This is a genomic window from Streptomyces sp. NPDC014991, assembly GCF_043080665.1.
Taxonomy (GTDB): domain Bacteria; phylum Actinomycetota; class Actinomycetes; order Streptomycetales; family Streptomycetaceae; genus Streptomyces.
Genome location: NZ_JBIBVY010000001.1, coordinates 218,011 through 332,313 on the forward strand (window position 1 = coordinate 218,011; position 114,303 = coordinate 332,313).

The following is a 114,303-nucleotide window of genomic DNA, read 5'->3' on the forward strand; positions in this document are numbered from 1 at the left end:
GTCCAGGTCCCCGATGTCCACCGGGTGGTGGGGGACCAGCTGAGCGGCGTCCAGGACGATGCGGGCGCCGTGGGCGTGCGCGGCGGCGGCCAGCTCGCGCACCGGCCACAGCTCGCCGGTGACGTTGGAGGCACCCGTGACGCAGACCAGGGCCGGGCCGTGGGGGTCGCGGTCGGCCAGGGCCCGCTCCAGGGTCCGGACCGCCTGCTGCGGGGTGCGCGGGGCGTCGAGGCAGGTCACCCGGGCGTCCTGCCAGGGCAGCAGGGAGGCGTGGTGCTCGGTCTCGAAGACGAAGACCTGGCAGCCGGCCGGGAGCGCGCGTGCCAGGAGGTTGAGGGAGTCGGTGGTCGAGCGGGTGAAGACGACCTGGTCGGCCGGGCGGCAGCCGAGGAACTCGGCGACGGTCCCGCGGGCGTTCTCGAACAGGTCGGTGGAGAGCTGGGAGAGGTAGCCGGCACCACGGTGGACGCTGCCGTAGTACGGCGCGTAGGCCGCGACGTCGTCCCAGACCCGCTGGAGGGCGGGGGCGCTGGCCGCGTAGTCGAGCGCGGCGTAGGCGACCTCGCCGCCCGTCACGAGCGGGACGGTGACGTCCCGGCCCAGCACGGGCAGCGGGGCGCGAAGGGACCGGTCGGCGGCAGCGGTGGAGAGGGACATGGCTGAACTCCCGTGAAGGCAGGTGGAATCCGCCGGGCGAGCGGGCGTGCTCGAGCGCCGGTGGGGTGAAGGGGGATGCGGAGGCGGGGCTCTGCGGCCCTAGCGCATTCGCTTGCTCACGGGGGGCTCCTCGACGACCAGGATCCCTGGCCCCACACTCTCAGAAGTGTGCGAGGGATCCGCGCTTGCCGTGGACCTTGTTGTCCACGGCCTGGTCCTCACCCGGGGCACCCCGCCACGGACGGAGGGTTGCCGGACAGTCGGCCGGGGCCTCATGACTGTCACTCATGACCTGGTGGAAGAACGTACGCGAACTGATCGTCGTCCCGCAACCCGTGTCCGGATCGCGGGACGACGTGCGGTGCGGTCAGGCGTTGCTGGCCGCCACCCACCGCTCCAGCGTCCGCCGGGCCGCCCCCGAGTCGATCGACTCCGCGGCCTTCACCATGCCGGCGCGGAGCTGCTCGGGGAGCGACGCGTCGGTCGGGTCCAGGGCCACCAGGGCCGCCGCCGAGTTCAGCAGGACGGCGTCCCGTACGGGCCCCCGCTCGCCGTCGAGCAGGCGGCGGGCGACGTCCGCGTTGTGGGCCGGGTCGCCGCCGCGCAGCGCCTCCACCGGAACCAGGTCGAGACCCGCGTCACGGGGGTCGAAGGACTCCTCGCGGACCCGGCCGTCGCGGACCACCCACACCCGGGAGGTGGATGTCGTCGTCAGTTCGTCCAGGCCGTCGTCGCCGCGGAAGACCAGGGAGGAGTTGCCCCGTTCCGCGAGCACGCCGGCGACGATGGGCGCCTCGTGCGCGACGGCGACACCGACCGCCTGGGCCCGCACCCGCGCCGGGTTGGTCAGCGGGCCGAGCAGGTTGAACACCGTCCGGATGCCGAGCTGTCCGCGGGCGGCGCCCACATGGCGCAGCGCCGGGTGGAACTTCACGGCGAAGCAGAAGGTGATGCCGGCCTCCTCCGCGACCTCCGCGACCCGGCGGGGGGTGAGGTCGAGGTTGACGCCGAGCTTCTCCAGGACGTCGGAGGAGCCGGACGCCGAGGACGCGGCCCGGTTGCCGTGCTTGACGACCTTCGCGCCCGTACCGGCCACGACGAGCGAGGACATGGTGGAGATGTTCACCGTCCTGGCTCCGTCGCCGCCGGTGCCGACGATGTCGACGGTGCGGCCGGGTACCTCGATCACGTTCGCGTGCTCGTACATGGTGCGGACCAGGCCGGTGATCTCCTGGACCGTCTGCCCCTTCGCCCGCAGCGCCACCGCGAATCCGGCGATCTGGGCGTCGGTCGCCTCACCGCGCATGATCCGGTCCATCGCCCACGCGGTGTCGTCGGCCGCCAGGTCACGGCCCTGAAGGAGACCGTTCAGCAGGGCGGGCCAGGAGCGGCCCGCCGCGGTGTCGCCGCCAGCGGGGGTCACAGCGCTCATCAGCCGCTCCTCGTACACAGTCCTGCTCCGTCGTACCCCACCCTATCCAGCCGGAGACACCGCGAAGGGCCCCGTCCGCGACACGGACGGGGCCCTTCTGCGTGGTGTGGCGACGCCGGGATCAGTGGTGGCCGTGGCCGCTCGTGATCTCCTTGAACTCCTCGACGGTCGGCTTCGGGATCTGGCTGTCCTCGCCGTAGTAGGCGTTGGAGAGCTTCACCCGCAGCTTCTGGGAGGTGCCCACCTTGCGCTCGACGCCGTTCTCGTCGGTCGTCGGACCGATCTCGGCCGGCCGGTACTGCTCGTGCGCGGTGAGCGTGTGCAGCTGCTCCTGGCTGAGCGGCTCGTGCACCTCGATGAACTCACCGTGCGGCAGCCGCTTGATGATGCCGGTCTCGCGGCCGTGCAGCACCTTGTCGCGGTCGCGGCGCTGGAGGCCGAGGCAGATCCGCCTGGTGGCGATGAACGTGAGCACCGGCCCGGCGAAGAACGCGATCCGGACGAACCAGGTGACCGCGTTGATCGACAGGTGGAAGTGCGTGGCGATGATGTCGTTGCCGCCACCGATCAGCATGATCACGTAGCCGGCGACCCACGCGGCACCGAAGGCGGTGCGGGTCGGGGCGTTGCGCGGCCGGTCCAGGATGTGGTGCTCGCGCTTGTCGCCGGTGATCCAGGACTCGATGAACGGGTACAGCGCGATCACCGCGAGGAACAGCCCGAACAGGACCAGCGGGACGAACACGCCCAGGACCAGCGTGTGGCCCCAGAAGTTGATCTCCCAGCCCGGCATGGCGCGGACGAGACCCTCGGCGAAGCCCATGTACCAGTCGGGCTGGGCGCCCGTGGAGACCTGGTCGGGACGGTAGGGGCCCATCGCCCAGATCGGGTTGATGGACACCATGCCGGCGATGAGGGCGATGAAGCCGAACACCAGGAAGAAGAACCCGCCGGCCTTGGCCATGTAGACCGGCAGCAGCGGCATGCCGACGACGTTCGTGTTGTTCCGGCCGGGGCCCGCGAACTGCGTGTGCTTGTGGTAGAAGACCAGGATCAGGTGCGCCACCACCAGGCCGAGCATGATGCCCGGAAGCAGCAGGATGTGGATCGAGTAGAACCGGGCCACGAAGTCGTGGCCGGGGAACTCGCCACCGAACAGGAACATCGAGATGTAGGTGCCGACGATCGGCACGGACAGGATCGCGCCCTGGGTGAAGCGGACACCGGTGCCCGAGAGCAGGTCGTCCGGCAGGGAGTAACCGGTGAAGCCGGTGAACATGCCGAGGACGAACAGCAGGAAGCCGAACAGCCAGTTGATCTCACGCGGCTTGCGGAACGCGCCGGTGAAGAACACGCGCATCATGTGCACGAACATGCCGGCGAGGAAGACGACCGCCGCCCAGTGGTGGATCTGCCGCATGAGCAGACCACCGCGCACGTCGAACGAGATGTGCATGGTCGAGTTGAACGCCTCGGACATCAGCTGTCCCTGGAGCGGGATGTAGCTGCCGTGGTATTCGACCTCGTTCATCGACGGGTGGAAGAACAGTGTCAGATAGACACCCGTCAGGATGATGATGAGGAAGCTGTACAAGCAGATCTCGCCGAGCATGAAGGACCAGTGGTCCGGGAAGATCTTGCGCATGTTGGCCTTGGCCAGGGAGTAGATCCCGAGCCTGCCGTCGGCCCAGTCGGCGATGCGCTCGCCGGCCGGTGCCTTCCCGCGAGAGCGGGACTCTTCGTTCGGTGCAGTACTCATCCGCGCTCCCAGAAAGCAGGACCGACGGGCTCCTCGAAGTCGCCGAGCGCCTGGAGGTAACCCTCACTGTCCACACCGATGCGCAGCTGCGGCAGGGGGTGGCCGGCGGGGCCGAAGATGACCCGGGCGCCGTCGGAGAGGTCGAAGGTGGACTGGTGGCACGGGCACAGCACGTGGTGCGTCTGCTGCTCGTACAGCGAGATCGGGCAGCCCACGTGGGTGCAGATCTTCGAGAACGCGACGATGCCCTCGTGCGACCAGTCGAGTTCGCGCTTGTCCTTGATGTTGCCCGGCTGGAGCCGGACGATCATCAGGGCCGCCTTGGCGATCTCGTCCTGGAAGTCCTCGGCGCGCTCCTCCAGGCCGTCGGGCTTGGCGAAGGTGAGCGAGCCGACGGCGATGTCCTCGGGACGCAGCGGCTGGTTCGTGTTCATGTTGACCAGGCGCTTGTTCTTCGCCCACAGGGTGTGGCGGAGCTTGGTCCCGGGGGCCGGGCCCAGACCGCCGAGCAGCATCACGCCGGAGAGCGGCACCAGGGCCAGCGCGCCGAACATGGTGTTGCGGATCAGCTTGCGGCGGCCGAGAGCCGACTCCTTGGCACCCAGGCGGAAGTCGTCGTGGACCTTCGCGCGGACCTCGGGTGAGGCCTCGATCGGGTGACGGTCGTCGGCGACCTCCACGTCGGACATCAGGGTGCGGGCCCAGTGGACCGCGCCCGCGCCGATGGTGAACAGGGCGATGCCGAGGGTCAGACCCAGCGTGAAGTTCATCGCGCTGATGTGCCCGAGCGGGAAGACGAAGATCGACTTGTCGTTCGGGATCGCCAGGTAGGCGGCGATGAAGCCGATCGTCGCCAGCATCGACACCGTGAACAGCAGGGCGACCATGCGCTCGGACCGCTTGGCGGCCCGCTCGTCGACGTCCTGGATCCGGTGCTCGTGCGGCGGCAGTCCGGGGTTCGCGAACGGGTTCTCGTGGTCCGCGACGTCCACCGCGCCGTGCGCGTGGTCCCGCCCGGCGGGCAGGTTCTCTTCTGGAATGTCTTGGCTACTCATGACTTCTTGGCCTTTGCGGTCCGGGCGGCGACCCACACGGCGACGACGATCAGTCCGCCGAGACCGAAGATCCAGCCGAAGAGACCCTCGCTGACCGGCCCGACGCCGCCCAGCTCCAGACCACCCGGGTTCTCCGTCTCATCGCCGTTGACCGCGTTCAGGTACGCGATGATGTCCTTCTTGTTCTTCTCCGACATCGTGGTGTCGGGGAAGGACGGCATGTTCTGCGGGCCGGTCTGCATGGCCTCGTAGATGTGCTTGGGAGCGACACCCTCCAGGCTGGGCGCGTACTTGCCCTTGGTGAGGGCACCGCCCTTGCCGGTGAAGTTGTGGCACTGCGCGCAGTTGGTCCGGAACAGTTCGCCGCCCTTGGCGATGTCCGCGCCGGCCGGGCCGTACTGGTCCTTGGTCGGCACGCTCGGGCCGGCGCCCAGCGACGCCACGTACGCGGCGAGCTGGTCGATCTCGGTCTGCGTGTAGGAGACCTTCTTGCGCGGGAGCTGGGCCATCTCGGAGGTGGAGGCCGGCATACGGCCGGTGCCCACCTGGAAGTCGACCGCGGCCGCACCCACGCCGACCAGGCTGGGGCCGTCGGAGGAGCCCTGGCCACCGGTGCCGTGGCAGCTGGCGCAGCCGACCTCGTAGAGCTTCTTGCCCTCCTTGATGGTGAGGGACTGGGAGGTGTCGTCGGCCTGCGCCTTGCCCGCGGGCGCGAACGCGGCGTACAGCCCCCCAGTGGCCGCCAGCGCGAGGAGTAGGACGACGACCGCCGCCAGCGGATGGCGTCGTCGTGCGGAGAGCTTTTTCACGGATTACCCCGGTGTCAGGATCTTCTGCGTCGGTGCTTCTGGATTGCGGGAGCGGTCCCCGCTACTTGATCAGGTAGATCGTGGCGAAGAGGCCGATCCAGACGACATCGACGAAGTGCCAGTAGTAGGACACGACGATGGCGGCGGTCGCCTGCTCGTGCGTGAACCTCTTGGCCGCGTAGGTGCGGCCGAGGACCAGCAGGAAGGCGATGAGACCGCCCGTCACGTGCAGGCCGTGGAAGCCGGTGGTCAGGTAGAACACCGAGCCGTACGGGTCCGAGGACAGCGAGATGCCGTCCTTCTTCACCAGCTCCGTGTACTCGTAGATCTGACCGCCGATGAAGATCGCACCCATGATGAAGGTGAGAGTGAACCAGCCACGGAGCTTCTTCACGTCGCCGCGTTCGGCAGCGAAGACACCGAGCTGGCAGGTGAGGGAGGAGAGCACCAGGATCGTGGTGTTCGTCGCGGAGAAGGGCACGTTGAGCGCGTGCGCCATCTCCTTCCAGTGGGCCGGTCCGGTCACCGACCGGAGGGTGAAGTACATCGCGAAGAGGGCCGCGAAGAACATCAGCTCGGAACTCAGCCAGATGATGGTTCCGACGCTGGTGAGGTTCGGTCGGTTGACCGACGGGTGCGCGTGCCCGGTTTCTACTGTCGTTGCTGTCGCCACGACCGACATTATGTCGGTCGCTTATCCCGCCCTCACTCCGGGGGGTGCCGTTCGGAGTGTTGCCCCCCGTCGAACCGGTGCTGACGTGGTGTTCATGGGAGTAACATCCGCCCGAACGGCCCTGTCCGTCCTGTCCGTACGACGCTGACGTCCCGGAGGAACAATGCAGCCGACCGCCACGGTGCTGGTCTACAGCGACGACTCCAACACCCGCGAGCAAGTACGGCTGGCCGCCGGGCGCAGGCCGGCCCCGGACGTCCCCCTGGTGGAGTTCGTGGAGTGCGCGACTCCCGAGGCGGTGCTGCGCGAGCTGGACAAGGGCGGCATCGACGTCTGCGTGCTCGACGGCGAGGCCGTGCCGATGGGGGGCATGGGGATGTGCCGGCAGATCAAGGACGAGGTGTTCGACTGCCCGCCGGTCCTCCTGCTGATGGGCCGCCCCCAGGACGCCTGGCTGGCCACCTGGAGCCGCGCCGACGCCGCCGTGACGCTGCCGGTGGACCCGGCCGAGTTCGCCTCCTCGCTGGCCTCCCTCCTGCGCCGCAGGAGGCTGCTGAGCGCCTAGGGTCCCGGGGTGCGGGGGCGTGCCCGGGGGCGGCCCTGTGGGCGCTCCCGGCGCCCACGCGGGCGGCCCGCACGCCGGTACGGCCCCGTGCCCCCGGGAAGCGCTCACACGGCCGTCGGCTGGAGGCGCAGCGCGTCTCCCGGTGCCGGGCCGTCCGGTGTGCCGTTGAAGAGGGCGCTGCCCTGGCGCCACTTCGCCCAGTCGACGTTCCAGTCGCCGAAGCCGTTGCCGAAGGGCTCCATCGCGTCGCCGTCGGAGTTGACGACCCGCACGATGTCGCCCTCGCGGACGGTGTCGAAGAACCACTCGGCGTTGGACGTGTTCATGCCGGTGCAGCCGTGGCTGACGTTGGCGTACCCCTGGGAGCCCACGGACCAGGGGGCGGCGTGGACGTACTCCCCGGACCAGGTCACCCGGGTGGCGTAGTAGACGGGCAGGTCGTAGGAGTCGGAGCTGCCCTCGGCGATGCCGACCGTGGTGCTGCGCATGCGTACGAAGTACTGCTTGCCGAGTACCACCTTGACGCCGTTGCGGGTCTCGTAGCCGGGCTTGCCGGTGGTGACGGGGATCTGGTTGATCTCGGCACCGTTCTTGTAGACCGTCATCTGGTGCGACGAGGCGTCCGTGACGGCCTCGACCCGGTCACCGGTGGTGATCTTCAGCGGCTTGGCGGCGCCGCCCCACAGCCGGTCGTTGATCCGGACGCCGTCCAGGTTGCTGTGCACCCGGACGGTGGCGTGGGTGGGCCAGTACTCCTTGGGGCGGTAGTGGAGTTCCTTGGCGTCCACCCAGTACCAGGCGCCCTGCACGGCCGGCGTGGACTCCACCCGCAGGGCGCGTTCCACGACGGCGCGCTGCGCCTTGTCCTTGATCTCGTGGTCGAGCTGGGCCGTGATGGGCTGCCCGACTCCGTAGGTGCCCGCCTGCGGCCCGAACGTGACGTTCAGACGCTTCTTGCTGGTGGGCTTGCTGGTGTCGAACGTGAGGACCCTGCGGCCGGGCGCCCCGTCCTCGTCCTCGGTGCTCACCCTGACCGTGTAGTGGGCGTTGGCGGCCAGGGGGGAGGTGCTGTGCCAGCGGCTGCCGTCGGCGGCGAGTTCGCCCGCGACGTAGCGCCCTGTGGAGTCCTGGGCGGTGACGTCGGTGATACGCCCCTCGTCACCGTTGGCGGTGACCTCCAGGGGCTTGTCCGGATCGGCCCGCTTCTCTGCACCGGTGGGGCCGTTGAAGGAGATCAGGCCCGCTGCGTCGTACGGCTTGGCCGACAGGGGGTTGCCGTCCGAACCGCAGGCGGTGACGCCCGCGCCGAGGGCGGTCACCAGCAGGGTGCAGCTGACGACGGTGCGGGTCCGCGGAATGTGGTTCATACGATCACGCTATGAGCTGGAGACCATACCGGCACGGCGGGTAATCCGTACGAGCGAACGACACAGCAGCAAAGGACGGACACGCCCCGCCGCACATGCGCGGACGACGGGAGCCCGGACCCTCCTGGCGGAGGGTCCGGGCTCCCGGTGCGCTCGGCGCGTGCTACTGGGTGCGGTTCTCACCGTGGTAGTACTCGAACACCCAGCCGAACAGACCGATCATGATGATCGGGGCGGCGAAGTAGAGCAGCCACCAGCCGACCGCGACACCGAGGAAGGCGAACGCGCCGCCGACACCCAGCATGAGCGGCTGCCAGCTGTGCGGGCTGAAGAAGCCCAGCTCGCCGGCGTCGTCCGCGACGTCCGCTTCCTTGTCGTCCTGGGCGCCCGCGTCGACCCGCCGGGCCGTGAAGCCCAGGTAGAAGCCGATCATGACGGTCAGGCCGAAGGCCAGGAAGAGCGCGGTGGTACCGGCCGGCTCCTTCGACCACACGCCGTACACGCTGGCCATGATCAGGATGAAGACGCTCAGCCAGATGAACAACCAGCCCTGGATCTTCACTTGCCGGCCTCCTTGCTGCCCGTGACAGCGCTGGTGCCGTGGCCGGCGTGCTCAAGCTGCTCGAGGGCGGCGATCTCGGGGTGGTGCAGGTCGAACGCCGGGGATTCGCTGCGGATCCGCGGCAGGGTGAGGAAGTTGTGCCGCGGGGGCGGGCAGGAGGTCGCCCACTCCAGCGAGCGGCCGTAGCCCCACGGGTCGTCCACGCCGACCGGCTTGCCGTACTTGGCCGTCTTCCACACGTTGTAGAGGAACGGCAGGATCGACAGGCCCAGCAGGAACGAACTGATCGTCGAGACCGTGTTCAGGGCGGTGAAGCCGTCGGCCGCCAGGTAGTCGGCGTAACGACGGGGCATGCCCTCCGCGCCCAGCCAGTGCTGGACCAGGAAGGTGCCGTGGAAGCCGATGAACAGCGTCCAGAAGGTGATCTTGCCGAGGCGCTCGTCCAGCATCTTGCCGGTCCACTTCGGCCACCAGAAGTGGAAGCCGGAGAACATGGCGAAGACGACCGTTCCGAAGACCACGTAGTGGAAGTGCGCCACCACGAAGTAGCTGTCGGAGACGTGGAAGTCCATCGGCGGCGAGGCCAGGATGACACCGGTCAGACCACCGAACGTGAAGGTGATCAGGAAGCCGGTGGCCCAGAGCATCGGTGTCTCGAAGGACAGCGAGCCCTTCCACATCGTGCCGATCCAGTTGAAGAACTTCACACCGGTCGGGACGGCGATCAGGAAGGTCATGAAGGAGAAGAACGGCAGCAGCACACCGCCGGTGACGTACATGTGGTGGGCCCACACGGTCACGGACAGGCCGGCGATCGCGATGGTCGCGGCGATCAGCCCCATGTAGCCGAACATCGGCTTGCGGCTGAACACCGGGATCACTTCGGAGATGATCCCGAAGAACGGCAGCGCGATGATGTACACCTCCGGATGGCCGAAGAACCAGAAGAGGTGTTGCCACAGCAGCGCTCCGCCGTTGGCGGCGTCGAAGACGTGGGCGCCGAACTTGCGGTCCGCCTCCAGGGCGAACAGGGCGGCGGCCAGCACCGGGAAGGCCAGCAGGACCAGGACACCGGTCAGCAGCACGTTCCACACGAAGATCGGCATGCGGAACATGGTCATGCCCGGGGCGCGCATGCAGATGATCGTGGTGATGAAGTTGACCGAGCCGAGGATGGTGCCGAAGCCGGAGAAGGCCAGACCCATGATCCACATGTCGGCGCCGAGGCCCGGCGAACGGATCGCGTTCGACAGCGGGGAGTAGGCGAACCAGCCGAAGTCGGCCGCACCCTGCGGGGTGAGGAAGCCGGCGACCGCGACGAGCGAGCCGAACAGGTACAGCCAGTAGGCGAACATGTTCAGCCGCGGGAACGCCACGTCGGGCGCGCCGATCTGGAGCGGCATGATCCAGTTCGCGAAACCGGCGAACAGCGGGGTGGCGAACATCAGCAGCATCACGGTGCCGTGCATGGTGAACGCCTGGTTGAACTGCTCGTTCGACATGAACTGCAGGCCCGGCCGGGCCAGCTCGGCGCGCATCAGCAGCGCCATCACGCCACCGATCAGGAAGAACACGAACGACGTCGCCAGATACAGCGTGCCGATCGTCTTGTGATCGGTGGTCGTGAGCCACTTGACGACCACTTCACCGCGGCGCTGGCGCCGGACCGGCAGCTCGTCCTCATAGTGGGACCCTGCTGCCGCGGCACCCTGGGGTTCGTTGAGGATGCTCACAGGATGTTGAACTCCCGGTTCTTCTCGTGGGTCGTCTGCTCGATGCCCGCGGGAATGTAACCGGTCTGCCCCTTCTTGACGAGGTCCTTGAGGTGCTGCTCGTAGCGCTCCGGGGAGACGACCTTCACGTTGAACAGCATGCGGGAGTGGTCGACGCCGCACAGCTCGGCGCACTTGCCCCGGAAGGTGCCCTCCTTGTTGGGAGTCACCTGGAAGGCGTTGGGGTGGCCCGGAATGACGTCCTGCTTCATGAGGAACGGCAGCACCCAGAACGAGTGGATGACGTCACGCGAGGTCAGGACGAAGCGGACCGTCTTGCCCTTGGGCAGCCACAGCGTGGGACCGGGGTTGCCGTTCTGCGGGTTCCGCGTACCGGGCACACCGGCGTCGTAGACACCGCCGGCGTGCGCCGGGAAGGACTTCTTGTACCGGTCCGGGACACTGGCCAGGTTGGCGTCGGTCCGCGCGTCACCGGTGGAACCGGGGACGTCCGCGATGTAGTTGAAGCCCCAGCTCCACTGGTAGCCGACCACGTTGACCGTGACGTCGGGCTTCTTCGACAGGTCGAGGAGCTTGGACTCGTCCCGGGCCGTGAAGTAGAAGAGCACCGAGATGATGATGATCGGGACCACTGTGTAGAGGGCCTCGATCGGCATGTTGTACCGCGTCTGCGGAGGTACTTCGATCTTCGTGCGGCTGCGCCGGTGGAAGAAAGCACTCCACAGGATCAGGCCCCACACCAGCACGCCGACGGCGAGCGCGGCAGCCCAGGAGCCCTGCCACAGGGAGAGGATCCGCGGAGCCTCTTCCGTGGTCGGGGTGGGCATGCCAAGGCGGGGGAAGTCCTTGTATGTGCAACCGGTTGCGGTCGCCAGGACCAGGCCCGCGGTCAGTGCCTGCAGCAGCTTCCGCCGCATCGGGCGCCGCGGCGAGCGGTCGGAGCCGTTGGGACTCACGTAGCGCCTTCCCGAGAGTCTCGCCCGCGCGGTCGGCTGCGGCCTTCTCGCTGGTCGGTCGCCGCCCTGCGTCGGGCAGGGGTTTGGATGTTTATGCGGACCAAACCCTAGCCGACGCCCTTCGGGGGTTCGCGGGGAGGGGGGCATACGCGCCGCCTGTCACTCCGACGAGGTGGAGCCCGGCGCCTGTTAGCTCGGGGTTGTCGCGGTTTGGGGCACCGGCGCGGACACGTCGTGGCTGCTCGCGCCGCACGGCGGCCCCTTGTTCGGGCACGTCCGCACGCCCCTGCGGCAGGCCGTGCCGGACCACGTTCTACCGTGGCTGTGTGTCCTACTTCGACGCCGCCTCCGCCGCCCCGCTCCATCCCGTGGCCCGCCAGGCCCTGTTGGCCTCGCTCGACGAAGGCTGGGCCGACCCCGCCCGGCTCCACCGGGAGGGACGCAGGGCGCGGATGCTGCTGGACGCCGCCCGGGAGGCGGCTGCCGAGGCCGTGGGATGCCGGGCGGACGAGGTCGTGTTCACCGCGTCCGGAACCCGGGCCGTGCACAGCGGGACGGCGGGGGCGCTGGCCGGCCGGCGCCGGGCCGGACGCCACCTGATCGTGTCCGCGGTCGAACACTCCTGCGTACTCCATTCGGCGGACGTGTTCGAGGCGGACGGGGGCACGGTCACCCGGGTGGCCGTCGGCCGGACGGGAGCCGTCGACCCGTCGGCCTTCGCCGCCGCCCTCCGCCCCGACACCGCGCTGGCCTGCCTCCAGTCGGCCAACCACGAGGTGGGCACCGTACAGCCGGTGGCCGAGGTGGCCGAGGCGTGCCGGGCGGCCGGGGTGCCGCTGCTGGTGGACGCGGCCCAGTCGCTGGGCTGGGGGCCGGTCGCGGGCGACTGGTCGCTGCTGGCGGCCAGCGCGCACAAGTGGGGCGGGCCGCCGGGGGCCGGGCTGCTCGTCGTACGCAAGGGCGTGCGGTTCGCCGCCCAGGGGCCGGTGGACGAGCGGGAGTCGGGCCGGGCGCCCGGCTTCGAGAACCTCCCGGCGATCGTGGCGGCCGTGGCCTCGCTGCGCGCGGTACGGGCCGAGGCGGCCGAGGAGGCGGTACGGCTGCGGGAGCTGACGGAGCGGATCCGGGCGCGGGTGCCGGAGCTGGTGCCGGACGTGGAGGTGGTCGGCGACGCCGAGCACCGGCTCCCCGGGATCGTGACCTTCTCCTGCCTCTACGTCGACGGTGAGGCGCTGCTGCACGAACTGGACCGGGCGGGCTTCTCGGTCTCCTCCGGTTCCTCCTGCACGAGCAGCACACTGACGCCCAGCCATGTGCTGAAGGCGATGGGGGTGCTGAGCGAGGGCAACGTCCGGGTGTCCCTGGCGCCGGGCACGGCCGAGGCGGACGTGGAGCGCTTCCTCCAGGTGCTGCCGGGGGCCGTGGCCGGGGTGCGGGAGAAGCTGGGGGCACCGGCCGCGGCGCCGGCGGCGGCCGTCCGGACGGCGGAGCTTCTCGTCGACGCGCTCGGCAGACGGTGCCCGATCCCGGTCATCGAGCTGGCCAGGGTGATCGGGGACGTGCCGGTGGGCGGCACCGTGCGGGTGCTGTCGGACGACGAGGCGGCCCGGCTGGACATCCCGGCCTGGTGCGAGATGCGCGGGCAGGAGTACGCCGGTGAGGAGCCGGCGGAGCGGGGCACGGCCTACGTGGTCCGCCGGACGAGCTGAGGGGGCCGGTCCGGGGGTGCGGCTCCGGGATGCGCGGGGGGCCGCCGGAGCGGTCCCCCACGCACCCCGGGCGGGAACGGGTCTCAGCGCAGGTGGCCCCGCACCTCTTCGGCGGCCGACTCCCCGTACGCCTTGGTGAAGCGCTCCATGAAGGACTCCCGGCGCAGCCGGTACTCCTGCGTACCGACCGTCTCGATGACGAGCGTGGCCAGCATGCATCCCACCTGCGCCGCCCGCTCCAGGGAGACCCCCCAGGCCAGTCCGGAGAGGAAACCCGCGCGGAAGGCGTCGCCGACACCCGTGGGGTCGGCCTTGCGCTCCTCCTCCGGGCAGCCGACCTCGATCGGGTCCTCGCCGGCCCGCTCGATGCGCACGCCCCGCGAGCCGAGCGTGGTGACGCGGTGGCCGACCTTGGCCAGGATCTCGTCGCCGGTCCAGCCGGTCTTGGACTCGATGAGTCCCTTCTCGTACTCGTTGGAGAACAGGTAGGTGGCGCCCTCCAGCAGGATCCGGATCTCCTCGCCCGCCATGCGGGCGATCTGCTGGGAGAAGTCGGCGGCGAACGGGATGCCCCGGGTACGGCACTCCTCGGTGTGGCGGAGCATCCCCTCGGGGTCGTCGGCGCCGATGAGGACCAGGTCCAGGCCGTTGACGCGGTCCGCGACGGTCTTCAGTTCGATGAGGCGCGCCTCGCTCATGGCGCCGGTGTAGAAGGAGCCGATCTGGTTGTGGTCGGCGTCCGTGGTGCACACGAAGCGGGCGGTGTGCAGGGTCTCGGAGATGCGGACGGACTCGGTGTCCACGCCGTGCCGGTCGAGCCAGGCGCGGTACTCGTCGAAGTCGAAGCCGGCGGCTCCGACCAGGATGGGCCTGGTGCCGAGCTGGCCCATGCCGAAGGCGATGTTGGCGCCGACGCCGCCCCGGCGTACGTCGAGGTTGTCGACAAGGAAGGAGAGCGAAACCGTGTGCAGCTGGTCCGCGACGAACTGGTCGGCGAAGCGGCCGGGGAAGGTCATGAGGTGGTCAGTGGCGATGGAGCCGGTGACTGCGATGCGCACGACGCGAATCTCCTGCGGGAGGCTGAGTTGACAGTTCACGCTACCCGTTCGGGGGCCACCGCTGTAGTTGACGAAACTACCCGATAGTAGATCTTTCTTCGCGGCTCATGACGTGGTTACGGTGCGGTCATGACGAACCCGAAGGTCACCCCCTCCGCCCCGGCCGGCACCGACGGCGACCTGGCCGCACTCCGCGGCGACTGCGCCCGGATGGCCCCGCACTGGGCGGCCCCCGAGCACGCCGAGCCCCGGCCCGTGCCGCCGTCCCGCATCCACGGCGTGTCGGTGCCCGCGCGGTCCGTCCGGCTGCTGGACTCGATGTCGGACTACGGCGACTGACCGGCGGGACACGCTCCGGGGAACCGTGCGCCGTCCTCCCGCGTCCCATCGGCGTCCCCCGCGCCGGGGACTCGGGACACGACCCAGCGAGGAGCGATGCGGTGAACACCGAGCGGCCTGAGAACGCCGGGAACGCGGAGGTTCCCCGGGCATCCGGGGAACGGCCGGCGAAGCCCTCCGGGGCGTCCGCACCCGACGACAGCGACTCCCGGACCCCTGCGGAGGTACCGGACGTCTCCCCGGGGTCCGAGACCTCCAGGACCCCCGAGGCGGGGCGGCGGCGGCCGGCCGCCGTCGTGGTGTCCGTCGCCGCCGCGGCCGTGCTGCTGGCCGGGGGCGGTGGCGCGTACCTCGCCGCGAGCGACGGCGGCGGCCGTACGGGCGGTCCGGCCGCGTCCGGCGGGGGCGCCGCTCCCCCGCCGCTCGCCCTGGACGGCTGGGCCACCGACGGCAGGGGCGGTATCGCGCCCGGCGAGCCGGACCCGTACGGCGTCCGGTACGTGGCGCGGGGTGAGCTGCCGGACGGGCCCGGTTCCGCGCCGGTGTACGGGGCGGGGGCCGAGGTCGGCCGGGACCGGGTGGCCCGGCTGGCGAAGGCGTTCGGCCTCACGGGCGGCCCGGTGGCCGAGGGGCGGATCTGGCGGGTCGGCGGGCAGGACGGTTCCGGGCCGGTCCTGGAGGTGAGCCGGGACGCACCCGGCAGCTGGACCTTCACCCGGTACGCGCCCGGCACCGACGACTGCCGGAAGGTGACCGTCTGCACGCACGACCCGGCCGCCCCGGCCGGCGACCCGGTGAGCGCGGCCGTCGCCGAGAAGGCGGCGGCGCCGGTCCTGGAGGCGGCGGGGCTGGACGACGCGAAGACCGACGCGAGCGAGATCATGGGCGACCAGCGGGTGGTCGACGCCGACCCCGTCGTGGGCGGCCTGCCCACGTACGGCTGGGCGACCGGGCTGACCGTCGGCCGGCGGGGCGAGCTGGTCGGCGGGCACGGGCTGCTGGCCACGCCGGTGAAGGGCGACACGTACCCCGTGCTGGGCGCGCGAAGGACGCTGGACCTGATGAACGGGCCGGTGAAGGACGGCCACCGGATGGGGATCGGCGGGTGTGCCACCCCCGTTCCGCTGAAGGACCGGCTGGAGCAGCCGTGCGGTACGGACACCAGGGCGCCCGCGCCCGGGAAGGCCCGGGACACGGTGACCGTGGAGAAGGCGGTGTTCGGGCTGGCCGCCCAGTCCGTCGGCGGCCGGCGGACGCTGGTGCCGTCCTGGCTGTTCCAGGTGCGGGGGTCCACGGCGGGTGGCGCGTTCACGGTGACGTACCCGGCGGTCGACCCGGCGTATCTGGCGTCGGCGTCCCCCTCCCCGGCGTCCGTCGCGCCCTCGGCGCCACGGACGTCCGGTGCGCCCGGGAAGAGCCGGAGCGTGCGGGTCAGCGCCTACACGGCCGACGGGCGGACGCTGAACCTGAGCTTCTCCGGCGGGGTGTGCGCCGACTACCGGACGTCGGCGCGGGAGAGCGGCGGCCGGGTGACGGTGAAGGTCACCGAGACGCCGTGGCCGGACCGGGTGTGCGTGCTGATCGCCCGGGAGTACGTGAAGACGGTACGGCTGGGCGCCCCGCTGGACGGGCGGACGGTGGTCGGCACCGACGGCAGGAAGATCGCGAGGGCCGAGGCGGGCTCGCTGCGGCCGGACGCGTCGGCGCGGCCGCGCTGACCCGTCGCGCACGCACGAAGGCGGCGGCCCCCTGGCAGGGGGCCGCCGCCTTCGTCACACCGCCGGCACTCGCGCCGCCGGACGGGTCACGGCATCAGCTGAAGGAGTCGCCGCAGGCGCAGGAGCCGGTCGCGTTCGGGTTGTCGATCGTGAAGCCCTGCTTCTCGATGGTGTCCACGAAGTCGACGGTCGCGCCGCCCAGGTACGGAGCGCTCATGCGGTCGGTGACGACCTTGACCCCGTCGAAGTCCTTCTCCACGTCGCCGTCGAGCGAGCGCTCGTCGAAGAAGAGCTGGTAGCGCAGGCCGGAGCAGCCGCCGGGCTGGACGGCGACGCGCAGCGCGAGGTCGTCACGGCCTTCCTGATCGAGCAGGGCCTTCACCTTGGCCGCGGCGGCGTCGGTCAGGATGATGCCGTCGGTGACGGTGGTGGTCTCGTCCGATACGGACATCTACATCTCTCCCGGGTTGTACGGAGACTGCTTGCCGACGAGTGCAACCGGCGCTTCCGCGGATTCATTCCGGGCCGGGCAGTCAGGTGGTCGCGTTTCTTGTTCCTTCCTCATGCTCGCACATGCCCATGAAAGCGGACACGGTGCGGTTGAGCGATCTCGGCGGGCGGCGAAGGGGCGGGGAGGCCGTCGAGGGGATTCACGTCACATGGACGCTATGGCCGTCGTCAAAGTGACGTGAACCGGCTATGATAGATAGCGTCAGTTAGACGAAAAGCAGAAAGGGTCGCGTGTCGTGACCACCGCCCAGACCCCGGAACTCGACGTGCAGCCGACTCCGCTCGCCCTGCTGCTGCTCGGCCGTGAGGCCGACCCGAGGAGCGAGCGGGGCGTCGAGTGCCCCGGTGACCTGCCGTCGCCGTCCGACCCCGACCTGGTCGAGCGTGCCCGCGCGGCCAAGGAGAAGCTCGGGGACAAGGTCTTCGTGCTCGGCCACCACTACCAGCGCGACGAGGTCATCCAGTTCGCCGACGTCACGGGCGACTCCTTCAAGCTGGCCCGGGACGCCGCCGCGCGCCCGGAGGCCGAGTACATCGTCTTCTGCGGTGTGCACTTCATGGCCGAGTCGGCGGACATCCTGACCTCCGACGAACAGAAGGTCGTCCTTCCCGACCTCGCCGCCGGCTGCTCCATGGCCGACATGGCGACGGCCGAGCAGGTCGCGGAGTGCTGGGACGTGCTGACCGAGGCCGGGGTGGCCGACCAGGTGGTCCCCGTCTCGTACATGAACTCCTCCGCCGACATCAAGGCGTTCACGGGCAGGCACGGCGGCACCATCTGCACGTCGTCCAACGCCAAGCGCGCCCTCGACTGGGCGTTCGAGCAGGGCGAGAAGGTCCTCTTCCTGCCCGACCAGCACCTGGGCCGCAACACCGCCGTCCGTGACATGGGGATGTCCCTGGACGACTGCGTCCTCTACAACCCGCACAAGCCGAACGGCGGCCTCACGGCGGACGAGCTGCGCGCCGCGAAGATGATCCTGTGGCGCGGTCACTGCTCGGTCCACGGCCGGTTCAGCCTGGACTCGGTGAACGACGTCCGCGCGCGCATCCCGGGCGTGAACGTCCTGGTCCACCCCGAGTGCCGGCACGAGGTCGTCGCCGCGGCGGACCACGTCGGCTCGACCGAGTACATCATCAAGGCGCTCGAGGCGGCCCCGGCCGGCTCCAAGTGGGCCATCGGCACCGAGCTGAACCTGGTGCGCCGCCTGGCGAACCGTTTCGCTCCCGAGGGCAAGGAGATCGTCTTCCTCGACAGGACGGTCTGCTTCTGCTCGACCATGAACCGCATCGACCTGCCCCACCTGGTCTGGACCCTGGAGTCCCTGGCCGAGGGCAATCTGGTCAACCGGATCGAGGTCGACAAGGAGACGGAGGCGTTCGCCAAGCTGGCGCTGGAGCGGATGCTGGCGCTGCCGTAGCCGGCGCTGTCGCGGGCACGCGCGAAAGGGCCGGACCTCGCTGAGAGGCCCGGCCCTTTCTCATGCCGTCACACGCCGGCCGTCATACTCCGGCCGTCACACGCCGGCCGGCTCCGGCGTCCGCTCCGCCTTCGTCCGCCGCTTCGCCGCCCGCTTCTCCGCCCGGCGCTCCTTGCGCAGTTCCAGCATCGCGTAGAGCGTCGGGACGAGGAGCAGGGTCAGCAGGGTGGAGGTGATCAGACCGCCGATGACGACGACCGCCAGCGGCTGGGCGATGAAGCCGCCCTCACCCGTGACGCCCAGGGCCATGGGCAGCAGGGCGAAGACGGTGGCCAGGGCCGTCATCAGGATCGGGCGGAGGCGGTGCCGGCCGCCCTCGACCACGGCTTCCACCACGCCGTGACCCTGGGCGCGGTACTGGTTGATCAGGTCGATCAGCACGATCGCGTTGGTCACCACGATGCCGATCAGCATCAGCATGCCGATCATCGCCGGCACGCCCATCGGGGTGCCGGTCGCGACCAGCAGGCCGATCGCGCCCGTCGCCGCGAAGGGGATGGAGACCAGCAGGATCAGCGGCTGGACGAGCGAGCGGAACGTCGCGACCAGGAGCATGAAGACGATCGCGATGGCCGCCAGCATGGCCAGGCCCAGGTTCTTGAACGCGTCGTCCTGGTCGGAGGTGACACCGCCGATCTCGGCCGTGGCGCCCGCGGGCAGCTTCAGGGCCTTGATCTCCGACCGGAGCCTGCTGCTGACCGCGCCGGTGTTGTCACCCATCGGCCTGGCCGTGACGGTGGCCGCGCGCCGGCCGTCGATCCGGGTCATGGACACCGGGCTGTCGACCAACTTCACCGTGGCGATGTCGCCCAGCTTCACCGGGCCGAGGCGCAGCGCCTTCAGCCGGGCCAGGGTCGTGGCGGGCTCTGCCGACCGTACGACGACGTCGCGCTCGGTGTCGTCGAGCACCGCCTTCGTGGCCGTCGTACCGCGCACGGCCTGCGCGACCGCGGCGCCCAGCTTCTGGTCGTCGAATCCGGCCGCGGCGGCCTTCGCGTTCGCCCTGACCGAGATCCGGGGCACGCTCTGCGCGAGGTCGCTGGTGACGTCGGTGACGTGGTCGAGGCCGGCGACCGCGGAGCGGACCTGCTCGGCCGCCGTGCGCAGCGCCCGTGGGTCGGAGGCCTTCACGACGACGCTCAGGTCCTGGTTGCCGAAGCCGCCGCCGGCCGACACGGTGGTGGTGCCGATGCCGTGGAGCCTCTCCAGCCCGTCCGTCACGTGCTGGCGGACGTCGTCGTAGGACGCCGAGTCCTTCAGCATCACCTGGTAGGTGGCCTGGTTGGTGTCGGTGCCGCCGCCGAAGGCGGCCATGAAGCCGGAGGAGCCGACGGTGACCTGGTAGTCCTTCACGCCATCGGTGGCGGCGAGCAGCTTCTCCACCCGCCGGGCCTGGGCGTCCGTGGCGGCCAGGCTGGTGCCGGGCTTCGTCTTCTGCCGGAGGGTGAGGACCTCCTGGTCGCCCTGGTCGAAGAAGTTCGTCTTGAGCAGGCCGGACATGCCGAACGTGACGGCCAGGACGGCGACGGCGATGAGCACGCTGGTGAGGCGGCGGCGGGTCGCGAAGCGCAGGACGGGGACGTACGCGCGCTGCAGGCGGCTGTTCGCCTCCTTCTCCTCGGCCGCGCGGCGGGCCTCGGCCGCGTCCCTGGGCGTGCCCTTGGGGGCGCGCAGGAACCAGTACGACAGCACGGGCACGACCGTCAGCGACACCAGCAGCGACGCCAGCAGCGCGGCCGTGACCGTGATGCTGAACGAGCCGAACAGGGCGCCCACCATGCCGCCGACCAGACCGATCGGCAGGAACACGGCGACCGTGGTGAGGGTGGAGGAGGTGACCGCGCCGGCCACCTCTCGCACCGCGGTGAGAATGGCCTGCTTCCGCTCCTCGCCGTAGCCGAGGTGGCGCCTGATGTTCTCCAGGACCACGATCGAGTCGTCGACGACCCGGCCGATGGCGATGGTCAGAGCGCCGAGCGTGAGCATGTTCAGCGACAGGCCGCGCGTCCACAGCACGATCAGGGCGAGGACGACGGACAGCGGAATGGACACCGCGGTGACCAGCGTGGAGCGCACCGACGCCAGGAAGAGCAGGATGATCACGACCGCGAAGAGCAGGCCGAGCGCGCCCTCCGTGGTCAGGCCCTCGATGGCCTTGGACACCGCCGGGCCCTGGTCGCTGACGACCGTGAGCCTGGCGCCCGAGCCGAGGTCCGCGCGCAGGCCGGGCAGCTTGTCCGCGACCGCGTCGGAGATGGCGACCGCGCTGCCGTCGTGGTCCATCGTCACGTTGACGGCGAGGCTCGGCCGGCCGTCGGTGCGGGTCAGGGAGTCGGCCGGGGCGGGCTGTTCCCGGACGGTGGCCACGGCACCGAGGCGTACGGGCCTCCGCGCGCCCTCCCCGGTGACCGTCAGGTCCCTGATCTGCTTCAGCGAGGTGAGGCCGCCGCCGACCTGGACGGTGCGGTTGGCGCCGTCCTCGTCGAAGGAGCCGGCCGGGACGGTCGCCCCGCCCGCCCTGAGGGCCTCGCCGAGGGCCGCCGCGGTGAGGCCGGCCCGCGCGAGCTTCGCGTCGTCGGGGGTGACGGTGACCTGGAGGTCGCGGACGCCCATGACCTGGACGCGGCCGACGCCGTCGATGCCCTTCAGCGCCGGTACGACCGTCGTGTCGAGCTGGTCGGCGAGGGCCTGCTGGTCCTTGTTCGAGGTGACGGCGAGGACGACGGTCGGCATGTCGTCCGTGGAGCCGGAGACGACCTGCGGGTCGACGTCGTCGGGGAGCCGGTTGCGGGCCCGGTTCACGGCCTGCTGGACGTCGGAGACGATCCGCTTGGTGTCGTTGCCGTAGTCGAACGACGCCATGATCACGGCGTTGCCCTCACTGGCGGTGGAGGTGACACCGGTGACGCCCTCGACGGCCTGGAGGTTGTCTTCGATCGGCTCGACGACCTGCTTCTCCACGACGTCGGGCGAGGCGCCCTGGTAGGGGGCGAGCACTGACACCATGGGCAGTTCGATGGTGGGCAGCAGCTGCTGTTTGATCTGGGGTATCGCGATCAGCCCGAAGGCGAGCGCGACGAGCGACACGAGCCCGACGAGGGCCCGTTGCGCCAGGCTGAATCTGGACAGCCAGGACATGGGTGAGGGTCTCTCTTCTGTGAGCGGCAGAAGTGCTTCGCCACGCGGCGGAAGCAGCGACGGGACGCACAGGTGAGCGCCCACCCCACCACCCTGAACCATCGCGGGGAGCCGCTCCGTAGCCCCCAGGTCCCGTTCCTGGTCCGGCTCCTACTGCGCGTGCAGTACACCCGGGTGGAGATCACTCCGTCCGCGGACGGACCAGCCCCGACTCGTACGCGATCACGACGAGCTGGGCCCGGTCGCGCGCGCCCAGCTTGGCCATGGCCCGGTTGACGTGTGTCTTCACCGTCAGCGGGCTGACCGCGAGGCGCTCGGCGATCTCGTCGTTGGAGTGGCCGCCGGCGACCAGGCCGAGGACCTCCCGCTCCCTGCCGGTGAGCGCGCCGAGCCGTTCGGAGCGGGCCGGATCCGGGCCGTCGCCGTCGTCGCCCCGGGCGAGGAAACGGGCGATCAGCCCCTTCGTGGCGGCCGGGGACAGCAGTGCCTCGCCGCCGGCCGCGACCCGGATGGCGTTGAGCAGCTCCTCGGGCTCGCTGCCCTTGCCGAGGAACCCGGAGGCGCCGGCACGCAGCGCCTGGACGACGTGGTCGTCCACCTCGAAAGTGGTCAGGATGACCACACGGACCTGTCCGAGGGACGGGTCGGCGCTGATCAGCCGGGTGGCGGCGAGGCCGTCGGTGCCGGGCATCCGGATGTCCATGAGGACGACGTCGGGGCCGTGCTCCCGGGCCAGCCGGACCGCCTCCGCCCCGTCGGCGGCCTCCCCCACCACCTCCATGTCGGGCTCGGAGTCGACCAGCACCCGGAACGCGCTGCGCAGCAGCGCCTGGTCGTCGGCGAGCAGGACACGGATCGTCATACGGGCTCCCCCTGGGCCGTCACCGTCTGGACCGGCAGGATCGCATGGACGCGGAAGCCGCCGCCGGGGCGGGGGCCGGTGGTCAGGGTGCCGCCGAGGGCGGTGACCCGCTCGCGCATGCCGAGCAGCCCGTGCCCGCCGCCGGCCTCCGGCGCACCGGGTTCTCCCGGGCCGTCGTCCAGGACGGTGACCTCCACGTCCGGGCCGGCGCGGACGACGCTCACCTCGGCCCTGGCCCCGGGACCCGCGTGCTTCTGCACGTTGGTCAGCGCCTCCTGCACGATGCGGTAGGCGGCCAGGTCGACGGCGGCGGGCAGTCCGGCGGCCCGGTCGGCGCCGACCGCCCGCACCGGTAGGCCGGCGCTGCGGAAGGTGGTGAGGAGGTCCTCCAGTCGGTCCAGGCCCGGGGCGGGCTCGGTGGGGGCCTCCGGGTCGCCGCACTGGCGGAGCAGGCCGACGGTGGCGCGCAGTTCGTTCAGCGCGCTGCGGCCGGCCTCGCGGACGTGGGCGAGGGCCTCCTTGGCCTGGTCGGGCCGCTTGTCCATGACGTGCGCGGCCACACCGGCCTGCACGTTCACCAGGGCGATGTGGTGGGCGACGACGTCGTGCAGGTCGCGGGCGATGCGCAGCCGCTCCTCGGCGACCCGGCGGCGGGCCTCCTCCTCGCGGGTGCGCTCGGCACGTTCGGCACGGTCCCGCATGGCCTGGACGACGGCGCGGCGGCTGCGTACGGCGTCCCCCGCGGTGGCGCCGATACCGGTCCAGGCCAGGACGCCGAGGTTCTCCTGGGCGTACCAGGGCAGCGGGCCGGCGAAGACGGCGGCGGCCGTCAGCACGGTCATGGTGAGCAGGCCGAGGCGCCAGGTGGTGGCGCGGTCCGTGGTCGAGGCGACGGTGTACAGGGCGACGACGGCGGACATCGCGACCGGGGCGCGCGGGTCGCCGGTGACGCACTCGACCACGGAGACGGTGCCGGTGAGGGCGAGGACCGCCTTGGGGTCGCGGCGGCGCAGGACGAGCGCCGCGGCACCGACCAGCATCAGCAGGAGGCTGAGGGTGTCGGGGACGCGTACGCCCCAGGTCACGCCGTTCTCCCGCCGGGGCACGACGAAGGAACCGGCGACCATGCAGGCCAGCACGCCCGCGGCGAGCGCCGCGTCCAGCGCGAGGGGGTGGGCCCTGAGGCTGCACCGGGCGCGTTCGAGAGTGCTCACGGTGTGAACAGTACGGGCCGGCCCCGTGCCGGTCAGCCACACGGACGAACGCCGCCCACCGGCACTCCCCGAGGACCCCGCTGCGGCGGGAACGCCGGTGAGCGCGGTCTCGGCGACGACACCGCGGGCAGGCACCGCACCGTCCACGGGGGTGGGCCGGGCCCGGGCCGCACGAGGGCCGCAGGCCAGGCGGGAAGGGCACCGGCGGTCCGGGTCCGCCGCCCCCCGAGCCCCGTCTCCCGGGAGCCCGACGGCCGGAGCCGCTGCCACGCGGGACCACCGCGCAACCACGGCCACCGCTACCGCCGGGCCCGTGCCGGCGTGGCCGGGGGCGTCGGGTGGCCGGGGGCGTCGGGTGGCCGGCGTCAGCTGGGGATCAGGCCGTCGTCGCTGAGCAGTTCCCGGACCTCCTCCAGCGTCGCGTCCGGCGACGGCAGGATCAGTTCCGAGGGTTCCAGCGCGTCGTCCGGCAGCGGGGTGCCGAGCCGGCGGACGGCGTCCAGGAGAGCGGTCAGCGTGCGGCGGAAGCCCTCGCCGTCACCGCTCTCCATCTCGTCGAGCAGCTCGTCGTCCAGCCTGTTCAGCTCGGTGAGGTGGGCGTCGTCCAGCTCGACCTGGCCCTCCCCCATGATCCGTACGATCACGTCGGCCTCCTCGGCTCGGTCCCGGCGCGGGGCTACTGCTTGTCGAAGCGCGGGGTGTCCTGCGGCTGCTGCTGGGTCTGTCCCTGGCCGGTACCGCCCTCGATGGCCTGCTGCGGGGAGCCCCCGGCCAGCTCCGCCTTCATGCGCTGGAGTTCCAGCTCTACATCCGTACCACCGGAGAGCCGGTCCAGCTCGGCCTGGAGGTCGTCCTTCTGCATGCCGGAGGGGTCGTCCAGGGCGCCGGAGGCGAGCAGTTCGTCGATGGCGCCGGCCCGGGCCTGGAGCTGGGCGGTCTTGTCCTCCGCACGCTGGATGGCCAGCCCGACGTCGCCCATCTCCTCGGAGATGCCGGAGAAGGCCTCGCCGATCCGGGTCTGGGCCTGGGCGGCGGTGTAGGTGGCCTTGATGGTCTCCTTCTTCGTGCGGAAGGCGTCCACCTTGGCCTGGAGGCGCTGGGCCGCGAGGGTGAGCTTCTCCTCCTCGCCCTGGAGGGTGGTGTGCTGCGTCTCCAGGTCCGTCACCTGCTGCTGGAGGGCGGCGCGCCGGGACAGCGCCTCGCGGGCCAGGTCCTCACGGCCGAGCGCGAGCGCCTTGCGTCCCTGGTCCTCCAGCTTGGAGGACTGCTGCTGGAGCTGGTTGAGCTGGAGCTCCAGGCGCTTGCGGCTGGTCGCCACGTCGGCGACGCCGCGCCGCACCTTCTGGAGCAGTTCCAGCTGCTTCTGGTAGGAGTAATCGAGGGTCTCGCGCGGGTCCTCGGCCCGGTCAAGGGCCTTGTTCGCCTTCGCGCGGAAGATCATCCCCATACGCTTCATGACACCGCTCATGGGCTTCGCGCGCCCCCTTCTGACGGACTCCAGCTCACCGATCCTGCGACAGGACCCACAGTACGGGCCCTGCCTCCATTACCGCACTGTTCGGGGAGTGATGCGCTCATCCCCGAGGACGACTGCGGTCCGCACCGCTCCGGCGTAAGGAGTAGGTGGTCGTACCGGAGCGCCCGCTCCCGTGTCCTCTCTGTCCCCTTGAGGACGTCCGGTGTTGCCGGATCGTTCCCCGCGTGGCGAGGGACCATGCCGGTGCAGCGCTTACCCTTGGGTTTTGTGTTCCGTAGCCGTGCCAAGGAAGAGAAGGCCCCGACCGCCGACAAGGCGCAGGTGACCCTCTCCAAGCAGCCCCGTGACCCGCAGGCCCCCAAGGGACGGCCCACGCCCAAGCGCAGTGAGGCCCAGTCCCAGCGCCGCAGCGTGGCCAGTACCCCGACGAACCGCAAGGAGGCCGCGAAGCGGCAGCGTGAAGAGCGGCGCCAGGCCCTGGAGCGGCAGCGCCGGGCGCTGGCCGGCGGGGACGAGCGTTATCTGCCGGCCCGGGACAAGGGCCCGGTCCGCAAGTTCGCCCGGGACTGGGTGGACTCGCGGTTCAACGTGGCGGAGTTCTTCCTGCCGCTCGCCGTCGTGATCCTCGTGCTGAGCGTGGTGAGGGTGCCCGCGATCCAGAGCGTCGCGCTGCTGCTGTGGCTGATCGTGATCGTGCTGATCGTGCTGGACGCGGCCGTCAGCGGCTTCCGGCTGAAGAAGCGGCTCAAGGAGCGCTTCCCGGACGAGAACACGCGGGGCGCGGTCGCCTACGCCCTGATGCGGTCCCTTCAGATGCGCCGGCTCCGGATGCCGAAGCCGCAGGTCAAGCGCGGAGAGCGGCCCTGAGCGCAGAGGCTTGCACCGGGGACGCGGCGTCCGCCCGGCCGACGGGGCCCGGCGGGCTGCGTGAGGTCGTACGGCAGGAGCTGCTGGCCCGGCAGCTGGATGAGCAGATAGCCGGGCGCTTCCCGGTCGGGCGGCGGCTGCGGGTGCTGGACGTGGGCATGGGGCGGGGCGCGCAGGCGCTGCGGCTGGCCCGGCTCGGTCACCAGGTGACCGGGGTCGAGCAGAACGCGGCGCTGCTCGCCGCCGCCCGTGAGGCACTCGGCCGGGAGCCGGAGGGCATCCGGGAGCGGGTCCGGCTGCTGCAGAGCGACGGCCGGGACACCGGCGTGCACTTCCTGCCGGGCAGTTTCGACGTGGTGCTGTGCCACGGCGTGCTGATGTACGTGACGGAGCCCGATCCGCTGGTGGCCGGCCTGGCGCGGATGCTGGCGCCGGGCGGTCTGCTCTCCCTGCTGGTCCGCAACGGCGACGCGCTCGCCATGCGGCCGGGTCTCGGCGGGGACTGGGCGGGCGCGCTGGCCGCCTTCGAAGCCGCCGCCCACCTCCCCCGCGCCCGGACGGACCCGGACGGCGGGACTCCCGTCCGGCTCGGTACGGACGTCCGGGCCGACCGGCTGGCGACGCTCACCGCCACGCTCGACGGCATCGCGGCCCCGCTGCACGCCTGGTACGGCGTCCAGGTCTTCACGGACACGGTGGCGGACGGCACGGCGGTCCCGGAGGACCTCCGGACGCTGCTCGCGGCCGAGGAGCGGGCGGGCCGCACGGACCCCTACCGCGGGGTGGCGGCGCTGCTGCATCTGTGCGGCGTACGCGGCTGAGCCCGTTCGGGGGAACAGCACGGGCCGGGTCATCACCGCGCGGTGAGACTCGGGACATGAACTCTTCCCCTGTCCGTGTCCTGCGGACGGCCGTCGTCCGGGCCGCCGCGCTGGCGTGCTGCGCGGCCCTCGCCGCCGGCTGCTCCGGCCCCGCCGCCCGGGCCGGAGCGGACACCGCGACGACCGCCCGGGCGGCCGTGCCGACGTCCGCGGCCGACCTGGAGGGCCAGTACCTGAAGGTCATCGGTCAGGTCCTGCCGTCGGTCGTGCAGATCCAGGCGAGTAACGACCTGGGCTCGGGGGTGGTGTACGACGGCGAGGGGCACATCGTCACCAACGCCCACGTGGTCGGCTCGGAGAAGACGTTCCAGGTGACCACCGCCCACAACCAGGAGCCGCTCACCGCCAGGCTGGTGTACTCCTATCCCGAGCAGGACCTCGCGGTCATCAGGCTGGACCGGCCGCCGGGCGGGCTCAGGCCCGCGGCGTTCGGGGACTCCGAGAAGGTCCAGGTCGGCCAGATCGTGCTGGCCATGGGCTCGCCGCTCGGGCTGTCGTCCAGCGTCACCCAGGGGATCGTCTCGGCGACCGGACGGACCGTCAGCGAAGGCAGCACCGGCGGTGGTACGGGCGCGACCATCGCCAACATGGTGCAGACGTCGGCCGCCATCAACCCCGGCAACAGCGGCGGCGCCCTGGTCGGCCTGAACGGGCGAATCGTCGGCATCCCGACGCTGGCCGCGACCGACCCGGATCTCGGGGGCGGCGCGGCGCCGGGCATCGGGTTCGCGATTCCCGCGTCCATGGTGCGCACGGTCGCCGACCAGATCATCAAGAAGGGCAAGGTCGTCGACTCCGGGCGGGCCGCCCTCGGCATCACCGCGCGGACGGTGGTGGACGACCACTACCAGCCGGCCGGGGCGGCGGTGGTCAGCGTGCGCGGCGGCGGCCCGGCCGCCCGGGCCGGCCTGCGTCCCGGTGACATCATCACCCGGCTCGGCGACGAGCCCGTCACCTCCATCACCTCGCTCTCCGAGGCCCTGGCGGCGGGCCGGCCGGGGCAGCGGACCACGGTGACGTACCAGCGGGACGGCACGGAGCGGACGGCTCAGGTCACGCTGGGCGAGCAGTGAGGAGGGAGGCGGCCCTCCTCACTGCTCGCCCGATTCACACCTCGGCGTGCAGGCTCATCGGCCCGTAGATCTCGCTGGTCTCCTCGAACAGCCGCACCTGGTCGGCCCCGCCCTCCCGCAGCGTCTTCCAGTGCTCGCCGATCCAGGACTCGGCATCCCCCTGCGTGGTGAAGTCCTCCGGCTGCACGGCCGGCTGGACCTCCGTCCCGTCGGCCGTCTCGAACCGCCACGTCCATGCCGTCATGTGGTCCTCCTTCGATCCAACACGTGCCGGCAGCCTAGCCGGAAGCGCAAGACCTGCGGGGACAGGCGAAAATCAGGGCGTGGAAATCACTCTGCTCGGTACCGGTGCCCCCGCGGGACTGCCTCGCCCCGACTGTTCCTGTGCCGCCTGCGCGACCGCGCTCGGGCCGGACGCGCGGGCCGCGACCGCGGTGCTCGTGGACGGGACGCTGCTGCTCGACCTGACGCCGGGCGCGGCGTTCGCGGCGGCCCGCGCCGGGCAGTCGCTGGCCGGCGTGCGGCAGGCGCTGCTGTCGCATCCGCACGACGGCCCGGCGGTCGAGGTGCCGGCCGGGCTGCCGCAGCCCGGCCGGGTCCCGGACGGGCGGGAGCTGGCGCTGCTGACGGGGCATCGGGTGCGCGCCGTGGCGATGGACGCGGGCGGCACCGGGTACGCGGTGACCGGGCCGGACGGGCAGCGGCTGCTGTACCTGCCGCCGGGCGGGTCGCCGGGCGGCCTGGAGGGGCCGACGGCGCAGTCGTACGACGTGATTCTGGCGGACGTCGTGGGCCGTCCCGACGCGCTCGCCCGGCTCCGCGCGGCCGGTTCGGCCGGCCCGACGACGGACGTGCTCGCCGTCCACCTCGACCACGACGTGCCGCCAGGCGCGGAGTTGCGGCGCCGGCTCGCGGCGGCCGGGGCGCGGGCGGTCCCGGACGGCACGACGCTGACGGCCGGGGCGTACGAGGACGTCCCGGACGTGCCGCGCCGGACGCTGGTGCTGGGCGGGGCCCGCTCGGGAAAGTCCGTGGAGGCGGAGCGGCGCCTGGAGTCCTTCCCGGGGGTGCTGTACGTGGCGACCGGCGGCACGCGGGGCGGGGACAGCGAGTGGGCGGAGCGGGTGGCCACGCACCGGGAGCGGCGGCCGGGGTCGTGGCGTACGGCGGAGACGACGGACCTGGTGCCGCTGCTGGCCGGGGAGGGGCCGCCGCTGCTGATCGACTGTCTGTCGCTGTGGCTGACCGACGTGATGGACGCCGTCGGGGCGTGGGACGACTCGGAGTGGGCGGGCGGGGCGCAGAAGGCGCTGCGGCAACGGGTGCGGGAGCTGACGTCCGCGGTGCGCGCCACGCGGCGGACCGTGGTGGCGGTGTCCAACGAGGTGGGGTCGGGGATCGTACCGGCGACGGCGTCGGGACGGCGGTACCGGGACGAACTCGGGCGGCTGAACGCGGCGTTCGGGGCGCAGTGCGAGCAGGTGGTGCTGGTCGTGGCCGGGCAGGCGCTGGTCCTCAGGGGCTGAGCGGCGCCCGGCTCACCGCGTGTCCTTGCGCGCGACGATCCGGTACGCGTTGGAGAACGGCGTACGGCGCAGCAGGGGCGCCAGCGCGCGGTCCACGGCCCCGGCCAGTGCCGGCACGGGCTCGGCCATGCCTCTCAGCAGCGGGTTGACGTGGGCCAGGGCCAGGACGACGGCCGCCGACAGGTCGTACGGCTGGTGCGGGGTCGTGCGGTCGGTGACGAGCACCGTGCAGCCCTGGGCCCGCAGTTCCGTACGGAGGTTGGCGAGCGGGATCAGGTGCAGATGGCGGGGCTGGCCGTGAGGGAGCCACCACCGGCCGAGGAGCGTGGCGAAGACGCAGCGCGGGTCGGGGGCTTCGACGACCAGGTGACCGCCGGGGCGCAGCACCGTGAGCGCGGCGCGGAGTTCGGCGCGCGGGTCGGGGGTGTGCGCCAGATGGTGGAACATGCTGACGACGTCGTAGCGGGCGCGCAGCCGGGCCGCCGTCCCGGGGGTGGAGAGGTAGCCGCGGTGCGCCTCCTCCACGCGGCCCTCCAGCAGCGCCTGTTCCACGCGGGCCGTCGGGTCCAGGCCGTCGAAGCTGGTGTACGGGAAGAACTCCTTCGCCGCCTCGGGGAAGCGGGCGTGGCCGGTGCCGACGTCCAGCCAGCTCTCCGGTTCGCGCAGTGCCGACAGGCGCCAGGCGGTGGCGCGGTGCCGGCGGCGGGCGACGTGGGCGGGGACGACGCGTTCGGTGAGCCGTTCCAGCTGCCGCTCGTAGAAGTCGCGGTGGAAGAAGGCGAGTCCCTCCGCGCTGAGCCGGGGGTTCTGGAAGGCGTGCCCACAGTCACGGCACCCGTCCAGGGCGAACGTGCCCGGCCGGTGCCGCAGCGGGTCGGGCGCGCGCAGCCGGGTGCGCAGGCGCCGTGAGCCGCACCAGGGGCAGTCCTCGCGGCGCGGCTCCTGGAAGGGGTCGGTGGGGGTGGTGGTCCGGGGGACGAGAGGCGAGGTCGGCATGGGCGGCTCCCTGTGCGACATTCCGCTGCAAACCGGAACGTATGGGATACCGCCCCGAGGTGCAATGACGTAGCGGGTGCGTGGTGACCATGTGGCGCCTCGGCGTTCGTTCGCCGGCTGTACTGTTCGGCGAATGAGCAGGCTTAATCTGGACGACTTCACCGATCTGATCGAGCGCCCGGACGGGGGCGTGCGCCGTGACGCCGAGGCCCGGCGGGAGCGTCAGACCGTGCCGCCCGGGGCACTGGGCCGCCTGGACGAGCTGGGCGAGTGGCTGGCCGCGGCGCAGGGTGCCGTACCGGTACGGCAGGTCGAGCGGCCGCGGGTGGTGCTCTTCGCCGGCGACCACGGCATCGCCGGGCTGGGCGTCTCGGCGCGGCCCGCGGGCGGTGCGGAGCAGCTGGTGCGGGCGGTACTGGAGGGTGCGAGCCCGGTCGCCGTGCTCGCCCGCCGGCTCGAGGTTCCCGTACGGGTCGTGGACATGGCCCTCGACTGCGATCCGCAGACCCTGCCCGCCGACGTGGTGCGGCACCGGGTGCGTCGGGGCAGCGGCCGTATCGACGCCGAGGACGCGCTCACCCTGGACGAGACCGAGGCGGCCCTGCGCGCGGGCGTCGCGATCGCCGACGAGGAGGCCGACTCGGGGACCGATCTCGTGGTGCTCGGTGACATCAGCGTGGGCGGGACCACGGCGGCGGCGGTGCTCGTCGCCGCGCTGTGCGGCACCGACGCGTCGGTGGTGACCGGACGGGGCGGGCTGGCGATCGACGACCTGGCGTGGATGCGCAAGTGCGCGGCGGTCCGGGACGCGCTGCGGCGGGCGCGGCCGGTCCTCGGCGACCAGACGCAGCTGCTGGCGGCCGTGGGCGGGGCGGACCTCGCGGCGATGACCGGGTTCCTGTTGCAGTGCGCGGTGCGCAAGCTGCCGGTGATCCTGGACGGTGTCGTGTCCGCGGCGTGCGCGCTGGTCGCGCAGCGGGTGGCGTTCCGGGCGCCGGACTGGTGGCTGGCCGGCCACGACAGCGGGGAGCCCGGGCAGGGCAAGGCGCTGGACCGGATGGCACTGGAGCCGCTGCTGGCGCAGGGCGTGAAGGTCGGCGAGGGCGTGGGCGCGCTGCTGGCCCTGCCGCTGGTCCGCAGCGCGGCCGCCCTGGCCGCCGAACTGCCCGAGCACCCGGAGCCCGAAGCCGCCCCCCTCCCCCGGCCCGAGTAGACCCGGCCCGAGCAGACCGCCCCCCAACCGTCTCGGCCCGTCACCCGTGTCTCGATGGGGTGGTGTTGTGGGGGGAAATGCCGGGTGGACGGCATCGGCCGGGGGAATGGTTCCGGTTCGCCGGGGTCACGCCCATATGATCCTGCACCATGGGAGATGCCCGAATTGCCGTGGAGCGGCGTGCCGAGGCGGAGCGGTCGGACGGGCGGACGCGGTGGTCCGCCGGGGCTTCCCGGAGGGCCGCCGCCTTCGCCGTCTGGTACCTGCGGACGGTCGCGTTCATCAACTTCCTCAGCGGGGTGTGGGTCTCGCTCGGCCAGGACGTGCGCCGGCACAACCAGGACGACTTCTTCACGCCCTACCTGCTGACGGCCGGCTTCGCCTCCGGTGTGTTCACCGCCTTCCTCGCCATCACCATGCGGCGCAGGAAGCGGGCCGCGTGGATCCTGAACCTGGTGGTGAGCGGTCTCTTCCTGGCCCTGTTCGCGTTCGCCATGGCGTTCCCGGACATCCGGCGGTACGCCCAGAACTGGGTCTCCCTCGCGCTGACGGCCGCCTTCGTGGGGGCGCTGCTCGCCGGCCGCCGCGAGTTCTACGCCAAGGGCGACCGGTCGAACCCCCGGCTCGCGGCCACGGTGGCCGTCGTCGGGGGACTCGCCGCGAGCCTGCTGGCCGGGCTGCTGGTGACGGTCACCAACCAGGCCCCCGACGCGGCCCGTTCGACGTTCCTGGAGCGCTGGCACTACGGCACCCTGCGCCTGGTGTCGGTGTCCGCGCAGGAGTCCCGCTTCCCGGGGATCGACCCGCCCAACTGGACCAACGTCACCGTCAACGTCCTCAGCACGGCCCTGGTCCTCGCCGTGCTCTACGCCGCGTTCCGTTCCCGGCGGGCCGTCGACCCGCTCACCGAGGACGACGAGAAGCGGCTGCGGGCCCTGCTGGAACGGCACGGCGACCGGGACTCCCTCGGCTATTTCGCGCTGCGCCGGGAGAAGAGCGTGGTGTGGTCGCCGACCGGGAAGGCCGCCGTCGCCTACCGGGTGGTCGGTGGGGTGAGCCTGGCGTCCGGGGACCCGATCGGGGATCCGGAGGCCTGGCCCGGGGCGATCGTGCCGTGGCTGGCGGAGGCACGGACGCACGGGTGGATCCCGGCGGTGATGGGGGCCGGTGAGGAGGCCGGCACCGTCTACGCCCGGCACGGCCTGGACGCCCTGGAACTGGGCGACGAGGCGATCGTGGAGGTCTCCGAGTTCACCCTGGAGGGCCGGGCGATGCGCACCGTCCGGCAGGCGCACAACCGGGTGCGGCGGGCCGGGTACCGGGTACGCATCCGGCGGCACGAGGACATCCCGGCGGACGAGATGGCGTACCTGGTGGAGCGCGCCGACGACTGGCGGGACGGCGCGACCGAGCGCGGCTTCAGCATGGCGCTGGGCCGGCTGGGGGACCCGGAGGACGGCCGGTGCGTGATGCTGGAGTGCACGGACGCGCGGGGGCGGCTGCGGGCGCTGCTCTCCTTCGTGCCGTGGGGGCCCAACGGGCTGTCCCTGGACCTCATGCGGCGGGACCGGGACTCCGACAACGGGCTGATGGAGTTCGTGGTCATCGAGCTGCTGCGGCGGGCCGGCGAGATCGGGATCACGCAGGTCTCGCTCAACTTCGCCATGTTCAGGTCGGTCTTCGAACGTGGCGCGCGCCTGGGTGCCGGACCGGTGCTCAGGCTGTGGCGGTCGCTGCTCAGCTTCTTCTCCCGCTGGTGGCAGATCGAGTCGCTGTACCGCGCCAACGCCAAGTACCGGCCCATCTGGGAGCCGCGGTTCCTGCTCTTCGAGAAGAGCGCGGACCTGCTGCGCATCGGCCTCGCCTCGGCCCGCGCGGAGGGCTTCCTGGAGGCGCCGGGACTGCCGAAGTGGCTGCACCGCAGGCACCTGGACACGCACCGGTGAGGAACGTCTGATGGATACGCTCGCCCGCTGGGCCCGCGCCGAGTGGGGGCTGCTGTACGGCACCGTGCGCGCGCCGCTGCGGGAGCGGGGCCCGGCGGCACTGCCGATGACCGTCGGGGTGGTGTGCCTGACGGCGTTCCTCCAGTACGTGCAGAACCAGCCGTGGGGGTACCGGGTGGTGCAGGACCTGGGTGCCGTACGGGCCGAGGACCCGCTGTGGCAGGCCCTGCTGCGCACTCCCCTGTCGCTGTTCGTGCCGGCGCTGGACCTGCCGGTGTGGGGGGCGCTGGCGCAGATCCTGCTCGTGTTCGGGATCGCCGAGCTGTGCCTGGGCTGGTGGCGGACGCTGGTCATCGCGTACGTCGCCACGCTCGCCGGCACCCTGTACGCGCGCGTCGGCATCACGCTCGGCGCGCACGCCCCCTTCGGGCTGCCGTGGACCGACGCGCAGGTGGTGGACACCGGCCCGTCGGCGGCCGTCGTGGGGCTGGCGGTGTTCGTGAGCTGGCGGTACGGCGCCTACGGGACGGCGGGCGCGGTGACCCTGGCGATGGTCGTGGAGGTGCTGGTGAAGGAGAACCTGGCGGGCAAGGAGCATCTGGCCGCGCTGATGGCCGTGGGACTGCTGTGCCTGCTGGCGGCGGTGCGGCACCGGCGCGGTGGCGTGCCGTGCGGGGCCTTCCGTCACCTGCGGCCGGGCAGGCGCGCCGGGCGGGGGTCGGGCTTGCCGCCGATCCAGTCCTGAACGGCGCGGCGCGGCCGGGCCCAGCGGCGGTCGTGGTGGTAGGCGCGCAGGGCCGCCCTGGCGCGGGCGCGGGGACGGCCGCCGTAGAAGCGGCGGGCCCACGCGGAGCCCGGCCGGGCCAGCCGGACGGCGCCGACGAGCGCCACCAGCGGCACGATCGCGCCGAAGATCGCGGTGCGGGTCTTGCCCTTGCCCAGGGCGATGAGCGAGAAGAGGAAGTTTCCGGCGATGGTGGCGACGGCGCTGCCGCGGTCCGCCAGTTCCTGCCGGGTCAGGTCGTTGACGCCGAACGGGGAGAAGCCGGCCAGCAGCAGGCCGACGAGGGCGGCGGTGAGCACGACGACCTCGACGCTCTTGCGGCCCTCCTCGGTCCAGTAGACGTCGTCCAGGTGCAGGATCAGCGCGAACTCGTCCAGGACCAGTCCCGCGCCGATGCCGAACACGACGGCCGCGACGGCCCCGCCGGCACCGTGCCGGTCGCTGGCCACCGCGCCGAAGCCGCCGACGACGCTGAGGACGACCCCGGGGACGACGTGGTGGATGTGCAGGCCGCCCGCCTCGACGTTGCCGAACGGGCCCTTGCCGGCCCGGATCAGGCGGGTGATGACGCGGGTGACGACGAAGGTCAGGACGAACGCGGTGAGGGCGAGCAGCAGGGGCACCTTGCCCGGCTCGACGATGTTCCGCACCCACCAGTGCCCCATAGGCGCAGATTACCCGGATATACCCGACTTTCTCGGCGTGAGGCGGTGCGCCCGGGGGGCGGGAGGCGGCCCCGAGGGCGCCGGGTAACCTGCGCCGGTGCGCACGTCCTCCCCTCTCGACAGTCTCCGCTTCGCCTTCGGCACCCTCACCGTGCTGCCCGTCCGGGTGCGCCGGTGGGACCGGGAGGCCGCCCGCGGGGGCATGCTGTGCGCCCCGGTGGCCGGCCTCGTCGTCGGCGGTTGCGCCGCCGGACTCGGCCTGCTGCTGCTCCTGCTCGGCGCGGCACCCCCGCTCGCCGCCGTCGCCTCGGTCGCCGTGCCGGCCGCGCTGACCCGTGGGCTGCACCTCGACGGGCTCGCCGACACCGCCGACGGGCTGGGCAGCGGCAAGCCGGCCGAGGACGCGCTGAGGATCATGAAGCAGTCGGACATCGGGCCGTTCGGGGTGCTCACCCTGGTGCTGGTGCTGCTGGCCCAGGTGGCCGCGCTGACACAGCTCTACGGCGGTTCCTGGGCGCGGGGCGCGCTGGCCGCCGTCGTCTCGGCGACCGCCGCCCGTCTCGCGCTCACCCTGGCCGCGCGCGCCGGGGTGCCGGCCGCCCGCCCGGAGGGGCTGGGGGCGGCGGTGGCCGGGGTGGTGCCCAAGGGCGCGGCGCTGGGCGTGGTGGCCGGGGTGGTCTGTGCGGCCGGCGCGGCGGGGACCTGCCTCGGCGGGTTCGACAGCGTGCGCACCGCCCTCGCCGTGGCCGCCGCCGTCGCCGTCGCCGAACCACTGCTGCGCCGCTGCGTCCGCCGGTTCGGCGGGGTCACCGGGGACGTGTTCGGCGCGGTCGCGGAGACGGCCGCGACGGCGGCGCTCGTGGTGCTGTGCCTCGGGCGTTAGCCGCCGCCCACGCCGTACGGCGGCGTCCCCCGGGGCCGCGGGACCGTACCCGGCGCCACGCGGCGCGCGCCGGCGCCCTACGGCAGTCTCAGCGTGAGCGCCGTCTGGAGGGCGCCCGGCGTCCCCCACGCCGAGCGTGTGCCCGCGTACGGCGTGCCGAAGGCGCCGGAGGAGAGCAGGAGCTGCTGCCTGGTGCCCTCCGGTGCCGTCACCGGGATCTTCGTACCCGACGGGGCGGTGACCGTCACGGTGTTCCCGACGCGGTAGGCGGTGACCTTGCCGGCGTCGAGGGCGGTCTGCCACCTGGCCCGGTTCTGCAGTTCGGCGCCGATCGCGCTCTGGCGGAGGTTCACGACGGGGGTGTTGTCGGCGAACAGCGCCTGGTAGTCGGCGAGGACCCGGTCGAGCACCGGGTAGAGGATGCGGTCCTCGGCCAGGTTGGACTGGTGGGCGTAGTGCGGTCGGGGGTCGTTGCTCAGGACGTGCCCGAGGTCGGTGTGCGCCTCGGCCGGCACGATGCGGTCGGTGAATCCGGTGGCGGTGTCCAGCGGCTCGGACAGGCAGGTGGAGGCCGGGTTGTCCGTGCAGACGCCGCTGCCGCCGTCGGCCTCGGCGGTGTAGATCCAGTTGTACTCGTCGGCCATCTCGGCCTTGGTGCCGGTGTTGTAGTACACGTTCATCGGGTAGCGGGGCACGGTGAGCGTGCTGCTGCCCACGGGGCGCTGCCCGGACTCGCGGGAGTTGTCGGAGGCGGTCCACTTCACCCCGTTGGCGGCCAGCGCGGGCCCGAGGTTCGGATTGTCCTGCGGCTGCTGCGGCAGGGTCTTCAGGCCGGAGTGCTCACCGGTGACCAGCTCAGCGCGGTCGACGGAGAGGCCGTGCAGGAGTGCCCAGTCGGCGTTGTCGGAGATCTCGCCGGAGACGTCGGAGCGGCTCACCCACCTGGTCGTGCCGTCGGCGTTCTTCGCGCAGCTCCACGGCACGGCCGAGGTGTCCTGCACGCAGCCGAGGAAGAGGTGGGTGTAGGTGTGGTTCACCCAGCGGTAGGCGGCCTTGTCCTTCAGCAGCTGGTCGGCCAGCGGGTCCTTGCCGCCGTTCCCGGCCCTCCACTCCTCGCCGGCGCCCGCGTTGAACGCCATGTCCAGGGTGAAGCCGTGGCTCTGTTCCCACTGGGCCGCGTACTGCGCGTCGGCCGCGGTCATGCGGATCGGTGTCCCGGTCTCCTCGCCGCCGCCCGCGCAGTCGATGTCGCCGGGCGTGCAGTTGCGCTCGGTGTCCCAGCGGGCGTCCGGTGCGAGGACGTCGTCGACGTGGACGGCGAAGTAGTTGCGGGCCTGTCCGAGGTGGACGCCCTGGGTGAGCCACTCGACCATGCCGCGGGCCAGCACCCGGAACTGCTGCTGGTACTGGTTGTAGGCGAAGGTGACGACCAGTTCGCGGCGGCCGTCGTGCGCGTACTCGCCGAGCAGGGTGCCGGTGCCGGAGCCGCCGGGCACGGGGGCGTCGAGGTAGCTGGTGAAGCCGGTGCGGGGCTGGGCGACGAAGCCGTAGCTCTCGTCCGCCGAGGGCGCGTTGTCCTCGAAGGAGAAGGACCCCTTCAGATAGCCGAAGGGGCCCGTCCGGCCGGCCGGGGTGACGGTGGCACCGCGGCCGTCCAGCGGGCCGACGTAACCGTCGTGGTCGGCGTAGTCGAGCCCGACCTCGGGATGGGCCCAGGTGTAGGCGTCGACCTGCGGGATGCCGTAGGTCCTCTCGTACGTCTCCAGGGCCGTCCGCTCGGCGGAGTCCGCGCCGAACGGGGCCTCGTTCGGCAGGACCACGCCCTGGAACCTGGCCCGGGGCCGGCCGCCGACGGTGTCGCTCAGGAAGGCGCCGGTGATCGTGGGGCGTCCGGAGTCGCCGAGGTCGAGCACGGTGTACGGGACGCCCTCGCTCCTCAGCTGGGCGGTGATCGCGCCGGCCGGGCCCGCGCCGTCGTCGACGACCAGCACCCGGAGGTCGACGCGTGGCTCGGCCGCCGCCGAGGCGCCGGGTGCGGCGAGCCCCAGCGTGACGAGTCCCGCGGCCGTGACGGTGACGCCGGCCGCTCTCCAGCGGTGCGCGCGGTGGGCCATGACAGGTTCCTCCCCCCAGAGGATCCGCCACGGTGAGCCCGTGGCGGATCAGTGGCAATCTTGCGAACCGGTGGGTCGTCACCCCGTCGGAACCCGTCGAGTGTGGCGCAGGTCACGTGTGCGGGGGACGAGAAGTGGCCATGACGCCACGCGCGGGTGAACATCCGAAGGAATGAGCGATCGCGGGTACGCGCGTAGTCTCGTCACGGGTTCGCCGACAGGGTGAAGGCCCCGGTGCCACCTGGCTCCAGGCCTGGACCTAGGGTCGGCTCTCGGGCCCGGTCGACCCACCCCGTATCGGCCACAGCAACTTCACATCGGAAGCGAGATCTCACCACCGTGACTGCTCTGACTCTCAGCACCGCCGCGGCGCCCGGCCTGCGGGCCGACGCGATCGTGATCGGTGTCGCCAAGGGCGCCCAGGGGCCCGTCCTCGCGCCGGGCGCCGAGGCCGTGAACGAGGCGTACGACGGCAAGCTGGCCGGCCTCCTGGAAACCCTCGGCGCCTCGGGTGCCGAGGGCGAGCTGACGAAGCTGCCCTCCCCGGCCGGCTTCCGGGCCCCGCTCGTGGTGGCGGTGGGCCTGGGCGCCGAGCCCGGCGGCGAGGACGCCGAGGCCGAGGACGCCGAGGCCGGTTACGACGCCGAGGCGCTGCGCAGGGCCGCCGGCGTGGCCGCCCGGGCGCTCGCCGGGGCGAGGAAGGCCGCGTTCGCGCTGCCCGTCGACGGCCCCGACGCCGTCGAGGCGATCGGCGAGGGCGTGCTGCTCGGCGCGTACTCCTTCGACACCTACAAGGGCGGCGCCGAGGACCCGAAGGCCAGGAACGGCAAGGCGCCGCTGGCAGAGGCCGCGGTGCTCGGCGGCAGGCCGCGCGACGCCGTCCACAAGGGCGCGCTCGCCCGCGCGGTCACGGTCGGCGAGGAACTGAACCGGGCCCGCGACCTGGTCAACACGCCGCCGAACGACCTCACCCCCGCCGACTTCGCCGGCATCGCGCAGGCCGCGGCCAAGGAGCACGGCATCAAGGTGCAGGTGCTCGACGAGAAGGCCCTGCTCAAGGGTGGCTACGGCGGCATCCTCGGCGTCGGCGGCGGCTCGGAGGCCCCTCCGCGCCTGGTCAAGCTGTCCTACACGCATCCCGAGGCGGAGAAGCACCTGGCCTTCGTCGGCAAGGGCATCACCTACGACTCCGGCGGCATCTCGCTGAAGCCGGCCGGGCACAACGAGACGATGAAGTGCGACATGGCGGGTGCGGCCGCGGTGTTCGCCGCGGTCGTCGCCGCCGCCCGCCTGGGTCTCGCCGTCAACGTCACCGGCTGGCTGGCACTGGCCGAGAACATGCCCTCGGGTTCCGCCGTCCGTCCGGGCGACGTGCTGCGCATGTACAGCGGCAAGACCGTCGAGGTCCTCAACACCGACGCCGAGGGCCGCCTCGTCCTCGCCGACGCGCTGTGGGCTGCATCGCAGGAGAACCCGGACGCGATCGTGGACGTCGCCACCCTGACCGGCGCGATGATGCTGGCGCTGGGCAGCCGGACGTTCGGGGTCATGGCCAACGACGAGGCGTTCCGCTCCGCCGTGTACGAGGCGGCCGAGGAGGTCGGCGAGCCGGCCTGGCCGATGCCGCTGCCGGAGCACCTGCGCAAGGGCATGGACTCGCCCGTGGCCGACATCGCGAACATGGGCGAGCGCTGGGGCGGCGGGCTGGTCGCCGGTCTGTTCCTGCGCGAGTTCGTGGGCGAGGGCATCGCCTGGGCGCACCTGGACATCGCCGGCCCCGCGTTCAACGAGGGCGGCCCGTTCGGTTACACACCCAAGGGCGGTACGGGTACGGCCGTGCGGACGCTGGTGCGGCTGGCGGAGCTGACGGCCGCGGGCGACCTCGGCTGATGTCCGCCTGACCGCCCGGCGCGATCCGCCGGGCGCGGGCCCGCGGGGCGCGGGGAGCCGTTAGCACGGTTCCCCGCGCCCCTTCTCCGTGCCCCACGTCTCCCGGGGGACGTGGGGTGCGTCACACCCCGGCCCGGCGTCTCGTCCGCCTCGAACAAGTGCAAAGATGGAGCCCGGCAGGACAGGGCCCCCACCGAAGGGCCGAAGCATCAAGCGGCCGGACACCAGCCGACCGGCCGGTCACCTCCCGAATGGACAGGGTGCCCGGCGCGCGGCACACATGCATGGAGGACGTGACGTGGCGAACGACGCCAGCACCGTTTTCGACCTAGTGATCCTCGGCGGTGGTAGCGGTGGTTACGCCGCGGCCCTGCGCGGGGCGCAGCTGGGCCTGGACGTCGCTCTGATCGAGAAGGACAAGGTCGGCGGCACCTGCCTGCACCGGGGATGCATCCCCACCAAGGCCCTGCTGCACGCGGGCGAGATCGCCGACCAGGCCCGCGAGAGCGAGCAGTTCGGCGTCAAGGCCACCTTCGAGGGCATCGACGTCCCGGCCGTCCACAAGTACAAGGACGGTGTCGTCGCCGGCCTGTACAAGGGCCTCCAGGGTCTGATCGCGTCCCGCAAGGTGACGTACATCGAGGGCGAGGGCCGGCTGTCCTCCCCCACCTCCGTCGACGTCAACGGTCAGCGCGTCCAGGGCCGCCACGTCCTGCTGGCGACCGGCTCCGTGCCGAAGTCGCTGCCGGGCCTGGAGATCGACGGCGACCGGATCATCTCCTCCGACCACGCCCTCGTCCTGGACCGCGTGCCGAAGTCCGCGATCATCCTGGGCGGCGGCGTCATCGGTGTCGAGTTCGCCTCGGCGTGGAAGTCCTTCGGCGCGGACGTCACCGTCATCGAGGGCCTGAAGCACCTCGTCCCGGTCGAGGACGAGAACTCCTCCAAGCTGCTCGAGCGCGCGTTCCGCAAGCGCGGCATCAAGTTCAACCTCGGCACCTTCTTCCAGAAGGCCGAGTACACCCAGGACGGTGTGAAGGTCACCCTCGCCGACGGCAAGGAGTTCGAGGCGGAGGTCCTGCTCGTCGCCGTCGGCCGCGGCCCGGTCTCCCAGGGCCTGGGCTACGAGGAGCAGGGCGTCGCCATGGACCGCGGCTACGTGCTGGTCGACGAGTACATGCGCACCAACGTTCCGACCGTCTCCGCCGTCGGTGACCTGGTGCCGACGCTCCAGCTCGCGCACGTCGGCTTCGCCGAGGGCATTCTGGTGGCGGAGCGTCTGGCCGGCCTGAAGACCGTCCCGATCGACTACGACGGCGTGCCCCGGGTGACGTACTGCCACCCCGAGGTCGCCTCCGTGGGTATCACCGAGGCCAAGGCCAAGGAGATCTACGGCGCGGACAAGGTCGTCGCTCTGAAGTACAACCTGGCGGGCAACGGCAAGAGCAAGATCCTGAACACCTCGGGCGAGATCAAGCTCGTCCAGGTGAAGGACGGTGCCGTGGTCGGCGTCCACATGGTCGGCGACCGCATGGGCGAGCAGGTGGGCGAGGCCCAGCTGATCTACAACTGGGAGGCGCTGCCGGCCGAGGTCGCCCAGCTCATCCACGCCCACCCGACGCAGAACGAGGCGATGGGCGAGGCCCACCTGGCGCTGGCCGGCAAGCCGCTGCACTCCCACGACTGAGCCTTCGGTCGACGGGCGCGACGACACAGACTTCCGCAATTCGTTAGGAGCAACCGAAACCATGGCGGTTTCCGTAACCCTTCCGGCGCTCGGTGAGAGCGTCACCGAGGGCACTGTCACCCGCTGGCTGAAGGCCGAGGGAGAGCGCGTCGAGGCCGACGAGCCGCTGCTCGAGGTGTCGACCGACAAGGTCGACACCGAGATCCCCTCGCCCGCCGCCGGCGTGCTGGCCTCCATCAAGGTCGCCGAGGACGAGACCGTCGAGGTCGGCGCCGAGCTGGCCGTGATCGACGACGGCACGGGCGCGCCCGCCGCCGCCCCGGCCCCCGCCGCCGAGCCCGAGCCGGCCGCCGAGCCCGAGCCGGCGCCGGCCGAGGCGTCCGTCCCGGCCGCGCAGGCCGCTCCGTCCACGGAGCAGGCCGCCCCGGCCCCGGCCCCGACGGCCGAGGCCGCCTCCGGCGGTTCCTCCGCCGAGGGCACGGACGTGGTCCTGCCCGCGCTCGGCGAGTCCGTCACCGAGGGCACCGTCACCCGCTGGCTGAAGTCGGTGGGCGACTCCGTCGAGGCCGACGAGCCGCTGCTCGAGGTCTCCACGGACAAGGTCGACACCGAGATCCCGGCGCCCGCCTCCGGCGTGCTGCTGGAGATCGTGGTGAACGAGGACGAGACCGCCGAGGTCGGCGCCAAGCTCGCCGTCATCGGCGCGCCGGGCGCCGCTCCGGCCGCCGCCCCGGCTCCGGCCGCCCCGGCCGCGGAGCCCGCCGCCCCGGCCCCGGCCCCGGCGCCCGCCCCGGCCCCCGCCCAGGCTGCGGCTCCGGCGCCCGCCCCGGCCCCCGCCCAGGCTCCGGCTCCGGCGCCCGCTCCGGCCGCCCCGCAGGCGCCGACGGCCCCGGCCCCGCAGCAGGTCACGGCCCCGGCCCCCGACCCGGTGCCGTCCGCCCCGGCGCCCGCGCCCGCCCCGGCTGCCGCTCCGGCCGCTCCGTCGCCCGCCGCCCAGGCGAGCGACGAGGGCGCGTACGTGACCCCGCTGGTGCGCAAGCTCGCCGCGGAGAACAACGTCGACCTGTCCGGCGTCAAGGGCACCGGTGTCGGCGGCCGTATCCGCAAGCAGGACGTGATCGCCGCCGCCGAGGCAGCGAAGGCCGCCCCGGCTCCGGCCGCTGCCGCCGCCGCGCCCGCCGCGAAGAAGGCCCCCGCCCTGGAGGCCTCCCCGCTGCGCGGCCAGACCGTCAAGATGCCCCGCATCCGCAAGGTCATCGGCGACAACATGGTCAAGGCGCTGCACGAGCAGGCCCAGCTGTCGTCGGTCGTCGAGGTCGACGTCACCCGCCTGATGCGCCTGCGCGCCCAGGCCAAGGACTCCTTCGCCGCGCGCGAGGGCGTCAAGCTCTCCCCGATGCCGTTCTTCGTCAAGGCGGCGGCCCAGGCGCTGAAGGCCCACCCGGTCATCAACGCCCGGATCAACGAGGCCGAGGGCACGATCACCTACTTCGACACCGAGAGCGTCGGTATCGCGGTGGACTCCGAGAAGGGCCTGATGACCCCGGTCATCAAGCACGCGGGCGACCTCAACATCGCCGGCATCGCGAAGGCCACGGCGGAGCTGGCGGGCAAGGTCCGCGCCAACAAGATCACCCCGGACGAGCTGTCCGGCGCGACCTTCACCATCTCCAACACCGGTTCGCGCGGCGCGCTGTTCGACACGATCATCGTGCCGCCGGGTCAGGTCGCGATCCTCGGCATCGGTGCCACGGTCAAGCGTCCGGCCGTCATCGAGACCGAGGAGGGCACGGTCATCGGCGTCCGCGACATGACCTACCTGACCCTCTCCTACGACCACCGCCTGGTCGACGGCGCCGACGCGGCCCGTTACCTGACGGCGGTCAAGGCGATCCTGGAGGCGGGCGAGTTCGAGGTCGAGCTGGGCCTGTAGCGCCGACCGGCTGCCACACGCTGGTGCCCCCGTCCGGGAAGATCCGGGCGGGGGCACCGGCGTTGGGGGCGCGAGGTCACCCACACCGTGTGCGCCTCGTCTCACCTGCGCCAAAGCACCCCCACGCACCCTGCCGACGGAGCGAACCCGCCGTATTGTCTACACGTCAGCCCTCCCGAAGGAGCCCTCATGACCGCGCCCGTCGTCCACTCGCTGCGCGAACAGATCCGCGAGCACATCGTGGAGGGGATCGTCAGCGGGCGCTGGCAGCCGGGCGAGCGCATCGTGGAGCGCCGGATCGCCACCGAGCTGGAGGTCAGCCAGACCCCGGTCCGGGAGGCCCTGCGCGAGCTGGAGTCCCTGCGCCTGATCGAGTCGGCTCCGAACAAGGGCGTACGCGTCCGCAACCTGAGCGCGGCCGATCTCGAGGAGAGCTACCCCGTCCGGGCGGGCCTGGAGGCCATCGCGGCGGAGCTGGCCGTGGAGCGGCTGGCGGAGGACTGCTCGGCACTCGAGCCGCACGTGCTGGCCCTGTACGAGGCCGACCGCGAGGCCGACGGCACGGCCCAGGTGCGCCACACGGTCGGTTTCCACCGTGAGCTGGTCCGCGCGGCGCGGAACTCCGTGCTGCTGCACACGTGGGAGGGCCTGGGCATCGAGGTCTTCACGGCCCTGTCCATCCGCTGGCTGGGCACGGTCCAGCAGTCGTACGCGGAGGAGCACGAGGAGCTGGTGCAGGCGTTCAAGCGCCGGGATCCGCGGATCGCGGAGCTGGTGAAGGCGCACGTCCTGGGCTGCGCCCCGCGCGCCTGACGCACCCGAGCATTCCGCCGCTCACCTGCGAAAACACCCCTGGAACGCGTCACCGGGTGCCAGTACTGAAGGCACCGCGTGCCGACTTTCTTCAAATCAAGAGGTTTTCGCACTCAACCCTTTGATCGATCATCGATCAGGGAGTTACAGTCGCCGACGGACTCCTACCGGAGTCCGCTGCCCTGTCCTGCCAAAGACCAAGGGCAACCCCGAACCCTTACCGATGAGGGAACCCCCTTCGACTGAGGAAGGCGGCGACATGACCGACCCCCACGCCATCCAGCCGAGCGCGCTCGACCAGCTCCCGGACCGCGACCCGGAGGAGACCGCCGAATGGCAGGCCTCCCTGGACGCCGTCGCCAGGGAGGCGGGACCGCACCGCGCCGCGTACCTGATGCGCCGCACGCTGGAGCGCGCCGAGGCGGGCGGCATCGCGCTGCCGAAGCTCCTCGAGACCGACTACGTCAACACCATCCCGACCGCCGCCGAGCCGTCCGTGCCCGGCGACCCGGAGATGGAGGCGCGGATCACCGCCTGGAACCGCTGGAACGCGGCCGCCATGGTGACCCGCGGCGCGAAGCACGGCGTCGGCGGCCACATCGCCACCTTCGCCTCCGCGGCCTGGCTGTACGAGACCGGCTTCAACCACTTCTTCAAGGGCAAGGAGGGCGACGGCTCCGGCGACCAGCTGTACATCCAGGGCCACGCCTCCCCCGGCATCTACGCCCGCGCCTTCCTCGACGGCCGCCTGGACGAGCACCATCTGGACAACTTCCGCCAGGAGGCCGGCGGCACCGGCCTGCCGTCGTACCCGCACCCGCGCCGGCTGCCCTGGCTGTGGGAGTTCCCGACGGTGTCGATGGGCCTCGGCCCGCTCTCCGCGATCTACCAGGCACGCTTCAACCGCTACCTGACCAACCGCGGCATCAAGGACGTCTCCGCCTCGCACGTGTGGGCGTTCCTCGGCGACGGCGAGATGGACGAGCCGGAGTCGACGGCGGCCCTCGCGCTCGCCGCCCGTGAGGAACTGGACAACCTCACCTTCGTCATCAACTGCAACCTCCAGCGCCTCGACGGCCCGGTCCGCGCCAACTTCAAGATCGTGCAGGAGCTGGAGGCCCAGTTCCGCGGCGCCGGCTGGAACGTCGTCAAGACGCTGTGGGGCTCCGCCTGGGACGAGCTGTTCCAGCTGGACACCACGGGCGCGCTGGTACGCCGGCTGCGCCAGGTGCCGGACGCGCAGGTCCAGACGTACCAGACCCGCGACGCCGCCTACATCCGCCAGGACTTCTTCGGCGCCGACCCGGCGCTGGCGGAGATGGCGAAGCTGCTGAGCGACGACAAGATCCTCGAGTGCTTCCACCTCTCGCGCGGCGGTCACGAGTCCCGCAAGGTGTACGCCGCGTACAAGGCGGCTGTCGAGCACAAGGGCGCGCCGACCGTGATCCTGGCCCAGACGGTCAAGGGCCACACCCTCGGCGAGGGCTTCGCGTCGAAGAACGCCAACCACCAGATGAAGAAGCTCTCGGTGGACGAGTTCAAGGCGATGCGCGACCTGCTGGAGCTGCCCATCAAGGACAGCGACTTCGTCGACGGTGTGGTCCCCTACGGTCACCCGGGCGCCGACTCCCCCGAGGTCCGGTACCTCCAGGAGCGCCGCGCGGCCCTCGGCGGCCCGGCCCCCGCCCGCCGCACCCACGCGCTCGCCCCGCTGCCCGCCCCCGCCGAGAAGGCCTTCTCCTCCTTCGACAAGGGCTCCGGCTCCCAGAACGTGGCCACCACCATGGCCTTCGTCCGCCTGGTCAAGGACCTGGTCCGCGACAAGGAGACGGGCCGGCGCTGGGTGCCGATCGTTCCCGACGAGGCGCGCACCTTCGGCATGGAGTCGCTGTTCCCGTCCCTGGGCATCTACTCCCCCAAGGGCCAGACGTACGAGCCGGTCGACCGCGACCAGCTGATGTACTACAAGGAGGCCCGGAACGGCCAGATCCTCAACGAGGGGATCACCGAGGCCGGTTCCATGGCCGACTTCATCGCCGCGTCGACCGCGTACGCGACGCACGGCGAGGCGATGATCCCGTTCTACATCTTCTACTCGATGTTCGGCTGGCAGCGCACCGCCGACCAGATGTGGCAGCTCGGCGACCAGCTCGGCCGCGGTTTCCTCGTCGGCGCGACGGCCGGCCGTACGACCCTGACGGGCGAGGGCCTCCAGCACGCCGACGGGCACTCCCCGGTCATCGCGGCCACCAACCCGGCCGCCCTGACGTACGACCCCGCGTTCGCCTACGAGATCGCGGTGATCGTCCGTGAGGGTCTGCGCCGGATGTACGGCGAGGCCAGGCCGGGCGAGGACCAGAACGTCTTCTACTACCTGACGGTCTACAACGAGCCGCTGCCGCAGCCCGCCAAGCCGCAGGGCCTCGGCGTCGACGAGGGCATCGTCAAGGGCCTGTACCGCTTCAACACGGCCGAGTCCGCGGGCGTGGACGTGCCCGCCGACGCCCCGCGCGTCCAGCTGCTCGGCTCCGGTACGGCGATCCACTGGGCCCTCCAGGCGCAGCGGCTGCTCGCCGAGGAGTGGGGCGTGGCCGCCGACGTGTGGTCGGCGACCTCCTGGACGGAGCTGCGCCGGGACGCGCTGGAGGCCGACGCGGCGCTGCTGCGCGGCGAGGAGCGGGTGCCGTTCGTCCGCCAGGCGCTCCAGGGCGCCGAGGGCCCGGTGCTGGCCGTGTCCGACTACATGCGCCAGGTTCCCGACCAGATCGCGCAGTGGGTCGAGCAGGACTACTCGTCCCTGGGCGCCGACGGCTTCGGTCTGTCGGACACCCGCGAGGCCGCCCGCCGCCACTTCGGCATCGACGCCCCGTCGATCGTCGTCGCGGCCCTGGCCCAGCTCGCCCGCCGCGGCGAGGTGAAGGCCACGGCCGTCAAGGAGGCGCGGGAGAAGTACCGCCTGTAGTCACTCAGGGTCCCGCGTGAAGGGGTACGGCCGCTGCCGTACCCCTTCGCCGTCGGCGGCCCGCACCTCGGTGGGCTCCGGCATCATGAGTCCATGCGTGCGGCCCGGCTCATCAGAATGGTTCTCCTGCTCCAGTCCCGGCCCGCCATGACCGCCGCCGAACTCGCGCGGGAACTGGAGGTGTCGGAGCGGACCGTGGCACGGGACGCGCAGGCGCTGTCGGAGGCCGGGGTGCCGGTGTACGCCGACCGCGGGCGGGCCGGCGGTTACCGGCTGGTCGGCGGGTACCGGACGCGGCTGACGGGGCTGGCGCGCGGCGAGGCGGAGGCGCTGTTCCTGAGCGGGGTGCCGGGGGCGCTGCGGGAGATGGGGCTCGAGGACGCCGCCTCGGCGGCCCGGCTGAAGGTGGCGGCCGCGCTGCTGCCCTCGCTGCGGGACGCCCCGGACAACGCCGCCCAGCGGTTCCATCTGGACGCACCGGCCTGGTTCCGCGAGCCGGTGACGCCCGACCTGCTGCCCGTGATCGCGCGGGCGGTATGGGACGACCGGCTGGTCGACGCGGTCTACCGGCGCGGGGAGAGTGCCGTGAAGCGGCGGCTGGAGCCGTACGGACTCGTGCTGAAGGCGGGTGTCTGGTACCTGTGCGCCCGGGTGGCCGACGGCGGCTCCCCGCGGACGTACCGCGTCGACCGGTTCGACGCCGTCGACGCCCTCGACGAGCGGTTCACCCGTGACCCGGGCTTCGACCTGCCCGCTCACTGGGCGGACCAGGCGGAGCGCTTCGCCCGGTCGATCCTGCGTGCCGAGGTCGTCGTACGGCTGTCCCCGCGTGGCCTGCGCGGGCTGCCGCACGCCGTCGACCCGCTCTCCGCGCGGCAGGCGCTGGAGGGCGCGGGGACGCCGGACGCCGACGGGTGGGTGACGGTGACGCTGCCCGTGGAGTCGGAGGGAGTCGCACACGCCCAGCTGACGGCGCTCGGGCCGGAGGCGGAGGTGCTGGCTCCGGCGAGCCTGCGGGAGCGGTGCGCGGCGGACGCGGTCCGGCTCGCGAAGCTGTACGGGCAGCAGGAGGCCGGGTAACGATCCGCGGTACTCCACGTGCGGCCCACCGGCCGAGGCCCGATGCTGGTGGCGTGATGGACGAGACGGAGTTCTGGGAGCTGATCGACGCCACCCGCGAGGTCGCCGGCGGCGACCCCGAGGAGCAGGCCGACCTGCTCGTGGAACGGTTGCTCCAACTGGACCCCGATGTGGTCCTGGACTTCGCCCGGCACTTCGAGGCCCGCTACAACCGCGCGTACCGGTGGGACCTGTGGGGCGCGGCCTGGGTGCTGCTGGACGGCTGCAGCGACGACGCGTTCGACTTCTTCCGGTGCTGGCTGATCGGCCAGGGCCGGGAGGTCTACGAGGGCGCCCTGCACGATCCGGACGGGCTGGCCGGGCTGCTGGGCGAGTTCGACGAGGAGATCGACGGCGACGGTGAGGAGCTGGGCTACGCGGCGGACGAGGCGTACGAGCAGCTGACCGGGACCGTCGCGCCCGATCTGGGCATCGCTCCGGCGCCGGCCGAGCCCGAGGGCACGCCGGTGGACCTGGAGAACGAGCGGGTGCTCGCGCAGCGGTATCCGCGCCTGTGGGAGCGGTTCAAGGACTGACGTCGGCGCCCGTCCGCAGGCCGGCACGGCCGTCGTGCGGCATGGTGCGGCGGGGCCGCGTCGGCGCGGTCGGGGGCGGACGCGGTCCGGATCCGGCCGGCCCTGTCCCGCGCGGGCCCGGTACGGCTGCCGGCAGCGGGCCGCGTACCGCCTGTGGCGTCGCTGCGGGCGTACGCCCGAACCGTCCGGTCGAACGATCCCGGTGGAACCATCGCCCGGGTCCGGGACGTTTCCGGGGTACACACGTACGTGGGCCGGTTTCGCCGCCGGGTGTGCTCCCGCACGGGTGGCCGGCCGGCGGGCCCGTCCCGGCCGTACGGAGGGGTCCGAGAGAAAGGCGGCTCCGTGGACCTGCTCGACCTGGTGCTCGCGCTGGTGATCGTCGTGTACGCGGTGTCCGGTTACCGGCGCGGGCTGGTGGCCGGATGCGTCTCGCTGGCCGGGTTCGTGGGCGGCGCCGCCGTCGGGGTGTGGCTGCTGCCGTGGGTGACGGGCCAGGCGGAGCGGGGTACGACGGCGGCGACGGTGCTCGCGGTGCTGACGGTGCTGGTCCCGGCGATGGTGGGGCACGAGCTGGCGGGCCGGCTGGCGCTGCGGCTGCGCGGGGAACTGGACCGGGGGCCGCTGCGGGTGGCGGACGGGGCAGGGGGCGCGGCGGCGAACGCGGTGGCGGTGCTGATCGTGGCCTGGGTGGCGGCGAGCGTGCTGGGCGCGGCCCCGGCGCGGACGCTGGCGACGCAGATACGCGACTCGGCGCTGCTGGGAGCGGTGCAGCAGGCGATGCCCGAGACGACACCGGCCTGGTTCTCGCGGGCGACGTCCGCGCTGACCGAGGCGGGTTTCCCGCAGGTGTTCAACCCGTTCGAGAACGATCCGACGGCCCGGGTGGCCCGGCCCTCCGGTGACAGTGTGACGCCCGCGGCGGCGGAGGCGGCCCGCAGGAGTTCCGTGAAGATCGAGGGTGCCGCGGGCAACGAGGGCCGGGAGGGCAGCGGGTTCGTGTACGCGCCGGAGCGTGTGATGACCAACGCGCACGTGGTGGCGGGCATCGACCGCCCGGGCGTGCGGGTCGGCGGGGTCGGGCCGGTGCACGAGGCCCGGGTGGTGCTCTTCGACCCGGACCGGGACGTGGCGGTGCTGTACGTGCCGGGGCTGCGCGCCCCGGCGCTGCGGTTCGGCGACGACGCCGTGCGCGGGGACTCGGCGGTGGTGGCCGGCTATCCGCAGGACGGGGGCCTGGACCTCCAGGCGGCGACGGTCGCCAACCGGGTGCGGGCGACCGGGCAGGACATCCACAACGACCGCACGGTCACCCGGGAGGTGTACCTGATCCGCTCCACGGTCCGGCCGGGCAACTCCGGTGGCCCGCTGCTGACGACGGGCGGCCGGGTGTTCGGGGTGGTCTTCGCCCGGTCGACCTCGGACGCCGGGACGGGATACGCGCTGACGGCGGCCGAGGTGGCGGCCGACGCCCGGCGCGCGGCCACGGCGACGGCGACTGTGGACACGGGCGAGCTGGTCGGCTCCTGAGGGCGGCCGGTGGCCACGGGCCGGCCCGCCGGGGCGCGGGGTTCACAGCCGGCGGCCCATGAGGATGTCGTCGACGTACGTGCCGTCCAGGTGGAACTCCCCGGGCAGCACGCCCTCGACGGCGAATCCCTCGGACTCGTAGAGCCGGCGTGCCGGGGTGTTGTGCCCGAGCACGCGCAGGGTGAGGCGCCGGGCACCACGTCCGCGGGCCTCGGTGACGGCGGCCCGGATCAGGGCGCGCCCGACGCCCCGTCCGCGCGCCTCCTCGGCGACGACGAAGCCCTGGACCGCCAGGACGTGCGCGTTCGAGGCGAGCGGGGTCGGGCGGACGAGGCGGACGTAGCCGAGGAGGCGCCCGCCGGCCTCGGCGACCAGGTGGTCCTGCGGGGCGTGCCGCTCGAAGAACGGCGCGTAGGGCGGCTCGGGGGCCGGCACCACCTCGTGCAGGGTGGACCAGGCGGCCCGGTCGAGGCGGGCCAGTTCCGTGTCGTCGTCGGGGCGGGCGGCACGCAGGGACAGCTCAGGCATGACGATCACCCTACGGCGGACCCTACGGGGCGCCCACCGGGTTTCCCGGTGGCTGTGCGGTCATGCTGGGGGCCATGGAACGTTCACGCATCGCGGTGGCCGGCGCGTCCGGCCTCATCGGCAGCGCTCTGGTGCGGTCCCTGACCGCGGACGGGCACGAGGTGGTACGTCTGGTGCGCCGTGCGCCCCGGGGCGCGGACGAGGTCCGCTGGGACCCCGGGCGGAGTCACGTCGACCCGGCCGGGCTGGCCGGCTGTGACGTGGTGGTCAACCTGGCGGGGGCCGGGGTGGGCGACCGGCGGTGGACGCCGGAGTACAAGCGGCTCCTGCGGGACAGCCGGGTGCGGGGCACGGCCGCGCTCGCCGAGGCGGTGACCGCGCTGCCCGAGCCGCCGCGGGTGTTCGTCAACGGCAGCGCGATCGGCTTCTACGGCGAGACCGGCGACCGGGTGGTGGACGAGGAAGCCCCGCCGGGCGACGGCTTCCTGTCCCGGCTGTGCGTGGAGTGGGAGGAGGCGGCGGCCCCCGTGCGGGAGGCGGGGGTCCGGACGGTGTTCCTGCGCACGGGGCTGGTCGTGGCCCGGGGCGGCGGGGCGTGGGCGCGGCTGTTCCCGCTGTTCCGGGCGGGGCTCGGGGGACGGCTGGGCGACGGACGGCAGTACTGGTCGTACATCGCGCTGCACGACGAGGTCGCCGCGATCCGGCATCTCATGGACACCGGCACCCTGTCCGGGCCGTTCAACCTGACGGCGCCCGAGCCGCTGACGAACCGTGAGATCACGGCGGCGATGTCCCGGGTGCTGCGCCGGCCGGCGGTGTTCGCGGTGCCCGCGCCGGCGCTGCGGGCGGCGCTCGGGGAGATGGCCGGGGACGTGCTGGGCAGTCAGCGGGTGGTGCCGAAGCGGTTGCTGGAGTCGGGGTTCCGGTTCGCGTTCCCGGGCATCGATGAGGCGATCCGTGCGGCGGGGTGAGCCGGCTGGCAACAGCGGCGAACGTAAGTGACCGTATGCGACCTCTATGCGACCGTGCTCTGTTGATGCGCGACTGCTTCTGACCGAATGTGGCCCCTAACCTCGACGCGAACTCCGGTATCTCTCAAGCCAGTTGGGGGCATGACGTCTCCACCGGCCGCGCAACCACAGGAGGGGCCTCGTGCTTGAGCCCGCGTACCAGGTGGACGTCGTCGTCGTGGGAGCCGGAGTCGCCGGCCTCTCGGCGGCTCACCGGCTGACCAGCGCAGGACTGACGACAGCGGTCCTGGAGGCCGCCCCGTACGTCGGCGGCCGTATGTCGACCGAGAAGGTCGACGGCTTCCGGCTCGACCGCATCGGACAGCTGCTGTCCACGTCCTACCCCGAACTCCGCCTGGTCCCGGGCCCGGGCCCCCTGGCCGTGCGCCGCTTCGCACCGGGCGTCCTGCTGCACCGCGACGGCCGCACCCAGCGCGCGGGCGCGCCGGCGGCCGGAGGGAGCGCACGGGGCGCACGAGGCGCACTTCACGTGGTGCGCGTCCTCGCCGGCACCCCCCGGGGCACCGTGCCCCCGCCCGGCCGGGCCGGCGCGCCGGTGGGCGGAGCGGTGGACCAGGCCCGGCTGGGCGCCGCGCTCGGCCGGATCGCGGCCACGCCCGTCGAGCGCCTCCTGGCCCGCCCCGAGATGCCGGCCGCGCTGGCCCTCGCCCGGCGCGGGGTGCCGGCGCGCACCATCGAGGGCTTCCTGCGCCCGCTGCTCGCCGCGCTGCTGTGCGACCCGGAACTGGTCACGTCCAGCCGGTGCGCCGACCTGGCGCTGCGCGCCTTCGCGAGCGGGCGGCTGTGCGTGCCCGAGGGCGGCGCGGAGATGCTGCCCGAGCTGCTGTCCCGGGCGCTGCCACCGGGCACCGTGCGCACCGGGGTGCGGGTCACCTCGGTGTCCACGACCTCCGTGGCCACCGCCGAGCACGGGGAGATCCGGTGCCGGGCGGTGCTGCTCGCGACCGACGCGCGGGCCGCGGCGGAGCTGCTGCCGGGCCTCAGGGTGCCGGACTTCCACCCGGTGACCGTGGTCCACCACACCACCGACGATCCCGAGGCGGCGTTCTCCACCGGGACCTCGCTGCTGCTGGACGCCGACCGGGGCGGGCCGGTGGCGCACACGGCGGTGGTCAGCAACGTGGACCCGAGCCGGGCGCCGGCCGGCCGGGTGCTGATCTCCTCGACCGTGCTGGGCATCCCGCCGGAAGGCGTGGACACGGCGGTCCGCATCCACCTCGCCCGGCTCTACGGCACCTCGACGCGCCGCTGGGAGACGCTGGCCGTGCACCACACCCCGGAGGCGGTCCCGGTGATGCTCCCGCCGCACGACCTGCGCCGGCCGGTACGGCTGCTGGCGGGCCTGTACGTCTGCGGGGACCACCGGGACTCCAGCACCGTCCAGGGCGCACTGCACTCCGCCCGCCGGGCGGCGACGGCGATCCTCTGCGACCTGGGCATGACGTCCTCCCTGCACCGGGCCGACCCGGCGCCGACGCTGCCACGGGCGGCATGAGACCCGGCCGGGGGCGCGCTCAGCTCAGGGCCGCCACCTTCTCCCGGTAGGTGCGGACCGGAAGCGCATCCCGGTAGGGCTCCAGGCGGCGTTCGAAGTCCCGCACGTATTCCACCGCGCGAGCGGACCGCATCTCGGCCGCCTGGCCCGCGGCCTCCGCGCCGAGCGCGCAGGCCTGGTCCAGTTCGCCGAGGGCCAGGCGGGCGGTGGCGAGGACGACCCGGCAGAACAGGCGGCTGCGGGCGTACGCGGGGGCGCGCAGCTGCAGCGAGCGCTCGGCGTGCTGGGCGGCGGCCCGGAACTGCTGGAGATCGCGGTGGCAGTGCCCGAACTCGTCGGCGAGCTGCGCCTCGTCGAAGAACGCGGCCCAGTACGGCACGTCGTCCCCGGACCGTGCCGCGTCCAGGGCGCGTTCGGCCCGCACGAGCGCCGCGGTGCACGCCCGCACCTCGCCCAGGACGCCGTGCGCCCGCGCCTCGGCGGCGTGCAGCAGCGCCTGGACGACCGGCGGGGCGCACGTGCCGACGCCCTGCTGGGCGACCCGCGCCAGCTGCACGGCCTCCCTTCCGTGGCTGAGATAGACGGCCTGGCGGCTCATGGTGACCAGGACGAAGGAGCCGTACGCCCGGTCGCCGGCCGCCTGCGCGAGCCGCAGGGCCTGCACGAAGTACCGCTGGGCCAGTCCGTGCGCGGCGATGTCGTACGACGTCCAGCCCGCGAGCCGGGTCAGGTCGGCGGCGGCGCCGAACAGCCGGCGGCCGGTCTGCTCGTCGTAGCTGCCGCGGAGCATCGGCTCGCACTCGTGCTCCAGATAACGCACCAGTGCCTGCCGCGCGTGGCCGCCGCCGAAGCGGTCGTCGAGGGTGCGGAACAGTTCCCCGACGGAGCGGAGCGCGGAGATGTCGCCGCCGGTGACCCGGTGCCCGGGGCCGCGCTCGCCGGTCCCGCGCGCCCGCGGCGGCACCGGCACCCCCGGCTGCGGCCGGGGCCTGGCCGCCCCGGGGCGGCCCTGGGCGGGCACCCGGGGGGCCGGCTCGCGGGCCACCCGGTCGTCGGGCTTGCCGATCAGCCAGTCCCGGCTGGGCACGACCAGCCCGGCCGGGGTGAAGGCGATCTTGCGCAGCTCCGCATGGCTGCCGGAGTCCTTGCGCCACAGCCCGCTGACGATGTCGACGGCCTCCTCGGGGCCGGCCGCGAACTCCAGCCCCGCGTACACCGGTGCGCACGCGTCCAGGCCGAGGTCCTGGGCGGTGAGCCGGCGCCCGAGCCGGCGGGTGAACACCTCGGCGATGAGGGCGGGCGTCGTCCCGCGCGGCTGCTGACCGCGCAGCCAGCGGGTGACCGAGGTCTTGTCGTATCTGAGGTCCAGCCCGTGCTCCAGGCCGAGCTGGTCGACGCGACGAGCCAGACCCGCGTTGGAGAACCCCGCCTCTGCGATGAGCGCGGCGAGCTGGCGGTTGGGGGTGCGCTGCGCGGGTCGGTCCGTCATCTGTGGTGCGGTCTCCTGCCTTCCGGGCCCCTGGAGTGCCCGGATTGCCTTTGAGCAGCCCATATGGCCTCACGAACGGCGCGAATGTAGCGGAGAGTGAGCGGACGATCGCACATTTCACGAGGCATTCATCCGATCGTGTGAGGAACGCCCGCAGGGCTGACGTACTCCGGTCGGACGTACAGTGGCGTGGGCGTGCCACGCGCCTGACACACCGGTCGCTGAGGGAGGCGCTTGCCGTGAGTGAGTTGCGGTTCGTCCGTATGGGGTTCGGTGCGGATGCCGTCGAGTACCAGGAGGCCTGGGACGAGCAGCGCCGGGTGCACGCGGCCCGATTCGCCGACGAGGTCCCGGACACCGTGCTCCTCCTGGAACACCCCCCGGTGTACACGGCGGGCCGCCGCACGGAGGACAGCGAGCGCCCGCTGGACGGCACCCCGGTCATCGACGTCGACCGCGGCGGCAAGATCACCTGGCACGGCCCGGGCCAGCTGGTGGGGTACCCGATCCAGAAGCTGCCCCGCCCGGTGGACGTCGTCGCACACGTGCGGCGCCTGGAGGAGGCTCTCATCCGCACCTGCGCCGACTTCGGCCTGGAGACCTCCCGGGTCGAGGGCCGCAGCGGCGTGTGGGTGCTCGGCGACCCGGTCGAGCGGCGCCCCGCCCTCGGCGGCCTCTCCCTCGACTTCGATCCGCGGCTGACCGACGAGGAGTTCGACCCCCGCCTGGACGGCCCGGAGTACGCCCCCTCCAACGCCGGCCAGCGGCGCGAGGACCGCAAGATCGCCGCGATCGGCATCCGGGTCGCCAAGGGCGTCACGATGCACGGCTTCTCCTTCAACGTGAACCCCGACAACGTCTGGTTCGACCGGATCATCCCGTGCGGCATCCGCGACGCGGGCGTCACCTCGCTCGCGGGCGAGCTGGGCCGGGACGTCACGGTCGAGGAGGTCCTGCCGGTGGTCGAGAAGCACCTGCGGGACATCCTGGAGAACGCGGACCTCAAGCCGCGGGTGATCGAGAGGACACCCGCGTAGCGAGGGCCGCCCCCGAGGACGGCGCCCGCACCGGGCCATGAAATCAACGGGCGTACCCTGGGGAACGCCGAAGAATCAATCGCTAGGGAGCCGGTCGTGTCCGCAGTCGCACCCGACGGACGCAAGATGCTGCGCCTGGAGGTCCGCAACAGCCAGACCCCCATCGAGCGCAAGCCCGAGTGGATCAAGACCCGGGCGAAAATGGGCCCCGAGTACACGAAGATGCAGAGCCTCGTGAAGAGCGAGGGCCTGCACACGGTCTGCCAGGAAGCCGGCTGCCCGAACATCTACGAGTGCTGGGAGGACCGCGAGGCGACCTTCCTCATCGGCGGTGACCAGTGCACCCGGCGCTGCGACTTCTGCCAGATCGACACGGGCAGGCCCGAGGCGCTGGACCGGGACGAGCCGCGTCGCGTGGGCGAGTCCGTGGTCACCATGGACCTGAACTACGCCACCATCACCGGCGTCGCCCGCGACGACCTGGCGGACGGCGGCGCCTGGCTGTACGCCGAGACCGTGCGCCAGATCCACCTCCAGACGGCGGGCCGGGAGGCCGGCCGGACCAAGGTCGAGCTGCTGGCGCCCGACTTCAACGCGGTCCCCGAGCAGCTCGCGGAGGTCTTCTCCGCCCGGCCCGAGGTCTTCGCGCACAACGTCGAGACCGTCCCCAGGATCTTCAAGCGGATCCGCCCCGGGTTCCGCTACGAGCGCTCCCTGAAGGTCATCACCGAGGCCCGCGACTTCGGCCTGGTCACCAAGTCCAACCTGATCCTCGGCATGGGCGAGACCCGCGAGGAGGTCAGCGAGGCGCTGAAGCAGCTGCACGACGCGGGCTGCGAACTGGTCACCATCACCCAGTACCTGCGTCCGTCCGTGCGACACCACCCGGTGGAGCGCTGGGTCAAGCCGCACGAGTTCGTGGAGCTGAAGGAGGAGGCCGAGCAGATCGGCTTCTCCGGTGTGATGTCCGGCCCGCTGGTGCGGTCGTCCTACCGCGCCGGCCGTCTCTACCAGATGGCCGTGGAGAAGCGCGGCTCGTACATCGCGGCCCAGGCCGTGTGAGACAGACTGTGTGAATTCACGCACGAGCCATTACCGGCCGGTAATGGCCGAACCGATGCGGTCCTGACCGTCCTCGCTGATGAGGGCGTACGTCAGGGCCGCGTCGGCGTTCACGGGGCGACGCATTCGGGTTCATGGGTGTTTGACCGGTCGGACACGCCCTGGTAACACCAAACAGTGACTCTGGTATCACGCCCCGTACACCATCCGCTTCCAGGGGGGACCCCGACCATGCAGGCCGCGCCGGTACACGCCACCGCGATCCCGTCCTTCACCGACGCCCTTCGGGCCGTCGAGTCGCTGCTGATGAGCGGCGGTCAGCGCACCGCCCGCCGCAACGCCTGGACCTCCGTCCTGGAGGACCGCCGCCGCGCCAAGGACCGGGTCGAGGCCCAGCGGTTCCTGGAGCAGGCCGCCACCCGCTCCTGACGCCCGCCCCGGCCCACGGCGGCCCCCCGCCGGACACTGCCGTCGTCCGCGCTCCCGGGGGCACGTAGACTTCGTGACATGGCGAGGAAGGAACCCGCGGCGGACGCCGCGAATGCCGGGCGACTGAAGCAGATCGCCCTCACGTACAAGATGACCCGCAAGGCCGACAAGACGATCGGCCTGGTGCTCGCGGCCGTCGGCATCGGCACGCTCGGTGTCTTCCTCGCGATCGGCTTCCTGATCGGCCACCCGGTCTACCTGGGTGTCTTCGGTCTGCTGATCGCCCTGCTGGCGACGGCCGTCGTGTTCGGCCGCCGGGCCGAGCGGGCCGCCTTCGGCCAGATGGAGGGCCAGCCGGGTGCCGCGGCGGCCGTGCTGGACAACATCGGCCGCGGCTGGACGACCACTCCGGCGGTGGCGATGAACCGCAGCCAGGACGTGGTGCACCGGGCGGTCGGCAAGGCCGGCATCGTGCTGGTCGCCGAGGGCAACCCGAACCGGGTGAAGAGCCTGCTGGCCGCCGAGAAGAGGAAGATGAACCGCATCGTCGCGGACGTCCCGGTGCACGACCTGATCGTCGGCACCGGCGAGGGCCAGGTCGGGCTGAAGAAGCTCCGCACCACCATGCTGAAGCTGCCGCGCGTGCTCACCGGCCCCCAGGTCACGGCCACCAACGACCGGCTGCGAGCCATGGGCGACCTGATGAGCAACATGCCGATGCCCAAGGGCCCGATGCCGAAGGGCATGAAGCTGCCCAAGGGCGGACCGCGGGGGCGCTGAGCACTCCGCACCACCGCGTACCGCCACCGGCCGTCCGCACGACAGTCAGGCCCCGCGCGCCCCTGGGCGTCGTCGGGGCCGACGTCGTCCCGGACAACACACCTAGGGTCTTTCGTTCGGATCAGGCCGGATCGGGGAGCGGGTCCTGGTGCCGTGCATCGCACGGCGGAGGAGGGCGCCATGGCGGAGCCATGGCAACCGACGACAACGCGGCGAGGCGCGGTGCCAGGACCCGCGAGCCCGGCATGATCCGAACGAGAGGGCCTAGGGCCGGCGGAACTGTGGGCCGTAGTTGCCCGGGGCGTCCGGGATCGGGATCTCCATCAGCTCCACGGCGGGCTCCTCCATCGCGCGCATGGCGTGGACGGCCGCGCCCATGGCGCTCGGGCCGCCGCCGGACCAGGCCGCGTCGAGCTTGTCCAGCACGGTGGCGTACGTGCTGTCGAACCGGTCCAGGAGCTGCCGGACCCGCTCCGGCGGGTGCGGCCAGCCGCCGGCCGGGACCCGCGCCATGGGCCGGGCGTCGGGGAACGGCACGGCCGCGCCGGTGAACGACCAGCCGTGGGCGGTGCGGCGCAGCTGCCGACCGTGGTAGATCTCGGCGAAGGCGTAGTAGTGCGCCGGATGGTCGTCCTGGAAGGCGTCGGCCGGAGAACTCGCGGTCCCCTCGCCCTGCTCCTTGACGATCGCGACGCAGCGCTCGACGTCCGCGAGTGTCCTGACCGGCTTCAGCTCGTCGGAGCCGATGCGGCTGGACAGCTGTCCGCGTGCCGACAGTTCCGGCGCCGCCTCACGGAACGCCTTCAGCAGGTCGCCGTAGAAATCGCCGATGCTGGGCGAGCGGTCCGCCGCCCGGGCGAGCGGCCTGTCGGGGGCCTCGATCGCCATCATCACGTCGTGCACGAAGGGCCGGGTGAGCCCGGACAGGTACACCTTCACCCCGCTGCGCACACCGCCGGGCAGCGGTCCGGGATAGGCGGGCGCCGCGTCCCTGATCCGGGGCCGGCCGCCCACGGCCACCAGCAGGTTGCAGACCACGCCCAGGTGATACATCTCGTCACCGATGATGCGCCTGATCAGCCGGGCGGCCTCGCCGCGGCGGTCCCCGACGGACCACCAGGCGCACAGGTAGGGCGGGAGCGTGGCGAGTTCGAGTGCCACGGCCGCCTCCAGGGCCTGCCTCAGCCAGCCGACCCCGCGGTCCGCCTCGGGGACGGCGAGCAGTCCCGCCACGGACCGGCAGCCGGGCCCGGCGGCCGGCCCGCACTCCGGCAGTGCGCCGGACTGCCCGGGACCCCCGGCCGGGTCGGGGGGACCGGCCGGGTCGGGGGGACCGGCGGCCCGCACCGGATCCGCGGCCGGGATGCGGGCGGCGGCCACCAGGGCCGCCGATGCCAGGAAACTGCGGCGCTTGAAGGGGTCGGCTGCCGAACCGTGCGCGTCTTCCGTGGTACCGGTCACCGTTGCCTCCGCTCGCGGCCATGGCCCCGCACCGCCCCGGGACGCCCGGGGCCCTCGGACCGCTCGCGAAGCTAGCAGCCCGTACGGCCGTTCCCCGGGCGCCCGGGCGGGGCGCTCCCCCGTCTCCGGCGGACACGCCGCCGAACGGAGCATCCACCAGGTGATCGGGTCGTGCGCTTCTAGCCTTCGGAATGTGAAAAAACGCCATTTTACGTACCTCGCGTGCACCGCGACCCTCCTCGGCACGTTCGCCGGCACCGCTCCGGCGTCGGCCGCCCACCGGACCCTCGTGGTGCATCCGGGTGAGTCGATCCAGAAGGCGGTGAACGCCGCCCGGTCCGGCGACACCGTGCTCGTGCTCGCCGGCACCTACCGCGGGAGCGTCACGGTGCGGACCGCGGGAGTGACGCTGCGCGGTGTGGGTCACCGCACGGTGATCAAGCCGGCCGCGAAGACCTCCGCCACCCCCGCCACCTCGAAGAAGGCCTCCGTCACCTGTTCCGGGAACGGCAACGGCATCTGTGTCGTCGGCGGGAAGAACAAGGCCCTGCGGAACGTCACCGTCGCCGACCTGAAGGTGACCGGCTTCTCCCGTACCGGCCTGTGGTCCATGGGCACCGACCACCTGACCGTGCGCCGGGTGACCGCCGACGACAACGGTCAGTGGGGCATCGCCCAGGAGCACTCCACCCGCGGCGTCTTCCGGGAGAACACCGCCCGGGGCAACGGCGACGCGGGCCTGTTCCTCGCCAACAACGTGAAGGCCGAGCAGGGCGCCGCCGACAGCAAGGGCGCGCTGGTCGAGCGCAACCACCTCGAGGACAACCGCATCGGCATCACCGTCCGCCGGCTGCGCAACCTCACCGTCACCAGCAACTACCTCACCGACAACTGCGCCGGCGTGTTCGTCGTCGGCGACGAGAACAAGCCGCGGGCGGGCGCCCTGACCGTGAGCGACAACCGCCTGGAGCGGAACAACAAGTACTGCCCCAAGACCGCCCGGCTGCCCTACCTGAAGGGTTCCGGCATCGTGCTCACCGGCACCGAGAAGGCACTGGTGACGAGGAACACGGTCATCGGCCACTCGGGCAGGTCCCCGCTGTCGGGGGGCATCGTCCTGTTCAAGAGCTTCGTGGGCGCCACGAGCGAACGGAACCGGATCACCGGCAACCACCTGGAGAACAACGCCCCGGCGGACCTGGTGAACCAGGAGGCCGCCAAGCGCAAGAACGCCTTCGACGGCAACTCCTGCCGGGCCTCCAAGCCCGCGGGACTGTGCTGACCGGACAGCCGCACCCCACCCACGCAAGGAAGGAAGGCGGCACATGACCGCACCATCCCCCGAGCTGTCGGCACCGGCCGGGCAGGGGGCGACCCCAGCCCCTCCGCCGTCGATGCGACTGAGGGAGCTCGTGTTCGGGGCGGCGTGTGCCGCCGCCGTCCGCGCCGCCGCCCGGCTGGGCGTCGCCGACGTACTCGGCGACGCGCCCCTGACCGTGGAGCACCTCGCGGCGGCGGTGCGGGCCGAGCCCAAGCCGCTGCGCCGGCTGCTGCGCGCCCTGTCCTGCTACGGCGTCTTCGCCGAGCGGCCGGACGGGACGTTCGCCCACACCGACATGTCCCGGCTGCTGCGCGAGGACGACCCGAACAGCCTGCGCTACATCTCCCTGTGGTGCACCGAGCCGTGGACCTGGGACGCCTGGCCGAGGCTGGACGAGGCGGTGCGCTCCGGCCGCAACGTCGTCGAGGACCTCTACGGCAAGGAGTTCTTCGTCTACCTGAACGAGGACGCCCCCGAGTCGGCCGACGTCTTCAACCGCGCGATGACCACCTCCAGCGAGCAGTCGGCACGCGACGTCGCCGCGCTGCTGGACCTGTCCGGCGCCTCGTCCGTCGCGGACCTCGGCGGCGGGCAGGGGCACGTGGTGGCGAGCCTGCTGGACAAGTACCCGGCGATGCGGGGCTACCTGCTCGACCTGCCCCGGGTGGTGGAGAACGCCGTGCCGCGGCTGCGCGAGGGCGGCGACCTCTCCGACCGGGCGCGCATCGTGCCCGGCGACGTCCGCGTGTCCGTCCCGGTCGAGGCCGACGTCTACATCATCAAGAACATCCTGGAGTGGGACGACGAGTCCACGACCAGACTGTTGCGCAACGTGGTCCGGGCGGGTGGTTCCGGTACCCGGGTCGTGGTCATCGAGAACCTCGTCGACGACACCCCGTCGATGCGGTTCAGCACCGCCATGGACCTGCTGCTGCTGCTCAACGTCGGCGGGGCCAAGCACACCACCGCCAGCATGGTCGCGCGGCTGGAGGGCGCGGGCCTGACCGTCGGTGACATCCGGCCGGTCAACCCCTATCTGCACGCCTTCGACTGCACGGTCTCCGCGTGAGCGGACGCCTCACGCGCGACACCGGTGCCGGGCCCGCGTCGGACGCGGGCCCGGCACCGGTGGCCGGACGGGGGTCTCACACCGCGGCGTCGCGCTCCCAGAGGTAGAAGCGCTGCGCCATCGCGTCCTTCGGGGACCGCCAGGTCTCCGGGTCGTAGGCGCTGACGTACGCCGAGAGGCGCTCGCTGACCTCGACGAATGCGGGGTGCGAGGTGACCTTGGCGATGGCCGGTCCCGGCTCCCGCTCGGACTCGACGAGGTGCATGTACACATCGCCGAACTGGAAGAGGCTGCGCCGGACGACGCCGACGAGGTGCGGCAGCTCTCCCCGGTCGGACTCCGCGAACACCTTGGCGATGTCGGCGGCGGAACCCGGGGCCATACGGGCGACGATCAGGGCCTGGTGCACGGTCTTCTCCTGTCGTCCGGCTCAGTCGGCCAGGGCCGGGGCGGGCCGGTGACCGGCGGCCGCCTTCTCGATCCTGTCCCGGATCAGGGCCAGCTGGACCTTGGAGTTCTTGTTGATGTTGTCGGTCATCCAGGCGTCGTCCACGGGTGCGTCGGGCTTCATCGCGAAGTCCTGGGTCCAGATCATCCGGGTGCCTTCCGGTACCTCCTCGTAGTCCCAGCGGATGTCCATGTGGGCGAAGGGGCCGGTCTCGATGCGGCGGGCCGTGACGCTCAGCCGGTCGCGGTCGGTCTCCCGTTCCGAGACCCAGCTCCACACCGTGCCGTTCTCGTCGGGGTGCATGGTGAGGCGGAAGGTGACCTTGTTCCCCTCCTGGGAGAGGATGTCGGCCCGGGCGTACTCGCTGAACAGCCGTGGCCAGTTCGCGACGTCGTTGGTCATGTCCCAGACCAGGTCGACGGGTGCCGCGATGGTGATCTCGTTCCGGGTGTGTCCGGTCATGTCAGGCTCCCGCGGGCAGTGCGCTGTTGACGAGGTCGAGGAACTGGCGGGGCGTCCTGGAACGCTCCGCGTCGGTCGGCATCGGTGCCCCGTGCCGGTTCTCCAGCTCGCCGACGATGCCGAGCAGGCCGAGCGAGTCGACGCCGAGGGCGTCGAAGCCGGAGTCGTACGCCTGCTGGAGCTCCTCCGGGGAGACGGTGACTCCGGCGGCCTTCTTCATGAGTTCGGACAGCTCTTCCACGGTGATGCGGTCACTCATGGCGATTCCTTCTCCTTTGCTGCTGGTGTGGTGCTGGGAGTGCGGGGGCGCGGCTCACCCGGCGGCGCCGTGGCGCACGACGAGTGCCGAGTTCGACCCCATGAGGCCCCGGCTGAGGACCAGCGCCGTACGCAACTCGGCGGGGCGGGCGCGGCCGGTCACCAGGTCCATGTCGTGGCAGACGGCGACGACACCCGGGGTGGGCGGGACCAGGCCGTGCTCCAGTGCGAGCACGGCCGCCGCGGTGTCCAGCACCGGTGCCGCGCAGTAGCCGCGGCCGGTTCCGGTCTTGGGCGCCGTGACGGGCACGCGCCGGCCGTGTGCGCCGAGGACGTCGGCGATGGCGAGCGCCTCGGCGCGGTCGGCCTCCGGTACCCCGAGGGCGTCGGCGAAGACCACGTCGACCTCCTCCGGGGCGCAGTGCGCGTCGGCCAGGGCGCCGCGCATCGCCTGGGCGAGCCCCTCCCGGGACTCCGTCCAGCGGGAGGCGCCGGTGAAGGTCGCCGCGTGTCCCGCGAGGTAGGCGCGGACGTCCGCGCCGCGCTCCCGGGCGGCCGGCTCCGCCTCCACCACGAGCATCGCGCCGCCCTCGGCCGGCACGAACCCGCAGGCGTCCTCGGTGAACGGGCGGTAGGCGCGGGACGGGTCGGCCACGGTGCTCAGCTCCTCGTAGCCGAGCTGGCACACCACCGAGTACGGCGCCAGCGGCGCCTCGGTGGAACCGGCCACGATCACGTCGGTGCCGCGCCGGACCGCCCGTGCCGCGTGCGCCAGGGCGTCCAGGCCGCCGGCCTCGTCGGAGGCGACGACCGAGCAGGGGCCCTTGAACTTGCGGCGGATGGAGATCTGGCCGGTGCTGGCGGCGTAGAACCAGGCGATGGACTGGTAGGGGCCGACGAACCGGCTGCCCTTGCTCCACAGCTGCTGGAGTTCGCGCTGGCCGAACGCGCCGCCGCCGGAGCCTGCCGCCGTCACCACGCCGATGGAGTAGGGCGCCTCGGAGGCGTCGGCCTGCCCGAGCCGTGCGTCGTCCAGGGCGAGGTCGGCCGCGGCCATGGCGAAGTGCGTGAACCGGTCGGTCTGGACGAGGAACCGCTCCTCGATCGTCGCCGCGGGGTCGAAGCCGCGGACCTCGCCGGCCACCTTCAGCGGAAGGTGCTCACAGCCCTCACGGGTGACCCGGTCGAGGACGCTGAGGCCTTCCTGGGTGGCCTTCCAGAAGGTGCCGGTGCTGGTGCCGTTCGGCGCGACCACCCCGATGCCGGTGATGGCCGCGCGCCGGTCGTGCGGTTCGCTCATGGTGTCCTCTCCCTCGTCCGGGTCAGGACCACGGCGGACTGGAAGCCCCCGAACCCGCTGCCCACGGACAGGACGCTGGAGAGCTTCCGTTCGCGGGCGACGCGCGGGACGTAGTCCAGGTCGCACTCGGGGTCGGGGGTGTCGTAGTTGGCGGTCGGCGGTACGACCTGCTCGGCCAGGGCCAGCACACAGGCGACGACCTCGATCGCCCCGATCGCCCCGAGGGAGTGCCCCACCATCGACTTGATGGAGCTCATCGGGGTGTCGTAGGCGTGCGGGCCGAGCGCCCGCTTCACGGCCGCCGTCTCGTGACGGTCGTTCTGCCGGGTGCCGGAGCCGTGCGCGTTGACGTAGTCGATCGCCGTCGGGTCCAGCCGGGCGTGGTCGAGGGCCAGGTCGATGGCCCGCGCCATCTCCAGGCCCTCGCTGGTCAGGCCGGTCATGTGGTAGGCGTTGCCGAAGGTGGCGTAGCCGCCCAGTTCGCAGTACACGTGGGCGCCGCGGGCCCGGGCGTGTTCGAGTTCCTCCAGGACGAGCACCGCGCCGCCCTCGCCCATGACGAAGCCGTCACGGTTGTTGTCGAAGGGCCGGGAGGCGTGGGCGGGGTCGTCGTTGTTGGGGGACGTGGCCTTGATCGCGTCGAAGCAGGCCATGGTGATCGGGGAGATCGGGGAGTCGGAGGCACCCGCTATGCAGATGTCCGCCCGGCCCTCCTCGACGGTGTGGAAGGCGTACCCGACCGCGTCCAGGCCGGAGGTGCAGCCGGTGGAGACGGTCTGCACCGGCCCCTGGGCGCCGAACCGTTCCGCCACCGCGGAGGCGACCGTGCTGGGCGAGAACGCCCGGTGCAGGTACGGCTCCGCCTGCCGGTGGTCGACGTCCCAGTGCTCCCCGCGGTCGCTGACCAGGACGTAGTCGTGCTCCAGCCGGGTGGTGCCGCCGACCGCGGTGCCCAGGGACACCCCGACCCGCCACGGGTCCTCCCGGGCCAGGTCGAGGCCCGAGTCGCGGACCGCCTCCGCCCCGGCGACCAGCGCGAACTGGATGTACCGGTCCGCGCGTGCGGTCTCCTCCTCGTCCAGGCCGTGTGCCGCCGGGTCGAAGTCGCACTCCGCCGCGATGCGCGACCGCAGTCCCGAGGGGTCGAAGAAGGTGATGCCCCGCGTCGCGGTCCGGCCGTTGGCGAGCAGGTCCCAGAAGGCCGGTACGCCGATGCCGCCCGGGGCGACGATGCCTATGCCAGTGACCGCCACGCGCCGGGTCATGACCGGACCTGACCCCGGCCGGAGGCGACACCCGCGGCAGCGGGCTCCGTGACCACCGCGGCGGCCCCGATGACCTCCGTCTCCTCCGTGTCGACGTGTCCCAGGCTCGGGCGCGGGGCCAGTGGGCCCAGGTGGAAGACCATCCGCGCCTCCACGTCGCCCACGTTGCGGAAGCGGTGGCGCATGTTGACGGGGATCATCAGTCCCTGCTCCGGCCGGAGGGGGTGCGGCTCGCCGTCGAGGTCCACCTCCAGCTCCCCGCAGACGACGTACACGAACTCCTCGGAGTACGGGTGGTAGTGCTCACCGATGCGCTCGCCGGGCTGGATGAGGGCCACGCCCATGAATCCGCTGGTGGAGCCCACCGTGGCCGGAGTGAGCATGGCGCGCAGATCGCCGCCGCGCCGGGTGTTGTGCTCGACCTCGCTGAGGTTCACGATCTTCGGAAGGGGTTTGATCACGACGTTCCTCCGTGGGTGTGCTGCGCCTGACAGTCAGGCGACCGGCGAGCGGCGGTCGGTGATGAGTTCCATGCGGACGGCGTCGCCGTCCAGCAGGGCGTCCAGCGGGGCCTGCGCCGCGCGTGGCGGCAGGGCCGCGTCGGCGCCCGGGCCGGGGCGCACGTCGATCAGCCGGACGACGACGTCGTCACGCTGGAAGATCGTGCTGCGCAGGACCGGGCTGCCCGGGTCGTCCGCCGCCTCCTCGTCCTGCCGGGCGAGCAGCTCGGCCAGCCGCATCCCGCGGCCCGGCCGGGCGGGGTAGTACAGCGCGTGCCGCTCGCCCTCGGGCAGTTCGTCCGCGCTGACGTGGTGGACGGCCGGCAGCGCCGCACGGGTGAAGAACACCCGCGCGGACTCCTGGTCGTCGAGGTCCCGCTCCTGCTCCAGGTACGGGTTGATGGCCTCCTCGACGGCCCGTACCTCGGGCTGCCGGGCGACGTGGCGCAGTGCGGCGAGCAGGTCGCCGCGGACCTCGATGGCCCGGACGACCCGGTTGCCGTGCATGAACAGGGAGGTGCGCATCAGACGGGTGGTCTCGTCGACCCGCGCCTCGGGCGAGGCGTAGTCCGCGAGGATCTTCGCGACCTGCGGCTCGGTGCCCGGCTTCACCGTGAAGGTGAGCGCGTGCCGGATCACGCCGTCGCCGATCCGCGGGGACGTCTGGAGCCGGCGCTGTGCCGCGCTGGCCGCGGCGGTGTCGCCGCCCGTCTCGCGGACGATGTGGAAGCGCAGCGAGCGGGTGTCGCGCACGCAGCTGTGGAGCGGCTCCACCATCCGCACGTGCTCCTCGCTGTTCACCCAGGCGAGGAACGGCGGGGCGCTCTCCCACTCGCTGGTGATGAGCCACTGGGAGGGGTTCTCGATCGACTGGCACAGCTGGTCGCTGACGTGCCCGGGCACGGACGCGACCTGGTTGCACAGTTGTTCGTAGGCCTCCAGGAACTGCTGCTGGGCGCCGTCGTGTACGTCCACCAGCAGGACGACCCGGAGGCGGGAGCCGTCGAACACGGACTGGGAGACCCGCTTCGACACGTGTCGCGTCAGCTGTTCCGAAACCTTTTCCGACGTGGTGGTCATGCTGCGCACATCTCCTTCACGGGGGGCAGAGCCGAACGCCGGCCGCCATGACGCGACGTCAGCGCTTTCTGATCCTGTGCCGGTCCCCCGATGCGCGCGACCCGCGTGAACCACGCGGGTGATTGCGCACGCGGAACCCCTCCCACCGGGCATGGACACTGCGACACGCTCCACACCCCACCTCTGCCTCAGGAGCCTCGATGCAGCAGAAAGCCGATCACCAGGTTCCCGTCCTCGTCGTGGGCGGCTCTCTGGTGGGCCTGTCCCTGTCCCTGTTCCTGGGCCGTCTCGGCGTAGGGCACATGCTCGTCGAGCGGCACTCCGGGACCTCGGTCCACCCGCGCGGACGCGGCAACAACGTGCGGACGATGGAGCTGTTCCGGCGGGCCGGTGTCGAGCCCGGCATCAGGGAGGCGGCCTCGCTCCTCGCGGACAACCACGGCATCCTCCAGACCCCGACCCTGGTCGGCGACGCCGGCGAATGGCTGTTCAAGGAGATCGACCCGGGCGGCGGGCTCGCGAGATTCAGCCCCACGGGATGGTGCCTGTGCAGTCAGAACGACCTGGAGCCGGTCCTCGTGAAGGGGGCCCGCGCGCTCGGCGGCGACCTGCGCTACTTCCACGAGCTGGAGTCGTTCGCGCAGGACCCCGAAGGAGTGACGGCGTACGTCCGGGACCGCGACAGCGACCGGCTCTACACCGTCCGCGCGGACTACCTGGTCGCGGCCGACGGTCCGCGCAGCCCCGTCCGGGGCCGGCTCGGCATCGGGCAGGACGGCCCCGGCGACCTCTTCGCCAACGTGAGCGTCACCTTCCGCTCCAAGCTGCTCGCCGACGTCGTCGGCGACCGGCGTTTCATCTGCTGCTACCTCACCGACCCGGGGGGCGACGGGGCGCTGCTGCCGGTCGACAACAAGGAGAACTGGGTCTTCCACGCCCCCTGGCACCCGGAGCACGGCGAGACGCTGGAGGAGTTCACCGAGGAGCGGCTCCAGCGGCACATCCGCCACGCGGTCGGCGTCCCGGACCTGGATGTCGAGATCACCGGAAGGGCCTCTTGGCGGGCCGCCGAACGGGTGGCCGAACGATATGCGGCCGATCGGGTGTTCCTCGCGGGCGACTCCGCCCACGAGATGTCGCCGACCGGCGCGTTCGGTTCCAACACCGGCATCCAGGACGCCCACAACCTGGCCTGGAAGCTGGCCGCCGTGCTCGGCGGCTGGGCCGGGCCCGGACTGCTGGGGACGTACGACACCGAGCGCCGGCCGGTTGCCCTGGCGACCAGCGCCCGGGCCTCGGCCCGCTCGGTGGAGCACAGCCATCCCGGTTTCGCGCCCGCGCCCGGCATCGGCGGCGGCAAGCGCGGCGGCATCCTCAACGTGGTCCTCGGCTACCGCTACCCCGAGGGCGCCGTCGTGGGCGCCGACCCGGACCAGCCGGTCGTACCCGACGGGCTGCGGCTGACCGGGGAGCCGGGCAGCCGGGCCCCGCACCTGTGGCTGCGCCGCGCGGGCGAGCGGATCTCCACGCTCGACCTGTACGAGCGGTCACCGGTGCTGCTCTGCGACGCCGGGTCGGCCGCCGGCGCCGGCTGGCACGCGGCCGCCCGCCGCGTCGCCGGCACGGACGGTGTGCCGCTGGAGGCGTACCGGATCGGTGCGGGCGGGGACGCCGGACTGACGTACGACACGGCGGGTGACGACTGGGCGGCGGCCCACGGCGTCACGGCCGACGGGGCGGTGCTGGTGCGGCCGGACGGGTTCGTGGCCTGGCGCGCGTCCGGCGCCGTCCCGGATCAGGAGGCCGGGCTCCGGGAGGTGCTGGCGGCGGTCCTGCACCGCCGCTGAGAGGGCGCGTACGCGGCGGACGTCACCCGTGGCGGGGACGCGGGTGGCGTCCGGCGCCGTGCGTCAGATGCGGACCTCGACCGTCCTGGCGAGCCGGTCGTGCAGGCCGCGGCCGTCCCGGTCCCACACCAGGGCGGGGAGCGCGAGGCACAGCAGGACCGTGCGCAGCAGCGAGCGTCCCGGGCTGACGGTCCCGGTCTCCAGGGCCACGACCCGGATGCCGAACAGGCGCTTGCCCGGGGTGAAGCCGACCGTGCCGACGGTCAGGGCGCTCAGGACGAAGAAGACGCCGAGTGCCCAGTTGCTGGTGGCCGGGCCGTAGCCGTGGGTGATCAGGCCGTATGCGATCAGCACGCACAGCGCCCAGTCCACGGCGAGGGCGCCGAGCCGCCGTCCGGGCCGTGCGATCGAGTTCGGTCCCTCTTCCGGGAGACCGAGCTGCTCGCCCCGGTAGCCGAAGTCGGCGCCCGCGTCCTCCATGGCCGCGCGGGGGCCGGAGAGCCACGATCCGATTGCCTGCCTGTTGTCCACCCGTCCACGGTACTGTGCCCGGTTCCGGGCACTACGCCCAGGGGTGTGCCCCGGGCTACGGTGGGAAGGTGGCTGGTTAACTTCTGCGAAACAAACGGGTCACGCCCGAGAAATCACCCGTCCCTAGGGTCATGACCAGCGTGTGCCACCGCACTGGCCGCACGAACGATCTACCACCCCGGCGTCGACGGTCGGGAGTAGGAGGAGCTGGATGTTCCAGAACGCCGACGAGGCCAAGAAGTTCATCGCGGACGAGGACGTCAAGTTCGTCGACGTCCGATTCTGCGACCTGCCGGGCGTCATGCAGCACTTCACGGTGCCCGTTGAGGCGTTCGACCCGGACGAGGAGCTGGCCTTCGACGGATCCTCGATCCGTGGTTTCCAGGCCATTCACGAGTCCGACATGGCTCTGCGTGCCGACCTGTCCACCGCCCGTGTCGACCCGTTCCGGCGGGACAAGACCCTCAACATCAACTTCTTCATCCACGACCCGATCACGGGCGAGCAGTACTCCCGTGACCCGCGCAACGTGGCGAAGAAGGCGGAGGCCTACCTCGCCTCGACCGGTATCGCGGACACCGCGTACTTCGGTCCCGAGGCCGAGTTCTATGTCTTCGACTCGGTGCGCTTCGCGACCAGCGCGAACGAGTCCTTCTACCACATCGACTCCGAGGCGGGTGCCTGGAACACCGGCGCCGTCGAGAACAACCGCGGCTACAAGGTCCGCTACAAGGGCGGCTACTTCCCGGTGGCCCCGGTCGACCACTTCGCCGACCTGCGCGCGGAGATCTCCCTGGAGCTGGAGCGGTCCGGCCTGAAGGTCGAGCGCCAGCACCACGAGGTGGGCACCGCCGGCCAGGCCGAGATCAACTACAAGTTCAACACGCTGCTCGCCGCCGCCGACGACCTCCAGCTCTTCAAGTACATCGTCAAGAACGTCGCCTGGCGCAACGGCAAGACCGCGACCTTCATGCCGAAGCCGATCTTCGGTGACAACGGCTCGGGCATGCACGTGCACCAGTCGCTGTGGACCAACGGCGACCCGCTGTTCTACGACGAGGCCGGTTACGCGGGCCTGTCGGACACCGCCCGCTACTACATCGGCGGCATCCTGCGGCACGCCCCGGCCCTGCTGGCCTTCACCAACCCGACGGTGAACTCCTACCACCGTCTGGTGCCGGGCTTCGAGGCGCCGATCAACCTGGTGTACTCGCAGCGCAACCGCTCCGCGGCCATGCGTATCCCGATCACGGGTTCCAACCCGAAGGCCAAGCGCGTCGAGTTCCGCGCCCCGGACTCCTCCGGCAACCCGTACCTGGCCTTCTCCGCCCTGCTGCTGGCGGGCCTGGACGGCATCAAGAACAAGATCGAGCCGGCCGAGCCGATCGACAAGGACCTCTACGAGCTGGCTCCCGAGGAGCACGCGAACGTGGCCCAGGTCCCGACCTCGCTGAACGCCGTCCTCGACGCGCTCGAGGCCGACCACGAGTTCCTCCTCCAGGGCGACGTCTTCACGCCCGACCTGATCGAGACGTGGATCGACTTCAAGCGCACCAACGAGATCGCTCCGCTCCAGCTGCGCCCGCACCCGCACGAGTTCGAGCTGTACTTCGACGTGTGACAGTCGCCCCGAAGCGCTGACCAGGCCCCGCCGCTCTCCGCACGGAGAGCGGCGGGGCCTCGTCGTCGGCCCGGCGCGCCACGCCCTCGTCGCCGGCCCGGCCGGCCGGTCCGCTTCCGCGTGCAACCTTTCGCGCTTCCCAGACTTCCTATTGTCGGGGGATCATCCCCCCGGACTCTGCCGGACGAGAGAGGTTGAGCGGGGATGCCGGAACAGGACGACTGGGAGCGCGAGTTCGATCACAGGTGGGCGCGCTCGGCCGAGCACAAGGAGCCCTCCGCGCGGGCGCGGATGCTCGCCGCCCGCTGGAAGGAGAACCCGCCGGCCCCGGTGCCCTTCCGCGCCGACCCCGGTCCGGCGCCCCGCCGCTCGTCGTGGGTGTCGACGGCCGTGGTACTCGGCTGCGTGGCCGTGGTGATCGTGCTGCTGGGCTACGCGCAGATGCGCTCCTCCTACTGACACGCGCCGGCGCGGCCGCGGCTCCTTCTGTCCGCTCCTGGGCCCGGTCCCGGCCGCTTCACAGGGGAACGGCGGGTGCACACTGGATGCGGGACGAGTGCCTGACTGCGGGGTGATGCAGCATGCAGAGCCGTTTTCACAGTGACCGGCGCCTGACCGTGCGCATGGGTCTGACGCTGTTCCTGCTCGGGCTGCTGTACGTGGGGTTCGTCGCCGCGCTGATCGTGCTGCTGCGGTCCTGGGTGCTGGTCGCCGTCCTGATCGGGGCGATGTTCGTGGCGCAGTTCTGGTTCTCCGACCGGATCGCCATGTTCGCGATGCGCGGGCGGGTCGTCGAGCGCGAGGAGTACCCGGAGCTGCACACGGTGGTGGACCGGCTGTGCGCGATGGCCGACCTGTCCAAGCCGGCGGTCGCCGTGTCCCGGATGGACATGCCGAACGCGTTCGCGACCGGGCGCAGCCCCGAGCACACCGTGGTCTGCGTGACCACCGGGCTGCTGCGCCGCCTGGATCCGGCGGAGCTGGAGGGCGTGCTGGCGCACGAGCTGTCGCACGTGCGGCACAAGGACGTCGCCGTGATCACGATCGCGTCGTTCCTGGGGGTGCTCGCCGGTCTGGTCGTGCGGTTCGCCCTGTACTCGCAGATCCTGGGCGGGGGCCGGAGGGACCAGAACACGGCCGCCGTGCTCGCCGCCGTACTGGGTGTCTCCCTGGCCGTGTACGCGCTCAGCTTCCTGCTGATCCGGGCGCTGTCCCGGTACCGGGAGCTGGCGGCCGACCGTGCGGCGGCCCTCCTCACGGGGAGGCCGTCGGCGCTGGCGTCGGCGCTCACCAAGGTCTCCGGGGAGATCGCCCGGATCCCGGCCGAGGACCTGCGTACGGTCCAGGCGTTCAACGCCTTCTACTTCACCCCGGCGACCGGCGGGAAGGCGGGCCTCGAGCGGTTCTTCTCCACCCACCCGGCCCTGGAGCAGCGGCTGGAGCAGCTCGGCCGGATCTCGGCGGAGCTGGGCGAGGCCGCCCGCCCGGGCAGGGCGGGCTGAGCGGTGGGTCTGCTGGACATCCTGCTGGGCCGTACGAGACCGGTCGCACCGGATCTCGACCGGCTGTTCGGGCTGCCCTCCGCCGCGGTGACGCTCCAGGCGGCGGCCGGTTTCACGGCGACCGGGGACGGAGCGGTGTGCTTCGCCACCGTGGAGGGTGCGGCCTTCGAGCAGACCCATCGTGAGGTGCGGGCGCTGCTGGACGCGGACAGCGACCGCACGGGCCCGCCGGTGGAGCTGCGCCGGGACGGCTACGGCTACTCCTGGCTGGTGTCCCGCCGCTCCCCCGACCGGCTGCCGCAGCTCGTGTCCGACCTGCACGCGGTGAACACCTCACTGGAGGCCAACGGCTTCGGCCCGCAACTGCTGTGCTCCCTGGCCGGCTTCACGGACGACACCGGCCGGAAACTGGCGCTCGTCTACCTGTACAAGCGCGGGACGTTCTACCCGTTCGCCCCGCTGCCCGGTGACGCCGGGCGGCGGGACAGCGCGCTGGAACTCCAGGTGCGGGCCGTGCTCGGGGACGACCTGCGGATCGAGCCGGACCTGGGCCGCTGGTTCCCGGTGTGGGGCGCCCCCGGGCTGTGACGTCCGCACGGCGCCCCCGGCTCACGGCCGGCCCTTCTCCCGTTCCTGCCGCCGGGCCTCGACGGGCCGTTCCCGGCGGTAGCGCCGTTCCCATCCGGCCTGGCGGTCCCGGCGCTCACGGTAGGTCCGGTAGCTGTCGGGCGGGGTGTCCGGTCCGGGCGAGCCGCGCCCGTGCGTCGCGTACAGGTACAGCAGGGCCACGGCGGCGAGCCACCAGAGGTGGTTGCCGCATCCGAGGAGCACCAGGACGACGGTGCCGGTCGCGAGGGTGCCACGCATGACGGACCTCCCTGAGGCGGGTCGGGGGTGGGTGGAGGGTGTCTGTCGCATCTCCGTCGCTCAGCGTAGGGAGGACGTCACCGTGGCGGCATCCGGTTTTCCGGCGGCGGGGGCGCCGTGAGTGAATGACCCGCATGGACGAACTCACCGGTTTCAGCTACGCGTACGACGGCGAACGGCTCAGCGGGGTGGGTGCCGGTCCGGCCGGCCGGGCCACGGTGGTCCTGCTGCACGGCGCCGGCAACGGCAGCAAGGAGCGGCTGTCGCCGCTGATCGCCGACTTCGCCGCCCGCGGCTGCCGCGCCCTGGCGTTCGACTTCTCCGGTCACGGCGACAGCACCGGCGCGCTCGCGGAACTGAGCCTGCGCCGGCGCTACGAGCAGGCGGTGGCGGTGCTCGACGCCCACGCGCCGGCGGAGGATCCGCTGGTCCTGGTCGGTTTCAGCATGAGCGGCCAGACGGTCGCGGATCTGATGCGGCACTACGGACGCCGGGTGGCCGCCGTCGGCCTGTGCGCGCCCGCCGTCTACTCCCCCGAGGCCTGGGAGGTGCCGTTCGGCGACGGTGACGGCCGCTTCTCTGAGATCATCCGCACCCCGGACAGCTGGCGGGCCTCCCCCGCCCTGGAGGTCTTCTCGTCCTACGAGGGCCGGGCGGTCCTGGTGGTCCCGGGCACCGACACGGTCGTCCCGGCCGTGGTGACCCGGGCCGTGCAGGAGGCGCTGTCGGCCCGCGCGCGGTTCTCGCGCCTGGCACTGCCGGACGCCGACCACTGGCTGGGGATGTGGCTGCGCGACCACGCGGAGGACCGGAGGGCGCTGGTGGCGGCCCTGACGGAGGCCGTGGCGGAGCGGGAGCCGACGGCCTGACGGTGCCGGGTGCCCCGCACCGGCGGGGCACCCGGCGGCATGGCCGGCTCAGCGGGCGTAACGCATCAGCGCCCGCACCATGTGGCACGTCGTGTCGGACGGTGGACGCATCCCGATCCGCTCCGCCGTGCCGCGGATGGTCTCGTCGCGGGCCTCACCCGGCAGATGGACGCCGGAGTCGAGCAGGGCTATGGCGAGGCGCATGGCCTTCAGGCGCCGGTTGTGCGCGACGTACCACTCGCGGGGCCGTCCGGCCGGCAGCGGGCGCTTCGCCACGGGTTCGTAGGGCGAGTCGAACAGCACGGATCGCTTGGCGGTGGACTGGGTCGGCAACGGCTTCGGCTTCAGGGCGGCAGCGGGCACAGGCATCCTCCTGTCGCGGTCAGGGCAGCCGCCGGCGGTCCGGCGCCTGCCCTCGAACACTGCCTCCATTCTACTGCCGGGCACTGACAACCGGGGGTGCGTGAGAGGCGGCAAAGAAGCAGGTGGGAGCGGAAACTGGCGCGCAGTCACGGCAGATGACGGTGTGACTGCCGAGGCGTCATTAATTCGAACAGAGGTGAGGCCGGGTACCGTGTGCCGCATGGAAATCTGGATCAACCCTGCCTGCTCCAAGTGCCGTAGCGCCCTCAGCCTGCTGGACGCCGAGAAGGCCGACTACACCGTCCGCCGCTATCTTGAGGACGTGCCGGGCGAGGACGAGATCAGGGCCGTCCTGGAGCGGCTGGGCCTGGAGCCGTGGGACATCACCCGCACCCAGGAGGCGGTCGCCAAGGAGCTGGGGATGGGGGACTGGGCCCGCGACGAGGCGTCGCGGGGGCGGTGGATCACGGCCCTCGCCGAGCATCCCCGGCTGATCCAGCGGCCCATCATCACCGCCGACGACGGTACGGCCGTGGTCGCACGCACCGAGGAGGCCGTGCGGGAGGCCGTCTCCCGTGGCAGGCAGAGCTGAGCGCTCCGCAACTCCTGTGTGATCCAGGTTACTTGAGACAGTGCGGTGACCGTTGAGTCACTCCGTTCGGTATCTCGTACATAGCGGCGTACGCTCCCCTAGCTCTTCAGGAGGCGCGCATGTCGCGCAGGAGAAGTCTCGGCACGAAGAAGAAGATCGCGCTGCTCGTCAGCGCCGCGGCGGTGGCGGGCGGCGGGGCCTTCGCGCTGGCCGGCAATTCCAACGCCGCGCAGCCGCAGCAGGCGAAGACGCTGTCCGCCGGTGATTCGACGGTCTGCCAGGGGCTCGCCACCGCCCTCGGCAACAACCAGAAGTTCATCGACGGCCAGAAGGCGAACCCGGACGCGCAGTCGGCGGCCCGGATCGCCAACCGGCAGGCGGTCATCGACCAGATCAAGGTCCAGCAGAAGGCGTCCGGTTGCACCGTTGGGGAGTCGGCTCAGGACTCCCAGGCGGGGCAGAACGGCAACGCCCAGCAGGGTGCCGGCCAGCAGGCCGGGGGCGCTGAGCAGGGCGCCGGTCAGCAGGCCGGGAACGGTCAGCAGGCCGGAGGCGACCAGCAGGCCGGAGGCGACCAGCAGGCAGGGGGCGACCAGCAGGCCTCCGGTCAGCAGGTGTGCAAGGGCTCCACCGTGACGCTCTCCGGTGAGGGTGGTGCCCCGGCCGCGTCCAGCAGCCAGTTCCCGGCGGGGACCACCCTGAAGGTCACCAACCTGGACAACAACAAGTCGACCACGGTGAAGGTGACGTCCGTCTCCGGCAGCTGCGTCCTGCTGAACAACGCCGCGTTCGAGCAGGTCCGCGAGCCCGGCAAGTTCCTCATCCGGCGGGCGGTGATCGAGAAGGTGGGGTGAGGCCCGGACCGGGGAACCGGTCCGGCGACGCGGGTGTCCTGCTGTCCACGGCCACGGGCAGCAGGACACCGGCGCCTCCATACCGCGGCCGGCCACGCCTCACAAGGTGAACCGCCGCACGCAGCAGCCGGGTAACACGGGGTTCACGTGCGGGCAACGGCCGGGAAACGGCCTGTTGACAGGCTGCGCGGCAGATCGCGGCGCCCCGGTGCCGCAGCGCCGCGACACCCGTGCGTGCGACCGACCCACCCCCGAAGGATGTGGCCCCGTGACCTTCAAGGCTGAGTACATCTGGATCGACGGCACCGCGCCGACGGCCAAGCTCCGCTCCAAGACGAGGATCATCACGGGTGCCCCGGCCGGCCTCGACGCGCTGCCGGTGTGGGGCTTCGACGGCTCCTCCACCAACCAGGCCGAGGGCCGCTCCTCGGACTGCGTGCTGCGGCCGGTCTTCACCTGCCCGGACCCGGTCCGCGGCGGCGACGACATCCTGGTGCTGTGCGAGGTCCTGGACACGGACCTGACCCCGCACCCGTCCAACACGCGGGCCGCGCTGGCCGAGACCGCGGAGAGGTTCGCGGCCCAGGAGCCGATCTTCGGCATCGAGCAGGAGTACACCTTCTTCGACGGCTCCCGCCCCCTCGGCTTCCCCGAGAACGGCTTTCCCGCCCCGCAGGGCGGCTACTACTGCGGTGTCGGCGCCGACGAGATCTTCGGCCGCGAGGTCGTCGAGGCGCACCTGGACAACTGCCTGAAGGCGGGTCTCGGCATCTGCGGCATCAACGCCGAGGTGATGCCGGGCCAGTGGGAGTTCCAGGTCGGCCCGCTGTCCCCGCTGGAGGTCTCGGACCAGCTGTGGGTGGCCCGCTGGCTGCTGTACCGCACCGCCGAGGACTTCGGCGTCTCCGCGACGCTGGACCCCAAGCCGGTCAAGGGCGACTGGAACGGCGCCGGCGCGCACACCAACTTCTCCACCAGGGCGATGCGCGAGGGCCCCGAGGGCTACGCCGCGATCATCACCGCGTGCGAGTCGCTCGGCGAGGGCTCGAAGCCGCTGGATCACGTCAAGAACTACGGTGCCGGTATCGACGAGCGGCTGACGGGCCTGCACGAGACGGCTCCGTGGGACGAGTTCTCGTACGGCGTCTCCGACCGCGGCGCCTCGGTCCGTATCCCGTGGCAGGTGGAGAAGGACGGCAAGGGCTACCTCGAGGACCGCCGCCCGAACGCCAATGTCGACCCGTACGTGGTGACCCGCCTGCTGGTGGACACGTGCTGCGCGGCGCTGGAGAAGGCCGGGCAGGTCTGATCCGCCGAATCGCACCCGAGGGGGCGCCCGCCGGTACGGCGGGCGCCCCCTCGCGCATGCCGTGCCCCGGCCGCAGCGGTGCTGTCCGGGGAGTGAGACGGAGTTCCGGACACGTCGAGCGGCCGTCGCGCCCCCGACCAGGCCGTCGGTCCGGTCCCGTGGCCGCGCGCGACGTCAATTTCGTGCCAAGGAGGTGTCCAAGCAGTGAGAGGAGACTCCTGCCGGCCGTGCGCCTCTGCTTCAATGGGCTCATGGCCGGCTTCCAGAAGACCACCGCGACGGGTCGTCACGATCTCGAGCCGTTCTGGCCTTCCCGTCAGCACCACGACTTCGACCGTGTGTGTTGCCGCGCGACGAACGCGCGGGCCCTCTAAAGCCGTACACCCCCGGCCTTCGGCCAGCGCGAAACGACGTACGTCCCCGGCGCGCCCGACCACGAATCGTGGCCGCCGTCCTGCCCGACGAACCTCTCGCGCGAAAGAGCTGACCTCTCATGGCGACCACCCATAACCTCTCCACCGCCACCGTCGACTCCCCGGCACAGAACGGCACCCGGCACCGGCTGCGCGCCGTCGACCGGGACGAGGTGGTGGACGTCGCGGACTTCCTGCCGCCCGGCGCCACCTGGCTGCCCGCGCCGCAGCACGCCTTGCCCACCCTGCCCGGCCGGCCGCCGATGGTCGGCTACCTGGTGCTGGTCCCGGCCGACCAGCGGCCCCCGTTCCTGCCGGTCGCGGTCCCGGACCAGCCGGAGGCCGCGCAGGACGGCGGCGGCACCGAGCCGCTGGTGCGGATCGACTCCGTGCGGCGCACGGCGAGCGTGGACGGCCGGGAACTCGACCTGACCTACCTGGAGTTCGAACTGCTCGCGCACCTGGTGGCGCACCCGCACCGGGTGCACACCCGCGACCAGCTGGTCACCACGGTCTGGGGGTACGGCCACGTCGGTGACGGCCGCACCGTCGACGTCCACATCGCCCGGCTGCGCCGCAAGCTGGGCGCCCAGCACCGTCAGACCATCCGGACGGTGCGCCGCGTCGGCTACAAGTACACCCCGCCGGCGGGCCGCTGACCCTCCCCGGCTCTGCCCTCGGCAGAGTCCGGTTCCGGTCCGCCCCCCAACGGGGCACCATCCCGGCATGAGACTTCTTGTGCTGGGTGGTACGGAGTTCGTGGGGCGGGCCGTCGTGGAGGCCGCGCTCGGACGCGGCTGGGAGGTGACCGTCTTCCACCGCGGACGGCACCGACCGCCACCGGGAGTGCGGGCGTTGCACGGGGACCGCACCGCGGCCGACGGCCTCGCCGCGCTCGCCGCGGACGACGGCGGCTGGGACGCCGTGGTCGACACCTGGTCGGGCGCGCCGCGCGCCGTGGACGCGGCGGCCCGGCTGCTGCGCGACCGGGCCGGACGGTACGTGTACGTCTCCAGCCGGTCGGTGTACGCCTGGCCCCGGCCCCACGGCGGCACGGAGGATGCCCCGGTTGTCGAGGGTGCCGCCGGCGGCGCGGAGGCGACGGACTACGCCCGGGACAAGCGGGGCGGCGAACTGGCCGCCGTCGGGGCCTTCGGCACCACCGGTTCCCTCCTGGTCCGGGCCGGGCTGATCCTCGGCCCGTACGAGAACATCGGCCGGCTGCCCTGGTGGCTGACCCGCGTCGCCCGCGGCGGCCCCGTCCTCGCCCCCGGTCCGCGCGGGCTGCCCATCCAGTACGTCGACGCGCGCGACCTCGCCGACTGGGTGCTGGGCGCCGTCGAACAGGAGCTGAGCGGACCGTACAACCTGGCGAGCCCGCTCGGCCACACCACGACGGACGAACTGCTCCAGGCCTGTCTGCGCGTCACCGGCGGGGACGCGGAGCTGCGCTGGACCGACCCGGACGTGATCCTCGGCGCCGGGATCGAGCCGTGGACGGAGCTGCCGGTGTGGGTGCCGCCGGACAGCGAGTTGCACGTCGCGGTGTACGGCGCCGACGTCTCTCGGGCGCTGGCGACAGGCCTGGTGTGCCGGCCGGCCGCGGAGACGGTCGCGGACACCTGGCGGTGGCTGACCGAGACCGGGAGCACGACGCCCCCGCGGCCGGACCGGCCCGTCACGGGCCTGGACCCGCGGGTGGAGGCGAGGCTGCTGGCCGGCGCCGGGGGTGTACCTGGCACCACCCCCTGACGTGGGGCTCCGCCCAGTGACCGGCCGGGCCGGAGCGGACAGACTGGCGCCATGGACACGGACACGTACGAGGACGACTTCCGCGGCCGCACCCGGGCGGCGATGCTGGCCGCGGTACGGGGACTCGTCCTCGCCCTGGTGATGCTGCCGGTGACGGTGCTGTGCCTCACCCTGACCCTGGTCTCGCTGGAACTCCTCCCGGTCGGCCTCGGGCTGCTGCTGACGCCCTGGATCCTCGGCGGGCTGCGGGACTACGCGAACACCCGGCGCCGGCTGGCCGAGGAATGGTGCGGGGTGCGGATCCCGGTGGCGTACCGGCCCGTCCCGAAGGGCGCCGGCCCCTGGACGCGCACCGTCGTCATGCTCCGTGACCCGCAGACCTGGCGGGACGTGCGCTGGCTGCTGGTCGACATGACGGCGGGCTTCGTCACCGCGCTGCTCCCGGCCCTGGTGGTGCTGTTCCCGTTCGAGGGGCTGCTGCTGCCGGCCGGACTGTGGCGTGCGTACGTGTCCGGCCCGGCCGACACGTACTGGTACGCCTTCGTGCCGGTCACCGGCCAGGCCACCGCCTTCCTCGCCGCCGCGCTCGGCGCCGCGCTGCTGGTGTTCGCCCACCGCTTCGCCCCACGGCTGCTCACCGCGCACTTCCGGCTCACCCGGGCCGTCCTCGGCGGCGACCAGGGCGAACTCGTGGAGCGGGTGCGGGTGCTGACCGAGACCCGGCAGGACGCGGTCGACACCTCGGCCGCCGAGCTGCGCCGCATCGAGCGGGACCTGCACGACGGCGCCCAGGCCCGGCTCGTCGCGATGGGCATGGACCTGGGCACCATCGAGATGCTGGTCGAACGCGACCCGGCGCAGGCGAAGAGGCTGCTCGCCCAGGCGCGGCGGAACTCCGCGGACGCCCTGGAGGAACTGCGCGACCTGGTGCGCGGCATCCACCCCCCGGTCCTCGCCGAACGCGGACTCGGCGACGCGGTGCGGGCGCTGGCGCTCCGGCTGCCGCCGGCCACGGAGGTGTCCGTGGAGCTGCCCGGCCGGGCGGAGGCGCCGGTCGAGTCGGCCGCCTACTTCGCGGTCAGCGAGGTGCTCACCAACGCGGTCAAGCACTCCGGTGCCGACCGCGTCTGGATCGACCTGCACCATGACGACGGCCGGCTGCGGATCACCGTCACGGACGACGGACAGGGCGGCGCCTGGGTCGGGCCCGGCTCGGGGCTCGCCGGGATCGAGCGGCGGCTCGGTACATTCGACGGAGTCCTGGCCGTCAGCAGCCCCGCCGGCGGTCCCACCATGGTGACCATGGAGATCCCGTGCGTGTTGTCCTAGCCGAAGACCTGTTCCTGCTGCGCGACGGACTGGTGCGGATGCTGGAGGCCTACGGCTTCGAGATCGCCGCCGCCGTGGGGACCGGTCCGGAACTCGCCCGCGCGCTGGCGGAGTCGGCGCCGGACGTGGCGGTGGTCGACGTGCGCCTGCCGCCGACGCAGACCGACGAGGGGCTCCAGTGCGCGCTGGCGGCCCGGCGGGAGCGGCCCGGGCTGCCGGTGCTGGTCCTCTCCCAGCACGTCGAGCAGCTGTACGCGCGCGAACTGCTCGCCGACGGCAACGGCGGCATCGGCTACCTGCTGAAGGACCGGGTGTTCGACACGGACCAGTTCGTGGACGCGGTACGCCGGGTGGCGGCGGGCGGTACGGCGATGGACCCGCAGGTGATCCAGCAGTTGCTGTCGCGGCGGTCGGCCGGCGACCGGGCGCTGGCCCGTCTCACCCCGCGCGAGCGGGAGGTGCTGGAGCTGATGGCGCAGGGCCGGTCCAACGCGGCCATCGCGGCACAGCTGGTGGTGACGGAACGGGCCATTGCCAAACACACCTCCAACATCTTCGCCAAACTGGGCCTGGAGGTGTCGGACGATGACAACCGGCGCGTTCTGGCCGTGCTCGCCCACCTCGACCGCGACCGCTGACTTCCACCGAACATCCGCTGCTCAAGGGGCTGTTGGGGCGAGCGTCGGGTGGTGGTCCCGGGACGAATTCGCGGGACGGCTGAACACTGGCGCGACGGCGTGCGTATGGAAGGGCGCCGCTTCACTCCTGTCGGGCGCCTCGATGCTGCCCCGCAAGGAAGTCAGAGGAGTTCCATGGGACGCAACACACGCAAACGCCGCACGCCGTTGGCCACCAAGGCCATAGCCGCATCGGCGGCCCTAGCGCTCGGCGGGGGCGGGCTGATCTGGGCGAATTTCTACGCCTCGGCTCACGAGCCGGACCACCAGACGTGGGGGGGCAACCAGACCAAGGCCACGACGGCGCAGGTCGCGACCATCTCCTGCCCGGACGTCGGCCAGAAGCTGACCAACGTGCCGAACGCGGCACGTCAGGGCGTGGCGACGGAGGTGGCGAACCTCGACAAGCAGATCACCGAGGCCTACGCCCGGCTCGCCGCCACCCGCAACGCCCAGTCGAGGGACGCGAGCTTCGTGCAGAACGCGATCGTCAACCCCCTCAAGGAGAAGCGGGCGGCGACGATCGACCGGATCCGCATCGACATCCAGCGGGTCGGCGGTTCCTTCGACGACGCGCTCCGGCAGCTCGCCGCCTGCACGACGCAGACCGCAAACCAGACCAATGCCGGCGGCCAGCAGCAGAACGGCGGCCAGCAGAACAACACCGGCGGCCAGCAGCAGAACGGCGGCCAGCAGAACAACACCGGTGGCCAGCAGCAGAACGGCGGCCAGCAGCAGGGCCAGAACGGCCAGCAGCAGGGCAACAACGGTCAGCAGGGCAACGTCGGCGGGCAGGCCGGCAACGGTCCGGCGGCGGCCGACTTCGTCGACATCACGAAGGTGGCGCCGAACGTCCAGGGCAAGCCCCGCAAGAGCGGCAACGCCTCCACCGGTACCTTCACCACGCGTTGCGGCGTGAACGCCAACAAGAACTTCAACACCGACAACGTGATCGTGGCCCCCGGCGTGACCAACGGCGCGCACCACCTGCACGACTACGTCGGCAACCAGAAGATCAACGCGTTCGCCAGCAACAACACGTTCCTCCAGGGCGGCACCAGCTGCCAGAACGGGAGCGACCTGTCCTCGTACTACTGGCCGGTCGTGCGCGTCCAGGACGGTACGCAGGACTTCGACCAGAACAAGGACGGCGGCGGCAAGGAAGGCAACGTCGGCAAGATCCTGACCCCGGCCCAGGCCCAGATCAAGTACGTGGGCAGCCCGGCGAGCAAGGTGGTCGCGATGCCGCAGTTCCTGCGCATCATCACCGGTGACGCCAAGACCACCACCAACGGCCTGGCGAACGCCAACGCCCACTGGAGCTGCACCGGCTTCGAGGGCAAGGTCCAGCTGACGCAGCAGTACCCGATCTGCCCCCAGGGCAGCAAGGTGGTGCGCACGTTCGCCTTCCAGAGCTGCTGGGACGGGCAGAACGCCGACAGCGCCAACCACCGCACGCACGTCGCCTTCGCCGACCCGGCGAGCGGTGTCTGCCCGAACGGCTTCAAGGCCATCCCGCAGCTGACCATGCGCCTGGTGTACAACATCACCCCGCCGACCGTGCAGAACGGCCAGGTGAAGAACGCCTACGCGGTGGACGGCTTCCCGGAGCAGCTGCACAAGGCGGCCACGGACCACGACGACTTCATCAGCATCACGAAGAACGGACTGGCCAACAAGATCGCCAACTGCCTCAACCGGGGCCAGAACTGCTCCTGATCCCCGTGAGGGGCGCATGACAGAAGGCCGGTGACGAGTCCCCCTCCCGTCACCGGCCTTCGCCGTACCCGTGGCACGGCCGCGTCAGCCGCTGTGCGCGTGATGGTCGGTGCCGGCCTCCAGATCACCGCCGAGCGTGCCGCGCAGCGCCTTGACCACCCCGTCGTCGCCGACGGCCACCCACTTGCGGCCGACCAGGTAGTGGCCGCCGTAGTCCTTCGCCTCGTTGATCCACTCGCGCTGGCCGCGGTCGGTGGCGAAAGTGGCGAGGACGAACCGCCCGTCGCCGTTGCGGCAGATGGCCTGGCGGATCTCGTCGGCGTCGGTCTGCATGTCCGGCTTGCAGCGCACCTCGGCGGCCAGGCGCTCCAGGCTGCCCGTCGCCGTGGGCGGCACCGCCTCGGTGCGGCCGCCGGGGGCGCACCCCGCCAGCGCCGTCACGGCCGCGGCGCCGAGCAGCAGCCTTGTCAACCTCATCTGTTCCTCCGGTCCTGGTGTGCCGAGCATGCCCCAGCGCCCACGGATACGGCTCCCGTGCGCGGTCCGCTCAAATCCCTCGCTCCGCTCCGGGCACGTGTGCGAGGGTGAGCCGGTGAACCAGGACTGGGAAGACCGCGTGGCCGCCGCCTGGGCGTCCTTCGACGAGTATCCGCAGGAGCGGGCGGACGAGTTCCGCGCGGTGATCGAGGGCCTCGTGGCCGAGCTGCCGGCCGACAGCCCGCTGGGCCCCTTCGAATCGGCGTGTGCCTGGGACTCGACCGGCCACTCGGACCGGGCGGTGCCGCTGTACCGGCTGGCGCTGGCCCGCGGACTGACCGGGTACAAGGGCCGCCGCGCCCGGATCCAGCTGTCGAGTTCGCTGCGCAACACCGGGCAGGCGGCGGAGGGGGTCCGGCTCCTCACCCCCGAACTGGACGCCCCCTCCGACGAGTTGGACGACGCCGTCCGCGCCGTGCTCGCCCTGTGCCTGTCCAGCCTCGGCCGTGACCGCGAGGGGCTGGCCCTCGTGCTCGGTGCCCTGGCCCCGCATCTGCCGCGTTACCAGCGGTCGATGGCGGCCTACGCACGCGACCTGACCGGGCCGGAGACGTGAACCACTCGTCCGCCGGTGACCAACCCACGGCTCGCTCGTTCTTCCGGACGTGCAGTCACAGGATGTAGCCCAGCGTCACGCACCCGCCTCCGCCGGTCCCGTCGGCGTCGAGCAGGCCGAGGCCGCGCTCGTCGAGCACTACCCGCGGCTGGTCCGGCTCGCCTACCTCGTGCTGCCGCCGGGCCCCGGCCGGAGCCGCCGCGTACTGACCGCACACGCCCTCGCCCAGCGCGCCCTGCCCCGCGGCCGCAAGGGGCCGGCCGTGCTCCCGGCCCGGACGCCGGGCCGGGAGAGCGATCCCGGCTACGCCTATCTGCGCGGGCGGGTCCTGCGGGCGGCCCTGGAGGCGGCCCGCCCGCGCACCGGCCTGCCCCGGCTCTCCCAGCTGCCGCCGCCGCTGCCCCTGGTGTGGGGCCTGCGGCTGTTCCCGCGCTCGGGCGGCGGGGACGCACTCGCGCTGGACCAGCGGCTGTCCGCCCTGTCCGCCCCGGCCCGCGCCGCCTACGTGCTGCGCGGCCTGGAGAGGCTGTCCGACCCGGACGTCCACGAGATCCTCGAGGCCGCCGGCGTGGACGACCCGGGCGGCGCGCTGGCCTCGGCGAACAGCGTGCCCCCGCACCCGGGGCTGCTCTCCTCGCCCGAGTTCGACCCGTGCGCGCTCCAGGCCCGGCCCACCGACCTGATGCGCCGCCGCCGGCACGCCAGGGCCGCACTCGCCGCCGCCGCCGCGCTGGCGGTGTGCGGCGTACTGGTGGCGCGGCCGGGCGGCGGCTGGGGCCCGGACGGCGCCGCCGCGCCCGTCTACGCCGGGAATCCGGCCGCCGAGGCCGCCCTGGACCCCGGCACGCTGACCCGGGTCTCCCCCACCGCCTGGCGGTCCTCCGCCCGTACCGACTTCTCGGTGTGGCCCGCGCGCGGTCCGCTCACCGGGGACAAGGCCCTGCTGCGGCGCGCCCTCACGGTCTGGGCCCGCCCCGGGGCGGCGGTCCACGTGTCGGCGACCCCGGGCACCGCGACCGGCGGTCCGGCCGGCCCGCCCCAGCTGCTGTACGCCGGCGAGGTCGACAACGCCCGTGTGGTGCTCCTCTACGACGGGCTGCGCATCGCCCGGTACGCCGAGCCCAGGAACGGCACCCGGGGCGTGGCACTCGACCTCGCCCGGGTCGACGGCGCGACGCGTGCCGGGGCGAGCGTGCTGGTACTGAGCCGCTCCGACGGGAACGTCCGCTATCTGACCGCCCCGTGGGTGCGGAAGGCGGCCCAGCGGGACCTGACGAAGCCGGACGCGGACGCCGTCCCGCTGAGCGTGACCGACGGGGTGACCGCTCCGCTGGCCGGCCCCGCCCCGCGGCCGGGTTCCTGCACCTCGTGGACCGTGCTCCAGCTGACCGGCTCCTTCGGCACGCAGCTGGACAGCGACCTCGGCGAGCTGGTCCCGGCCCATCTCACGGCCGGCCGCCCCGGTTCGGCCGGTGAGGTGACCGGCGGCGAACGCCTGCGCACGTGGGCGCCGTTCGCCTGCTCGCTGGCATCCGAGCGCTCGGCGGGCATCCGGAGCGTCAACGCCTGGGCCTACGCCGAGCAGCCGCTGCCCGACGGCAGCGGGGCCGGTGCGTGGGTGTGCACGCGGGCCGAGACCTGGCGCGGTGACGGCACGGCCGCGCTTGCCCAGTTCCGTACGCCGGGCGGGGCGGCCAGGGCGGTCGTCGCCAAGGGCACGGACGTGCCGGCCTGCGGGCGGCGGGATCCCCATGTGCTGGCCGGGGTGCTGTGGAAGTCGGCGGGCGGGCACTGGTATCTGCTGGCCGCGGGCAGCGCGGGGACGTCGTCGGTCTCGGCGACGGGCGGGGTGAACGCGTCGGCGCGGGGTCCGCTGCTGACCGCCCGGGCCACGCAGGGCGTCCGGGCCGACCTGGCCGGCACGTTGGCGGACGGGCGGCGGATCACCGGGTTGCGGTAGCCGGCACCGGCGGCCGAATCCGATCGGTAAGGTGTTCGCATGAGTACCGGGGTTCGCCGCAGGATGGGCGTCGAGGAGCGGCGGCGGCAACTGATCGGTGTCGCCCTCGACCTCTTCAGCCGGCGCTCGCCCGACGAGGTCTCCATCGACGAGATAGCGACGGCGGCGGGCATCTCACGCCCGCTCGTCTACCACTACTTCCCCGGCAAACTCAGCCTGTACGAGGCCGCGTTGAAGCTGGCCGCCTCGGATCTCGCGAGCCGCTTCGACGAGCCGCACGAGGGCCCCCTCGGCGCCCGGCTGCTGCGCGTGATGCGCCGCTACTTCGACTTCGTGGACGAACACGGACCCGGTTTCTCGGCGCTGATGCGCGGCGGGCCGGCCGTGCCCGCGGACGGCGTCGGTTCCCGGGAGCACACGTCGGCGACCAACGCGCTCATCGACTCCGTGCGGCAGGCCGCGTACGACCAGATCCTGTCGCATCTGGGCGTGACCGAGGCGTCCGCACGTCTGGAGCTGGTCATCCGTTCCTGGATCTCGCTGGCCGAGTCCACGGCCCTGCTCTGGCTCGACGGCCGCCGCATCCCGCGCGCCGAACTGGAGACGCAGCTCGTGCACGACTTCGCCGCGCTGACCGCCGTCAGTGCCGCTCGCGACCCGGAGATGGCGGCGCTGGTGCGCACGATGATGCGGGACGAGCCGGCCGACGGCCCCTTCGCGGAGCTGGCCGGCCGGCTCGTGTCCCTGGCGTCCTGAGCGGCGCCTACCGGTCGAACTTCCGGTACGACGCGTCGAGGTCACGGACCTCGGCGGAGGCGTGCAGGGTGACCGCCGCCTCCGCCAGGTGCTGCCGGAGCAGTTCCAGGACCGCCTCGGTGAGCTTCGCCTTCGTCTCGTCGCTGCGGCCGGCGAGGAGCCCGATCGTCACGTGCACGACGGCGTGCCCGCGCGCCCCGGGGTCCTCGTACCCGAACACCGTGTACGCGCTCGGCCGGAACTGCGTCTTGCAGGCCTCCGGCTTCGCCGCCGCGATCTCCACGGTCGCCTCGTGCAGCGCCCGCGCGAATCCCTCGTGGTCGAAGGCGTCTGTCACGGTGTCGGAGTAGTCGACGGTGATCTGCGGCATGCGCACTCCTGTTCTACGGCAACGGTCTCAGCCTAGGGCCTGGCGTTCCCGGTCCGGGTGAACACCGCCACGGTTCGCGCCGGCACGGTGAAGGTGCCCGGGCCGGCCGCGTAGGAGGCGGTCTTCACCACCGGGTCGGCACCGGCGGCCTGCACCGGGTGCAGCCGGTAGTGCTCGCCGGCGAGGGCGCTGATCCGCTGCTCCTGCTTCTCGGGGGTGGCGTTGAGGACGACGACCAGGTCACCGAGGCGCATGGTGATCACGCCGGGCGTCTCGTCCTTGCCGGACAGCGGGAAGGAGAGCTGCTCCTGCACCTGTGCGGCGGTGCCGAGGGAGAAGGCCCGCTCGGTGGCGCGGATCCTCAGCAGGTCCCGGTAGGCGGCGGAGGCTCCGGTGATCTGCGGGCAGCCGACCTTCACCGTGGTGAGAAGCGGCTTGGCGTACGTCCACTTGGACCGGTTGTCGGCGGCCATGGGCAGGCCGCGTCCGAAGCCGTTGCCGTCGGCGCAGTTCCAGTGGATGGCGTTGAACCAGTCCCCGCTGTCGTGCGAGTTGCGGTCCAGGGACTTGGAGCGCAGCAGGTCGGTGCCCGCCTGGGAGAGCGACGGCCCCTGGGAGAGGGTGGCCGTGGCCATGGCGAGGACCTGCATGCGGGCCCGGTCGGACGCGGACGTGTCCTTGGGGAGCTTGTAGGTCAGCGTGTCGAACAGCGTTTCGTTGTCGTGGGCGTCGGCGTAGGCGAGGGCGTCGCCGGGCGAGTCCGCGTAGCCGGCGGGCGAGCCGTTGTAGTCGACGCCGGCTCCGGTGACCTCCTTGCCGTCGGTGTCGGTGAAGCGGTACCCGGCGAGGTTGCCGGTCAGGCCGATCTTGATCAGGTCCTGGTAGTGCAGCAGCCGGGCCTTCTGTTCCTCCTCGGAGCCGTTGGCGGTGGAGGGGTTGGGGTCGGTGTAGAGCCCGGAGGCGAAGCCCTGGACGCCGGGGTCGGCATCGAAGGGGCCGCCACCGCGCACGGCGTCGCGGGCGCGGTCGGAGAAGGTGGCGATGCCGGTGCCGGCCATGTTCTTCTGGGTGGCCTGCACGAACCGGGCGTCGTCGGCGACCTCGCCGAAGTTCCAGCCCTCGCCGTAGAGGATGATCTTCTTGCCGTCGACGCCGTCCCTGGCGGGGGTCAGCGCGTCCAGGGCCTTTCTGACCGCGAGGATGTTGGCCTTGGGGTGGTGGCCCATGAGGTCGAAGCGGAACCCGTCGACCTTGTACTGCCTGGCCCAGGTGACGATCGAGTCCACGACCAGCTTGCCCATCATGGCGTTCTCGGGCGCGGTGTTGGCGCAGCAGGTGCTGTTGGCGACCGAGCCGTCGGCCAGGAGCCGCTGGTAGTAGCCGGGCACGATCTTGTCCAGCACGGAGGTGTCCGCCTGGCCGCTCGCCGCGGTGTGGTTGTAGACGACGTCCATGACGACCCGCAGGCCGTCCTGGTTGAGCGCCTTGACCATCTGGCGGAACTGGACCGTGCGGGCCGTGCCGTCGGGGTCGGTGGCGTACGAGCCCTCGGGGACCGTGTAGTGGTAGGGGTCGTAGCCCCAGTTGTAGGCGTCCTTCGCGGCGGTCTTCGCCACGCACGCCTGCTGCTGGTCGGAGTCGGCCGGCAGCGCGGCCAGATCGCAGTCGGTCGTGGCCTGGTCGGCCTTCCTCTCGGGGATCGTGGCGATGTCGAACGCGGGCAGCAGGTGGACGTAGGACGTCCCGGCCTTCGCCAGCGCCTTCAGATGCCTGGAGCCGTCGCTGTTCGCGTCGGTGAAGGCCAGGTAGGTGCCCGGGTGCCGCGCGGTCCTGTCCCCGACGGAGAAGTCCCGGATGTGCAGCTCCTGGATCTGCGCATCCCTCAGCGGTACGGCCCTGGGCTTGCGCAGTTCCGACCAGCCGGCCGGCGCGAGGGACCTGTCGTTCAGGTCGACGACGAGGCTGCGCTCCGAGTCGGCCGTGAGGGCGACCGAGTACGGGTCGGTGACCTTGTTGGTGACCAGCTTGCGGACGCTGGGCGCCCACACCCGCACGACGTACCGGTAGGGCTTGCCCTTCCAGGACGCGGGGCCGGTGACGGACCAGACGCCGGTGGCGGTGTTCCGGTGCATCGCGACGCCGCGGCCGTCGAGGTCGAGACGGACGGACCGGGCCGTCGGCGCCCAGACGGAGAGGGTCGGCTTCCCGTCGTGGAAGACCGGGCCCAGCCGGGCCTCGGTGGCGTCCGGGTGGAGGTCGTCCAGCACGCCGGCGGTCTGCACGCCGGTAGCGGCCAGTACGGCACCGTTGGCGGCCCGCTGCGAGGCGACGAGCTGGCCGGTGAGCGCCTCACGCACCCGGTCCCGGTCGCGCGGGTCCACGGACCAGGCCGTGTAGCCCTTCAGATGCGGGAACTTCGCCTTCTGCGCGTCGGTGAGCGTGGTCTTCGTCAGCCGCAGCCAGCGCTCGTCGTCGCTGCTCAGCGTCCCGTCCTTGACGGTGATGGAGCCGTCGCGGGAGTACAGCAGCTGGGTGGAGGCGGCGCCGTCGGCGCCGTTCCAGGCCACCGTGTCCCGGTCGATCCAGACCGCCTCGGAGGTGGTCAGGTCGAGGGCGGCGGCGCTGCCCGCCGGCTGTGGCAGCAGGTTCCGCTCCTGGCCGCTCACCAGCCACGCCTCGTGGCCGTCGGCGGTGAGGTCCAGGGACCGGTCGGTCGCGAGGTCCTTCTCGTCGCCCTTGTGGATGATGTAGCCGAGGCTGCCGGCGCCCTCGCTGAGGGGCACCTCGAAGACCGCGCCATAGGGGTCAGTCTTCACCGGCTCCAGGGGTTTCGACCAGTCGGTGGGGTGCGCGGCGCCCGTCCAGACGTGCAGGCCCCAGCCGTCGTAGTTCCCGTCGGCCCGGTGGTAGTGGAGGACGGCCTTGGTCCTGTCCTGGGCCGGGTAGTCGGGCCGCTGGGTGCGGACGTCGGCCTTGCCCTGCTCGATCCACACCTCACCCGTCCTGGTGACGTCGATGGACCGGTCGGCGGAGACGTCCTTGTCGCCGTCCTTGTCTGTGACCAGGAAGCTGACGTTCGAGGCCCCCGGCCCGAGCCTGACGTAGGCGAAGGCGCCGTAGGCGTCCCGGCCGGTGAAGGGGTGGCCGGCCGGCCAGTTCGTGGCCTCGCCGTCGGCGAGGTCGCCCCAGGCGTACAGGCCCCAGTCGGCGTAGTCGCCGTCGGTGCGCTTGTAGTGGACGACCGCGTAGTCCCGGGAGGTGGCCGTGGGCACCTCGGGTGCGGGCGGGGTGCCCGTGGTGCTGCTCGCGGTGGCGCTCGCGGTGTGCCCGGCCGCGTCGACGACGACGGCCTTGTAGCGCAGCGCGGTTCCGGCGGGCACGTCCGTGCCGAGGGCCTGGGTGACCTGGTAGGGGGCGTGGTCGGCGGAGCCGAGGATCCGCCACGGGCCGTTGCCGGTCCGGGCGGCGAAGACGACCCGGTCGAGCGGGCCGCCGCCGGTACCGGCGCTGACCTTCACGGTGCCGGTGGCTCCGGCGGGCGGGGCCTTCAGGGTGATCGTGGGCTCGGCGGTGGGCTCGGCGAGGGGGCCGGACGCCTTGTAGACGACGGCGGAGCCGGCCGGGACGGTGACGGTGAGCCTGCGGTCGGCGTCGGACGTGACCGAATCGCCGGCTCCGTGGATGCCCCGGTAGGTCATGCCGGCCGAACCGGTCGGGAAGGTGGCCGTCCGCGCCGTGCCGGCGTTGTTGAGGGCGACGACGTACTCCTGGCCGGTCCCGGCGTCCGTCCGGGTGAAGGCGTAGATCCCGGCGCCGTCGGCCGCGTACCGCTCGGTCTGCACGCCGTCGGTCAGGGCCGGGTTGGCCTTGCGGAGCCTGGCGAGGCCGGCGATCTGCCGGTAGAGCGGGGCGTGTGTGTCGTAGGCGGCGCTCGCGTGGGTGCGGTCGGTGCCGATCTCGTCGTCGTCCAGGTAGTCGGCGACCTTGGAGGCGAACATCGTCTGGCGGGCGTCCTTGTCGCCGCCGGAGCCGGTGAAGCCCTGCTCGTCGCCGTAGTAGACGACCGGGTTGCCGCGGCTGAGGAACATCAGCTCGTTGGCGAGTTCGTCCTTCTTCAGGATCTCGGCGTCGCTCGCCTCGGGGGCGTCCTGCTTCAGGAAGTGCCCGAAGCGGCCCATGTCGTGGTTGCCGAGGAAGGTGACCTGTTCGTAGGCGTTGGCCTTGTCGGTCGTGTACGCGTAGTCGTCACCGAAGACGCCGGCGAGCCGCCGGGCGCTGCCGCCCTGGGAGACGTAGGCGCGGGCGGCGTCCTGGAAGGGGAAGTCGAGGGTGGCGTCGAGGCGGCCCTGGGTGACGTACGGGGAGGTGACGGAGGTGTCTGCGGAGTACACCTCGCCGAACATGAAGAAGTTCTTCCGGCCGTGCGCGGCGGCGTACCGGTCGAGCGCGGTCGCCCACTGGGTCCAGAACCGCGTGTCCACGTGCTTGACGGTGTCGATCCGGAATCCGTCGACGGCGAAGTCCCTGACCCATCGCTCGTAGATCCGCTCCATGCCGTGGACGACCTCGGGACGCTCGGTCCACAGGTCGTCCAGGCCGGAGAAGTCGCCGTAGGTGGCCGACTCGCCGGCGTATGTGGAGTCGCCGCGGTTGTGGTACATCGTCGGGTCGTTGAGCCAGGCCGGGACCTTGTCCTTGGCCGTGACCTCGGGGGTGCGCGGGAAGGAGCCGGCGTCGACGGCCGGGAACCCCTTGCCGCCGGCCGCGTGGCCGGCGTCGTCGAAGGGCCTGCCGTCCTCGGTCAGGTACGGGAAGGCGCCCTTGGACAGGTAGCCGTAGGACTTCTCCTCGTAGTCCACGAGGTCGGCCGTGTGGTTGGTGATGACGTCGAAGAAGACCTTCATGCCCTTGGCGTGGGCCTTGGCGATGAGGGCCTTGAGGTCCTGGTTGGTGCCGAAGTGCGGGTCGACCTGGGTGAAGTCGGTGATCCAGTAGCCGTGGTAGCCGGCGGAGGCATTGGCACCGGTGCCCTGCACGGGGCGGTTCTTGAAGATGGGCGCCATCCAGATGGCGGTGGTGCCCAGGCCCTTGATGTAGTCGAGCCGGTCCGCCAGGCCCTTGAGGTCGCCGCCCTGGTAGAAGCCCTTGTCGGTGGGGTCGTAGCCGGTGCTGAGGCGGGAACCGGTGAGTCCGCCGCGGTCGTTGGAGGTGTCGCCGTTGGCGAAGCGGTCCGGCATGACGAAGTAGAACTGCTCGCGCGTGTCGTCGTGCCGGGCGGGCTGGGCGGCGAGCTTGGCGTCCGAGGGGGGCTCGGGCGGGGTGGCGGCCCGGGCGGCCAGTGGCTGGACCAGGGCTGCGGCCAGGGCGACGACGGTGACGGCCGCCGCCCTTCTGCGGTGCGGGGTGCGGCGCGTGCGGGGCGCCGGCCATCTCGGTATCAAGGCGGTGACTCCTTGCGGTTGCGGCTCTCTTGGGGGCGACCCCGACGCCGGCGGCACGCTGCGCCGCCGGGCGCCCGCGCGACCGTACCGCCGGCGAAAAGGTTTCAGCAAGAGTCCTGAAACCATTGGTAAGGCATTTCAGGGGCGAGGGGGTGACGGATCAGCAGCTCGACTTGCCGGCGTAGAGCGCCAGAGCCGTGTCCGGGCCCAGGGTGGCGGTGAACTGCCCGCCGGAGCCGACGGTCACCGTGGTGTTGTTCTGCACGTTGCAGTACGTGCCGGCCGCGAGTGACGTCTGGTAGGTGCGGGTCAGCGACGAGGACTCGTGGTTGATCGCCACATAGCCCTTGGTGCCGCGCCCGAAGGCGATGGCGTTGTTGCCGTTGTCCCACCAGTGGGAGACCGCCTGACCGCGGGTGGCGTTGCGGAAGGCCACCATGGACCTGATCTCCGGCCAGGCGTGCTGGCACTTCCAGCCGTCCTGCCAGCAGGCGCCGACCTTGCCTCCGTCGGGCGGGCCGGCGTCGACGTCGGTCCACTCGTAGCCGGAGTTGACGTCGGGGGCGCCGTAGGGCCAGGCGAGCATGAAGACGTTGGCCAGGGTGTAGCGGGCGCCGGCCTTGTAGTTCAGGGTGCTGCCGTTGCGTTCGGTGTCGTGGTTGTCCACGAAGACGCCTGCCACGGAGTTGTCCAGGTAGCCCCAGCCCTCGCCGTAGTTGTTCAGGTAGGCCAGCTTCTCGCTGGTGAAGACGCGCTTGAGGTCGTAGGCGTAGCGGAACTCCTGGACGTCTCCGTTGCCGGTGTACTCGGTGGGCTGGACGGCCTCTCCGGCGCCGTAGATCACCTCCTGCTTCCAGTACACGCCGGGCTTGGTCAGGCGGCTCTTGATGTTGGCCAGGTCGGCGCTGTCGATGTGTTTGGCCGCGTCGACGCGGAAGCCGTCGACGCCGAGGGAGAGCAGGTCGTCGAGGTAGCCGGCGATGGCCTTGCGGACGTACTCCTCGCCGGTGTCCAGGTCGGCCAGGCCGACGAGTTCGCAGTGCTGGACGTTCCAGCGGTTGGCATAGTCGGACACCTGGGAGGTGCAGTCGTCGAAGTCGTAAGAGGAGTACAGGCCGGGGTAGCTGTACTTCGAGTACGACGTGCCGCCGGTGCCGGTTCCGCTGCCGGCCGACATGTGGTTGATGACCGTGTCGGCGACGACCTTGACGCCGGCCGCGTGGCAGGTGTTCACCATGTTCCGGAAGGCGGCCCGGTCGCCGAGACGGCCGGCGATTCTGTAGGACACCGGCTGGTAGGACGTCCACCACTGCGGGCCCTGTATGTGCTCGGCGGGCGGGGAGACCTGGACGTAGCCGTATCCTGCGGGGCCGAGGGTGGTGGTGCACTCCTTGGCGACCGAGGCGAAGTTCCACTCGAAGAGGACGGCGGTGACGTCCTTGATGCCGGGCGGGGAGGCCTCGGCACTCGTCGGGTTCATGCCAACCGTGAGAGCGGCTGCGAGGGCGAGCCCCGCGGGGAGGATTCTGCGTGCCATGTGGGGTTCCTTCGGCGCTGAAGGTTCTTGCTGCAACATTGCTGAAAGTTGCGGTGACGCAGATGTTAAGGGCCCGCTGCCGGAAAAAGCAGCGGGCCGTCGTGAAGTTGATGCAAGAAGTTTTTCGGACGGTCCGTCAGACCGCGGCGGACCACCACACGGTCGTGTCGGCGGGCACCCTCGCCTCGTCGCCGGTCTCCGCGATCTCGCCACCACTGCTGAGCAGCACCCGGCCGTACGCCGGGATCCGCACCGCCTCGCCCGTGGTGTTCGCGACGCAGACGAAGTCCCCGCGCCGGAAGGCCAGTACGCCCTCGGGCGCCCGCAGCCACTCCACCGCGTCGCCCGCGCCGAGGTCCGGCCGCGACCGGCGCAGCCGCAGCGCGGCCCGGTACAGCTCCAGGGTGGAGCCGGGCACGCCGGTCTGCGCCTGGACGCTCAGCTCGCCCCACTGGGCCGGCTGCGGCAGCCAGCTGCCGCCGTCGCCGAAGCCGTACGACGACCCCTCGCGCGTCCACGGGATCGGCACCCGGCAGCCGTCGCGGAAGCCGTCCTGGCCGGCGCCGCGGAAGTAGGCCGGGTCCTGGCGCACCTCGTCGGGCAGGTCGACGACGTCCGGGAGGCCCAGCTCCTCGCCCTGGTACACATAGGCCGAGCCGGGCAGGGCGAGCATCAGCAGGGTGGCCGCCCGGGCCCGCCTGAGCCCCAGTCCGCGGTCGCCCGCGGTGCGGATCTGGGTGCCGAGGCCCGGTGGGTTGGCGAAGCGGGTCGCGTGCCGGGTGACGTCGTGGTTGGACAGCACCCAGGTCGCGGGGGCGCCGACCGGGCGCATGGCCTCCAGGGTGCGGTCGATGACCGCGCGGAGCTCGCCCGCGTTCCACTCCGTGCCCAGGTACTGGAAGTTGAACGCCTGGTGGAGCTCGTCGGGGCGGACGTAGTTGGCGGTCCGCTCGACCGTGGGGGTCCACGCCTCGGCGACGAAGATCCGCTCGCCCGCGTACTCGTCGAGGATCCCGCGCCACTGGCGGTAGATCTCGTGCACGCCGTCCTGGTCGAAGAACGGCATGACATCGTTGCCCAGCAGTTTGAGCTGCTCGTGGGAGCCGAGGTCGGGCAGGCCCTCCGCCTTGACCAGGCCGTGGGCGACGTCGATCCGGAAGCCGTCGACGCCCATGTCCAGCCAGAAGCGCAGGATGGAGCGGAACTCGTCACCGACGGCCGGATGGGTCCAGTTGAAGTCGGGCTGCTCCGGGGCGAAGAGGTGCAGGTACCACTCGCCGGGGGTGCCGTCCGGCTCGGTCACCCGGGTCCAGGCCGGGCCGCCGAAGATGGACTCCCAGTCGTTGGGCGGGAGTTCGCCGTTCATCCCCTTGCCGGGCCGGAAGTGGTAGCGCTCCCGCAGCGGCGAGCCGGGGCCCTCGGCGAGGGCGCGCCTGAACCACTCGTACTGGTCGGAGGAGTGGTTGGGGACCAGGTCGACGATGATCCGCAGCCCCAGTCCGTGGGCGTCGCGGATGAGCGCGTCGGCGTCGAGGAGGCTGCCGAACATGGGGTCGACGGCGCGGTAGTCGGCGACGTCGTAGCCGGCGTCGGCCTGCGGGGAGGCGTAGAAGGGGCTCAGCCACACGGCGTCGACGCCGAGGTCGCGCAGGTACGGGAGGCGGGAGCGTACGCCTTCCAGGTCGCCCATGCCGTCGCCGTTGCTGTCGGCGAAGCTGCGCGGATAGACCTGGTAGATGACCGCGTCCCGCCACCAGTCGCGGCGGTCGGCGACGGTGGCGGCGAGGTGGCGGGCCGGTGCGGCGGATTGCTGCTGGCTCATGGCGTCCTTGATACGTGACAGGGGCATGGTGGGCGTGGGGTACGGCGGCGGCCGGAGGGTACGAGGCGGGCCGCGGGACCGGCGGGGTCGGGTCGTCCCCCCGCCCGGTCAGCGGGGGGAAGGCCACCGCGGCCCGCCCACCCGCGCGGCCGGACCGCGCGGGAGTCGCTCTCCGGCGGGCGTCAGCCCTTGGTGCCGCCGGCGGTGAGGCCGGTGACGAGGTTCTTCTGCACGAGGTAGAAGAACACGGTCACGGGTATCGCGATCAGCACCGCGGTGGCGGCCATGTAGTTCCACTGGGCGTCGTGTTCGCTGACGAAGGTCTGGAGACCGACGGCGAAGGTGTACTTGGAGTCGTCCAGCATGAAGGTGGTCGCGAAGGCGACCTCGCCGACGGCGGTGATGAAGTTGTAGAACGCGGCGACGGCCAGACCCGGGCGGGCCAGCGGCAGGATGAGCCGGAAGAAGGTCCCGAACGGGGTGAGACCGTCCACGCGTCCGGCCTCGTCGATCTCGAAGGGGATGGTGTCGAAGTACCCCTTGAGCAGCCACGCGCTGTACGGCACGGCGGTGGTGCAGTTGATGATGATCAGCGACCAGTAGGTGTCGATGAGGCCGAGTTCGCCGAAGATCTCGTACATCGGCACGATCAGGATGGCGATCGGGAAGGCCTGGGTGAGCAGCAGGACCCACATCAGCTGCTTGTAGCCGGGGAAGCGCATGCGGGAGACCGCGTAGCCGGTGGTCGCGGCGACGAAGACACCGATGAGGGTGGTGCCGAGGGCCACGATCATCGTCGACTTGAACCAGTCGAAGAAGGCGGTGTGCTCCAGCACGAAGCGGTAGTTGCCGAAGGTCAGCTTGTCCGCGATCTTGCCCGGGTGCAGGTAGTCGTCCTTGTCCGGGCCGAGGGACAGGTAGAACAGCCAGGCCACCGGGGCCAGGGCGATGAGGCTCGCCGCGGTGAGACCGCCGTGCAGCAGGGCGGTGCCGAGCGGGCCGCTCTCGCCGCGCCGGCGGGTGCGGCGCCGGGGCGTGGCGGCGGGGGCCGGTGCGGTCTCGGTCTTTTCCAGGGTCGGGGTGCTCATGGCGGCGGCTCCTGCGGCGTCAGACGGCGAGCTGGTCATTGCGCTTCAGCCAGCGGAAGTAGAAGGAGGTGAAGACGGCCAGGACGGACAGCAGCAGCACGCCGTACGCGGCGGACTGGGCGAAGTCACGCGGCTGCTGGCCGAAGCCGAGGAAGTACGCCCAGGTCACGAGGATCTGGGCGTCGGGCGCGCCGGTCGGGCCGAACAGCAGGAAGATGATGGCGAACTGGTTGAAGGTCCAGATGACGCCGAGCAGGACGACCGTGGAGCTGACCGAGCGCAGGCCGGGCAGGGTGACGTGCCGGAAGCGCTGCCAGGGGGTGGCGCCGTCCATCTCCGCGGCCTCGTAGAGCGAGGAGTCGATGGACTGGAGGCCGCCGAGCAGGGAGAGCATCATGAACGGCACGCCGCACCAGGTGTTGACCATGACGGCGGCGAACCGCTGCCAGAACGTGTCCTCCAGCCACTGCGGCTGCGGCAGGTGCGCGGCGCCGAGGATCTGGTTGAGCACGCCGGAGTCGGCGAGCATGATCCGCCAGGAGAAGACGGTGACGAAGGTCGGCACGGCCCAGGGCAGCACGAGCAGCAGCCGGTAGACGGTGCGGCCGCGCAGCTTCTGGTCGAGCATGAGCGCGAGGCCGAGACCGATGGCGTAGTGCAGGATCACGCAGGCGGCGGTCCAGAAGACGGTCCACAGGAAGTGCGACCAGAACCGGTCGTAGGCCGTCGGGCCGAACAGGATGTCTTTGTAGTTGTCCAGGCCGATGAACCGGTAGGTGGCGTCGATGTGGTTGACGCCGATGGTGCGCGCCGAGTTGAGGCTGTTGGCGTCGGTGAGGGTGAGGTAGACGCCGCGGAACAGCGGGTAGGCGACGATGCCGCCGAGTACGGCGACCACCGGGGCGATCATCGCGTAGGCGTACCAGTGCTTCTGGTAGCCGTTTCTGATGCGCTGCCCCAGCCCGGGCCGAGGCGCGCGGTCACCGCGGCGCTTGCCGGTCGCGCGGTCGATGGCGACTGTCATGGTTCGACACCTTCAGAGATCAAGGGTTGGGCCGGGTACAGGGCGGTGGCCGCCGGATCCCTCCCCTCCTGACGAGGGGATCCGGCGGCCACTGCGGCTCACTTGCTGAAGTCGGGCACCAGCTTGGCGATGGCCAGCTCGGCGTTGCTCAGGCCCTTGTCCAGGGACTCCCGGCCCGAGGCGATCTTGGGCAGCTCGGTGTCCAGCGGACCCCACAGGGAGCTGTACTCGGGCAGCGCCGGGCGCGGCTGGGCGGAGGCGAGGACGCCCTGGTAGCCGGCGATGCCGGGGTCGGCCTTGACCTGGGCGGTGTAGGCGTCGGAGCGGGTCGGCAGGGTGGAGTTCTTCAGGGCGACGGCCTCCTGGGACTTCGCGGAGGTCATGAACTTCACGAACTTCAGGGCCGCCGTCTGGTGGGCCTTGTCCGAGCCGGCGTAGACCGAGAGGTTGTGGCCGCCGGTCGGGGCGCCCGCCTTGCCGGAGGAGCCGGCCGGGACGGGGGCGATGCCGAGGTTGGCCTTGTCCTTGAAGGCCGCGCCCTGGTAGAAGTTCGTGATCTCCCAGGGGCCCTGGATGATCGCGGCGACCTTGCCGTTGACGAACGCGTCCTGGATGTGGGCGTAGGCGTCGGCGGTGGTGTCGGCCTTGTGCAGGCCCTTGCCGGAGAACGTGCTCAGCCAGGTGCCGTAGGCCTTCTTCGCGGCGGCGGAGTCGACGGTGATCTTCTTGGCGGCGGCGTCGACGGTGTCGGTGCCCTCACCGTAGAGGAAGCTCTGGGCGTAGTAGCCCGCGGTGGAGCCCCAGTAGCCGTCGGCCTCGGTCCTGGCCTTGACCTTGGCGGCGTCGGCCTTCAGCTCGTCCCAGGTCCTGGGCGCCTCGGTGATGCCGGCCTTCTTGAACAGCGCCTTGTTGTAGACCAGGGCGAGGGTGTCGGTGACCAGCGGGACGCCGTAGGTCTTGCCCTCGTACTGGGCCTGCTTGATCAGGCTGGGCTGGAACTTCGCCTGGTCGGCGAGGGCCTCGGTGCCGTCCAGCGGCAGGAAGAAGCCCTTCTTGGCGAAGGCGGGGGTCCAGCCGACCTCGGAGCGCAGCACGTCCGGGGCGCCCTGGGCGCCGGCGGCGGTGTCGAACTTGTTCTGCGCCTGGTCGAAGGGGACGTTGACGTACTTGACCTTGATGTTCTTGTTGGCGCTCTCGAACTGCTGGACCAGGGTCTTGTACGTCGGCGCCTCATTGGTGGCGTTGGAGGTGTCCCACCAGGTGATGGTGACCGGGCCGTCCGACTTCCCGCTGTCGCCGTCGTCCCCGCCGCACGCCGTCGCCGTGAGGGCGAGGGACGCCACCAGCGCGGAGGCCGCTATGCCACGCCGCATGAGTTCTCCTTGAGGGTTAAGCCCGAGTGGTACAGGAGGCGGTCCCGTCCGCCGCCCCTGCGACTTGCCGACTGCGCCGTTGCCGCGGCCGGGCGACAGGGAACGTAACAGCGATGCAAGCGCTGCGAAAGACCTTGCAGAAAAAAAGTGCAAGGGAACAGGATGGTTACCCACCCGTGACCGGCTCTCGACCGGGGCGCGACCCAACGGGGAAACCGCTGAGCGGGGAGGACGGCTCCTGTGCAAGACTCTGCAAGCTCTTGCCGCCATGAAACCGAGGGAGTGCGATGAGGCAGCAACCCACGGCAGGCCCCGCGGCCGCCCGCGCCCGGCGTCCGGCCGGTGTGCAAGGGGACATACGACCGGTACAGTCCAGTGGCGTGACCACACGGCTTGCCGATATCGCTGCGCAGGCGGGGGTGAGCGAAGCGACCGTCAGCCGGGTCCTCAACGGGAAGCCGGGCGTCGCCGCCACCACCCGCGAGTCCGTGCTGGCCGCGCTGGACGTGCTCGGCTACGAGCGTCCGGTGCGCCTGCGCCAGCGCAGTGAGGGTCTGGTCGGCCTGATCACGCCGGAGCTGGAGAACCCGATATTCCCGGCCCTGGCCCAGGTCATCGGCCAGGCGCTGACCCGCCAGGGCTACACACCGGTGCTCGCCACGCAGACCCCGGGCGGGTCGACGGAGGACGAGCTGACCGAGATGCTCGTGGACCGCGGGGTCGCCGGGATCATCTACGTCTCCGGGCTGCACGCCGACACCACCGCCGACATGCAGCGCTACGATCGCCTGCGCGCGCGGGGCGTGCCGTTCGTGCTGGTGGACGGGTTCTCGCCGAAGGTGCAGGCGCCGTTCATCTCCCCCGACGACCGGGCGGCGATGGCGCTCGCCGTGACGCATCTGGTGTCGCTGGGGCACACCCGGATCGGGCTGGCGCTCGGGCCGAAGCGGTTCGTGCCGGTGCAGCGCAAGATCGAGGGCTTCGTGCGGACCGTGCAGGAGCAGCTGGGGATCCCCGCGCAGACCGTCGAGACGGAGCTGGTCCAGCACTCGCTGTACACGCTGGAGGGCGGTCAGGCGGCGGCGACGGCACTGATCGAGCGGGGCTGTACGGCGGTGGTCTGCGCCAGCGACATGATGGCGCTGGGGGCGATACGGGCGGCCCGGCAGCGGGGCCTGGAGGTGCCCCGGGACGTGTCGGTGGTCGGGTTCGACGACTCCACGCTGATCGCCTTCACCGACCCCCCGCTGACCACCGTCCGCAAGCCGGTCCCGGCGATGGGGCAGGCGGCGGTACGCACGCTGCTGGAGGAGATCGGCGGGACCCCGGCGCCGCACAGCGAGTTCGTGTTCATGCCGGAGCTGGTGGTGCGAGGTTCCACCGCCTCGGCCCCGCACGTCCTGCGTGCCTCGTAGAAGGTGCGCCGCGAAGCCGTCCAGGGGATGATCAGGCGGGGAAACCTTTTCTGGCAGACTCTGTGTCTATGGGTGACTCGACCGTGACAGAGCCGGAAGGCCGCGCGCAGGTGGCCGCTCCGCGGGTCGTCACGGGCGATGTCCGACGGGGTCCGCTGGGCCGGCTGCGGCGTCCGCGGCGACCCCGGCTGTGGTTCGAGATCCTTCTGATCGCGGTGAGTTACTGGACGTACTCGCTGATCCGCAACGCCGTCCCGGAGCAGCGGACCGAGGCGCTGCGCAACGCGCGCTGGATCTGGCGCGTCGAGCACGGCCTGGGCGTCGCCGTCGAACAGTCGGTCAACCACGCCGCCAACTCGGTGACTTGGCTGATCGTCGGCATGAACTACTACTACGCCACCCTGCACTTCGTCATCACGATCGGGGTTCTGGTGTGGCTGTACCGGTGGCATCCCGGCCGGTACGCGGCGACCCGGCTGGCGCTGTTCGCGACGACGGGCGTGGCCCTGGCCGGTTACTACCTGTTCCCGCTGGCACCGCCCCGGCTCATGCGCGGCGGGCACTTCGTCGACACGGTGCTGATGCACCACACCTGGGGCTCGATGGCCTCCGGCGACCTCAAGCACATGTCGAACCAGTACGCGGCGATGCCGTCGATGCACATCGGCTGGTCGCTGTGGTGCGGGCTCACGGTCTTCGCGCTGGCCTCGGTGCCGTGGGCGCGGGTGCTGGGCCTGATGTACCCGGCGGTCACCCTCCTGGTGATCGTCGCCACGGCCAACCACTTCTGGCTGGACGCCGTGGGCGGCGTGGTCTGTCTGTGCTTCGGGTTCGCGGTGGCCCGGCTCTGGTACGGCAGCCTGCCGCACGCGCTGCCGCGGCGGGTGACGGTGCCGGCCGCGGCTGAGCCGGTGCCCGCCGTCCGGTCCGCGTGACGCCACGGCCCGCACGGCCCTGCGGTGCGCGGCCGGTTCAGTCCGCGTAGAACAGCTCCTCCACGACCGTGCGCGCCTTGCGGGCGGTGCGCCGGTAGGCGTCCAGCATGTCCCCGGCGTGCCCGGCGCCGTAGCCCAGGTAGCGGCCGACGGCGGCCAGCTCGCGGGGCTCGGTGGGGAAGGTGTCCCCGGCCCGGCCGCGGACCAGCATGACCGCGTTGCGCACCCGGGTGGCCAGCACCCACGCCTCGTCCAGGGTCTCCGCGTCCGCGGCGGACAGCAGCCCGGCGTCGCGGGCGGCGGCCAGGGCCTGGCGGGTGCGGGTGGTGCGCAGTCCGGGCTCGTGGTGGGCGTGGCGCAGCTGGAGCAGCTGGACGGTCCACTCGACGTCGGACAGGCCGCCGGGGCCGAGCTTGGTGTGGAGCTTGGGGTCGGCGCCCCGGGGCAGCCGCTCGGACTCCATGCGCGCCTTCAGCCGGCGGATCTCGCGGACCGCCTCCTCGCCGAGGCCCTCGGACGGATAGCGCAGCGGGTCGACCAGGGCGGTGAAGCGCCGGCCCAGGTCCTCGTCGCCGGCGACCGGCTCGGCCCGCAGCAGCGCCTGTGCCTCCCAGACCAGGGACCAACGGCGGTAGTACGCCTCGTACGACTTCAGGGTGCGCACCAGCGGACCGGACTTGCCCTCCGGGCGCAGGTCCGCGTCGATGAGCAGCGGCGGGTCGGAGCTGGGCAGCTGGAGCAGGCGGCGCATCTCGGCGACGATCCTGTTCGCGGCGGCGGACGCCTCCTGCTCGTCCGCGCCGTCTCGGGGTTCGTGCACGAACAGCACGTCCGCGTCGGAGCCGTAGCCCAGCTCGTGCCCGCCGAAGCGGCCCATCCCGATGATCGCGAACCGGGTGGGCAGGGTGTCGCCCCAGCCGTCCCGGACGACCGCGCGCAGAGTGCCGGCGAGGGTGGCCGCGGTGAGGTCGGAGACGGCCGCGCCGACCCGGTCCACGAGGGCGCCCTGGTCGGTCTCGGCGGCGTTGGCCTCGGTGCCGTAGGAGCCGACGATGTCGGCGGCGGTGGTGCGGAACAGCTCGCGGCGGCGGACACCGCGGGCCGCGGTGACGCCCTGCTCGGCGTTGGCCGCGCGGCCCACCGCGGCCGTGATCTCCTGCTCCAGGTGGACGCGGTCCCGGGGCGCGAGGCCGCCGGCGTCGCCGTCGCCCAGCAGGGCCACCGCCTCGGGGGCGCGCATCAGCAGGTCGGGGGCGAGGCGGCCCGCCGACAGGACGCGGGCGAGGTTCTCGGCCGCCGCACCCTCGTCGCGCAGCAGACGCAGGTACCAGGGCGTCTTGCCGAGCGCGTCGGAGACCTTGCGGAAGTTGAGCAGGCCGGCGTCGGGGTCCGCCGAGTCGGCGAACCAGCCGAGCAGGACCGGGAGCAGGGTGCGCTGGATCGCCGCCTTGCGGGTCACCCCGGAGGCCAGGGCCTCCAGGTGGCGCAGGGCGGCGGCCGGGTCGGCGTAGCCGAGGGCGACCAGGCGTGCGCGGGCCGCCTCGGGGCTCAGCCGGGTCTCGCCGGGCGCCAGCTGGGCCACCGCGTCGAGCAGCGGGCGGTAGAAGAGCTTCTCGTGCAGCCGCCGTACGACGCCGGTGTGCCGCCGCCACTCGCGGTTCAGCCCGGTCACCGGGTCGGTGCGCAGGCCCAGGGAGCGGCCGAGGCGGCGCTGGTCCGCCTCCGCCTCGGGGACGAGGTGGGTGCGGCGCAGACGGTACAGCTGGATGCGGTGCTCCATCGAGCGCAGGAAGCGGTACGCCTCGTCCAGGCGGGCGGCGTCCTCGCGGCCGACGTAGCCGCCGGCGGCGAGGGCCTGCAGGGCGTCCAGGGTGGTGCCGCTGCGCAGTGCCGGGTCGGTGCGGCCGTGCACCAGCTGGAGGAGCTGCACGGCGAACTCGACGTCGCGCAGGCCGCCCGGGCCGAGTTTGAGTTCGCGGTCGATCTCGGCCGCGGGGATGTTCTCCACCACGCGGCGGCGCATCTTCTGCACGTCCGGCACGAAGTTCTCGCGGTCCGCCGCCTGCCACACGAGGGGGTGCAGCGCGTCGAGGTAGGCCTGGCCGAGGTCGGCGTCGCCGGCCACCGGGCGGGCCTTGAGAAGGGCCTGGAACTCCCAGGTCTTCGCCCAGCGCTGGTAGTAGGCGAGGTGGCTGCTGAGGGTGCGGACGAGGGGGCCGTTGCGGCCCTCGGGGCGGAGGTTGGCGTCGACCGGCCAGATGGAGCCCTCGACGGTCGTCTCGGAGCAGATCCGCATGAGGTGGGAGGCCAGTCTGGTGGCGGAGTTGAGGGCCTTGGTCTCGGGTGTGCCGTCGGCCGCCTCGGCCACGAAGATGACGTCCACGTCGGAGACGTAGTTCAGCTCGTGGCCGCCGCACTTGCCCATGGCGATCACCGCGAGGCGGCAGGCGGCGGCGTCCTCGGGGGCGGCGCGCCGGGCCATGGCGAGGGCCGCGCGGAGGGTGGCGGTGGCCAGGTCGGCGAGTTCCGCGGCGGTCTCGGCCACGTCCGTGGTGCCGCAGACGTCCCGGGCGGCGATGGAGAGCAGGCAGCGGCGGTAGGCGACGCGGAGGGTGACCGGGTCGTCGGCCTCGGCCAGGCCGCGTTCGAACTCCGTGAGGCCCGGGTGCAGGTCCTGCGGTTCGTACGTGACCAGGACCTGCCAGTCGGTGGGGTGGCGGGCCAGGTGGTCGGCGAGGGCGGCGGAGGCGCCGAGGACGCCGAGGAGACGGTCGCGCAGGGGCTTGGCCGCGATGAGGGTGTCCAGCAGCGAGCGGTGGGCCGTGGGGCTGTCCTGCGCCTCCAGGAGGCGGACCAGGCCGCCCAGGGCGAGGTCGGGGTCGGCGGTGGCGCCGAGGGCTTCGAGGAGGACCGGGTCGTCGCGGACGGGGGCGAGTTCGGGGCCGTCCAGGAGGCGCTCGGCGGCGGAGGGGTCGGTGAAGCCGTGCCGCAGCAGACGGGTGAAGGTGCTGCTCCTGCGCCCCGGCGTCATCTCCGTGGTCTCCCCTCGGATCTTCGGTCGTCCTGGCCAGAGCCTAACCGGAGCGGGCCGGGCAGTTCCGCCCGCGGTCGGGTGGTGGCGTGCCCGCCCGTGCCGCCCCGGGCACGCCCGTGTCCGCCCGTGTCCGCGGCGGCCTCCGCGCGTCCGTCGTGGCCGGGACCGCGCGCTCGGCGGTCCCCGGTCCGGCCGGCGGTGGTGCGGCCCCCCGGCGCGGCCCTCTCCGGCGCCTCCGCGGCCTCGTGTGCGCGGGTTCCGTGCCGCCCCGGGTCAGGTGGTCACCCGGCTCGTGCGGTGCTGCTGGTGCGGGAACGCCGTCGTCAGCAGGTCATGCATGGTCTGTGCCGCCCTCGGCGCCGCGTCACCGCAGCAGTTGTTGAAGAGGAGGTGCAGTTCCTCGCTCTGCCGGGACAGCTCCCGGACGGACGGCAGCCATTCGGTCAGTTCCGCCGGTGTGTAGGTGTGCCGGAAACGCTCCTCCTTCGTGCCCGTGCCCCACAGGGGGCTGCGGCCGTGGAAGCGGACCACGGCCAGGCGGGGGGTGGTCACGACGGCCGGCGTCATGCCCTCGACGGTGTCCGTGCCCACGGCGGTGGCGTCGATGTCCTCGAGGAAGGCGGCTGTGCGGCCGGTCCGCCACCAGGCGGGATCGCGGAACTCGACGGCGAACGGCCAGTCGCGGGCGCGTTCGCGGGCGGCGCGCACGAAGGCCTCGGCCTCGGGGCCGGGGGCGAGGGAGGGCGGGAACTGGAAGAGGAGGGTGCCCAGCCGGCCGGAGTCGCGCAGGGGGGTGAGCGCTTCGGCGTAGCGGGCCCAGACCTCCGTGCGCAGGGCCTCGTCGCGGGGGTGGGCGCGCAGGTCCGCGGGGAGCGCGGACGGGCGGGTGGGGTGGCCGGTGAGGAGGGAGAACGCCTTGACGTCGAAGCGGAAGCCGGGGGGTGTGCGCTCCGCCCACAGGGCCGTGGTGCGCGCGGCCGGCAGGGCGTAGTACGGCGAGTCGACCTCGACCACGGGGAAGCGGGTCGCGTAGTGACGCAGGCGTTTCTCGGCGTCGCGGTGGCCGGGTGGGTACCAGCCGCTGGTGAGCAGTGCCGGGTCCGTCCAGCCGCAGGTACCGATGAGGATGTCCGCCATGGGGCGCGGGTACCCGCCGTTCATCGTCTCTTCACCCCCGGGGTTGGCCCGCGTGGGCCACGGGAATATCGGCGTGTGCATGCTCTGACCGCACCGCCAGCCGTCCATCCCTACCCGGAGGTTGATGTGTCCGGCAGTTCCGTGTACCGCCGTGCCCGTACCGTCGTGGCGTCCGCGTCGGCCCTCGCCGCGGCCGCGTTCGGCCTGTGGACCGGGCTCGGCAGCGGATCCGCGCACGCCGCGGGCACCGTGCCCAGCCCGGACCACGTCGTCGTCGTGGTCTTCGAGAACCACGCCTACAGCCAGGTCATCGGTTCCTCCAGTGCGCCGTACATCAACTCGCTGAAGAGCGGCGGCGCGAACCTCACGCAGTCGTACGCCGAGACCCACCCGAGCCAGCCGAACTACTTCGCGCTGTTCTCCGGCTCCACGCAGGGCATCACCGACGACAGCTGCTACACGCCGGGCTTCTCCTCGGCGCCCAACCTGGCGTCCGAGCTGATCGCCGCCGGACGCAGCTGGGCCAGCTACAACGAGACCCTGCCGAGCCAGGGCTCCACCACGTGCAGCAGCGGCACGTACGCGCGCAAGCACAACCCCTGGTTCGGTTTCAGCAACGTGCCGGTCTCGTCCGCGAAGACGTTCGCCCAGTTCCCGGCGGACTACTCGACGCTGCCCAAGATGTCCTTCGTCGTGCCGAACCTGTGCAGCGACATGCACGACTGCTCGGTGTCCACCGGTGACACCTGGCTGAAGAACAACCTGGGCGCGTACGCGACCTGGGCCAGGACCCACAACAGCCTGCTCGTCGTCACCTTCGACGAGGACAACCGGCTCAGCGGCAACCGGATCCCGACCGTGCTCTACGGCCAGCCCGTGGCCGCCGGGTCCAGCTCCTCGGTCACCTACAACCACTACGACCTGCTGCGCACCCTGGAGGACACCCAGGGCCTGACCACACACGCGGGCAACGCGGCCGGCGCCGAGGACATCACCGGCGTCTGGGCGCCCTGACGTGTACGTAGCGGACAGTCGCGCGTCCACGTCCGCTCACGGTGCCGCCCGGTCTGCCGCCGGGCGGCGCCGTGCCGCGGTCGCGCCGACGGTGCTCGCGCTGGGGACGGTGAGCCTGGTCACCGACGTGTCGTCGGAGATGGTGACGGCGGTGCTGCCGCTGTACCTGGTGACCGGACTCGGCCTGTCGCCCCTCGGGTTCGGGCTGCTCGACGGCATCTACAACGGCTTCTCGGCGCTCGTACGCCTCGTCGGCGGGCACTTCGCCGACCGGGGCGGCGGGCGGCACAAGTGGGTCGCCGGGCTGGGGTACGGCATCTCGGCCGTCTGCAAGCCGCTGTTGCTGGTGGCGCACTCGCTGACCCCGATCGGGGCCGTGCTCGCCGCCGACCGGACCGGCAAGGGGCTGCGGACCGCCCCGCGCGACGCGCTGATCTCGCTGTCGAGCACGCCGGAGACGCGCGGGCGGGCCTTCGGGGTGCACCGCGCGATGGACACCGCCGGAGCCCTGCTCGGGCCGCTGGTGGCGTTCCTCGTCCTGCGGGCCACCGTGGACGGCTACGACGCGGTGTTCGCCGTCAGCGCCTGCGTGGCCGCGCTGGGCCTGCTGGTGTTGGTGCTCTTCGTGCCGGACGGGCGGAAGCCGGCGCCCCCCGGGGAGCACCCGACCCTGCGGGCCGCCGTCGGGCTGCTGCGCCACCGCGACCTGCGCCGGATCACCGTCTGCGCGCTGCTGCTGGGCCTCGCCACGGTCAGCGACTCCTTCGTCTACCTGCTGCTCCAGCGCCGCCTCGGGGGGCCCGACCGCTGGTTCGCGCTGCTGCCCCTGGGCACGGCCGCCGCGTTCCTGCTGCTGGCGGTGCCGCTCGGCCGGCTCGCGGACCGGCTGGGCGGCTGGGCGGTCTTCCTCGCCGGGCACGGGGCCCTGCTCCTCGCCTACGCCCTGCTGCTCACCTCCTGGCACGGCGCCGGGCTGCCGTATCTCGTCCTCACCCTGCACGGCGGCTTCTACGCGGCCACCGACGGGGTGCTGATGGCCGCCGCCTCCGACAGCGTGCCGGAGCGGCTGCGCTCCTCCGGTCTCGCCGTCGTCCAGACCGGGCAGGCGCTGACTAGGTTCGCCTGCTCCCTGCTGTTCGGCGCGGCCTGGACGGTGTGGGGCGACCGGGCGGCACTGGCGGGCGCGGCGGTGGCGCTGGCCGCGGGTGCCGCGTTCTCCCTGACCCTGCGCCCGGCGGGGACGGTGACCGCATGACCGTACGCTCGCGCGTCCTCGTCCTCGTCGCGGCGGTCGCCGTGCTGGCGGCGGTCGGGCTGGCCGCCGTGCTGCACGCCTCCGCGCGCGCGGAGCGCCGTGACCACACGCAGGCGGGCGGTCCGCGCGTCACCCCGGGGACGGTGACGCTGCGCGGGTCGGGGCGCCTGGTGTTCCGCAACATGGCGTGGGGCCCGCACCGCGACGAGCTGACCGCCGTCCCGGCCGCGGACCCGGGCGGGCCACGCGCCGCCTCCGGCCTCAAGTGCCTCCGCTTCCACGCCGCCTCGGGCACCGGCGTGTGCCTGCAAGCGGTGCACGGGCCGGTCTCGGACACCTATCGCGCGCTGATCCTGGACGCCCGCCTGCGCACCGTGGACCGCTACGACGTGCCGGGCATCCCCTCGCGCGCCCGGGTCTCCCCCACCGGGCACCTCGCGGCCTGGACGGCGTTCGTGGGCGGCGACTCGTACGCCGGGACGGACTTCTCCACGCGCGCCGCGATCGTGGACACCCGCACGGGGAAGCTGATCCCGTCGCTGGAGTCCTTCCGGATCGTCCGGGACGGGCGGCCGTACCGGGCGGCGGACGCCAACTTCTGGGGCGTGACGTTCGCGGCCGACGACCGCACGTTCTACGCCACTCTGGCCACCGGGGGCCGGACCTATCTGGTCCGCGGCGACCTGCGCGGCCGCACGGTCACCACGCTGCACACGAACGTGGAGTGCCCGTCCCTGTCGCCCGACGGCACCCGGATCGCGTACAAGAAGCGGGTGGCGGGGCTGCCCGGGGACGCGCCCTGGCGGCTGTACATCCTCGACCTGCGCACGATGCGGGAGACCCCGCTCGCCGAACCGCGCAGCGTGGACGACCAGGCGCTGTGGCGGGACCCGCGCACGCTCGTGTACGCGCTGCCCGGGGACTACGGCGCCGACCTGTACGAGGTCCCGGCGGACGGGTCGGGACGGCCGCGGCGGATCAGTCCGGCCGCCGTGTCGCCGGCGTACCTCGGTTAGCCGCACCCCGGGTCAACACGGCGGCCGGGTTTTCCGCCATCACGGTGTCTTCCCGACCCGGGCTCCCGCACTTGTGGCGGGCCGCCCCGGAGACTTCCCGGGGCGGCGGCCGGGCGGCTGCCGGGAGAGACGAGGGCACGGATGTCCGACAACAAGATCCTGGTGGCGGTGCCCGAGCATCCGCGCGCCGAGGGCGCCGCGGCCGAGCAGCTGCGCAAGATCCGCGACGCGGTGGAGGCGGCCGGCTTCGGGGTGCGCTGGGCGGTCACCGCCGAGGACGCGGACGCCGTGCTGCGCACCGAGGCGGGACTGGCGGCGGCCCTGGTCGCCTGGGACCTGCCCGTGGCAGGGGCGGGGGCGCGGATCAGCGGCGACGGTCCCGGGGCCGCGCTCGCCCCGCCGGCCCCGCTGGACGGCGCCCCCCGCGGGAGCACGGACGGGACGGCCGGGAGCACCGACGGGGCCACGGGCGGGGCGGCCGTACTGCGCCGGATCGGGCGGCGGTTCCGGGATCTGCCGGTGTTCCTGGTCATGGCCGACGAGGGGCTGCAGGACCTGCCGCTGTGGGTGTCGGAGACGGTCGTCGGATACGTGTGGCCGCTGGAGGACACTCCCGGGTTCATCGCCGGGCGGATCACCACCGCGGCCCGCGCCTACCGGGAGGACGTGCTGCCGCCGTTCTTCCGGGCGCTGCGCCGCTTCGACGACGCCCACGAGTACTCCTGGCACACCCCCGCCCACTCCGGCGGCGTGGCCTTCCTCAAGTCGCCCGCCGGACGCGCCTTCCACGACTACTTCGGCGAACGGCTGCTGCGCAGCGACCTGTCGATCTCCGTGGAGCAGCTCGGCTCGCTGTTCGAGCACACCGGACCCATCGGTGACGCCGAACGCAACGCGGCCCGCGTCTTCGGCTCCGAGCTGACCTACTTCGTGCTGCACGGCGACTCCACCTGCAACCGGCTGGTGGGCCACTTCAGCGTCACCCGTGACGAACTGGCCCTGGTGGACCGCAACTGCCACAAGTCGGTGCTCCAGGGCCTGGTCGTCTCCGGTGCCCGGCCCGTCTACCTCATCCCCACCCGCAACGGCTACGGTCTCGCCGGCCCGCTGCCCCCGGCCGAGCTGGCGGCGGACTCCGTCGCGGCCCGGATCGCCGCGCACCCCCTCGCCGAGGGTGCCGTGTCCCGGGACGCCCAGTACGCGGTGTTCACGAACTCCACCTACGACGGCCTCAGTTACGCGGCCGTCCCGGCGGCGCGGGCGCTCGCGGCCAGCACACCCCGGGTGCACTTCGACGAGGCCTGGTTCGCGTACGCCCGGTTCCACCCGCTGTACGCGGGCCGGTACGGCATGTCGGTGGACCAGGAGACCTTCCCCGGCCCGGACCGGCCGACGGTCTTCGCGACCCAGTCCACGCACAAGCTGCTGGCCGCCCTGTCGCAGTCCGCGATGGTGCACGTGCGGCCCGCGCCCCGGGCACCGGTGGAGCACGACCGCTTCAACGAGGCCCTGATGATGCACGGCACCACCTCCCCCCTGTACCCGATGATCGCCTCACTGGACGTGGCGACCGCCATGATGGACGGGCCGCAGGGCGAGTGGCTGATCGACGAGGCGTTGACGGAGGCGGTCCGCTTCCGTCAGGAGATGGTCCGGCTGCGCCGGCGGGTGGAGAGCGCCGGGGACCGGCCGCCGTGGTTCTTCGGCGTCTGGCAGCCTGAGGAGGTCACCGACCCGGTGACGGGCGAGCGGCTCGCCTTCGACGCGGCCCCGCCGGAGCTGCTGCGCACCGAGCAGTCCTGCTGGCTCCTGGAGCCGGACGCCGCCTGGCACGGCTTCCCGGGGCTGACCGAGGGCCACTGCATGCTGGACCCGGTGAAGGTCACGCTGACCTGCCCCGGCATCACCGCGACCGGTGAGATGGCCGAGGAGGGCATCCCGGCGCGCGTCCTGACCGCGTACCTGGCCACCCGGAACATCGTGGTCGAGAAGACCGACAGCTACACCACGCTGGTGCTGTTCTCCATGGGCATCACCAAGGGCAAGTGGGGCACGCTGCTGGATGCCCTGATGGACTTCAAGGCCCTGTACGACGGCGACGCCCTCCTGGAGCGGGTGCTGCCCGAGGCGGTCGCCGCGCACCCCCGCCGCTACGCCGGCATGACCCTGCGCGAGCTGTGCCGCCAGATGCACGAGCAGCTGCGGTCGGCCCGCCTGGTGGAGCTGCTGGACACCGCGTTCCAGCAGCTGCCCGAGCCGGTCTTCCCGCCGCACCACTGCTACCAGCGACTGGTGCGGGGCGGCACGGAGCGGGTGCGGATCGCCGACGCGGCGGACCGGGTGGCGGCGGCGATGGTCACGGTGACCCCGCCCGGCATCCCGGTCCTCATGCCGGGTGAGTCCACCGGCACCCCCGACGGTCCCCTCCTGCGCTACCTCACCGCGCTGGAGACCTTCGACCGCCGCTTCCCGGGCTTCCGCAGCGAGACCCACGGCGTGACGATCGACGAGGACAGCGGCGACTACGAGATCGAGTGTCTGCGCGTCGACTGACCCGGCAGAGCCCGCCCCGGGGGGCCGGTGGTCGACGACCACCGGCCCCCGCGCCGTCCCGGCGTGACTGCAGCACGGGCAGGTCCCTCCACAGCTCAACCGGACTGTCTGCGCCGAGGAGTTCTGGATTCTCAAGTTCCCCTCAGAGTATGGATCTTGCACTTGTTGCGTACACGCGATTACGCCTAGTGTCCACGTGTTCGACCGCTACGGGGGCGGTCCACGGAAAGGTGTCACATGGGCGTGCCTTCCCGGCGCGCATCGACCAGCGCTGCCACCGCACTACTTCGGCCCGGGCGGCAACATTTCTCGGGGCTCCAAGGTGAACTGGAAGAAACTCCAGTCCGTCGGCAGCGGTTGCGGAGCCCCGCGCGAGCTCGGCCACGGTACGGCGGTCCTGCCGACGTCGGAAACCGGCTGGAAGTACTGGGAAACCACGTCATGACCTATTCGAGCCTGCGGACGGCCCGACTCGCCGGATGCTCCGTCTTGGCGTCGGCGTTCATGCTCACCTCGTGCACGATGTCCGGCGGCGGTGGGGACAGGGCGGGTTCTTCACAGTCACCTGCACCGAGTTCGGCTCGAACGGCAACCAGGCAGTCGGAGAAAGAACTCAGCGAGCAGGCCCAGGCGGCTCTTGCCGCGGTCCGCGGCGGAACGCCTGTCGAGGCCGGCGCGGAACGCGTGACCGACGGTATTCACAGCGATGCCACACTGAGCAGAGGGAAGACCTACCGAATCAGCCTCGCATGCACCGGCAAGGGGAACGCCCGGCTGACCTTCGTGCCCGCGGACGCCGGCACGAAGACCGCGGTGCCATGCGACAAGTCAGTGGTTCAGCAGCGGATCACCGCGGACAAACCGGTCCGCATCGACGTCGACGGCACCAGGGGATCGACCGGTGTGATCGCCTGGCAGATCAACGCCGTGTGATCCGGTCGCCGGCCGCGCCCCGGCGGTCAGCGGCGGGGGCCGGCCTCCAGGGGCACCGGCCGGCGGTGGTGTGTCACCGTCGCGCTGAATCGCCGTGCGGCCGACCGCCGCGAGCGATCGGCCACACGGATGGCCGAAGGCTTCGACGCCCTGACCTGCCCCCTACAGCACCGGCAGGTTCTTGCGCAGCTCGAACGCCGTGACCTCGCTGCGGTGCTCCTCCCACTCCGACTTCTTGTTGCGCAGGAAGTGACGTCGCCCGGAGCGACCGCGCACGACCGATCTCCGCGCAGCCCTGGCAGGCACCTAGGCAGTCACCCTTGGTCGTCGTTGGTGATCCTGGGCCGCCCTTCGACGGCCCGCAGACGGCCCAGCCCTACGGTCCGTTCACCCCCTGCGCCCCAAGGGGGTGTCTTTCCGATCGTTGGACTGGTCGTGAGGGATGGGGAGATATCTGAGGCCGCGTGGGCGGTGATCGAGCCGTTGCTGCCGCCGGTGGGCCGTGCCCGGGGCCGGTGACGTGATCAACGCCAGGTCATGGAGGGCATCGTGTTCAAGTCCCGCCCAGGGCCAGGCGGAGGTGGACTGGCTGGTCGCGCTCGACTCCACGATCGTCAGGGCTCATCAGCACACGGCCGCCAAAGGGGGCTCGAAGAGCGCGGACTCGGACGCTCCCGCGGCGGGCTGACCAGCAGAATTCACCTCGCCTGCGACGGACGGGGACGGCCGCTGGCCTTCACCGTCACGGCCGGCACCCGCAACGACTGCACCCAGGCCGAGACTGTCGTCGACGCC

The 114,303-nt window shown here is 72.3% G+C and carries 98 protein-coding genes, 1 pseudogene and 1 riboswitch (2 of these 100 cut by a window edge); of the genes and pseudogenes, 54 read left to right on the forward strand and 45 right to left on the reverse strand.

Annotated elements, in window-relative coordinates:
- The 6 genes from ACF1BE_RS00985 to ACF1BE_RS01010 form a co-directional block, all read right to left on the reverse strand.
- Positions 1-657, reverse strand: partial view of an aminotransferase class V-fold PLP-dependent enzyme gene (locus ACF1BE_RS00985; protein WP_392196848.1) — the 5' end (the start) only. Its footprint begins 705 nt before the window's first position; 657 of the gene's 1,362 nt are visible here — the first part of the coding sequence; its start codon is at positions 655-657; the stop codon falls past the left edge of the window.
- A gap of 176 nt (positions 658-833) precedes the next feature.
- Positions 834-950: riboswitch (SAM riboswitch) on the reverse strand.
- Between the two features lie 74 nt (positions 951-1,024).
- Entirely contained in the window at positions 1,025-2,089 is a 1,065-nt protein-coding gene (gene trpD, locus ACF1BE_RS00990; protein WP_392196849.1) for an anthranilate phosphoribosyltransferase, read from the reverse strand.
- 121 nt (positions 2,090-2,210) lie between these two features.
- Positions 2,211-3,848, reverse strand: coding sequence for a cytochrome bc complex cytochrome b subunit (locus ACF1BE_RS00995; RefSeq protein WP_392196850.1), 1,638 nt, complete (start codon positions 3,846-3,848; stop codon positions 2,211-2,213).
- Positions 3,845-4,903, reverse strand: coding sequence for a Rieske 2Fe-2S domain-containing protein (locus ACF1BE_RS01000; protein ID WP_392196851.1), 1,059 nt, complete (start codon positions 4,901-4,903; stop codon positions 3,845-3,847). The genes ACF1BE_RS00995 and ACF1BE_RS01000 overlap by 4 nt, the downstream gene beginning before the upstream one ends.
- The gene (locus ACF1BE_RS01005; protein WP_392196852.1) at positions 4,900-5,712 is read right to left on the reverse strand and encodes a c-type cytochrome; all 813 of its coding nucleotides are present in this window, start codon (positions 5,710-5,712) and stop codon (positions 4,900-4,902) included. Before ACF1BE_RS01005 ends, ACF1BE_RS01000 begins: the two co-directional genes overlap by 4 nt.
- Before the next feature lie 61 nt (positions 5,713-5,773).
- A complete protein-coding gene (locus ACF1BE_RS01010; RefSeq protein WP_121789187.1) occupies positions 5,774-6,394 on the reverse strand; it encodes a heme-copper oxidase subunit III in 621 nt (206 codons plus the stop codon).
- Between the two features lie 154 nt (positions 6,395-6,548).
- Here ACF1BE_RS01010 and ACF1BE_RS01015 point away from each other — a divergent pair, with 154 nt between their 5' ends.
- Positions 6,549-6,950 carry a hypothetical protein gene (locus tag ACF1BE_RS01015; RefSeq protein WP_392196853.1) on the forward strand — a complete coding sequence of 134 codons (402 nt, stop codon included), beginning with the start codon at positions 6,549-6,551 and terminating at the stop codon, positions 6,948-6,950.
- A 104-nt stretch (positions 6,951-7,054) separates the two neighbouring features.
- On the opposite strand, the gene ACF1BE_RS01020 is transcribed toward ACF1BE_RS01015, so the two are convergent.
- The 4 genes from ACF1BE_RS01020 to coxB all read right to left on the reverse strand — a co-directional run bounded on the left by ACF1BE_RS01020 (position 7,055) and on the right by coxB (position 11,568).
- Positions 7,055-8,317, reverse strand: a complete 1,263-nt coding sequence (locus tag ACF1BE_RS01020; RefSeq protein WP_392196854.1) for an Ig-like domain-containing protein — start codon at positions 8,315-8,317, stop codon at positions 7,055-7,057.
- Positions 8,318-8,480: 163 nt separating this feature from the next.
- Complete coding sequence (locus ACF1BE_RS01025; RefSeq protein WP_392196855.1) at positions 8,481-8,879, reverse strand: cytochrome c oxidase subunit 4; 399 nt, start codon at positions 8,877-8,879, stop codon at positions 8,481-8,483.
- A complete protein-coding gene (gene ctaD, locus ACF1BE_RS01030; RefSeq protein ID WP_392196856.1) occupies positions 8,876-10,612 on the reverse strand; it encodes a cytochrome c oxidase subunit I in 1,737 nt (578 codons plus the stop codon). The genes ACF1BE_RS01025 and ctaD overlap by 4 nt, the downstream gene beginning before the upstream one ends.
- Positions 10,609-11,568, reverse strand: a complete 960-nt coding sequence (coxB, locus tag ACF1BE_RS01035) for a cytochrome c oxidase subunit II (protein ID WP_392196857.1) — start codon at positions 11,566-11,568, stop codon at positions 10,609-10,611. Before coxB ends, ctaD begins: the two co-directional genes overlap by 4 nt.
- Positions 11,569-11,894: 326 nt before the next feature.
- On the opposite strand from coxB, the gene ACF1BE_RS01040 reads away from it, so the two are divergent.
- Positions 11,895-13,277, forward strand: coding sequence for a cysteine desulfurase/sulfurtransferase TusA family protein (locus ACF1BE_RS01040; RefSeq protein ID WP_392196858.1), 1,383 nt, complete (start codon positions 11,895-11,897; stop codon positions 13,275-13,277).
- 83 nt (positions 13,278-13,360) lie between these two features.
- Here ACF1BE_RS01040 and ACF1BE_RS01045 read toward each other — a convergent pair whose 3' ends face one another.
- A complete protein-coding gene (locus ACF1BE_RS01045; protein WP_392196859.1) occupies positions 13,361-14,335 on the reverse strand; it encodes a carbohydrate kinase family protein in 975 nt (324 codons plus the stop codon).
- A 129-nt stretch (positions 14,336-14,464) separates the two neighbouring features.
- On the opposite strand from ACF1BE_RS01045, the gene ACF1BE_RS01050 reads away from it, so the two are divergent.
- Both ACF1BE_RS01050 and ACF1BE_RS01055 read left to right on the forward strand, forming a co-directional pair.
- A complete protein-coding gene (locus ACF1BE_RS01050) occupies positions 14,465-14,674 on the forward strand; it encodes a hypothetical protein (protein ID WP_392196860.1) in 210 nt (69 codons plus the stop codon).
- 101 nt (positions 14,675-14,775) lie between these two features.
- Positions 14,776-16,392 (forward strand): hypothetical protein, encoded by a 1,617-nt coding sequence (locus tag ACF1BE_RS01055; protein WP_392196861.1) that lies wholly within the window; start codon positions 14,776-14,778, stop codon positions 16,390-16,392.
- A 94-nt stretch (positions 16,393-16,486) separates the two neighbouring features.
- On the opposite strand, the gene erpA is transcribed toward ACF1BE_RS01055, so the two are convergent.
- Positions 16,487-16,843, reverse strand: coding sequence for an iron-sulfur cluster insertion protein ErpA (erpA, locus tag ACF1BE_RS01060; RefSeq protein ID WP_121789178.1), 357 nt, complete (start codon positions 16,841-16,843; stop codon positions 16,487-16,489).
- Positions 16,844-17,138: 295 nt separating this feature from the next.
- Between erpA and nadA the strand changes: the two genes are divergently transcribed.
- On the forward strand, positions 17,139-18,323 hold the full coding sequence (gene nadA, locus ACF1BE_RS01065) for a quinolinate synthase NadA (protein ID WP_392196862.1): 1,185 nt from the start codon (positions 17,139-17,141) through the stop codon (positions 18,321-18,323).
- 96 nt (positions 18,324-18,419) lie between these two features.
- On the opposite strand, the gene ACF1BE_RS01070 is transcribed toward nadA, so the two are convergent.
- The 5 genes from ACF1BE_RS01070 to ACF1BE_RS01090 all read right to left on the reverse strand — a co-directional run bounded on the left by ACF1BE_RS01070 (position 18,420) and on the right by ACF1BE_RS01090 (position 25,065).
- Complete coding sequence (locus tag ACF1BE_RS01070) at positions 18,420-21,521, reverse strand: efflux RND transporter permease subunit (RefSeq protein WP_392196863.1); 3,102 nt, start codon at positions 21,519-21,521, stop codon at positions 18,420-18,422.
- A gap of 181 nt (positions 21,522-21,702) precedes the next feature.
- A complete protein-coding gene (locus ACF1BE_RS01075) occupies positions 21,703-22,383 on the reverse strand; it encodes a response regulator (protein ID WP_392196864.1) in 681 nt (226 codons plus the stop codon).
- Complete coding sequence (locus ACF1BE_RS01080) at positions 22,380-23,597, reverse strand: sensor histidine kinase (protein WP_392196865.1); 1,218 nt, start codon at positions 23,595-23,597, stop codon at positions 22,380-22,382. Before ACF1BE_RS01080 ends, ACF1BE_RS01075 begins: the two co-directional genes overlap by 4 nt.
- 365 nt (positions 23,598-23,962) lie before the next feature.
- A complete protein-coding gene (locus ACF1BE_RS01085) occupies positions 23,963-24,241 on the reverse strand; it encodes a hypothetical protein (RefSeq protein WP_392196866.1) in 279 nt (92 codons plus the stop codon).
- Between the two features lie 32 nt (positions 24,242-24,273).
- Positions 24,274-25,065 (reverse strand): PspA/IM30 family protein, encoded by a 792-nt coding sequence (locus ACF1BE_RS01090; protein ID WP_121789173.1) that lies wholly within the window; start codon positions 25,063-25,065, stop codon positions 24,274-24,276.
- Positions 25,066-25,311: 246 nt separating this feature from the next.
- Between ACF1BE_RS01090 and ACF1BE_RS01095 the strand changes: the two genes are divergently transcribed.
- The 3 genes from ACF1BE_RS01095 (at position 25,312) to ACF1BE_RS01105 (ending at position 27,895) form a co-directional block, all read left to right on the forward strand.
- Complete coding sequence (locus tag ACF1BE_RS01095; protein WP_392196867.1) at positions 25,312-25,941, forward strand: DUF3043 domain-containing protein; 630 nt, start codon at positions 25,312-25,314, stop codon at positions 25,939-25,941.
- 83 nt (positions 25,942-26,024) lie between these two features.
- Entirely contained in the window at positions 26,025-26,762 is a 738-nt protein-coding gene (locus ACF1BE_RS01100) for a class I SAM-dependent methyltransferase (RefSeq protein WP_392197387.1), read from the forward strand.
- 56 nt (positions 26,763-26,818) lie between these two features.
- On the forward strand, positions 26,819-27,895 hold the full coding sequence (locus ACF1BE_RS01105; protein ID WP_392196868.1) for a S1C family serine protease: 1,077 nt from the start codon (positions 26,819-26,821) through the stop codon (positions 27,893-27,895).
- Positions 27,896-27,929: 34 nt separating this feature from the next.
- On the opposite strand, the gene ACF1BE_RS01110 is transcribed toward ACF1BE_RS01105, so the two are convergent.
- Positions 27,930-28,139, reverse strand: coding sequence for a hypothetical protein (locus ACF1BE_RS01110; protein ID WP_392196869.1), 210 nt, complete (start codon positions 28,137-28,139; stop codon positions 27,930-27,932).
- A 79-nt stretch (positions 28,140-28,218) separates the two neighbouring features.
- Here ACF1BE_RS01110 and ACF1BE_RS01115 point away from each other — a divergent pair, with 79 nt between their 5' ends.
- On the forward strand, positions 28,219-29,421 hold the full coding sequence (locus tag ACF1BE_RS01115; RefSeq protein ID WP_392196870.1) for a bifunctional adenosylcobinamide kinase/adenosylcobinamide-phosphate guanylyltransferase: 1,203 nt from the start codon (positions 28,219-28,221) through the stop codon (positions 29,419-29,421).
- A gap of 12 nt (positions 29,422-29,433) precedes the next feature.
- Here ACF1BE_RS01115 and ACF1BE_RS01120 read toward each other — a convergent pair whose 3' ends face one another.
- Positions 29,434-30,417: a class I SAM-dependent methyltransferase gene (locus tag ACF1BE_RS01120; RefSeq protein WP_392196871.1), complete on the reverse strand. Its 984-nt coding sequence runs from the start codon at positions 30,415-30,417 to the stop codon at positions 29,434-29,436.
- 133 nt (positions 30,418-30,550) lie between these two features.
- Here ACF1BE_RS01120 and cobT point away from each other — a divergent pair, with 133 nt between their 5' ends.
- From cobT to ACF1BE_RS01135, 3 genes are all read left to right on the forward strand, one after another.
- Entirely contained in the window at positions 30,551-31,630 is a 1,080-nt protein-coding gene (gene cobT, locus ACF1BE_RS01125; RefSeq protein ID WP_392196872.1) for a nicotinate-nucleotide--dimethylbenzimidazole phosphoribosyltransferase, read from the forward strand.
- A gap of 149 nt (positions 31,631-31,779) precedes the next feature.
- Entirely contained in the window at positions 31,780-33,576 is a 1,797-nt protein-coding gene (locus ACF1BE_RS01130) for a phosphatidylglycerol lysyltransferase domain-containing protein (RefSeq protein WP_392196873.1), read from the forward strand.
- A 10-nt stretch (positions 33,577-33,586) separates the two neighbouring features.
- Complete coding sequence (locus tag ACF1BE_RS01135) at positions 33,587-34,321, forward strand: hypothetical protein (protein WP_392196874.1); 735 nt, start codon at positions 33,587-33,589, stop codon at positions 34,319-34,321.
- On the opposite strand, the gene ACF1BE_RS01140 is transcribed toward ACF1BE_RS01135, so the two are convergent.
- On the reverse strand, positions 34,261-35,025 hold the full coding sequence (locus ACF1BE_RS01140; RefSeq protein WP_392196875.1) for a hypothetical protein: 765 nt from the start codon (positions 35,023-35,025) through the stop codon (positions 34,261-34,263). The two genes, ACF1BE_RS01135 and ACF1BE_RS01140, sit on opposite strands and share 61 nt — an antisense overlap.
- A 97-nt stretch (positions 35,026-35,122) precedes the next feature.
- On the opposite strand from ACF1BE_RS01140, the gene ACF1BE_RS01145 reads away from it, so the two are divergent.
- Positions 35,123-35,908, forward strand: a complete 786-nt coding sequence (locus ACF1BE_RS01145; protein ID WP_392196876.1) for an adenosylcobinamide-GDP ribazoletransferase — start codon at positions 35,123-35,125, stop codon at positions 35,906-35,908.
- Positions 35,909-35,985: 77 nt separating this feature from the next.
- Here the strand turns inward: ACF1BE_RS01145 and ACF1BE_RS01150 are convergent, their stop codons facing one another.
- Positions 35,986-38,022 (reverse strand): hypothetical protein, encoded by a 2,037-nt coding sequence (locus ACF1BE_RS01150; protein ID WP_392196877.1) that lies wholly within the window; start codon positions 38,020-38,022, stop codon positions 35,986-35,988.
- Between the two features lie 339 nt (positions 38,023-38,361).
- On the opposite strand from ACF1BE_RS01150, the gene ACF1BE_RS01155 reads away from it, so the two are divergent.
- The 8 genes from ACF1BE_RS01155 to ACF1BE_RS01190 all read left to right on the forward strand — a co-directional run bounded on the left by ACF1BE_RS01155 (position 38,362) and on the right by ACF1BE_RS01190 (position 50,492).
- The gene (locus tag ACF1BE_RS01155) at positions 38,362-39,912 is read left to right on the forward strand and encodes a leucyl aminopeptidase (RefSeq protein WP_392196878.1); all 1,551 of its coding nucleotides are present in this window, start codon (positions 38,362-38,364) and stop codon (positions 39,910-39,912) included.
- A gap of 298 nt (positions 39,913-40,210) precedes the next feature.
- Positions 40,211-41,599 (forward strand): dihydrolipoyl dehydrogenase, encoded by a 1,389-nt coding sequence (lpdA, locus tag ACF1BE_RS01160; RefSeq protein ID WP_392196879.1) that lies wholly within the window; start codon positions 40,211-40,213, stop codon positions 41,597-41,599.
- Between the two features lie 61 nt (positions 41,600-41,660).
- Positions 41,661-43,532, forward strand: coding sequence for a 2-oxoglutarate dehydrogenase, E2 component, dihydrolipoamide succinyltransferase (gene sucB, locus ACF1BE_RS01165; protein ID WP_392196880.1), 1,872 nt, complete (start codon positions 41,661-41,663; stop codon positions 43,530-43,532).
- 189 nt (positions 43,533-43,721) lie between these two features.
- On the forward strand, positions 43,722-44,345 hold the full coding sequence (locus ACF1BE_RS01170; RefSeq protein WP_392196881.1) for a GntR family transcriptional regulator: 624 nt from the start codon (positions 43,722-43,724) through the stop codon (positions 44,343-44,345).
- Between the two features lie 259 nt (positions 44,346-44,604).
- On the forward strand, positions 44,605-47,307 hold the full coding sequence (gene aceE / locus ACF1BE_RS01175; protein ID WP_392196882.1) for a pyruvate dehydrogenase (acetyl-transferring), homodimeric type: 2,703 nt from the start codon (positions 44,605-44,607) through the stop codon (positions 47,305-47,307).
- A 93-nt stretch (positions 47,308-47,400) separates the two neighbouring features.
- On the forward strand, positions 47,401-48,387 hold the full coding sequence (locus ACF1BE_RS01180) for a helix-turn-helix transcriptional regulator (protein WP_392196883.1): 987 nt from the start codon (positions 47,401-47,403) through the stop codon (positions 48,385-48,387).
- A 56-nt stretch (positions 48,388-48,443) separates the two neighbouring features.
- Positions 48,444-48,962: a DUF4240 domain-containing protein gene (locus ACF1BE_RS01185; RefSeq protein WP_392197388.1), complete on the forward strand. Its 519-nt coding sequence runs from the start codon at positions 48,444-48,446 to the stop codon at positions 48,960-48,962.
- A 345-nt stretch (positions 48,963-49,307) separates the two neighbouring features.
- Positions 49,308-50,492, forward strand: a complete 1,185-nt coding sequence (locus tag ACF1BE_RS01190; protein ID WP_392196884.1) for a MarP family serine protease — start codon at positions 49,308-49,310, stop codon at positions 50,490-50,492.
- Positions 50,493-50,534: 42 nt separating this feature from the next.
- Here ACF1BE_RS01190 and ACF1BE_RS01195 read toward each other — a convergent pair whose 3' ends face one another.
- The gene (locus tag ACF1BE_RS01195; RefSeq protein WP_392196885.1) at positions 50,535-51,020 is read right to left on the reverse strand and encodes a GNAT family N-acetyltransferase; all 486 of its coding nucleotides are present in this window, start codon (positions 51,018-51,020) and stop codon (positions 50,535-50,537) included.
- Between the two features lie 74 nt (positions 51,021-51,094).
- On the opposite strand from ACF1BE_RS01195, the gene ACF1BE_RS01200 reads away from it, so the two are divergent.
- Positions 51,095-51,991: a TIGR01777 family oxidoreductase gene (locus ACF1BE_RS01200; protein ID WP_392196886.1), complete on the forward strand. Its 897-nt coding sequence runs from the start codon at positions 51,095-51,097 to the stop codon at positions 51,989-51,991.
- A 181-nt stretch (positions 51,992-52,172) separates the two neighbouring features.
- Positions 52,173-53,546 (forward strand): NAD(P)/FAD-dependent oxidoreductase, encoded by a 1,374-nt coding sequence (locus ACF1BE_RS01205; protein WP_392196887.1) that lies wholly within the window; start codon positions 52,173-52,175, stop codon positions 53,544-53,546.
- A gap of 19 nt (positions 53,547-53,565) precedes the next feature.
- Here ACF1BE_RS01205 and ACF1BE_RS01210 read toward each other — a convergent pair whose 3' ends face one another.
- Positions 53,566-55,035: a regulator gene (locus tag ACF1BE_RS01210; RefSeq protein WP_392196888.1), complete on the reverse strand. Its 1,470-nt coding sequence runs from the start codon at positions 55,033-55,035 to the stop codon at positions 53,566-53,568.
- 239 nt (positions 55,036-55,274) lie between these two features.
- Between ACF1BE_RS01210 and lipB the strand changes: the two genes are divergently transcribed.
- The 4 genes from lipB (at position 55,275) to ACF1BE_RS01230 (ending at position 58,343) form a co-directional block, all read left to right on the forward strand.
- A complete protein-coding gene (gene lipB, locus ACF1BE_RS01215) occupies positions 55,275-56,072 on the forward strand; it encodes a lipoyl(octanoyl) transferase LipB (protein ID WP_392196889.1) in 798 nt (265 codons plus the stop codon).
- A 96-nt stretch (positions 56,073-56,168) separates the two neighbouring features.
- Positions 56,169-57,134 (forward strand): lipoyl synthase, encoded by a 966-nt coding sequence (gene lipA, locus ACF1BE_RS01220; RefSeq protein ID WP_392196890.1) that lies wholly within the window; start codon positions 56,169-56,171, stop codon positions 57,132-57,134.
- Positions 57,135-57,365: 231 nt separating this feature from the next.
- A complete protein-coding gene (locus ACF1BE_RS01225; protein WP_356825203.1) occupies positions 57,366-57,563 on the forward strand; it encodes a hypothetical protein in 198 nt (65 codons plus the stop codon).
- Positions 57,564-57,641: 78 nt separating this feature from the next.
- The gene (locus ACF1BE_RS01230; protein ID WP_392196891.1) at positions 57,642-58,343 is read left to right on the forward strand and encodes a DUF4191 domain-containing protein; all 702 of its coding nucleotides are present in this window, start codon (positions 57,642-57,644) and stop codon (positions 58,341-58,343) included.
- 264 nt (positions 58,344-58,607) lie between these two features.
- On the opposite strand, the gene ACF1BE_RS01235 is transcribed toward ACF1BE_RS01230, so the two are convergent.
- A complete protein-coding gene (locus ACF1BE_RS01235) occupies positions 58,608-59,804 on the reverse strand; it encodes a ferritin-like protein (RefSeq protein WP_392196892.1) in 1,197 nt (398 codons plus the stop codon).
- A 193-nt stretch (positions 59,805-59,997) separates the two neighbouring features.
- On the opposite strand from ACF1BE_RS01235, the gene ACF1BE_RS01240 reads away from it, so the two are divergent.
- Complete coding sequence (locus ACF1BE_RS01240; RefSeq protein WP_392196893.1) at positions 59,998-61,086, forward strand: nitrous oxide reductase family maturation protein NosD; 1,089 nt, start codon at positions 59,998-60,000, stop codon at positions 61,084-61,086.
- A 43-nt stretch (positions 61,087-61,129) separates the two neighbouring features.
- Positions 61,130-62,194 carry a methyltransferase gene (locus ACF1BE_RS01245; RefSeq protein WP_392196894.1) on the forward strand — a complete coding sequence of 355 codons (1,065 nt, stop codon included), beginning with the start codon at positions 61,130-61,132 and terminating at the stop codon, positions 62,192-62,194.
- A 76-nt stretch (positions 62,195-62,270) separates the two neighbouring features.
- On the opposite strand, the gene ACF1BE_RS01250 is transcribed toward ACF1BE_RS01245, so the two are convergent.
- From ACF1BE_RS01250 to ACF1BE_RS01280, 7 genes are read right to left on the reverse strand one after another with little or no spacing between them, the layout of a single operon-like run.
- A complete protein-coding gene (locus tag ACF1BE_RS01250; protein ID WP_392196895.1) occupies positions 62,271-62,603 on the reverse strand; it encodes a TcmI family type II polyketide cyclase in 333 nt (110 codons plus the stop codon).
- A 21-nt stretch (positions 62,604-62,624) separates the two neighbouring features.
- The gene (locus ACF1BE_RS01255; protein ID WP_392196896.1) at positions 62,625-63,104 is read right to left on the reverse strand and encodes an SRPBCC family protein; all 480 of its coding nucleotides are present in this window, start codon (positions 63,102-63,104) and stop codon (positions 62,625-62,627) included.
- A 1-nt stretch (position 63,105) separates the two neighbouring features.
- Positions 63,106-63,363 carry an acyl carrier protein gene (locus ACF1BE_RS01260; RefSeq protein ID WP_392196897.1) on the reverse strand — a complete coding sequence of 86 codons (258 nt, stop codon included), beginning with the start codon at positions 63,361-63,363 and terminating at the stop codon, positions 63,106-63,108.
- A gap of 54 nt (positions 63,364-63,417) precedes the next feature.
- The gene (locus ACF1BE_RS01265) at positions 63,418-64,662 is read right to left on the reverse strand and encodes a beta-ketoacyl synthase N-terminal-like domain-containing protein (RefSeq protein WP_392196898.1); all 1,245 of its coding nucleotides are present in this window, start codon (positions 64,660-64,662) and stop codon (positions 63,418-63,420) included.
- Positions 64,659-65,927 (reverse strand): beta-ketoacyl-[acyl-carrier-protein] synthase family protein, encoded by a 1,269-nt coding sequence (locus ACF1BE_RS01270; protein ID WP_392196899.1) that lies wholly within the window; start codon positions 65,925-65,927, stop codon positions 64,659-64,661. Before ACF1BE_RS01270 ends, ACF1BE_RS01265 begins: the two co-directional genes overlap by 4 nt.
- On the reverse strand, positions 65,924-66,388 hold the full coding sequence (locus tag ACF1BE_RS01275) for a cupin domain-containing protein (RefSeq protein WP_392196900.1): 465 nt from the start codon (positions 66,386-66,388) through the stop codon (positions 65,924-65,926). The genes ACF1BE_RS01270 and ACF1BE_RS01275 overlap by 4 nt, the downstream gene beginning before the upstream one ends.
- A 33-nt stretch (positions 66,389-66,421) precedes the next feature.
- Positions 66,422-67,507 (reverse strand): SchA/CurD-like domain-containing protein, encoded by a 1,086-nt coding sequence (locus tag ACF1BE_RS01280; RefSeq protein WP_392196901.1) that lies wholly within the window; start codon positions 67,505-67,507, stop codon positions 66,422-66,424.
- A 200-nt stretch (positions 67,508-67,707) separates the two neighbouring features.
- On the opposite strand from ACF1BE_RS01280, the gene ACF1BE_RS01285 reads away from it, so the two are divergent.
- Positions 67,708-69,354 (forward strand): FAD-dependent oxidoreductase, encoded by a 1,647-nt coding sequence (locus ACF1BE_RS01285; RefSeq protein WP_392196902.1) that lies wholly within the window; start codon positions 67,708-67,710, stop codon positions 69,352-69,354.
- A 63-nt stretch (positions 69,355-69,417) separates the two neighbouring features.
- On the opposite strand, the gene ACF1BE_RS01290 is transcribed toward ACF1BE_RS01285, so the two are convergent.
- Positions 69,418-69,885: an RDD family protein gene (locus ACF1BE_RS01290; protein ID WP_392196903.1), complete on the reverse strand. Its 468-nt coding sequence runs from the start codon at positions 69,883-69,885 to the stop codon at positions 69,418-69,420.
- Positions 69,886-70,096: 211 nt separating this feature from the next.
- Between ACF1BE_RS01290 and glnA the strand changes: the two genes are divergently transcribed.
- The 4 genes from glnA (at position 70,097) to ACF1BE_RS01310 (ending at position 73,596) form a co-directional block, all read left to right on the forward strand.
- Positions 70,097-71,506: a type I glutamate--ammonia ligase gene (gene glnA / locus ACF1BE_RS01295; protein WP_392196904.1), complete on the forward strand. Its 1,410-nt coding sequence runs from the start codon at positions 70,097-70,099 to the stop codon at positions 71,504-71,506.
- Positions 71,507-71,710: 204 nt separating this feature from the next.
- Complete coding sequence (locus ACF1BE_RS01300; protein ID WP_392196905.1) at positions 71,711-71,965, forward strand: hypothetical protein; 255 nt, start codon at positions 71,711-71,713, stop codon at positions 71,963-71,965.
- 122 nt (positions 71,966-72,087) lie between these two features.
- Entirely contained in the window at positions 72,088-73,008 is a 921-nt protein-coding gene (htpX, locus tag ACF1BE_RS01305; protein ID WP_392196906.1) for a zinc metalloprotease HtpX, read from the forward strand.
- A 3-nt stretch (positions 73,009-73,011) separates the two neighbouring features.
- A complete protein-coding gene (locus ACF1BE_RS01310; protein ID WP_392196907.1) occupies positions 73,012-73,596 on the forward strand; it encodes a hypothetical protein in 585 nt (194 codons plus the stop codon).
- A 21-nt stretch (positions 73,597-73,617) separates the two neighbouring features.
- On the opposite strand, the gene ACF1BE_RS01315 is transcribed toward ACF1BE_RS01310, so the two are convergent.
- The gene (locus ACF1BE_RS01315; RefSeq protein ID WP_392196908.1) at positions 73,618-73,875 is read right to left on the reverse strand and encodes a hypothetical protein; all 258 of its coding nucleotides are present in this window, start codon (positions 73,873-73,875) and stop codon (positions 73,618-73,620) included.
- Between the two features lie 125 nt (positions 73,876-74,000).
- Between ACF1BE_RS01315 and ACF1BE_RS01320 the strand changes: the two genes are divergently transcribed.
- Complete coding sequence (locus ACF1BE_RS01320) at positions 74,001-74,744, forward strand: alpha/beta hydrolase (RefSeq protein ID WP_392196909.1); 744 nt, start codon at positions 74,001-74,003, stop codon at positions 74,742-74,744.
- 48 nt (positions 74,745-74,792) lie between these two features.
- Here ACF1BE_RS01320 and ACF1BE_RS01325 read toward each other — a convergent pair whose 3' ends face one another.
- The gene (locus ACF1BE_RS01325; RefSeq protein ID WP_392196910.1) at positions 74,793-75,107 is read right to left on the reverse strand and encodes a hypothetical protein; all 315 of its coding nucleotides are present in this window, start codon (positions 75,105-75,107) and stop codon (positions 74,793-74,795) included.
- Positions 75,108-75,327: 220 nt separating this feature from the next.
- Between ACF1BE_RS01325 and ACF1BE_RS01330 the strand changes: the two genes are divergently transcribed.
- The 8 genes from ACF1BE_RS01330 (at position 75,328) to ACF1BE_RS01365 (ending at position 83,752) form a co-directional block, all read left to right on the forward strand.
- Complete coding sequence (locus ACF1BE_RS01330) at positions 75,328-75,699, forward strand: arsenate reductase family protein (protein ID WP_392196911.1); 372 nt, start codon at positions 75,328-75,330, stop codon at positions 75,697-75,699.
- Positions 75,700-75,818: 119 nt separating this feature from the next.
- A complete protein-coding gene (locus ACF1BE_RS01335) occupies positions 75,819-76,553 on the forward strand; it encodes a hypothetical protein (protein WP_392196912.1) in 735 nt (244 codons plus the stop codon).
- Positions 76,554-76,821: 268 nt separating this feature from the next.
- Positions 76,822-77,862 carry a glutamine synthetase gene (gene glnII / locus ACF1BE_RS01340; protein ID WP_392196913.1) on the forward strand — a complete coding sequence of 347 codons (1,041 nt, stop codon included), beginning with the start codon at positions 76,822-76,824 and terminating at the stop codon, positions 77,860-77,862.
- A 493-nt stretch (positions 77,863-78,355) separates the two neighbouring features.
- Complete coding sequence (locus ACF1BE_RS01345) at positions 78,356-78,934, forward strand: winged helix-turn-helix domain-containing protein (RefSeq protein ID WP_392196914.1); 579 nt, start codon at positions 78,356-78,358, stop codon at positions 78,932-78,934.
- 67 nt (positions 78,935-79,001) lie between these two features.
- A complete protein-coding gene (locus ACF1BE_RS01350) occupies positions 79,002-80,027 on the forward strand; it encodes an NAD-dependent epimerase/dehydratase family protein (protein ID WP_392196915.1) in 1,026 nt (341 codons plus the stop codon).
- 51 nt (positions 80,028-80,078) lie between these two features.
- On the forward strand, positions 80,079-81,356 hold the full coding sequence (locus ACF1BE_RS01355) for a sensor domain-containing protein (RefSeq protein ID WP_392196916.1): 1,278 nt from the start codon (positions 80,079-80,081) through the stop codon (positions 81,354-81,356).
- A complete protein-coding gene (locus ACF1BE_RS01360; protein WP_392196917.1) occupies positions 81,341-81,994 on the forward strand; it encodes a LuxR C-terminal-related transcriptional regulator in 654 nt (217 codons plus the stop codon). Before ACF1BE_RS01355 ends, ACF1BE_RS01360 begins: the two co-directional genes overlap by 16 nt.
- 174 nt (positions 81,995-82,168) lie before the next feature.
- Complete coding sequence (locus ACF1BE_RS01365; RefSeq protein WP_392196918.1) at positions 82,169-83,752, forward strand: DUF1996 domain-containing protein; 1,584 nt, start codon at positions 82,169-82,171, stop codon at positions 83,750-83,752.
- A gap of 84 nt (positions 83,753-83,836) precedes the next feature.
- Here the strand turns inward: ACF1BE_RS01365 and ACF1BE_RS01370 are convergent, their stop codons facing one another.
- Complete coding sequence (locus tag ACF1BE_RS01370; protein WP_205614261.1) at positions 83,837-84,229, reverse strand: hypothetical protein; 393 nt, start codon at positions 84,227-84,229, stop codon at positions 83,837-83,839.
- A gap of 97 nt (positions 84,230-84,326) precedes the next feature.
- On the opposite strand from ACF1BE_RS01370, the gene ACF1BE_RS01375 reads away from it, so the two are divergent.
- The 3 genes from ACF1BE_RS01375 to ACF1BE_RS01385 are packed head-to-tail and all read left to right on the forward strand — an operon-like array spanning position 84,327 to position 87,561.
- Positions 84,327-84,845, forward strand: a complete 519-nt coding sequence (locus ACF1BE_RS01375; RefSeq protein ID WP_392196919.1) for a tetratricopeptide repeat protein — start codon at positions 84,327-84,329, stop codon at positions 84,843-84,845.
- Positions 84,846-84,894: 49 nt separating this feature from the next.
- Positions 84,895-86,805, forward strand: coding sequence for a hypothetical protein (locus tag ACF1BE_RS01380; RefSeq protein ID WP_392196920.1), 1,911 nt, complete (start codon positions 84,895-84,897; stop codon positions 86,803-86,805).
- 39 nt (positions 86,806-86,844) lie between these two features.
- A complete protein-coding gene (locus tag ACF1BE_RS01385; RefSeq protein WP_392196921.1) occupies positions 86,845-87,561 on the forward strand; it encodes a TetR/AcrR family transcriptional regulator in 717 nt (238 codons plus the stop codon).
- Positions 87,562-87,568: 7 nt separating this feature from the next.
- Here ACF1BE_RS01385 and ACF1BE_RS01390 read toward each other — a convergent pair whose 3' ends face one another.
- From ACF1BE_RS01390 to ACF1BE_RS01420, 7 genes are all read right to left on the reverse strand, one after another.
- On the reverse strand, positions 87,569-87,931 hold the full coding sequence (locus tag ACF1BE_RS01390; protein WP_392196922.1) for a 5-carboxymethyl-2-hydroxymuconate Delta-isomerase: 363 nt from the start codon (positions 87,929-87,931) through the stop codon (positions 87,569-87,571).
- A 32-nt stretch (positions 87,932-87,963) separates the two neighbouring features.
- Entirely contained in the window at positions 87,964-93,372 is a 5,409-nt protein-coding gene (gene pulA, locus ACF1BE_RS01395; RefSeq protein ID WP_392196923.1) for a pullulanase-type alpha-1,6-glucosidase, read from the reverse strand.
- A gap of 160 nt (positions 93,373-93,532) precedes the next feature.
- Complete coding sequence (locus tag ACF1BE_RS01400) at positions 93,533-94,909, reverse strand: alpha-amylase family protein (RefSeq protein WP_392196924.1); 1,377 nt, start codon at positions 94,907-94,909, stop codon at positions 93,533-93,535.
- A 136-nt stretch (positions 94,910-95,045) separates the two neighbouring features.
- Complete coding sequence (locus tag ACF1BE_RS01405) at positions 95,046-96,731, reverse strand: glycoside hydrolase family 13 protein (protein ID WP_392196925.1); 1,686 nt, start codon at positions 96,729-96,731, stop codon at positions 95,046-95,048.
- Between the two features lie 182 nt (positions 96,732-96,913).
- Entirely contained in the window at positions 96,914-97,819 is a 906-nt protein-coding gene (locus tag ACF1BE_RS01410) for a sugar ABC transporter permease (RefSeq protein ID WP_392196926.1), read from the reverse strand.
- 19 nt (positions 97,820-97,838) lie between these two features.
- Positions 97,839-98,843 (reverse strand): carbohydrate ABC transporter permease, encoded by a 1,005-nt coding sequence (locus ACF1BE_RS01415; RefSeq protein WP_392196927.1) that lies wholly within the window; start codon positions 98,841-98,843, stop codon positions 97,839-97,841.
- 98 nt (positions 98,844-98,941) lie between these two features.
- Positions 98,942-100,216, reverse strand: a complete 1,275-nt coding sequence (locus ACF1BE_RS01420; protein ID WP_392196928.1) for an extracellular solute-binding protein — start codon at positions 100,214-100,216, stop codon at positions 98,942-98,944.
- 380 nt (positions 100,217-100,596) lie between these two features.
- Between ACF1BE_RS01420 and ACF1BE_RS01425 the strand changes: the two genes are divergently transcribed.
- On the forward strand, positions 100,597-101,631 hold the full coding sequence (locus ACF1BE_RS01425) for a LacI family DNA-binding transcriptional regulator (protein WP_392196929.1): 1,035 nt from the start codon (positions 100,597-100,599) through the stop codon (positions 101,629-101,631).
- Between the two features lie 68 nt (positions 101,632-101,699).
- Positions 101,700-102,566, forward strand: coding sequence for a phosphatase PAP2 family protein (locus ACF1BE_RS01430; RefSeq protein WP_392196930.1), 867 nt, complete (start codon positions 101,700-101,702; stop codon positions 102,564-102,566).
- Positions 102,567-102,603: 37 nt separating this feature from the next.
- On the opposite strand, the gene ACF1BE_RS01435 is transcribed toward ACF1BE_RS01430, so the two are convergent.
- On the reverse strand, positions 102,604-105,597 hold the full coding sequence (locus ACF1BE_RS01435) for a bifunctional [glutamine synthetase] adenylyltransferase/[glutamine synthetase]-adenylyl-L-tyrosine phosphorylase (RefSeq protein ID WP_392196931.1): 2,994 nt from the start codon (positions 105,595-105,597) through the stop codon (positions 102,604-102,606).
- 276 nt (positions 105,598-105,873) lie between these two features.
- Positions 105,874-106,737, reverse strand: a complete 864-nt coding sequence (locus ACF1BE_RS01440; protein ID WP_392196932.1) for a DUF72 domain-containing protein — start codon at positions 106,735-106,737, stop codon at positions 105,874-105,876.
- Positions 106,738-106,863: 126 nt separating this feature from the next.
- Here ACF1BE_RS01440 and ACF1BE_RS01445 point away from each other — a divergent pair, with 126 nt between their 5' ends.
- The 5 genes from ACF1BE_RS01445 (at position 106,864) to ACF1BE_RS01465 (ending at position 113,508) form a co-directional block, all read left to right on the forward strand.
- The gene (locus tag ACF1BE_RS01445) at positions 106,864-107,751 is read left to right on the forward strand and encodes an alkaline phosphatase family protein (RefSeq protein WP_392196933.1); all 888 of its coding nucleotides are present in this window, start codon (positions 106,864-106,866) and stop codon (positions 107,749-107,751) included.
- Position 107,752: 1 nt separating this feature from the next.
- Complete coding sequence (locus ACF1BE_RS01450) at positions 107,753-109,006, forward strand: MFS transporter (RefSeq protein ID WP_392196934.1); 1,254 nt, start codon at positions 107,753-107,755, stop codon at positions 109,004-109,006.
- Positions 109,003-110,022: a TolB family protein gene (locus ACF1BE_RS01455; RefSeq protein WP_392196935.1), complete on the forward strand. Its 1,020-nt coding sequence runs from the start codon at positions 109,003-109,005 to the stop codon at positions 110,020-110,022. Before ACF1BE_RS01450 ends, ACF1BE_RS01455 begins: the two co-directional genes overlap by 4 nt.
- A 141-nt stretch (positions 110,023-110,163) precedes the next feature.
- Positions 110,164-112,575 carry an Orn/Lys/Arg decarboxylase N-terminal domain-containing protein gene (locus ACF1BE_RS01460; protein ID WP_392196936.1) on the forward strand — a complete coding sequence of 804 codons (2,412 nt, stop codon included), beginning with the start codon at positions 110,164-110,166 and terminating at the stop codon, positions 112,573-112,575.
- Between the two features lie 441 nt (positions 112,576-113,016).
- Positions 113,017-113,508 (forward strand): hypothetical protein, encoded by a 492-nt coding sequence (locus ACF1BE_RS01465; protein WP_392196937.1) that lies wholly within the window; start codon positions 113,017-113,019, stop codon positions 113,506-113,508.
- A gap of 162 nt (positions 113,509-113,670) precedes the next feature.
- On the opposite strand, the pseudogene ACF1BE_RS01470 reads toward ACF1BE_RS01465, so the two are convergent.
- Positions 113,671-113,757 (reverse strand): annotated as a pseudogene (locus ACF1BE_RS01470) (glutamine synthetase); the annotation flags it as partial.
- 288 nt (positions 113,758-114,045) lie between these two features.
- On the opposite strand from ACF1BE_RS01470, the gene ACF1BE_RS01475 reads away from it, so the two are divergent.
- Positions 114,046-114,303, forward strand: partial view of an IS5 family transposase gene (locus tag ACF1BE_RS01475; RefSeq protein ID WP_392196938.1) — the 5' portion only. Its footprint extends 339 nt past the window's final position; 258 of the gene's 597 nt are visible here — the first part of the coding sequence; its start codon is at positions 114,046-114,048; its stop codon lies beyond the right edge, outside the window.

Coding starts and splice junctions, on each gene's coding strand:
- ACF1BE_RS01330 (WP_392196911.1), top strand. CDS start 75,328: ATGGAAATCTGGATCAACCCTGCCTGCTCCAAGTGCCGTAGCGCCCTC.
- ACF1BE_RS01415 (WP_392196927.1), bottom strand. CDS start 98,843: ATGACAGTCGCCATCGACCGCGCGACCGGCAAGCGCCGCGGTGACCGC.
- ACF1BE_RS01420 (WP_392196928.1), bottom strand. CDS start 100,216: ATGCGGCGTGGCATAGCGGCCTCCGCGCTGGTGGCGTCCCTCGCCCTC.
- ACF1BE_RS01170 (WP_392196881.1), top strand. CDS start 43,722: ATGACCGCGCCCGTCGTCCACTCGCTGCGCGAACAGATCCGCGAGCAC.
- ACF1BE_RS01315 (WP_392196908.1), bottom strand. CDS start 73,875: ATGCGTGGCACCCTCGCGACCGGCACCGTCGTCCTGGTGCTCCTCGGA.
- ACF1BE_RS01460 (WP_392196936.1), top strand. CDS start 110,164: ATGTCCGACAACAAGATCCTGGTGGCGGTGCCCGAGCATCCGCGCGCC.
- ACF1BE_RS01200 (WP_392196886.1), top strand. CDS start 51,095: ATGGAACGTTCACGCATCGCGGTGGCCGGCGCGTCCGGCCTCATCGGC.
- ACF1BE_RS01405 (WP_392196925.1), bottom strand. CDS start 96,731: ATGAGCCAGCAGCAATCCGCCGCACCGGCCCGCCACCTCGCCGCCACC.
- trpD (WP_392196849.1), bottom strand. CDS start 2,089: ATGAGCGCTGTGACCCCCGCTGGCGGCGACACCGCGGCGGGCCGCTCC.
- ACF1BE_RS01180 (WP_392196883.1), top strand. CDS start 47,401: ATGCGTGCGGCCCGGCTCATCAGAATGGTTCTCCTGCTCCAGTCCCGG.
- ACF1BE_RS01455 (WP_392196935.1), top strand. CDS start 109,003: ATGACCGTACGCTCGCGCGTCCTCGTCCTCGTCGCGGCGGTCGCCGTG.
- ACF1BE_RS01010 (WP_121789187.1), bottom strand. CDS start 6,394: ATGTCGGTCGTGGCGACAGCAACGACAGTAGAAACCGGGCACGCGCAC.
- ACF1BE_RS01385 (WP_392196921.1), top strand. CDS start 86,845: ATGAGTACCGGGGTTCGCCGCAGGATGGGCGTCGAGGAGCGGCGGCGG.
- ACF1BE_RS01370 (WP_205614261.1), bottom strand. CDS start 84,229: ATGAGGTTGACAAGGCTGCTGCTCGGCGCCGCGGCCGTGACGGCGCTG.
- ACF1BE_RS01255 (WP_392196896.1), bottom strand. CDS start 63,104: ATGACCGGACACACCCGGAACGAGATCACCATCGCGGCACCCGTCGAC.
- ACF1BE_RS01265 (WP_392196898.1), bottom strand. CDS start 64,662: ATGAGCGAACCGCACGACCGGCGCGCGGCCATCACCGGCATCGGGGTG.
- sucB (WP_392196880.1), top strand. CDS start 41,661: ATGGCGGTTTCCGTAACCCTTCCGGCGCTCGGTGAGAGCGTCACCGAG.
- aceE (WP_392196882.1), top strand. CDS start 44,605: ATGACCGACCCCCACGCCATCCAGCCGAGCGCGCTCGACCAGCTCCCG.
- ACF1BE_RS01435 (WP_392196931.1), bottom strand. CDS start 105,597: ATGACGCCGGGGCGCAGGAGCAGCACCTTCACCCGTCTGCTGCGGCAC.
- ACF1BE_RS01210 (WP_392196888.1), bottom strand. CDS start 55,035: ATGACGGACCGACCCGCGCAGCGCACCCCCAACCGCCAGCTCGCCGCG.
- ACF1BE_RS01070 (WP_392196863.1), bottom strand. CDS start 21,521: ATGTCCTGGCTGTCCAGATTCAGCCTGGCGCAACGGGCCCTCGTCGGG.
- cobT (WP_392196872.1), top strand. CDS start 30,551: ATGAGCAGGCTTAATCTGGACGACTTCACCGATCTGATCGAGCGCCCG.
- ACF1BE_RS01150 (WP_392196877.1), bottom strand. CDS start 38,022: ATGGCCCACCGCGCGCACCGCTGGAGAGCGGCCGGCGTCACCGTCACG.
- ACF1BE_RS01270 (WP_392196899.1), bottom strand. CDS start 65,927: ATGACCCGGCGCGTGGCGGTCACTGGCATAGGCATCGTCGCCCCGGGC.
- ACF1BE_RS01280 (WP_392196901.1), bottom strand. CDS start 67,507: ATGACCACCACGTCGGAAAAGGTTTCGGAACAGCTGACGCGACACGTG.
- ACF1BE_RS01110 (WP_392196869.1), bottom strand. CDS start 28,139: ATGACGGCATGGACGTGGCGGTTCGAGACGGCCGACGGGACGGAGGTC.
- ACF1BE_RS01230 (WP_392196891.1), top strand. CDS start 57,642: ATGGCGAGGAAGGAACCCGCGGCGGACGCCGCGAATGCCGGGCGACTG.
- ACF1BE_RS01465 (WP_392196937.1), top strand. CDS start 113,017: ATGACCTATTCGAGCCTGCGGACGGCCCGACTCGCCGGATGCTCCGTC.
- ACF1BE_RS01130 (WP_392196873.1), top strand. CDS start 31,780: ATGGGAGATGCCCGAATTGCCGTGGAGCGGCGTGCCGAGGCGGAGCGG.
- ACF1BE_RS01260 (WP_392196897.1), bottom strand. CDS start 63,363: ATGAGTGACCGCATCACCGTGGAAGAGCTGTCCGAACTCATGAAGAAG.
- erpA (WP_121789178.1), bottom strand. CDS start 16,843: ATGTCCGTATCGGACGAGACCACCACCGTCACCGACGGCATCATCCTG.
- ACF1BE_RS01440 (WP_392196932.1), bottom strand. CDS start 106,737: ATGGCGGACATCCTCATCGGTACCTGCGGCTGGACGGACCCGGCACTG.
- glnA (WP_392196904.1), top strand. CDS start 70,097: ATGTTCCAGAACGCCGACGAGGCCAAGAAGTTCATCGCGGACGAGGAC.
- ACF1BE_RS01245 (WP_392196894.1), top strand. CDS start 61,130: ATGACCGCACCATCCCCCGAGCTGTCGGCACCGGCCGGGCAGGGGGCG.
- ACF1BE_RS01195 (WP_392196885.1), bottom strand. CDS start 51,020: ATGCCTGAGCTGTCCCTGCGTGCCGCCCGCCCCGACGACGACACGGAA.
- ACF1BE_RS01050 (WP_392196860.1), top strand. CDS start 14,465: ATGACGAACCCGAAGGTCACCCCCTCCGCCCCGGCCGGCACCGACGGC.
- ACF1BE_RS01000 (WP_392196851.1), bottom strand. CDS start 4,903: ATGAGTAGCCAAGACATTCCAGAAGAGAACCTGCCCGCCGGGCGGGAC.
- ACF1BE_RS01430 (WP_392196930.1), top strand. CDS start 101,700: ATGGGTGACTCGACCGTGACAGAGCCGGAAGGCCGCGCGCAGGTGGCC.
- htpX (WP_392196906.1), top strand. CDS start 72,088: ATGCAGAGCCGTTTTCACAGTGACCGGCGCCTGACCGTGCGCATGGGT.
- ACF1BE_RS01105 (WP_392196868.1), top strand. CDS start 26,819: ATGAACTCTTCCCCTGTCCGTGTCCTGCGGACGGCCGTCGTCCGGGCC.
- ACF1BE_RS01335 (WP_392196912.1), top strand. CDS start 75,819: ATGTCGCGCAGGAGAAGTCTCGGCACGAAGAAGAAGATCGCGCTGCTC.
- ACF1BE_RS01345 (WP_392196914.1), top strand. CDS start 78,356: ATGGCGACCACCCATAACCTCTCCACCGCCACCGTCGACTCCCCGGCA.
- ACF1BE_RS01135 (WP_392196874.1), top strand. CDS start 33,587: ATGGATACGCTCGCCCGCTGGGCCCGCGCCGAGTGGGGGCTGCTGTAC.
- ACF1BE_RS01285 (WP_392196902.1), top strand. CDS start 67,708: ATGCAGCAGAAAGCCGATCACCAGGTTCCCGTCCTCGTCGTGGGCGGC.
- ACF1BE_RS01320 (WP_392196909.1), top strand. CDS start 74,001: ATGACCCGCATGGACGAACTCACCGGTTTCAGCTACGCGTACGACGGC.
- ACF1BE_RS01225 (WP_356825203.1), top strand. CDS start 57,366: ATGCAGGCCGCGCCGGTACACGCCACCGCGATCCCGTCCTTCACCGAC.
- ACF1BE_RS01355 (WP_392196916.1), top strand. CDS start 80,079: ATGGACACGGACACGTACGAGGACGACTTCCGCGGCCGCACCCGGGCG.
- ACF1BE_RS01390 (WP_392196922.1), bottom strand. CDS start 87,931: ATGCCGCAGATCACCGTCGACTACTCCGACACCGTGACAGACGCCTTC.
- ACF1BE_RS01300 (WP_392196905.1), top strand. CDS start 71,711: ATGCCGGAACAGGACGACTGGGAGCGCGAGTTCGATCACAGGTGGGCG.
- ACF1BE_RS01120 (WP_392196871.1), bottom strand. CDS start 30,417: ATGCCGACCTCGCCTCTCGTCCCCCGGACCACCACCCCCACCGACCCC.
- ACF1BE_RS01140 (WP_392196875.1), bottom strand. CDS start 35,025: ATGGGGCACTGGTGGGTGCGGAACATCGTCGAGCCGGGCAAGGTGCCC.
- ACF1BE_RS01090 (WP_121789173.1), bottom strand. CDS start 25,065: ATGAGCGGTGTCATGAAGCGTATGGGGATGATCTTCCGCGCGAAGGCG.
- ACF1BE_RS01185 (WP_392197388.1), top strand. CDS start 48,444: ATGGACGAGACGGAGTTCTGGGAGCTGATCGACGCCACCCGCGAGGTC.
- ACF1BE_RS01075 (WP_392196864.1), bottom strand. CDS start 22,383: ATGACGATCCGTGTCCTGCTCGCCGACGACCAGGCGCTGCTGCGCAGC.
- ACF1BE_RS01020 (WP_392196854.1), bottom strand. CDS start 8,317: ATGAACCACATTCCGCGGACCCGCACCGTCGTCAGCTGCACCCTGCTG.
- ACF1BE_RS01410 (WP_392196926.1), bottom strand. CDS start 97,819: ATGAGCACCCCGACCCTGGAAAAGACCGAGACCGCACCGGCCCCCGCC.
- ACF1BE_RS01365 (WP_392196918.1), top strand. CDS start 82,169: ATGGGACGCAACACACGCAAACGCCGCACGCCGTTGGCCACCAAGGCC.
- ACF1BE_RS01400 (WP_392196924.1), bottom strand. CDS start 94,909: ATGGCACGCAGAATCCTCCCCGCGGGGCTCGCCCTCGCAGCCGCTCTC.
- ACF1BE_RS01350 (WP_392196915.1), top strand. CDS start 79,002: ATGAGACTTCTTGTGCTGGGTGGTACGGAGTTCGTGGGGCGGGCCGTC.
- ACF1BE_RS01095 (WP_392196867.1), top strand. CDS start 25,312: ATGCCGGTGCAGCGCTTACCCTTGGGTTTTGTGTTCCGTAGCCGTGCC.
- ACF1BE_RS00995 (WP_392196850.1), bottom strand. CDS start 3,848: ATGAGTACTGCACCGAACGAAGAGTCCCGCTCTCGCGGGAAGGCACCG.
- ACF1BE_RS01015 (WP_392196853.1), top strand. CDS start 6,549: ATGCAGCCGACCGCCACGGTGCTGGTCTACAGCGACGACTCCAACACC.